This is a genomic window from Paenibacillus sp. FSL R10-2778, assembly GCF_038593035.1.
Lineage (GTDB): Bacteria > Bacillota > Bacilli > Paenibacillales > Paenibacillaceae > Paenibacillus_AQ > Paenibacillus_AQ odorifer.
On record NZ_CP151956.1, the window covers coordinates 691,924 to 807,266 of the forward strand.

Here is a 115,343-nt window from a genome sequence, read left to right on the forward strand (position 1 = left end):
AGTCGATTGTGGGTAAGTGGCAGGAAACGATGGTGATGGGTAACTGAGGGTAATTGATGAGTGACTGATGGGTAATTAACGGCTAACTGATGGGTAATCAACAGCTAACTGACGGCTAGCTAATGGCTAACGGCTCCCCTACCTTGCGTTGGTTTGGTGAGCTTCAGTGAATATACGTTCCTTTGGAAGCCTCAGTAACTCGTAATCTGAGGCTCGAGCGTTTGAACCCCGGGTCTAGATAGGCAGAGGGACGGAGGGGCGGGAGGATGGAAGGACGGGAAGGTAGAGAACCCGCTATGAACCTATGAGCCAACGAACCTACGAGCCAACGAACCTACGAGCCAACGAACCTACGAGCCAACGAACCTACGAGCCCACGAACCCACGAGCCAACAAGCCAACGAACCCACGAGCCAACGAACCTACGAGCCCACGAACCCACGAGCCAACAAGCCAACGAACCCACGAGCCAACGAGCCAACGAACCTACGAACCTACGAGCCCACGAACCCACGAACCCACGAACCTACGAGCCAACAAGCCAACGAACCAACGAACCCACGTATCTCATAACTCGTACACAAGTAATCTCGGGTTGTTATTTAGATATTCCCTGAGGCTTCCGGACTTAGAAGACGCTATTTGCCCATTTAAAGCCTTTTGGGCATAGTTTCGGACCCCAGTGCAGCTATTCGGCAAAAATGGGCTCCTGTAGCGTGTTTTTTATGCCAATAGCGACTATGGAGTCCGATCGCACGCCAAAAGTCGGATAATCGAGCGTATAGAGTCATCTGAGTCCGATCGCGCGGAATCCTAAGCGTCCCCTGGGGCGTGCGGACTCAGGGGACGCTATTTGCGAATTGACAGCCAGTTTGGCATAGTTTCGGACTCCAGTGCAGCTATTCGACCAAAACAGGAACCTTTAGTATGTTTTTCATGCCAATAGCGACTATGGAGTCCGATCGCGCGCCAAAAGTCGGATAATCGAGCGACTAGAGTCATCTGAGTCCGATAGCATTGAATCCTAGGCGTCCCCTGAGGCTTTCGGACTCAGGGGACGCTATTTGCCCATTTAAAGCCTTTTTGGCAGAGTTTCGGACCCCAGTGCAGCTATTCGGCAGAAATGGGCTCATTCAGCGTGTTTTTTATGCCAATAGCGACTATGGAGTCCGATCGCACGCCAAAAGTCGGATAATCGAGCGACTAGAGTCATCTGAGTCCGATAGCATGGAATCCTAGGCGTCCCCTGAGGCGCGCGGAATCCTAAATGTCCCCTGAGCCTCACGCAGTAATGGTGAAGATTCCAAAGACAACAGACAGAGGCACCCTACCCGCCGCAAATTGGCTACTGAAACCACCCCATAAAAAAGGGACTGCTCACAGCCACACATGGCCGTGAAACAGTCCCTTTTTAAGTTACTTTAAATCTATTCTACCGACACCGCGGAAGAGTCTGTAGCATCTGCCAGCATCTGGCGAAGAACAGTCTGCAGGATACCGCCGTTGCGATAGTAATCAATATCGACTGTACTGTCGAGTCGTGCAATGACAGGGAAATCGAATTGTGTGCCGTCTTCACGGGTAGCCGTGACAGTTAGCTCTTGACTTGGTGCCACGTTGTTATCGAGACCAGTAATATTGAAGGTCTCGCGTCCGGTCAGTCCCAAGCTGCTCCAGCCGTGGCCTTCTTGGAATTGAAGTGGGAGTACGCCCATACCGACCAGATTGCTGCGGTGAATCCGCTCAAAGCTCTCAGCGATAACTGCTTTAACGCCAAGTAGAAGCGTACCCTTAGCCGCCCAGTCACGTGAGCTTCCTGTACCGTACTCCTTACCAGCGATGACGATCAGATTTTGTCCAGCATCCTGATAGAGCATGGAAGCATCATAGATGGACATAACCTCGTCGCTTGGCAAGAAGGTAGTAACGCCGCCTTCTGTACCAGGAGCTACTGCGTTACGAATCCGAATGTTAGCGAACGTACCGCGCATCATGACTTCGTGGTTTCCGCGGCGTGAGCCGTAGGAGTTGAAGTCTGCACGTTCTACACCATGATCGCGCAAATATTCGCCAGCAGGACCAGAGGTAGAGATATTACCCGCTGGTGAGATATGGTCGGTTGTTACGGAATCAGCAAGCAGCGCTAGAACGCGTGCATCTTTGATATCCTTAATGTCTCCCAGACCGTCTGCCAGATGTTCGAAGAATGGCGGATTCTGGATGTACGTGGAATTATCATCCCACTCATACAGCTCGCCTTGCGGAACAGGAATCGAATTCCAACGTTCGTTAGCGGTGAATACATTTTCGTATTTGCTACGGAACATCTCCGGACTAAGGGAGAGACCAATGGCTTCACGAATTTCAGCAGTGGTTGGCCAGATATCTTTCAGGAATACTGGCTCACCTTGCGGATCAAATCCAAGTGGCTCAGTTTGCAAATCGATATTTACTGTACCAGCCAAGGCGTAAGCAACTACGAGCGGCGGTGAAGCCAAGTAGTTTGCTTTTACCTGAGCATGTACGCGGCCTTCAAAGTTCCGGTTACCGGAGATGACTGCGGCTACGGTCATGTCATTGTCAGTAATGGCTTGACTAACTTCTTCAGGCAATGGACCGGAGTTACCGATACAAGTGGCACAGCCATAACCAGCCAAGTAGAAGCCCAGTGCTTCGAGTGGTTTCAGCAAGTCTGCTTTTTGCAGGTATTCAGTAACCACCAAGGATCCTGGAGTCAAGCTGCTCTTAACATAAGCTGGTTTGGTCAGACCACGTTCCACAGCTTTTTTCGCCAAAAGACCTGCTCCAAGCATAACGCTAGGGTTGGAAGTATTCGTACAGCTAGTAATAGCTGCGATTACGACTGCGCCTGTGCTGAGCTTGCTGGTAGTATCATTTTTGTGCTGTACTTCTACGACTTGAGCGATTTTCTCATCGCTGAGACCATAACCGCCTTTGTCTACAGGTGTACGGATAATACCTTCGAAATTTTCCTTCATATGCGTAAGTTCGATCCGGTCTTGTGGACGTTTTGGTCCAGCCAAGCTAGGAACGACAGAAGCTAAGTCAAGCTCAATCACATCGCTGAACTCAGGGTCTGGCGTATCCGAGGTACGGAACATCCCTTGTGCTTTGTAATAAGATTCAACCAACGCCACCAGATCATCCGGACGGCCCGTGCTGCGAAGATAAGCGAGTGTCTCGTCATCTACAGGGAAGAAACCGATAGTTGCTCCGTATTCTGGCGCCATGTTGGCAACAGTTGCCCGGTCAGCCAGACTGATGTTAGCAAGGCCAGGTCCGTAGAATTCGACGAATTTGCCGACTACACCCTTTTTACGCAACATTTCAGTTACTGTCAGTGCCAAATCCGTTGCTGTAGCTCCTTCGATAAGGCTGCCTGTAAGCTTGAAGCCCACTACATCAGGTGTAACAAAATAGAGCGGTTGTCCAAGCATTCCTGCTTCAGCCTCAATACCGCCTACACCCCAGCCCACAACACCCAGACCATTGATCATCGTGGTATGGGAATCCGTTCCTACAAGGGAATCTGGATAAACGACAGTTTCACCATCGATAGTTTTAGTAGTGGCAACGGAAGCTAAATACTCTAGATTTACCTGGTGCACGATACCTGTTGCTGGTGGAACTGCACGGAAGTTGTTAAAAGCTGTCTGTGCCCAACGAAGGAAACGGTAACGCTCCTCGTTGCGTTCGAACTCAACGTTCATATTGTATTCCAAGGCGTCTGCTGTACCGAAAGCATCAACCATGACAGAGTGGTCAATTACAAGGTCAACCGGGACAAGCGGATTGATCTGTTTAGGATCTCCTCCGGCTTTTTTTACAGTATCACGCATAGCTGCGAGATCCACGACTACCGGAACTCCGGTGAAATCCTGAAGCACGATACGAGCAGGGATAAATGGAATTTCTTTATTACGGTCAATGTCACCTGACCAATCGGCCAGTTGTTTCACATGTTCTTCAGTAATTGCCCGTCCGTCAAACTGACGTACAGCAGCCTCTAGTAGGACTTTGATCGAAAAAGGCAGGGAAGAAATAGAGCCCAATCCTTGTTCCTCAAGGGACTTCAGATCATAATAGCGATAAGATTTGCCGCCTGATTCCAGGGTCCGAGCCAATGAAAAATGATCCTTGCTTGGCATATATGCGCCTCCTTGTTTCGTCTAATGAAACCCAATTTCAAATTGCTTCTAGCTTAATTATAACGGTTACAAAGTGGGGAGTAAAGTTTTTTTTCCTACATCTAAAGCCCGAATTATGCCTGAGAAAATGCCAAGCTACCCTTCCATTGTTACATTGTATCGTTTCGGGATATTCTTTTTACCTCAAAAAGAGCCATTTAAAGGAGATAATACGAAAGAATTCACCGGAATCCTTGGTTTTACTTAATTATTAGGCAAAATACACACTGAATTTCTCTTCCTCAGTCATTAGGTGATAGGGTCCTCGTTGTCGATGTTGGATTGAGATGTCGGACTTGGGGTTAGAGTTTTTGCTTGAAACATCCTTAACTATTCAACCGATCTGTATAGCGGCCTGTTTCCTTTCATATACATAGAACAGCAGTTAAAAGGGAAAGAAGGGGCGCGAGTATAATGGAACAACAGTGGAAGCAAAGTCTTTATGTATATGTTGATCAAGTGAATAAGGCCAGGGTGGAGCCTAAGTCATCATCGCATACCGTTTCCGTATCCGTTAAAGATCCGCGTTTTCTGGTAGAACAAGGGGAGCGTTCAAGACGTCTTGCGGAGTGGTATAAAGAACGTGGGATAACTCCTTTGCGCGGAGAGACAGGGGTTAAGACTTTGCGGACCGTCCGGCAGACTCCGACCGAGGTAGTAGCAGAGGTTACACTGCATAGTGCGCTTTATTATGAAAAAGGCGGTGTTAACCACCGCGAGGATATTATCGAGCTGGAGCGGCTGACCTTTGTACGGGACGGCGGGGGCTGGGAGATTGCTGGTGTGGAACGAAGTGTCCCTGAAAGAAATACGGTTCATCGGGGAGAGGTAGAGCTATCGGGCAGACTATCCAAATGGGGAGAGGCTTTGCCGGCACCGCTGCCATCACAGCCCCTGCTAAACCGGAATGTTCTCGGAGAAATTGCAGGTTCACGAGAGGTTCGGTATAACCGTGAAGAAGCTGTGGCGTATGCCGACCGCTGGTGGAAAGACGGCAATCCGGAGTTCGAAACCTTCGAGGTGGATTGCACAAATTATGTCTCCCAATGTCTCTTTGCAGGGGGAGCACCTATCAACTATACTGGTAAAAGAGAAACGGGCTGGTGGTACAAAGGTTACCAAGGCAAACAAGAATGGTGGAGCTATAGCTGGGCTGTGTCAGACAGTCTGCAACGCTATTTGAGCGGAAGTCGGAGCAGTGGCTTGCGTGCGGAAGTCATGGAGCGGCCGGAGCAATTGATGCTGGGCGATATCATTCAATATGACTGGGATGGCAACGGGCAGTATCAGCACAGCACAATCGTCACAGCTTTTGATGCAGGAGGCATGCCGCTTGTGAATGCACGTACCGTTAGCAGCCGTCATCGCTATTGGGATTATCGTGATTCCTACGCATGGACTGATCAAACGAAATACCGTTTTTTTCATATTAACGACTACTTATAGTACAGAAAGAGGTTAAGGGAATGGGGAACGCAAAACTAACCGTAGGGCTGGTGTACGGGGGCAAATCAGGAGAACATGAGGTATCGCTACAGACGGCTTTTGCCGTGATGAACTCATTTGATTATGATAAATATGAGATTATACCTTTTTACATTTCAAAACAGGGATTGTGGAAGGTTGGAGAGAAGTTATCAGCGCCTTACAGCCAAGTGGAGCAGCTCAAGCTTGCAGAAGCGACCGAAGATATGGGCACAGCCCTGAACGTGGTATTTAGTGGATTATCCGGTGCGGACAAAACAGTGGACGTAATGTTCCCGCTGCTGCACGGCACGTATGGTGAGGACGGAACGATTCAAGGGTTGTTCGAAATGGCGAATATTCCTTACATCGGTGCTGGTGTTCTTGCCTCTTCGGCAGGTATGGATAAGGTGGTCATGAAGAAGCTGTTCGCTGATGCCGGTCTGGATCAATGCGAGTTTTGTTATTTCAACATCAGCGCTTGGAAAAGAAAACGTCATGAGTTGATTGTTGGTGTAGAGGATAAACTGGGGTATCCGGTATTCGTGAAGCCTGCCAATCTAGGCTCAAGTGTAGGTATTTCTAAGGCTGCCGATAAGGATAGTCTTGTAAAAGCTATTGATTTTGCTTTCCGCTATGATACCAAAGTTATTATTGAGGAGTTTGTGGATGCGCGTGAGGTAGAGGTTGGCGTGCTTGGAAATGATGAACCAGAAGCCTCTGTTCCGGGTGAAATCGTTTCTTCTGGTGAATATTATGATTACGCAGCCAAATATACGGACGGCAAATCGCAAATGATGATTCCTGCACCAGTGGATTCTGAAGTGGCCGATCGTTTACGGGAGTCCGCGATAGTTGCTTTTCGAGCGATTGAGGGCAGTGGAATTACCCGGGCAGACTTCTTCTTGCGAAAATCGGATGGTAAAATTCTAATTAACGAAGTGAACACGATGCCTGGTTTCACTCCTTACAGCATGTATCCGCTATTGTGGCGTGAGACGGGTGTATCTTATAGAGCTCTGTTAGACCGAATGATTGAGTTAGCCTTGGAGCGCTATAATTTTAAACAAGGCCTTAAGTACGACAACGAGTAATAGAAGCTATAGCGGGAAGATCCCGACTGGAAGGAGAGAAGAAACATGGGTTTTCAAACAGAATTCAACTCCGTCTGCAAATTCAAGAGTGAACAAGAGCTGTACGAGCTGCTGGAATATGGGCGCACCAAAATGGTGAAGCAAGGCTTTCGTGTGTATCCGACGGGTCAAAAGGTTATTGCTTACACCCCTGAGAACGTAGCTGTAGCCATTGTCAAAATTTCAGCCTCGATTGCAGAGATTAATTTTCAAGGGCATGAGGTTACCGCGGTAGAGATGGAGCTTGTGCGTAAGCTGAATGAAGAAGAGTCCAGAGTGCAGACGGCTTTGGCTGAGGAAATGTTTTTTGGAGCACAGGGATGATTGTCCGCTTCGGATATGTAGCGATGTCCACCGTTATCAAAGACTGCTCCCCATCTAAGACAATGACGATGGCCTCTTTTAAGAAGCTGGATGACCGTGAAGCGGCACTTCGGCGTTTGGAGAACATCGCTAGAATGAATCTGCATAATACGCTGCGGTTGATGAAGCATAATGTGGCTTCGGACATCATGGTGTACCGCCTCACTTCCAAAATCATTCCTCTGGCGACGCATCCGGATTTGCAGGACTGGAATCCGTTTGCGGCGCTCGCCGAGGAATTTGCGGAAGTGGGCCAATATGTGAAAAAGCACGGGCTGCGTGTTTCTTTTCATCCAGATCACTTTACAGTACTTAGTACACCCCGTCCGGAGGTGCTGATAAACTCCGTACGGGATTTGCAGTACCATGTGGACATGCTAGTTGCTATGGGGCTTCCTGCCATGGCGAAGAACAATATCCATATTGGCGGAGCTTATGGGGACAAGCCTGTAGCGGCGAAGCGATTCGAGGAGCATTTCCGCGCGCTGCCGGCAGCGCTGCAGGAGCGTATAACGCTAGAGAATGACGATAAGACATTTACAGCTCCGGAGACACTGGCAGTCAGTCAGAGCGTAGGATTACCGATGGTGCTGGATATTCACCACCAATGGGTGAATAATGAAGGAGAGCTCCCTTGGGAGCTGTGGCCTGACATTTTGCAGACATGGCGAAGCGAGCTAGCACAGAAGGACGTTCCTTCTGGAGAGCTTTTGCCGCCTAAGATTCATGTATCCAGTCCGCGCAGCCCGTCTGATCCGCGCAGCCATGCGGATGGCGTGGAACCTGCGCCTTTGCTGGCTTTTCTGAAACGTATTGCCGCAGATACGCCTGCTGTCGATGTTATGATTGAGGCGAAACTAAAAGATGGCGCGTTATTTGGATTGATGGAGGCTATGAAGGAGCTGGCTGAGGCTGGTAACGGAATTTCCTTATTAAATGGGGCAAGCGTGAATATTGAACCTTAAACAATGAAAATAAGGAGATAGGTCCCGAATACGGGTCCTATCATGACTTGATATGTAACTTGAAATAGGGTACGTTGAATGAAACTTTAATCGCTTATCGTCTTTATATGGACCTGGGGCATTTATGCTCGCAGATGAGAATTGGGTCCTCTTTTGGCGGAACTTTGGGAACTTGGGGAACGTTTTGACGTATTGCACGGTATTGTGAATAGGATTGCTTTAGAATTAAAGCCATTGGCGATTATGTTCAAGAAAGTGGAGTGAAGATATGAGTCCTTTAAATCCAGAGGGTAAGAATGAACGTGAACCCTATGTAGTAACAAGCAAGGGACATACGGCGGTGGCCATTAATGCGGCTGCCAAAGCAGGAGAATGGATAAAGAGCAGACAGGGTCTCGTGAAGGAGCTGAATACAAAAACTTCAGCACAAGATCTGGTTACGGAAGTTGATAAAGGCGTTGAGCAAATGATCCGCAGGCTGATCCTGACACATTTTCCCGACCATGCCATTCTCGGGGAAGAGGGGGTTTCGCCGGGAGCAGCAGCGGCTACCGCTGCATTGGAAGAAGCTCGTGAGCATGAATATTTGTGGATTGTAGATCCTGTAGATGGTACGACTAATTTCGTACACGGATTTCCTTTTTACTGTGTCTCCATAGCATTGGTGATTCGCGGTGAACTAACAGTAGGCGTTATTTATGATCCGACTCGTGATGAAATGTTCGTCGCTGAAAAAGGAAAGGGAGCTTACATGCACGGTGTCCCTACCTCGGTCTCTACGGAGACTGATTTTGGAGACAGCCTGATTGCTATGGGCTTTCCTCCGGATCGTGAGTTTGCACAACCTGTGAATATGGCCGGACTGCAAAGTATTCTTCCGCAGATTCGTGGTATTCGTGCCGGAGGCGCGGCTGCTCTACATTTAGCTTATGTGGCGGCAGGCCGTGTAGATGGCTATTGGGAAGTGGGCTTAAGCCCTTGGGACTGTGCAGCAGGAGTACTGCTTGTACTTGAATCAGGAGGCAAGATTACGGATACCCTAGGACGTTCATATGATATTGGTACACGCCATGTAGTAGCAAGTAATGGCCACATTCACGAATATTTGGTTTCGTCACTGAAGAATGCTGAAGCAACAGGATATAAGCTTTAGGGAGGACGATACAGCATGAGTGAGAAGGATGATTTGGAACGCAAGCTGAGCGAAATGTTGGTAGATGGTGAGATGGAACAAGGCGATCGTACGGCTAAGGAAATCCGGGAAATCTCACCTAAATATGAAATTCGTATTCAGACTACGCTCGATCCTATTGTGGAAGAAACATTACGTTATCGTAAGATTGGATATGAGCTGGATGACCGTTATGATAAATATCTGGAGCGTGCAGGGCAGAAGTTAGAGTCAGATGAAGAGTCAGACAATAATAGCCAGTGATTTGCGAGGGGCGGTTTCCTGAATATAGGAGGCCGCTCTTTTGCGTTGCTATCCTGGATGGTAGAATGGAATTAGAACAATTTGGGAGGGATACGATGCTAGGCAATTGGAAAAAAATTTGGGCAGCTGGCATAAGCAGCCTGCTTTTGTTATCTGCGCTGATTAGCGTAGGAGCAGGCACGGCAAATGCGGCTGACACGACTGCGATACAAGACTCTGGGCAAGATGTCTTTCGCATCGTAGCTCTAGGTGATTCCATTACTGCTGGCTACGAGCCAGGAATGACGGACGTGAATACTAAGCCATACGGCTATGCGGAGAGATTGCTTGAGCAGGGCTGGTATCATGGCAGAAGTGCACTTACTAATTATGGTATTCTAGGGCTGACTACGGCCGGATTACGTAATTACACAGGAGCGATCAAGGATGGTTCAGTGATTACTGCTGAAGGAGTTCAGGCAGGTCTCCCAGATCCACGAATAGAGCAGTTCGTGAAGCTAACTCCGCAGATCGCAGCAGAGCTTAAGGAGGCTGATCTGATTACCATTACGATTGGTGGGAATGATGTAAGCAGTCTGTTCTTGCAGTTCAAGGAGCTGACGGATGCGGATTTCCAAACACAGCTGGACCAGCGGCTAGCGGATTATCAAACAAATGTGAAGGCAGTGCTGGAGAATATTCGTGCGGTAAGTCCGCAAACGACGATTATACTGGCCGATCAATATCAGCCTGCCCCTAAGGTTGCGCTTGGTCAAATGTACAACAGATTAATGACGGCAGCGGGCAAATTTACGGAAGCAGCGGATAGTGTAGCTGCAAGCGTGAACCAAGAGGGAGCGAAGGTGCTTGTAGCTCATGTTGCGGCTAAGTTTGCCGGGGTAGAAGGCTCGCTGACACATATTATTGGAGCAGGGCAAACTGATTTTCACCCGACGCAGCTTGGATACGAGACTATTGCTAAGGTCTTTGCGGAGTTACAATGGGGAGAGTATCGCGTTCCTACTGTAGCTACAATGGCTACTGCATCGGTACCGATGTCGATTGTAGTGAAGGGCGTGGAGTTGAATACACCCAATAAGCCTATCCTTAAAAATGGGCAGAACTTTTTGGCGCTAAAAGATATTCTAAATGCCGTGGGCGCAAGCGGGAAGTGGGATAACAAAACCTCCAGCGCTACCATCGTGTATGGTGGAAGAACCGTTGTGATCACCATTGGCTCGAAATTTATTAAGGTGAATGGAGAGAACGTGGCTATTGATACTCCAGCTTTTCTGCAAAAGGTAGGCAAGGAGGACAAAACCTACTTACCCCTTGCCGCTTTGGCGACAGGACTTGGATTCGATGTTAATTACAGCAGCAAACTGCGAACTGCTTTCATAAATCCATAAAGCTGCATACTATACATCATAAGAAATTAAATTAAGCCCGTTAGGAAAAGGTGGATGGAATATTGTCTAGTTCAAAATATAATGCTGAATATATCATCACCATGGATGATATAGTGCGGGAGGGTCATCCCGTACTTCGTACCGTAGCGCAACCAGTGGAGCTTCCATTACACGCGGAAGATCGTGAGGCTTTGCAATGTATGCTTCAATTTCTGAAGAACAGTCAGGACCCGGAGATTTCCGAAGAATATAAGCTGCGCTCTGGCGTAGGTCTGTCGGCGAATCAAATCGGACTGGAGAAGCGTATGTTCGCGATGTATCTTACAGACGAGAGAGGGCGGGCTGTAGAGCATGCTTGGGTTAACCCTAAGATCATAAGCCACTCCTTGTCTATGGTGTACTTACCAGAAAGCGAGGGCTGTCTGTCCGTTGATCGTCCCGTGCATGGCTTTGTACCTCGGTATGAAACCGTGAAGGTGAAGGGTTATGATCTGGAGGGCAAGGAGGTTGTCCTTAAATTTAAGGGCTACCAAGCTATCATCATCCAGCATGAAATAGACCATCTCGATGGGATTATGTTCTATGACCGAATTAACAAGGAGAATCCGTTTAAGCTGCCTCAGGGCGTGGAGATCCGGAACTTATATGAGTAGGAGAGTAACTCTGAATTAAAAAGCGGGCGACCTTACAGCGTAAAGCTGATGGTCGCTTTTTTTTTTTACCTATCGGCAAGATTATAATATTTCAAATATTTTACAAATCAATCGGAAGGATGTACCCTTACAATTAATGGATTTAAATTAGTAATAAGAGGAGGGCGTTAAATGAACTGGAGCAGAATGCCAATTAGAGGATTCGCCAACGAATACAATGATGAGGTTAAAAAGATTGATGAGCAGATTTTGAGTCTGATTCAGGAACGTAAAGCTATAACAGGCAAGAAACGATTATCCCCTGATAGTAAGCTACTTGAGGAATGGGCAACTAGATTCGAGATGAATACTACTCAGATTGTGCAGCATTTGCACCTTATGAATGAAACTGTACCCAGAAGACAATATTGGGAAGAGCCTGGTTTATTGCTGGGAGTGCTTCCGATTGTGAAGCGGACGGTCGTTGAAGAATGCGAGTATATACTTACGCATGCTATGCAGTATGAAGCCTTCAGCATAGTTACTGTGGAAATCAAATATTTAAAAGAAGCTGTAGGACATATCCATCTTCGAACGGCTTTAACGCTTGAAGTGGCGGGTGAGAATGAATATGAAGTGCAGCCGCATGGTGGTCATGGAGGTGGAGCGCATACACAAATGCAATTCTTGGTCGCCCCAACGCTGCCGGAGCATCTGGAGGGTGTAGAGTTTTCACTAGTACCTGGGAGCGAGCAAATGTTAAGACCGTTAATGACTGAGATTACGTTGGACAAGCAGGTGGATTTTACATGAGAGCAGTAGAATATTTGGACTTCCAAACGCTGTTAGCGGATGAAATCCGTAGATAAAGGTGGTCACTATCGCTCACACTCTTACAAAACGATTCTTTGTTTAACCCCTAGACTATATACGGTGTGTTTCTGCTTTTTGCGGTGTGAGCTACAGAGTTATTAGGGAAAACTCCCTGAAAATAACCTATATTCTCTGTAAATGAACAGAATTAGGACCGTGGATGAGTAAAAATGTAGAGCAGCGATCCTCCAATATAGGAGAATCGCTGCTCTTTTAACATTTGCGGTTTATGGGACTGGGACAGCCCCTTAATCTATGCAGCTATTATTCAGCTTATAGAGCACTGCGTTTCATAATCCATTCTTATTTCTCAGTCGCCATAGCGCGGAAGGATTCTTCAGCTGCGATAAGTGTAGCATCAATATCTGCATCAGTATGTGCTGTGGTCAGGAACCAAGCTTCGTATTTCGAAGGGGCAAGGTTAATGCCACGGTTCAGCATATGCCGGAAGAAGCTGGCGAACAATTCGCCGTCTGTATCCTGAGCCTCGTCATAATTCGTAACCGGATGATTACAGAAATGAGTGGAGAACGAACCACGGATGCGGTTGATTGTCAGTGGAATGCCATGACGGTCTGCAGATGCTTTAAGTCCATCGGCGAGGCGGATTGCAAGCCGATCCATTTCTTCGTATACACCCTCTGCACTCAGAACCTCTAAACAAGCAATCCCTGCAGAGATAGACGCAGGATTGCCCGCCATTGTGCCGGCTTGATATGCCGGTCCAAGTGGAGCTACCTGTTCCATAACATGCTTGCGGCCGCCGTAAGCGCCGATAGGCAGGCCGCCACCGATGATTTTACCAAGTGCAGTAAGGTCAGGAGTAATGTCCTCATGATTATCCAGCCCCGCATAGGTTTGTGTAGAACCATAATGGAAGCGGAAGGCAGTAATGACTTCGTCATAAATAACAAGGGAGCCATTATCGTGAGCCAGCTTGCAAAGTCCTTCGAGGAAACCAGGCTTAGGCATCACCATGCCGAAATTCCCCACAATCGGTTCAACCATAACAGCTGCGACATCTTCGCCCCATTTCTCCAGCGCCTCTTTCAGGCTGTCCAGATCATTAAAGGGAACGGTGATTACCTCCTGGGCGATACTGCTTGGAACACCGGCACTATCTGGAATGCCAAGTGTAGAAGGTCCTGATCCTGCTGCTACAAGCACCAGATCAGAGTGGCCGTGGTAACAGCCAGCGAATTTTACGATTTTGCTGCGTTTTGTATAGGCACGGGCTACACGGATCGTTGTCATAACCGCTTCGGTTCCAGAATTGACGAAACGTACTTTATCCATAGATGGAATGGCTTCTTTTAGCATTTTAGCAAGTTTAATTTCGAGCTGGGTTGGGGTTCCGTAAAGAACACCATTTTCTGCTGCTGTCGTAATTGCTTTGGTAATATGAGGGTGGGCATGGCCGGTAATGATCGGTCCATAGGCTTGGAGATAATCGATATATTCATTGCCGTCTTCATCCCAGAAGTGAGATCCACTGGCACGTTTCATAAATACAGGTGCTCCGCCGCCAACGGCTTTGAAGGAGCGGGAAGGGCTATTTACACCCCCAACGATATGCTGGAGGGCTTCGTGATAAAGTTGTTCAGATGTGGAGCGATTCATAATGTGATCATCCTTTCGATTGTTGGTGCTCAAGGGAACGGGCGAACAACGGTGTTTTCCGTTGTCCGCCCGTATTATACCAAGTCACTGCTTTGTGTACATGTGAACTTTGCTTGTCAGGCCCTTAATGGGTCCCGCCAGAACTGCTATTGGAGGTGTTCTCCGGTGTAGGGGTTGGTGTTGGCTCAGGACCATTTATGGTATCCTGTATAAATTCTTTTAGCTTCTTTTCGCTACGAATTCCGATAACCTGTGATCCGTCACTTGTAGTCTCCTCAGTGAGCAGATCCATTGGCGGAATTTGCTCACTGCCACCCATACTGCTATTATACCCTACGCTTGCCAGCTTCCACATATCATTAACTGACATATTGGTTTCAATATAAGGCGTAACCTGCGACAGGATATTTGGCAGCTTGACAATGGAGGTGGTGCTGATCAGCTTATCAGCCACAGCCTTGAGAAAACCGCGTTGGCGCTCGGTTCGAGTGAAATCGGAGGTAGCGTCATGCCGAAAGCGAACATATTGTAGCGCCATGTTGCCGTCAAGATGCTGATATCCTTTTTTTAGATCAATATCATATTCCGGACCGTCTGCAACGGTTTTGTAGACCATATCTTTTTCGACTTCATAATCCACACCCCCAACGGCATCAACCAGCTTGATGAATCCTTGGAAGTCCGTGTAGACATAATATTGAATTGGGATACCGAGCAGATCGCTGACGGTCTGCATCGCAGTATTAGGTCCATAAATAATCGCTGTATTAATACGTTTCTCGCCATGATCTGGAATCGGAACGTACGTATCTCTCAGTATTGAAAATACACTGATTTTCTTCTTCACAGGGTCAAGAGAAGCGACGAGCATTGTATCTGAACGGGGGATTTCCCCTTTCTTCACACCTCGGGCATCTACACCCATTAATAGGATATTAACAGGCTCTGTACCCTCCCACTTAGGAGGCTCAGGGGTATCGACATCAACGGTCTCTGCATTTTGAAAAGGTGAATCTTCAGTATTCGACATGCTACCAAGCTCATTGTAAATGGTTGTAATGTAGAAAATGGCCCCACCGATAATAAGGAGGAGTATAATGGCCAGCGTCCAAAGCAGCGGTTTCTTTTTTGACTTACCAGTCTTTGCGTGCCTTTTCTTTCTAGGTGGCATTTCTCGTTCTTCCTTTCGCATTCACGTTGACTACATTATAATTTCTTTTGGGGATACGTGCAATTTAGGAATAATTCCCCAATCTTAAGAAGGAGTGGATATATCTTGATCGAAGTAGCTATTGGACAAAAAGTACCCAATTTCACTCTTCCCTCTTCCAATGGGTATGAGGTTAGTTTGAGTGATTTCTTGGGCCGAAAGGTCATCTTATATTTTTACCCTAAAAATATGACACCAGCCTGCACGCAGGAGGCCTGCGAATTTCGTGATGCTTTTGATCAAATCACGGCGGTGGGTGCGGTTGTTCTGGGCATTAGTCCGGACTCTTTGGCATCACACGCTAAATTTACAGAGAAGCATAGTTTGCCCTTTCCACTGCTGTCTGATGAGGATCATAAGGTAAGTGAAATGTTCGGCGTATGGCAGCTCAAGAAACTTTACGGCAAAGAATTTATGGGAATTGTGCGATCTACTTTTCTGATTGATGAGCAGGGGATATTAGTGGAAGAATGGCGGAAGGTACGGGTAAAAGGGCATGTCGCAAACACGATAGCAGGAATAAGCGAATCATAAATTTTACTAATTACTTTTTATAGATGTCTATTACATTTTTAACAGCTTATATAAGGTGTTGTCATGATATAGTTTCCTCATAATTGCTTCAAATTTGGAGCAAGAAGAGGTGGTGGAGTGATAATGCTGCATATTGGGCTTGATATCGGATCAACTACTGCTAAATTAGTTGTCATAGAGCGGGACATCATTGTTTATCAAGACTATGTAAGACATTATAGCGATATTAAAAAAGCGGCCCTCTCTCTTCTGTCTGATGTACGTGACAGATTCCCAGAGAGGGGAGCTAGGCTTACTGTAAGCGGTTCCTCGGGGTTGTCTTTATCCAAATTAGGTGGAGTTCCCTTTATTCAGGAGGTGATTGCCTGTACGCAGGCGATCAGTGCGCTGATCCCGGAATGTGACACGGCGATTGAACTGGGTGGAGAGGACGCTAAGATAATATATCTTCGGGGCGGCATTGAGCAGCGTATGAATACAGCCTGCGCGGGCGGAACGGGAGCGTTCATCGATCAGATGGCAGCGCTGCTGCAGACCGATCCGGCAGGCTTAAATGTTTTGGCGGAGAAGCATGAGCGAATCTATCCCATAGCTTCACGCTGTGGTGTATTTGCCAAAAGCGATGTACAGCCGCTGCTTAATGAAGGAGCGCGCCGGGAGGATGTGGCGGCTTCGATCTTTCAGAGTATCGTTAATCAGACGATTAGCGGTCTTGCTTGTGGACGTCCGATTCGAGGACGGGTGGCTTTTCTTGGCGGCCCGCTGACCTTCCTGCCTGCCTTGCGGCAGCGTTTTTCGGAAACGCTGGAGCTGGCGGAGGAGGATATCCTGTTCCCGGAACGCTCACAGTATTTCGTGGCGATTGGAGCTGCGCTCTCCGAAGCTGATCCAGTCGTATTGCCACTTTCAAGCTGGATCACGCGAATTGCGGCGGTTGATTTTACTGCGGATCGAGCTGCGGATGCTGAATTGCCTCCGCTTTTTGAGAATGCCGCTGAGCTTGCAGAATTTCGGCTTCGTCACGGCAAAGCCTCTGCAGCGAGATCAGATTTAGCCTTATATCGTGGACCTTGTTATCTAGGAATTGATGCCGGATCAACCACAACTAAACTCGTGTTAACCGGTTCGGCTGACGAAATTCTCTATACCTTTTATGGCAGCAACAAAGGCAACCCGCTGCATTCGGTCAGCGATGCACTGAAGGAGATCTACCGGGTTCTGCCTGAAGGCTGCCATATCGCAGGATCATATGTGACAGGGTACGGTGAGGGGTTAATCAAGGCCGCTCTGCGGACAGATGGCGGAGAAGTAGAGACTGTTGCACACTACAAGGCAGCTTCCAAGTTCATGCCAGAAGTAGATTTCATACTGGATATCGGTGGTCAGGACATGAAGTGCATCAAAATCCGTGGCGGTGCTATCGACAGCCTTATGCTCAATGAAGCTTGTTCAGCCGGTTGTGGCTCTTTTCTGGAGAGCTTTGCCTCTGCCCTCGGACTTGGGATCGAGGAATTTGCCAAAACTGCACTCGAAGCGACTCAGCCTGTTAATTTGGGCTCGCGCTGCACGGTGTTCATGAACTCTAAGGTCAAGCAGGTTCAGAAGGAGGGCGCATCATTAGCGGATTTATCGGCGGGTCTTGCCTACTCTGTGATCAAGAATGCTCTGCAAAAGGTAATTAAAATCCGCAATCCGGAGGACTTAGGGCGAAATATCATCGTTCAGGGCGGTACCTTCTATAATGAAGCTGTATTGCGCGCCTTTGAGTCCTTGACGGGGCGGACGGTGGTTAGACCGGATATAGCTGGCGTAATGGGAGCTTACGGCTGTGCACTGATTGCGCGTGAGCAAGCAGGGGTTAACGGATCCAGTACGCTGCTTGGACCAGAGGAGCTTGCCAGCTTTAAATATGAGGTCTCCTCAGGCCGCTGTGGCCGCTGTGGGAATAACTGTGCGCTGACGATCAGTCGTTTTCCGGATAAGAGCTTTTATGTGACCGGCAATCGCTGCGAACGCGGCGCAGGAGTCAAAAAAGAGAAAAATGTCCTGCCGAATCTGATGCAGTATAAATATGAACGGTTTTTTGAGTACGAGAGTTTACCGGAAACAGGGGCATGGCGGGGGACCGTCGGGATTCCGCGTACCATGAATATGTTTGAGAATTACCCGTTCTGGCACACTTTTTTCACCAAACTGGGCTATAGGGTGATTCTCTCCCCTAAATCAAGCAAGAAGCTCTTCGAAAGCGGCATGGATACGATTCCTTCAGAATCGATATGTTATCCTGCGAAAATGGCCCATGGACATGTGCAAAGCCTGATCGGTAAAGGTGTCGATTTTATTTTTTATCCAGCGGTGGTGTATGAGAAAAAAGAAGATGAAGCTGCGGATAATCACTTCAATTGTCCAGTGGTCGCCTCTTATCCCGAAGTCATTCGCAACAATATGGATGGGTTAAAGGACAATGGAATCAAGCTTGTCAGTCCATTCCTGACCTTCGATGATATTTCTGCGCTGACCAAAGGGCTGGTGAAGACATTTACCAGCATTCCGCGAGAAGAGATTGCGTCCGCGGTGCAAGCGGGACTTACAGAGGCTGATATCGCCAAAGGTGATGTGCGTACCAAAGGGGAAGAGACCCTTGTGTACCTAGCTGATACTGGAACCAAAGGAATCCTGCTCTGTGGGCACCCTTATCATGCCGATCCTGAGATTAATCACGGGATAGCGGATATGATAACCGGGATGGGACTCGCCGTGCTGACAGAAGATTCTGTCTGCCATCTGGACCACAGCGAAGGGGATGTGGCTGTTGTTAATCAGTGGACCTACCATGCCCGGATGTACCGTGCAGCCCGCCTTGCTGCAGTCCGCTCGGATCTGGAGCTTGTTCAATTGACTTCCTTCGGCTGTGGGATCGATGCGATCACTTGTGATGCCGTACAGGATATTATGGAAAGACATAACAAGGTATATACATTGATCAAAATCGATGAGATCAGCAATCTTGGTGCAGCGCGCATTCGGCTTCGTTCATTGCTGGCGGCAATGCGTGAGCGTGAAAAAGGTAAGGTAGTGCCGCAAAAGCCGCCAAAAGTGCAGGCTAATGTGTTATTTACAAAGGAAATGAAAGAGACCTATACCATCCTTGCACCACAGATGTCGCCTATTCATTTTGAATTGTTTGAGCAGGTGTTTCGCGATGCCGGATACCGTCTGAAGATACTTGAGACGACCGGACCCGAAGAGACAGAAGAAGGTCTGAGATACGTTAATAATGATGCGTGTTATCCGGCAATTGTGACGATTGGCCAGATTCTGTCGGCGCTGAAAAGTGGGGAATACGATCCGGATCGTACTGCTGTGATTATGTCACAGACGGGTGGCGGCTGCCGGGCTACGAATTATATTTCTTTGCTGCGCAAAGCCTTAAAGGATTCAGACCTTGAACAAATCCCGGTGATTTCACTCAATGCTTCGGGGATAGAGAATCAGCCGGGTTTCCGTATCAGTCTTAAGCTGGCGAATCGGTTGATAGCTGCCGCTTGTTACGGTGATCTTATGATGCGGATGTTAAATCACTTTAGGCCGCATGAGGTTGTTCCAGGAAGTGCTGAAATTCTATTCCGCAAAGGGATGGAGCGTTGCAAGGCAAGCTTATCCAACTTTTCATTCCGAGAATACAAACGCCTGATTCGTGAGATTGTTGCAGAGTTCTGCAAGCTGCCCGTTACAGGTGTTACTAAACCAAGAGTAGGCATTGTCGGTGAGATCCTGATCAAATTTCATCCGGATGCCAATAACCGCATTATAGAGATGATCGAGGCAGAGGGCGGGGAAGCGGTAATGCCGGATTTCCTGGATTTCATTTTCTATTGTGTATATAATCCGATCTACAAAGCTGAGCAATTCGGCAAAAGCAAACGGCTCGGCTATATCAATCCCATGCTGATCTCTTATCTGGAAATTTACCGTAAGCCGATTAAGGTTGCCCTTGAGGATGCGGGGCTGGCTAAAGGACGGGAGAATATTTATGGTCTTGCCGAGAAGGCCAGCCGACTGGTGTCCGTAGGGAATCAGATGGGTGAGGGCTGGTTTTTAACCGCAGAAATGATGGATTTGTTGGATAATGGTGTGAACAACATCGCCTGTATTCAACCGTTCGCGTGCCTGCCCAACCATATCACCGGGCGTGGGATGATTAAAGGTCTTAAGGAATTATATCCGGGTGCAAATATCGTGGCGATTGACTATGATGCTGGAGTTAGCGTAGTCAACCAAGCGAATCGGATTAAGCTGATGATGTCAATTGCCAGCAGCCAGGAAGAGACTAAGCCATCTAATTTAAAACTGCAGGATAAGCCTCAGCAGCAGACTTTACCTGAAAGTTCATACAGCTTAACCTGAGCATTGTTCAGACGAAAAAGCGGGCCAAGGATCTACCTTGGTTCGCTTTTTTTATGCTTTGTGCACTTATGTATGATTTTCATGTTTTTCCTGCAATATAAAATTACCTTTCAGAAAGTTACAGCAAAATATTGACCGAAATTTAGTTAAGGTGTAAAATAGTACGCATGCGAACTATTAGATGGTCTAACTAATTAATTCTTTGGAGGTAAAGATTTGGAAGATAAGGAGCAGCAATTAGATGATATTTTCTCCTCTTTTCGCCGGATTAGCCATGCATTTCAGCAGCTGCTGTGGAAGGATGCTGAAGAGCTGGACATCACACCAACACAGTTGATGGTTCTCCGCAAAATATCTGCAAATCCCGATATTGGCATTACAGATCTTGCCGAGCTATTACATTTGGGGAACAGTGCAGCGAGCGGCGTAGTGGACCGGATGGTGAAAGCCGATTTGATCACAAGACAGCGCTCTGAGGTAGATCGGCGTATATACAACTTGGCGATTACTGAAAAGGGCAGAGAGATCAGGGAAAGAAGTAAGCAATCGCTCAGAAGACACTTACTTCCACTATCCAATATACCTGCCGAGGATGCAGGCGAATTACTTAGGATTCATACCGAAATCATTCAGATCTTAGAGCAGGGGAGAGACAAACAGAATTTATGAGTACAATTACAGGTAACGCTGCAGCGGCAACTAAGGGAATACGTAGAGGACCGATTATTGCAGCGCTCTTAATAGGTGCATTTGTCGCACTTTTGAACCAAACACTTCTTAATGTGGCATTGCCGAGCATAATGGACGATCTAAAAATCGCAACGAATACGGCACAGTGGCTAACAACGGGATTTATGCTCGTGAACGGTGTGCTGATACCGATTAGTGCGTTTCTGGTGGAAAAGTTTACGACCCGCCAGCTATTCATCACCGCGATGTCACTTTTTTCGTTAGGTACACTTGTCTGTGGAATCGGAACAGGCTTTGAAATGATCATGGTCGGCAGAGTCATTCAGGCGGTTGGCGCAGGGATTTTGATGCCGTTAATGAATATTGTGTTTCTTCGCATCTTCCCAATTGAAGAGCGGGGAAAAGCGATGGGGCTAATGGCGGTAGCCATGATTTTTGCTCCAGCTGTAGGTCCAACGTTGTCAGGGTGGGTAGTTCAGAACTATTCTTGGCGCGTATTGTTCTTTATCGTTCTTCCGCTGGCTATTCTTTCTACCTTGCTAGGTATGAAAACAATGCAAAATGTAGGGCAAACAACTTCTCCGAAGCTGGATAAAACGGGTGTTATCCTGTCTACCATTGGTTTTGGGGGATTGTTGTACGGCTTTAGTGATGCTGGAACCGATGGTTGGGGAAGTGCAACAGTCATTACCTGCCTCATTGTGGGTGTGATTGCACTGGCTTTATTCGTATGGAGAGAGCTTAAGGCTGAGACACCACTGCTTGAGTTCCGGATTTTCAGATACAATATGTATTCACTCACGACATTAATCAATATCATCATTACGATGGCTTTATATTCGGGTATGATTTTGCTGCCGATTTATTTGCAGACGATCCGTGGCTTTACGCCAATGGAGTCCGGTCTTATGCTGTTGCCGGGAGCCATTCTAATGGGAATTATGTCTCCAATCACGGGGATTATATTTGATAAAATCGGGGCAAGATGGCTGTCTGTGGTAGGCCTGATTATTACAGTAATTACGACCTGGCAATTCAGCCAGCTTACAGACAGTACGACGTATACGCATATGATTATTACTTATACGGTTCGGATGTTAGGCATGTCGATGTTATCGATGCCGATTGTAACGGCTGGACTTAACCAGCTTCCACAGCGTTTAAGCTCGCATGGTACAGCAATGTCGAATACGTTGCGGACGGTCGGAGGCGCGTTGGGAATGGCGTTGTTCGTCAGTCTAATGACCAATAAGACGAAGAGCACAATCACTGATACACTTATGAGCGGAACGGTTTCGTTAAACGATAAAGCAGCGATGCTTAAGCTTACGCAAGAGGCTACAATTAGCGGGGTTACGCATGCCTTTAACATTGCTACCTGGATCACTGTAGTTGCTTTGGTATTGGCTTTCTTTATTAAAAAGACTTCACCGCAGCCAGACTTCCTGAAGACGGAAGAAGTGCAGCCACAGCAGGACAATCAATAAAAAACTGGGTTAACAAAGAATGGAAAAAGGAGCGTCCTACGAACTGTTATGGTTCCGTAGGGCGCTTCTTTTGTTGTGATGCTATTAGTTAGCTGGAGACACAGCTGCAGGATCGCTCCAACGTTTCAGATGTGGCAGCTGCTCCGCGAGAAGTTTACGGGCAACATTCTCATCCATTCTTTCTTCGACCATATAGCCTGTACAAATGTCAGCCATTTCTTGCAACGTGATGTTAGGCTGTTTGAATGCGCCATTCTCATAGCAGTACACGCAGTAATCTTCGATCTTGTTGCCATTCTGGTCCGTTCCAAGCAATTCCGCCGTAGGCATTGGCATCCCACAGCTTTGACAAATTTTAAGATCTCCTTGCTCTACATGTTCATGTCCCATATTTAACACTCCTTTAAAGGTATGCAAGCTCTCTAGCGCCCGCTTTAAGTTCAGTATAGAACAATAAACCTGACGGCATTCCGTCAGGTTTATTGTTAGGTTATATATTTTGCTGCTATGCCTGCTGCAATCTGCCCCAGCTTTTGCCGAATATGCGGTGGCTCTAAGATTTCTACATGCATCCCGAAGCTTAGCAGGAATCCATACAGCCATCCATCCTCAGGATAGTTGATGGTAACCTTGTAACCTCCATTACCGTCGGGCAGTAGCTCGGTAGAATCAAACCGCTCTTCCGCTAGATGTTTGCTTTCAGCCTTAAACTGCAAAACGATGGGTGTTGCTGTTGTTACGGTTGATCTCTGATACTCGTTGCTCCAAGGCAGCTCGCTTGCATCCACATCTTTTGCAATAAAAACTTGGGTATTCTTAACGAGCTCTCTCATGCGCAACAGCTTAAATAGACGGAAATCCTGACGATTGAGACAAAATCCATATAAGTACCATGCTTGCCCCTTCAGCACTAAAGTATAGGGCTCTACCGAACGCTGGGTTGTCTGACCCGCAGCATCCACATAATCAAAGTTTACGGTCACGCTTTCCTCAAGTGCTTCTTTTAGAGTGGCAAGCTTTTCTTCCAGAATACGTTGAAGACCCCATGGGGAGAAGTCGATGATGAGCTGAGTCGTTTTGCTGCGGAAGGCGGCGGATTGGGAGGGCGGGATTACGCTGCTGATCTTTTCCATGAGCAGAGTATGTTCATTTCCTCCATAAGACGAGACGCTCTGCAGAGCCGTGAAAATATCCGCCAGCTCACGATCCGTCAAAACATTGCGGTCCAGCCGGTATCCTTCCATAAGCCCGATCCCACCGTTCGCTCCCTGATAGGTAACGATAGGAATTCCGGCCCCATTAATGCTTTCAATATCACGATAAATCGTGCGCACAGATACCTCGAACATATCGGCTAGCTCCTTCGCCTGAATTAGGCGGCGGTTCATTAGCAGGATAACGATAGAGAGCAATCGATCTATTTTCAAAAGACAATTCCTTCTTTCCCGGAGATTTCCGTGAAGTAATGCTGTATTTCATCTTAGCAAATCCTTGAAAATAAAGCATTGTCATAAATTAATGATTCGATTAATATCTAATTAGATATATGTATAAATAGATGAAATGAGGTTTATTTTATGAATAATCACTCAGCTGTTGCGATGTTTAGGAGTCATAAGGGATATTCACGATTGTTCACAGCCGGCTTGATCAATGGAATTGGTGATCGTTTTACTAGCGTTGCAGTACTGGCGCTGGTTCTGCAGTTGACGGGATCAGGCATGGCGGTAGGGATTTCGTTAGGTGTGAGACTGTTTCCTTATTTATTTCTGGCCCCGCTTGGAGGCATACTTAGCAGCAAAATTCCACGCAAATATATCATGATAGCTACAGATATGCTGAGGGTCCCAGTAGCCTTAGCCTTTTTATGGGTGGATGGGGAGGAGAAGCTGTGGTTGTTATATATGGCAAGTTTTTTGCTGGCAGCGGGTGAAGCCATTTACAGCCCTGTTCGTAGGTCCACTATCCCCTTGCTCGTCACCAAAGCTTCTCTGCTGACCGTCAACGGACTAGAGCAGTTAATGAGCGGCTGCGTGCTGATCCTTGGAGCGTTCAGTGGAGGGGTGGTGTCGATGTGGTTTGGTCCGGAGGCAGCGTTCATTATGAATGCAGTGTCTTTTTTAATCGCAGCGATGTTCATTTACGGTATCGATTTTCCACAACATTCGGAAATGGCGACGGTGGCTAAGAAGGCTACATATTCTCCTGAGGGGGACTTAGAAAAGTCCGATAAAGAAGCACAATACGGTCGGCTGCGTGCTCTGGGAATGGTAATTGGCGGAAGCTTAACGTTGCAGGTCATTTTCGGTTATGAGCTGTTGGTGCCGTTGCTAAATGGTCTGGATAATGTACTGATCAGTGTCTATGCGATACAGGTATTTCACGCGGGGGATATTGGAGTGGGGGCATTTTATGCGGCGCTTGGCATCGGTCTTAGCCTTAGTTTTTTTACCTCACGTTATTTAATAAAGGGGCTGCTGATTGTAGCCATCGGAGGGCTTTTACTAGAAGGTGTATTACTGATGGGCATCAGTGTCAGCAATCATTTTGCGGCAGCATTTATGTTATACATCCTGCTGTCATTTGCCGGGGGGACGGGGAATGCCTGTCTGGATACGCTCGTTATGCAGGAAACCCCATCTGCTATGCAGCCCTTTGTGTTTGGACTCCTGTCTGCAGTAGGAAATACGCTGCTGGGATTATCTATGCTGTTCGCCGGGTGGCTATTAGAAGGGGTAGAACCAAGAATGGTAGGGTTTGCTGGGGGAGCGGGATTTGCCATAGTTGCGCTTTTACTCGCAGGATACGGGGGGTACGCAGCAAGAAAAAACTTACTTAAAAAGGGCGGTGGCTTCACCGTCCCTTGGAAGTTTTTTTAACCTGAGTCTGTAGCTTAATGGCAGCTTTGCGCGGGAACAGGCGGATGCTTATCTTTTTGCGGTAGCGATACAGGATTACAAGGGCAGCTATAGCTACACCGCCAGAGATAATCCATAGTGCATATAACTCGAATAAATGGAAAATACCCATCCACTGCGGACCAAATACCCGTCCTATGCCAAGAAACAGCACTACCCAGAATAACGCTCCACTATAAGCGTAGAGGGCGAATTTACGGAAGGGCAGCGCAACTATACCAGCAAAATAGCCGGTAAAGTGACGAACGCCTGGAATAAAATATCCGATGGAAATAAGGATACTGCCGTATTTCTCGAACCATTTTTGCGTTTTATCCAGCTTGGCAGGGGAGAACAGCAACCACTTTCCGTATCGCTGGATGAAGGGCATTCCGGCTTTTAAGCCGACAAAATAGGTGAGGGTCATCCCGGCTGTGGTCCCAGCAAACGCCACTAGAATCAACGTTATGAAATCAAGTCTTCCCGTATAGGAAAGAAAACCTGCAAAAGCCATGGTAGTTTCTCCGGGAAACGGCAAGGCAACGAATTCGAGCAGCAATCCAAAAAACAATACGCTATATCCATATTTGCTGAATAATTCTTGTATAAAGTTCAGCATTTCCATAAGATTCTCACTCTCCAAGGGGCAGTTGCCTTATTCTATTTTGAAGCTTGTCTTCATACAATCTACCAAATGGCTTTTGAGCCAATAGAATGCTGGAGGTAGAGAAGATGAAAGGTAACAAAAACACTCACGGCCGCCGAAACTTGATAAGCGGATTGCTTGTTATGGTTGTAATCGTCATCGTAATGCTGGGATGGAACGCAGGGGAGAGTGTAGATTCTTGGATGAATCGTTCATTACAGTCCGCAAGTGCGGAGTCTGTCTCTGTTAAGAATAATCTCCCGTTAGTGGCGATGCAAGAATTGCCTCCTAAAGCAGAGTCCATTGTGACTGCTTCTCCAGAAGTTAAATTGAATTCCAGTACGGCACAAGTATCCAAAGTGTCGACAACATATTCAGCAATTACGGCCGCAAAGAAAGCTTCAAAAACGGTCTATATTACATTTGACGACGGACCGAGTGACAATACCTTCAACGTTCTAAAAATTTTACAGCAGCAAGGTGTGAAGGCGACCTTTTTTGTCCTTGGTAATCAAGCGAAAAGCCATCCAGAGCTAATTAATGCCATATGGGAACAAGGACATGCTATTGGCAATCATACCTATAATCATAATTACCATGATTTATATAGTGGATTCACTGAATTTTGGAGCCAGATTAAAAAGACCGAAGAAATTGTTCGGGGCATTACAGGGGTTCGCCCACAACTTATCCGCGCCCCGGGCGGAACCTTTGATCACTTTGATAATACCTACTTCAATTTGTTGAAGCAAGCCGGTTATATCGTTACGGATTGGACGGTGGACAGCGGGGATTCTAAACGCAAAGGGGTACCGGCGTCAGAAATCTTAAAAGAGTCAACTGCAGATCTGAAGTCCTCTCGGGTTATTCTTCTGCTGCATGATGGCGGCGGCCATCAGGAGAGTGTTAAAGCACTGCCTGATATTATTGCGCGTTATAAGGCTGCTGGGTACAGCTTTGGCCTTTTAGATGAGACGGTGGAGCCTGTACAATTCAGAGTCTCCTCAAAAGCAAATAGCTTGGGCAGAGTGAAACCTTCGGAAGCTTGGATCACCTCGAATATCATACCGAATGCAGAGCTGTTTGCGCCCGGCAAACCTTTGGTGCTGGAGGTTGGAAAGCTGGAGACGAAGCTGGCGCCAGGTGAATATGCTCTGCAAAAAGGGAAATATATGGTGCCACTTCGCGCTGTGATCGAACGGTTGGGAGGGCAGATTAGTTGGGATGCGGGCAGTCGCAGTGGGAAGATTGCCTGGAACGGCAAAGATATCATCGCGGATGTGGCGAACAAGGAACTCCTGTTAAATCTTCCTGATCATGTTCAAAAGATAAACGGTGCCAGTGTGGAGATGATTGGCGGTTCTATCTGGGTATCGCTGCGTGAGCTGCTGGAGACAGCCGATCATCCTCCTTTAAATATAAGCGTGACGGAAGGTGAGCGCCGGGTAATAGCCTTCTGAGATTTAGCGCTCAGGCAGTTTTTTTAAAAGAAAAAAACAATGTCTGGGCACCCTTTTTCATGGGAAGAATAGATAGTAATAAGTTCCTCAGCTGGGAACAAGTCTAGACCCAAAGGAAGGGTGTTCGTTCCATTGTCCTCTTCAAAAAAAGTAGAACACAAATTAAATAACAAGACTGAAAGAGTTAGAAGCTATCCGCGTAGCCGTAGTGCGTTGGCTGAATGGCTGCGGATGCTGACTGTGGCTGGAATTATAGGTGTTTTATATGCATGGCGCGGAGGCGCATCACTCTTATTTCTGCTGATCGCTGTAGGCGTTATCATGGTTGGCGGACTGATTGTTCAACTTTCAGGTCCACGGGCGATAAAGATTGAACGGACAATCACTCCAGTAAGACCGATAGCTGGAAGTACACTGCTTGTGAAGGTGCGGGTGAATTTCTCTGCCCGGCTTCCACTGCCATGGCTGACTATCGCTGATTTTTGGGGGGACAGAGGACATCACAAGCTACTGTTTCCGGGATTTAGACGCTCTTTTGAATACACCTACCTTCTTGAGAACATGCCGCGGGGACATCATCATTTGCAGGGCTGTAGAGTAACCTGGGGAGATTTGCCCGGATGGTTCACAGGCCGATCTGAGCCTGCTGAAGAGCATAGCGTTAAAGTGCTGCCAGCCCCCCTATATTATGGCGGAGCAGTCCCGGACAGCGGCTTTATTAGTGGTGATTCGCTCTATTCCAGAAGGGGAAGAAGCAGCAATGATGAGACCATGGAATCGCGGGAATATGAGCCCGGTGATCCGCTTAGCCGAATTCATTGGAAGAACAGCGCCCGGCTAGGAAATCTGCAGAGCAAAGTTCCAGAGCGTGAAAAGGCAAGAATGAGCTGTATCGTGTTGGCTAATGATCTCAAAAGCTATGAGATTCCAGCCAATGCACTTACACCTCGTGGCAGTCGGGAGGAGCAGCCTCCGGTATTTGAGAAGGCGGTGTCAACGGCGATGGGGCTGATGCACTTTGCTGAGCAGTCAGGTGCTTATGTCCAGTTATTTAGCGGAGGCTGGCCGGAAGGAATGGCTAGGCATGAAGGACTGGGTAAAATCCCAGGGAGAGTGCTGGATATTCTAACTGATATTTCTCCGAATGGAACAAGAACCCTGTCCGAGCTGTTGGAGGATGCTTCTAGAGGCTGGATTCCGGGAATGACCGTTGCTATAGTGACCGGAAGATTAGAGGAACAATCCGCTAAGGTTATCGCTAAATTCTTAGTGCAAGGTGTAAAAGTTGAGCTCTATTATGCTTGGGATCAGCCAGCTCCGCTGCCTGCTGAGGTAATGCTGCAGGAGATCCGCCAGCCTGTGCGGGGAACGGTCGGGGATAGTCTGGGTCGTCTGGGAGCACGGATGTTTTGTCTGGATGATGCATTGCCAGCTTACAGGCTCAGGGAGGTAGAGTACCATGAATCATCCGGAAAACCAACGCTACGGTAAGCGGATACCGGGTGACACAAGCTTCTCTATGAATGAGCACAGTGGGAAGGAACCAAAGCAGCTCCATTTGGAAAAACTGGAGAACAGTCATGCCGGTAAACAGAGAAAGATACCTCTGTATTATCGCATGCTGTTCTCTTTGGCTATTTTGGGGCTGTTTTTAGAATGGCTGCTCCCTTTATATAGAACGACTTCATTGGAAGATACTGCTAGATTGCTGCAGGTTCTGATGATTTCTGCTGCCGTGCTGTTGATGTGGGGAATCCTTCAGATTCCCGGGTGGCTATTGCTAAGTATCCAATGTTTGATGATCGGAACAGCTTGGCTATATCTATGCAGCGAGAGCGTAGGGACAGGATGGCTGGGCATTTATGCAGTAGAAATTCCAAATGATCTGATTTTGCTCTTTTCCGGGCATGTTTCTCAGCTAAGCGAGATCAGCAGACTTTTGATTTTGATTGTTGGCTGGGGGCTGCTGGTATCTTCGGTGCAGCAGCTTGCACTTTTCAGAGGTAGTACGCTGCTGTTTACAGCGGTGACCCTCATTTATCTATTAGTTCTGGATATTGGCTTTGGCGTTAATACGACAACGGATGTTGTAATATCAGTGGGGCTTATTGTATGGATGCAAGCAATGAGTGGTTTGCTCCGTCTGCGGGAACGGGTGGGCAGCTTTCACCTGCCGTATGCCCGATGGGGAGTTTTGGCATTAGCGGCTGCTATATTCGTCATGATGACAGCATGGTTTGGTGGGCAGGTATATGAAGTACGACCGCCTAACCAAACTACACTCCAGTCAACCTTTGAAAAGCTGCAGGAATGGGCTTCGGGCCATATGCCCGAAGATAATGAGGCTATACCTGCAGGAACAACAGGGTATAGTACAAATGATGGAGAACTGGGTGCTCCATTATCACGCAATACCGAGCCAGTCTTCACAGCGTTGACCAGTCAGCGTACCTATTGGCGCGGGGAGAGCATTGCCTACTATGACGGTCGCCGTTGGATCAGAGGTGGTGAGGAGTTTACTCCGCTTAACTTGTCCAGCCTGCCTCAGATTCCGGCGACGGTAACCACCACTAATGGGGGGCGGACTTTGCAACAGCGGATACAATTTGCTATTCCCTCTTCCGGTGGAATTCCTGTATTCAATGCGGGTACCCTAACAGATGTTGAGACAGTTCAACTATCCAATGGCAGCCAGCTTGGTTATGTTCTGGCGAATAAGGACAGGGATACCTTTCGTCTGCCAGATTCGGTGGGGTCAACTCGGATCACTGAGTATATAGTTGATTCTATACTTCCCGAGAGTAATCCAGTACTGCTGCGCGGGTTGGGTGACGCTGATCCACAAGAAATAAAGAATAAATACTTGCAGCTGCCTGATTTATTACCTGAGCGAGTGAAAGCTCTGGCAGAGAAGCTCACAGCTTCCTCGGGCAACCGATATGATTCCGCAACCGCCATTCGGGATTATTTGCAAAACGGGTATTCTTACACGCTGGATACCATGGTTCCGCCAGCTGGGGCTGATTTTGTGGATCATTTCCTGTTTGAGACCAAACAGGGTTACTGTGTGCATTTTGCCACAGCGATGACCGTATTGCTGCGAAGCACAGGTATTCCAGCGCGGTATGTTCAAGGTTATGGACCTGGAACCCAGCAGGAGGAAGCCATGCCGGCGAAGTATTTAGTCACCCAAGGGGATGCGCATGCTTGGGTAGAGGTTTATTTTGCCGGCGCAGGTTGGGTTCCTTTCGATCCGACGCCGGGTCCTGCGCTTGCGGCTGGCTTCCCTGCGCCGGCACGGCCTGCGGCCCCAGCAGTCGCACCGCAAGCAACGCGCAGCGCGGAACTGCCCGCCCTGCCGCTGGCGGGCGGGCCCTTTTCAGCGCCGCTCGCTGCCGCGGCGCTGCTTCCCGCCGCCGCTTGGCGCTGGCGGCGCAGCCTGGCTCTGCTGCTGGCCGCGCGTCGCGGCAGCAGCTTGAGCCGTGAGAGGCAGCTGCGCGCGGCCTCTCTGGCTTGGCACGGGCTGGCGGAGCGGTTTGGACCGCCGCCGCCCGGCGTTACTGGCAGGGAGTATGTGGACTCCCTGCGGATTTACGATGCCGGACTAGACGTGGCCGTCCGGCAGTTTGTCCGCCAGTGGGAGACCCTGGCGTACGCGCCAGCTTCGGCCTCCACAGCCGTGATCTCTGCCCGCGACAATCCCGTAGACTCCGCTCCCGCCCTTGGCGGCGAACCTTCGGCTTCTGATGCGGCCGCGTTTATTCGCGAATGTCTGCTCATTACCTTCCGTTTAACATAAACGGCTAATAACGCTTAGATCCGCTATCTAATTTATGCCATAGCAAGGAAGGTTCTGCATGAAGTTTTATCACTCTCTGATTATGAGAGGCGTGTCCTCCTTTCCTTGACGATGAGAATTAACCATGAGTATAATGAATCCAATAATCAAGGGAGGCACGTAATGAACAAGCCAAATGAAATTATCGTCGTTCTCGATTTTGGGGGACAATACAACCAACTTATCGCGCGCAGAATTCGGGACCTGGGAGTATACAGCGAACTTTTGCCGTACAATACGCCAGTTGACAAGATTAAAGCACTTTCGCCTAAAGGAATTGTCTTCTCCGGCGGACCTAGCAGTGTATACGCTGAAGATGCACCACACGTAGATCCGGCTATTTATGATCTAGGAGTGCCGATCTTCGGTATTTGTTATGGGATGCAGCTGATGGCTCATCAGCTTGATGGTAAAGTAGAACGTTCGGCTAAACGGGAATATGGTAAAGCTGATGTTGACTTTGCAGAAGGAACTGCTTTAGTTGCAGGATTGGAGAACCGCCAGACTGTATGGATGAGCCACGGTGACCATGTAGTTGAGCTTCCAACAGGCTTCAAGCTGGATGCAGGTACAGAAAGTGCTCCAATTGCAGCAATGAGCAACGCGGAGCGCAAACTGTTCGCTGTGCAATTCCACCCAGAAGTACGTCACTCCGTTCAAGGTAACGAGATGATCTCGAACTTCTTATACCAAGTTTGTGGTTGCGACGGCAAATGGACAATGGAATCGTTTATCGATGAAGCCGTTCAAGATATTCGCAATCAAGTCGGAGATAAAAAAGTACTCTGCGCTCTTAGTGGCGGAGTGGATTCTTCCGTTGTGGCTATGCTTATCCACCGTGCAATCGGAGATCAATTGACCTGTATGTTTATTGACCACGGCCTTCTGCGTAAAGGTGAAGCAGAAAGCGTTATGGAGACTTTCGTAGGCAAATTCGATATTCATGTAGTGAAAATCGATGCACGCGATCGCTTCATGAGCAAACTTGCAGGTGTTGAAGACCCTGAGCAAAAACGTAAAATCATTGGTAACGAGTTTATCTACTGCTTCGACGAAGAGTCAGCTAAGCTCGGAGATTTTTCTTTCCTTGCACAAGGTACGCTTTATACGGATATCGTTGAGAGTGGAACAGCTACAGCGCAAACCATTAAATCCCACCACAATGTGGGCGGCCTGCCAGAAGATATGAAATTCAGCTTGATCGAGCCGCTAAACACCTTGTTTAAGGACGAAGTTCGTAAACTCGGTGAAGAGCTTGGCATGCCACGTGCGATCGTATGGCGTCAGCCTTTCCCAGGTCCAGGTCTTGCTATTCGTGTCTTGGGTGAAGTAACAGAGGACAAGCTTACCATCGTTCGTGATTCTGACTACATTCTGCAAGAAGAAATTGCTAAAGCGGGATTAGACCGTGAAATTTGGCAATACTTCACTGCCCTGCCTAACATGAAGAGTGTCGGAGTTATGGGTGATGCTCGTACGTATTCCTACACAGTAGGTGTTCGTGCAGTAACTTCCATCGATGGCATGACCGCTGACTGGGCACGTATCCCATGGGATGTTCTTGAGAAAATCTCTGTACGTATTGTCAACGAAGTTGAGAATGTAAACCGGGTAGTGTATGACATTACTTCGAAACCACCTGCAACGATTGAGTGGGAATAGCATATAGCAATAAGAAACCTGCAGCTCCTTATTTATTAAGGGACTGCAGGTTTTTTTATTAACCGTGAAGCTTGTGACGGACCCTATATAGCAACTTTAGAGAATGTGATAAACTGGGAAAAATAAACTTACAGGAGCCATTAGAATGGGATTCTCACTTATTGGAACACTAATAGCTATGGTTATTCTTGCCCCAAGTTTACTGATGATTAAGTTTCCGCCCGATCATGTTCCCAGCGGTTTAAAAGATGCCGGCATCTTTTACACTCTTTTGGAGAGAGTAGGGCAGTTGGGGTGTATAGCCATTCTTGCGATTTCAAAGGATGACTTTGAAAATGTAGAATTCGGGATCTGGGCTGCACTTATCTTTGTGTTTATCACGATTTATTACGGTTTATGGATTCGTTATATGGTTAAGGGACAGCAATTCAGATTATTATGGGCTCCATTATTGTTTCTTCCGATTCCCATGGCAGTTCTCCCTGTTTGTGCATTTGGATTTGCGGCTATATGGGGCAGATCTTTCTGGTTGGGTATTGCAGTGATTTGTTTAGCTATAGGGCATTTTGCTAATTCTTGGCATAGCTATCAGTATTCCAAAGGGCAATAAGCCAGGGAACACCGAAATTGTTTTATAGGGAAAAATACCCATTTGATAAGGCTTTTGATAGTTAATAAGCTGCATGTTTTAAAGGATTTTGGGGTTGAAGTTAAAGATAAAAATGTATGAATTACGAACAATAGAAAAAATAAAGTCGAAAATGTTCGCTTTTTTCATTGACAACTTATGTGATGTCCCCCTAAAATGATAAAGCACAACAACATAATTCTTTCGTATATTTCCGGGAATAGGCCTGGAAGTTTCTACGAGGTCACCGTAATGACCTGGCTACGATTAAGAAGAGCTGAGCAACCCGTATTGTCCTGAATCTAGGGCTATAGTCATGGGTGCTACTCTTTTTTTCGAGCCGGTGTCGATCAGATACCGGCTTTTTGTTGCTGTCAGCCACAACATACCTTAGGGGGAGAACAATTTGAATCGGTTTTTCAAGTTGAAAGAGAACGGCACTACAGTACGTACAGAGATAATGGCCGGCTTGACTACGTTCATGGCTATGGCTTACATCCTGTCGGTTAATCCGAGCACATTAACAGCATTTGGCCGCATCGATATGGGCTGGTACTCTGTATTTCTAGCGACTGCGCTGGCAGCAGGTATTTTCACCATTGCAATGGGCGTGTTTATAAACTTTCCAGTAGCATTGGCACCAGGTATGGGACTTAATGCATACTTTGCTTCCGTAATTTTGTCTTCTGCAACCTCAGAACATCCATTCACTTGGCAAATGGGTCTGACCGCAGTATTTATTTCCGGTTTGATCTTCATCCTGCTCACGGTTACCCGAGTGCGGCAGATCTTACTGACAGCCATTCCTGACAGCTTGAAGCATGCCATTACCGTAGGTATCGGGATGTTCATTACAATCCTTGGGCTTAAGAACAGTGGTTTGATGACGATTGGTGTCGAAGCTGGTAAAGATATTTCCGCCAATACATTCACAGATGTCCTATCCTTTGAAACAATTATTCATATGGGTAGCCTAGAGAACACTGATGTACAATTGGTAATTATCGGATTGCTTCTTATTTCCATCCTGATGGTACTGCAAGTTAAAGGTGCGATTTTATTCGGTATCTTGGGTACAACCCTCGCGGGTATACTGATGGGTGTAGTTGATTTTGGCTCATTGTCCAGTCCGACAACCCCTTGGGTGCCTGACCTGACGCAATTGAACTTTTTCGAGTTTGACTGGGATGGTATCCTGCACACCGGTATTGTTTCAGCAATCGCAACATTCACTTTTGTAGAATTGTTCGATACATTTGGTACACTTGTAGGTACTGCTCAACGCGCTGGTATTATGGACAACCCTGAAGAAGGTAACAAACGTGTAGGTAATGCAATGTTTGTCGATGCCATTGCTGTTGCTGGTGGTGCGGCATTGGGTACTTCCACTACTACTGCTTTTGTAGAAAGCGCGGCAGGTGTTGCTGAAGGTGGACGTACAGGTCTTACAGCTGTAACAACGGGTGTGTGCTTCTTGCTTGCGTTGTTCCTTGCACCAATAGTAGCTCTGATCCCTGGATCTGCTACAGCCGCAGCATTGATTGTCGTAGGCGTGCTCATGGCACAATCGATTCGCGAAATTGATTTTCAAGATATGGTTGTTGCGATTCCAGCGTTCCTTACTCTAGTAATCATGCCTTTCACTTATAATATTGCTAATGGTATTTCCTTTGGTATCGTAACTTATGTAATCCTTGCTTGTGTAGCTAACCTTGCTGGCAAGAAAAAATACGATATTCACTGGATGATGTGGGTACTTGCTATTCTGATTATTCTCCGTTATGTATTTCTTGGTAGTGCGGGCTAACTCATATATAGCATACAGATGTGCATTCAACGGCTCCTTCATAACTGAGGGGGCCCTTTTTTTATATTTTTGTTGGCACTTAACCATTCAGCCTAGTCTATGTTTCTAGCTTTTCATCATCTATGATTTAGATTATATTGTTGAAGAGGTGATGTTCAGGACGAGGCAGCCTTGGCGTTAGAGTCCAATTTGTTCCCTCCTTGATCCTGATCTCTGTTTATTTTGTACTGAAAATACTTCAAACCCCTAGGTGGTCCTATGGTCTTACCATTTTGTTAGTTCTCTCGCTTTATGCTGATAGAATGGCCTGTTTTTTTGCTCCGGTATTTGCTTTAGCCACTGCGATTCTTCTATTCTATATAAGAGTCTATATAAGAGCCTTGAGGCTTAGGGCGATCCTATGGAATGGAATATTGTGGATGGAAGGGTCTGCGATCCAGATAAGGTTAACATACCCTATATTTATATGCTCTTTTATGAGAAAATCAATCCAAATGATTTCTTAGCAACGGTGAAATACACTAATTCGGGAGCTGTTTTTCAGAAGGGATATGCTTTTGGCTGGACTAAGATGAATATAGGACGAGGTGAGGTTGGGACGATGATCAAGAGTACACGTGCGGCCGTAATGACTGTATTGATGCTGTTATTGTTTGTGCTTCCTGTAACAAGCATTTATGCAGAGGGGAATCTATTGCAGAACCCTGGCTTTGAGGAGGGGGGAGATGATGCGCCTTCTAACTGGACTAAGGATATGTGGATTTCAGGAGACAACTCAGCTCTACTTTCAATCCAATCGGAGGAAGTTCATTCCGGCAGCAAGGCGGCAGTCATTGAGAATATCGAGCCCAATCATTCGAAATGGGTGCAGACGATTGAGGCTACGCCGAATAGTTATTATAAAATCTCTGGATGGATCAAAGTAGTAAGTACAGCAGGCGAGGGAATGGGCGCCAACATTCTTGCCGTTGGAGTAGGCGGGGGGTATCCCAGCGTAACTGATACGGCAGGTGAATGGCAGTATCTTGAATATATCGGCCAGACAGGACCGGTGCAGAAGTCATTTGGCATAGGCGCAAGTCTGGGCGGCTACTCTAGCTTGATTCAAGGTAAGGCTTATTTTGATGATTTTGCTGTAGAAAAATTAGACGCGGCTCCCGAAGGGGCTAACGTTATTTCGCTGGATAGTTCAGCGGTTAGTCCAGATGCCGGCGACAAAAAGGCAGACACTCCACATAAAGTATCTCCAACTAAGATGTTGCTGATCTCAGCGCTGTTTAGCGTGTTTTTTGCAGTGCTTTATACTAAGGCATTCCGTAGTGAGAAGCTTATGAAGCAGCCTGAGAATATTTATTCCAAATGGCTGAGCATTGCCATCGGAATTGCTTTTATCCTGAGAGTATGGATTGGTCTTACCGCGCAAGGATATCAGAATGATATGAATACCTTTATTTCTTGGGGACAGCGTATGGTGGATTTAGGTCCAGGCAAATTTTATGAAGAAGGTTATTTTGCCGATTATCCTCCTGGCTATTTGTACATATTGTACGTGCTTAGCGCCATTCGTGGCGTTTTAGGATTCACTCAGGGCTCAGGTGGAGAGAATTTGCTCTTCAAGCTCCCTGCGATCCTTTCTGATTTGGTGCTCGGCTACTTCATTTATCAAATGTCACGCAAAAAACTCGGCACAGGAATAGCTTTCGGCTTAATGTTGTTGTTTCTGTTTAATCCAGCGGTACTTATTAATTCAGCGGCTTGGGGACAAGCAGATTCATTCTTTTTGATCTTCCTGCTGCTCAGTATCCATGGCGCTGCGAACAAAAAGTTTGTTCGCTCCGCAATTTTGTTTGCCTTAGCGACGCTAATTAAACCGCAAGCGTTGATATTCACGCCGGTATTGTTGTTTGCTTTTTATCATCACCGCGCTTGGAAGCAGCTTGGATTCGGAGCTTTGTATGGATTAGGGATCTTCGGATTGCTTGCGGCACCGTTTTTCTGGAATAACGGAGGTCTGGTAGGGATTATTGATCTTTACAAGAGTACGTTATCTTCCTATCCGTATTCTTCAGTGAATGCATTTAATCTGTATGCACTGACTGATCCGATGTGGTCATCCCTTGATCTAACCTGGCTTGGCATTCCATACCGTGTATGGGGCTTCATATTTATTTTAGTGGCTGTAGCTGTTGCGGCATTTTATTCCTTTAAAAAGGATCGCTTGGATCTGACCAAATCCTATTTTATCGGGATGGTGCTTATAGTAGTGGTCTTTGTGCTTGGCACCAAAATGCATGAACGTTATATGTTCCCTGCTCTTATTCTTTGTTTGTTTACTTATATAGAAAGTCGGGACCGCCGCTTTTTATCGCTATTTCTCGGATTCAGCTTAACGCAATACATCAATGTGGCGTACACCTTATCCCACCTGAATGCAGATGTTAGCCCGGGTGCAGACGGAATCGTATTAGTGACTGCTATAGCTAATCTAGCATTGCTGCTTTATATGCTGAATATCGGATACGATTTGTATGTCCGCAAGGGAATAAAACCTCTTCCAGCACCAATTACACCGGAAGAACAATATGAAGAAGATTTGAGAGTTGTCGGGCAAATTAAACCGCATCAGAAGGGAGGGCGATTTAACGATGAAGTTTAAGCGTATAGATTGGATATGCATAATAGCTATTACGGCCGTTTACGCAGCGCTTGCTTTATATAATCTTGGCTCTACTAAATCTCCAGAGACCTTATGGGAGCCTGCTGCCAGTGGTGAAAGCTTCTATGTAGATTTGGGGCAGAGTAAACCATTGGAACGGGTCAATATCTTTGGAGGCGTGGGCACGGGGAAGTTCAAGCTGGAATTCAGCGACAATCCTGAGGTCTGGAGCAGTCCGATGGATGTCAGTGAGGATGTCGGGAATGTCTTCATCTGGAAAAGCCAACCCCTGAACGTTACAGCGAGATATGTGAAGTTAACAGTTACCTCTCCAGGGTTCACTTTGAACGAAATGGCCTTTTATGAGCAGGGGGGAGAAAGAATCCCCCTTCCTATTGCCGGTGTGACACCGGATGCTAACGCTGTACCTAAAAGAGGAGCAGCGGCCAATCTTTTTGACGAGCAGGCGCTCATTCCGGAATATTCTAACTTTATGAATAGCACTTATTTTGACGAGATCTATCATGCGCGAACAGCTTATGAATATACGCACGGGATTGTGCCTTACGAGAATACGCATCCACCGCTTGGTAAGCTGTTAATTGCCATAGGTATGGAGCTGTTCGGGGTCAATCCATTCGGCTGGCGTATTATCGGAACATTGTTCGGAGTTGCCATGTTACCTCTCATATATGTAATGGCGCTTCGTTTGTTTAAGAAAAGCAAATACGCCGCCCTCGCGGCAGGATTGTTTGCACTGGATTTCATGCATTTCACACAGACAAGAATCTCCACGATTGACGTATACGGAGTATTCTTCATTATGTTGATGTTCTATTTTATGCAGCGGTATTACACAATGAATTTCTACAAGCAGCCTTTAAGAAAAACATTAATTCCGTTATTCTGGTCTGGCTTATTCTTCGGAATCGGCGTAGCTTCGAAATGGATTGTGCTCTATGGAGGAGCAGGGCTGGCCATTATGCTGGCTATCTCCCTTTTTGAACGCTACAGAGAATACCAAGCCTCCGGACGCCTGCTGGCAGAGGGGAAGATTAAAGACAAGGAATTGCTGGGCACCTGTCGTGAAGCAGTAGATTCTTTTTGGAAAAAGACTATTATTACGTTGGCTAGTTGTATCGGGTTCTTTGTAATTATTCCAGTAATTATTTATAGCTTATCTTTTGTGCCGGGGTTATCTGCATCAGCAGAGGGCTTCACTATAAAAGGTTTGATTGATTCCCAAAAGAATATGTACAACTACCACAGTCAGCTTGTAGCTACACATCCCTTTGCTTCCTCATGGTGGCAATGGCCGTTTATGAAGAGACCGGTCTGGTTCTTTAGCGGCGGTGAAGGTTTGCCGGAAGGTCAGGTCAGCAGTATAGTGACTATGGGGAATCCTCTTATCTGGTGGACGGGTATTTTTGCGATGCTGGCAACACTGTGGATTACGCTGAAACGTAAAGATAAGAATCTCTACATGATTTGGATTGCCTTCTTCTCGCAATATGTTCCGTGGATGCTTGTCCCAAGAGAAACATTTATTTACCATTATTTTGCTATGGTGCCATTTATGATTCTTGGTATTGTATATATAATGAAGTTGCTGGATACTAAATTCCCTGAGGCCCGTTACGTACAGTATGTCTATGTAGCTGTTGCTTTGCTGCTCTTTATTGCTTTCTACCCGGTACTGTCAGGGATGCAGGTCAGTGGAGATTACGTGAAAGATATGCTGCGTTGGTTCCCTACTTGGGTTTTCTAGGATTTAATAAAAATCTATAAAATAAGTTTATGCATGCAGCGTTATTATGAAGTGTAGATGGATGTAACGCTCCAAAAAGCTTGTAGGAGGAATAAAGGTGAAAGCCAGATATAGTGTGATTGTACCCATGTTCAATGAGGAGCAAGTAATTAGCCATACTTATGAACGTTTGAAAAAAGTAATGGACGAGTGCGGCGATACTTATGAGCTGGTCTTCGTCAATGACGGCAGTCGTGATCGTTCCGCCCAGATGATTCGGGAGATCTGTGAACGAGACGAGCATGTCAAGCTGATTGACTTCTCGCGTAATTTCGGACATCAGGTAGCGATTACAGCTGGCATGGACTATGCCGAAGGTCAAGCGGTTGTTGTTATTGACGCTGATCTTCAGGATCCTCCGGAGGTCATTCTGCAAATGATCGAGAAGTGGAAAGAGGGCTACGACGTTGTATATGCGAAACGCCTGAAGCGCCACGGAGAAACGATGTTCAAAAAGGTCACCGCGAAGCTTTTTTACCGCCTGCTCAGCAGTATGACAAGTGTAGATATTCCTACGGATACAGGCGATTTCCGTCTTATTGACCGTAAGGTATGTGATGTCCTGCGGGGACTTAAAGAAAAGAACCGCTATGTCAGAGGTTTGGTGAGCTGGGTTGGCTTCAAGCAGACTATGGTGGAATATGAACGGGAAGAACGTTTTGCCGGAGAAACCAAATATCCGCTGAAGAAAATGATTCGTTTTGCGTTAGATGGCATCACCTCTTTTTCACATAAGCCGCTTAAGATTGCTACGTATATTGGATTCTTTCTTTCATTTTCTAGCTTTCTCTATTTATTTTTCGTCTTGTTCCAAAGGATATTTTTCACCTCCTGGACGGTTCCGGGCTGGGCTTCCATTGTAGGTGTCAATCTGCTCTTTAACGGTATTGTTCTGATGCTGTTGGGTGTGATTGGGGAGTATATCGGACGGATTTATGACGAGTCTAAAGATAGACCGCTATATATTGTTAGTGAGACTAAAGGCTACCAGAACGAAGAACAACTGGACCGCCGGAAGGACCACAATGATGTCAGATAAGAACTTGCGCGCTGCATTCATACAGTTCCTCAAATTTAATGCCGTAGGTTTGCTCAATACGCTTATTGATTTTGTGATTTTCACATTGTTGAATTCACTAGGGATGGTATACGCATTGGCGCAGGTGATCTCCTATAGTGCAGGCACGGCGAATAGCTTTATTTTGAATAAAAAAGTTACCTTTCGTGATCGCAACCGGGGGAATAAAGAAGGCTTCGACCGCGTACAGCTGGTCAAGTTTATCGTGCTGAATCTGGTAGTGCTCGGAATATCACTGTTGTTAATGCATCTGTTGACAGACAAACTAGGTATTCAAGTCTTGATCTCCAAGGTGCTGGTTACCTTTATCACGGTGATCATCAATTTCTTTGGAAGTCGTAAATGGGTATTTTAAACATTAATTTCAGGCAGAAGGAGTTGCTATGCTTAAAGGCAAGTAGCTGTTTCTGCTTGATTTGTATATAACCATAGAAATAATATACGGAGGTGAATAACATTGCGTAAATTCTCCTATCTACTCATACTGGCTGGGATACTTATCATGTTATATCCGACAGCTAACGAGTGGTACAACGACAGGCAGCAGGAGAAGTTATTAGAAACGGCTGAACTAAGCACTGCCGATAGTACTCCCCAGCCAGATCTGAAGAGCAGGTATGCTGAAGTTACTCAGCTGTTAGCAGAGGAATCGGTTCTGGATGCTCAGGCACAGCCCCAACCCCAAGAGACAGAAAAGCCTGAACCGGAGATTGAAGTCGGTGGCAAAGTAATCGCATTAATTGAAATCGATAAGATTGATTTGAAGCTGCCTGTATTAGAAGGGGCTACAAAAGCTAATATGAAACATGCTGCAGCCCATATGAAAGAAACGGCACCCCTTGGAGAGATCGGGAATGCTGCAATCGCGGCGCATCGGGCTCGAACTACGGGTCGTTTGTTTAACAGATTGAATGAGGTTGTTGTGGGGGATGTTATCACGGTAAAGACTAGTGATCAGGTGTTTAACTATGAGGTGTATGATATTTCTGTTGTAGATCCGAGTGATGTCTCCGTTCTTGACGGGAATGACAAGGATAAGATTGTTACTCTGATTACATGTGATCCGCTAGTGAATCCAACGCATCGGCTGATTGTTCATGCCAAATTAACAAAATGAGAATAGTGAATGACAAGAAAACACAAATACCGGGAGATATTTATAAAATAATGGGTAATCTAGTAAATTAGGTCTTGTTCACAACTATAAATATGATAGTATTATACTATGAAAGCTAAACACGATAACGGCAAACCTTCCGAAAGGTAGGGACGCAAAGCTAAAGGGCCTTTTCCCGAAAGGATGGCAGCCAGCTACCGAATGAAGAGGCTTTTTTTGTTTGTTTCAAATGGATTCTATCAATTATATCTAGTAAAGCTAGAACAGATAGAGCTTATACGATAACGGCAAACCTATCGAAAGGTAGGGACGCAAAGCTAAAGGGCCTTCCCGAAAGGATGGCAGCCAGCTACCGAAAGGAGTTTTATCCGTGAAAAAGGTTTATTTTATGCTGGTGGCGTTGTTCGTCCTAATGACTTCAGTTCCGGTAAGTACAGCTCAAGCTGCAAGTGCAGATGCCAGCTGGTTGATTACATCCAAAGTGGCTCAAGGTGTTATTGGTATTAACTATGATATTCCGAAAGATAAAAGAATCAAACTCATGATCACCAAAGATAACAGCAGCTATACATATAACTTGTATGCTTCTGGACAAGCTGAGGACTTCCCTTTGCAACAAGGAAATGGGACTTATAAGGTTTCTGTTCTGGAGAACACAACCGGCAATAAATACAAAGCATTATATTCCGAAGTAGTAGACGTAACCATGAGTGACTCGAATTCCGTATATTTGGGCTCCGTACAGAATGTGAAATGGAGTTCTTCTGATAAAGCGATTGTCAAAGCTAAACAATTAGTACAAGGCAAAACAACAGACGAAGAGAAAGTTAAAGCGATCTATAACTATGTAGTTGCGAATGTACAATATGATTACTCTCTTGCTAATAGTGTAACTACTGATTATATTCCAAGCATCGATAAGACATTGACTACTAAAAAAGGGATTTGCTATGATTACGCTTCTCTTTTTGCCGCAATGCTGCGGAGTGTAGATGTTCCTGCTAAGTTGGTAATGGGGAATACAAGCTACGTTACGCAATATCATGCCTGGAACGAAGTGTTGCTTAATGGGAAGTGGGTTACCATTGATACTACAGTGGATGCAGGACTTGCAAAGAGTGATAAGAAAACCGATTTAATTAAAGCCTCAAGCAAATATACTGCGGCAAAATACTATTAAGTTCGTCGCTAGAAACATAACTCTATTAAATAAACAACTAGCTTAATTATTAAGCTAGTTGTTTATTTTTATATTAGGGGTTGCTTTTCTATTAATAGTTGGGGTATTATAGGTAAGCGTTGTTAGACAGCGTACAGGCGATATAGACGAGGCTGATAAAAAGCTTCGAAAATAAAGCTTGCATTTCTGAAGATAACATGATATATTATAAGAGTTGCTGCTGAGACATTAAACGGCGCCAACGAGAACTTGATCTTTGAAAACTGAACAACGAGTGAGTAGGAAATCACGCAAGTGAAATCCAAAATTAGAGAATTAATTTTCTCGTCAGATGTTTCAAAATGAGCATATCGCTCTTTTCAATACTAATTGGAGAGTTTGATCCTGGCTCAGGACGAACGCTGGCGGCGTGCCTAATACATGCAAGTCGAGCGGAGTTATTTTGAAAGCTTGCTTTCAAAATAACTTAGCGGCGGACGGGTGAGTAACACGTAGGCAACCTGCCCTTCAGACTGGGATAACTACCGGAAACGGTAGCTAATACCGGATAATTTCTTTTTTCTCCTGAGAGAAGAATGAAAGACGGAGCAATCTGTCACTGAGGGATGGGCCTGCGGCGCATTAGCTAGTTGGTGGGGTAACGGCCCACCAAGGCGACGATGCGTAGCCGACCTGAGAGGGTGAACGGCCACACTGGGACTGAGACACGGCCCAGACTCCTACGGGAGGCAGCAGTAGGGAATCTTCCGCAATGGGCGAAAGCCTGACGGAGCAACGCCGCGTGAGTGATGAAGGTTTTCGGATCGTAAAGCTCTGTTGCCAGGGAAGAACGTCCGGTAGAGTAACTGCTACCGGAGTGACGGTACCTGAGAAGAAAGCCCCGGCTAACTACGTGCCAGCAGCCGCGGTAATACGTAGGGGGCAAGCGTTGTCCGGAATTATTGGGCGTAAAGCGCGCGCAGGCGGCTATTTAAGTCTGGTGTTTAAACCTTGGGCTCAACCTGAGGTCGCACTGGAAACTGGGTGGCTTGAGTACAGAAGAGGAAAGTGGAATTCCACGTGTAGCGGTGAAATGCGTAGATATGTGGAGGAACACCAGTGGCGAAGGCGACTTTCTGGGCTGTAACTGACGCTGAGGCGCGAAAGCGTGGGGAGCAAACAGGATTAGATACCCTGGTAGTCCACGCCGTAAACGATGAGTGCTAGGTGTTAGGGGTTTCGATACCCTTGGTGCCGAAGTTAACACAGTAAGCACTCCGCCTGGGGAGTACGGTCGCAAGACTGAAACTCAAAGGAATTGACGGGGACCCGCACAAGCAGTGGAGTATGTGGTTTAATTCGAAGCAACGCGAAGAACCTTACCAGGTCTTGACATCCCTCTGAATCTGCTAGAGATAGCAGCGGCCTTCGGGACAGAGGAGACAGGTGGTGCATGGTTGTCGTCAGCTCGTGTCGTGAGATGTTGGGTTAAGTCCCGCAACGAGCGCAACCCTTAACTTTAGTTGCCAGCAGGTAATGCTGGGCACTCTAGAGTGACTGCCGGTGACAAACCGGAGGAAGGTGGGGATGACGTCAAATCATCATGCCCCTTATGACCTGGGCTACACACGTACTACAATGGCCGGTACAACGGGAAGCGAAGCCGCGAGGTGGAGCCAATCCCATCAAAGCCGGTCTCAGTTCGGATTGCAGGCTGCAACTCGCCTGCATGAAGTCGGAATTGCTAGTAATCGCGGATCAGCATGCCGCGGTGAATACGTTCCCGGGTCTTGTACACACCGCCCGTCACACCACGAGAGTTTACAACACCCGAAGTCGGTGGGGTAACCCGCAAGGGAGCCAGCCGCCGAAGGTGGGGTAGATGATTGGGGTGAAGTCGTAACAAGGTAGCCGTATCGGAAGGTGCGGCTGGATCACCTCCTTTCTATGGAGAATCGTTCTCTGCAATGAGGACATTCAAATCGGAAGCTAAGCTTCCAAAACTCAGGTTTAGGCCTGTTACTCACTCGTTGCTCAGTTTTGAGAGTTTAAGCTCTCAAGTAAGACTTGATCCTTGAAAACTGGATACCGAAACGAATTTGCGTTTTAGAACATCTTTTAGCAACTTGTGTAAACAAGTAAATGTTATTAGTGAGATGATTCCAAAGAGAATGTCATCGTATGATATTTTCCTGCGGAAAAATCAAGGTTAAGCTAATAAGAGCACACGGAGGATGCCTAGGCGCCAGGAGCCGACGAAGGACGTGGCGAACAACGAAACTGCCTCGGGGAGCTGTAAGCAAGCTTTGATCCGGGGGTGTCCGAATGGGGAAACCCAGCTGTGGTAATTCGCAGTTACTCATACCTGAATACATAGGGTGTGTAGAGGCAGACCAGGGGAACTGAAACATCTAAGTACCCTGAGGAAGAGAAAACAATAGTGATTCCGTCAGTAGCGGCGAGCGAACGCGGAACAGCCTAAACCTAAGAGCTTGCTCTTAGGGGTTGTGGGACGTCTCACATGGAGTTACAAAGGAATATGGTAGGTGAAGAGGTCTGGAAAGGCCCGCGATAGAGGTAAAAGCCCTGTAACCTAAACTGTATTCTCTCCGAGACGGATCCCGAGTAGTGCGGGGCACGTGAAACCCCGTATGAATCCAGCAGGACCATCTGCTAAGGCTAAATACTACCTGGCGACCGATAGTGAAACAGTACCGTGAGGGAAAGGTGAAAAGCACCCCGGAAGGGGAGTGAAATAGAACCTGAAACCGTGTGCTTACAAAAAGTCAGAGCCCTATTAATGGGTGATGGCGTGCCTTTTGTAGAATGAACCGGCGAGTTACGTTTAACATGCAAGGTTAAGCCGAGAAGGTGGAGCCGCAGCGAAAGCGAGTCTGAATAGGGCGAATTAGTATGTGGACGTAGACCCGAAACCGTGTGATCTACCCCTGTCCAGGGTGAAGGTGCGGTAACACGCACTGGAGGCCCGAACCCACGTACGTTGAAAAGTGCGGGGATGAGGTGGGGGTAGCGGAGAAATTCCAATCGAACTCGGAGATAGCTGGTTCTCCCCGAAATAGCTTTAGGGCTAGCCTCGGTATAAGAGTAGTGGAGGTAGAGCACTGATTGGGTGCGGGGTCCGCAAGGATTACCAAGCTCAGTCAAACTCCGAATGCCATATACTTATTGCCGGGAGTCAGACAGTGAGTGCTAAGATCCATTGTCAAAAGGGAAACAGCCCAGACCATCAGCTAAGGTCCCCAAGTGTGTGTTAAGTGGGAAAGGATGTGGAGTTGCACAGACAACCAGGATGTTGGCTTAGAAGCAGCCACCATTGAAAGAGTGCGTAATAGCTCACTGGTCGAGTGACTCTGCGCCGAAAATGTAACGGGGCTAAACACACCACCGAAGCTATGGCTAGATGCTTTGCATCTGGGGTAGGGGAGCGTTGTGTAGGGGTTGAAGGTGTACTGAAAAGAGCGCTGGACACTACACAAGTGAGAATGCCGGTATGAGTAACGAAAAGATCAGTGAGAATCTGATCCGCCGAAAGCCCAAGGTTTCCTGAGGAAGGCTCGTCCGCTCAGGGTAAGTCGGGACCTAAGGCGAGGCCGAAAGGCGTAGTCGAAGGACAACAGTTTGAAATTACTGTACCACCGTAATCCGCTATGAGCGATGGGGTGACGCAGGAGGGTAGTGACGCGGACTGATGGATGTCCGTCTAAGCAGTGAGGCTGATGTGTAGGCAAATCCGCACATCGATAAGGCTGGGCTGTGATGGGGAGCGAAAATTATAGTAGCGAAGGTCATGATCTCACACTGCCAAGAAAAGCCTCTAGCCAGGAGAAGGTGCCCGTACCGCAAACCGACACAGGTAGGCGAGAAGAGAATTCTAAGGCGCGCGGAAGAACTCTCGTTAAGGAACTCGGCAAAATGACCCCGTAACTTCGGGAGAAGGGGTGCCCCGGTAGTGTGAATAGCACGAGGGGGCCGCAGTGAAAAGGCCCAAGCGACTGTTTAGCAAAAACACAGGTCTGTGCGAAGCCGCAAGGCGAAGTATACGGGCTGACGCCTGCCCGGTGCTGGAAGGTTAAGGGGAGTGGTTAGGGGTAACCCGAAGCTATGAACCGAAGCCCCAGTAAACGGCGGCCGTAACTATAACGGTCCTAAGGTAGCGAAATTCCTTGTCAGGTAAATTCTGACCCGCACGAATGGCGTAACGACTTGGGCGCTGTCTCAACGAGAGATCCGGTGAAATTTTAATACCTGTGAAGATGCAGGTTACCCGCGACAAGACGGAAAGACCCCATGGAGCTTTACTGCAGCTTGATATTGAATTTGGGTACGATCTGTACAGGATAGGTGGGAGCCGTAGAAATCGGAGCGCAAGCTTCGGTGGAGGCGCCGTTGGGATACCACCCTGATCGTATCTAGGTTCTAACCTAGTACCCTTACCGGGTACGGGGACCGTGTCAGGCGGGCAGTTTGACTGGGGCGGTCGCCTCCTAAAGAGTAACGGAGGCGTTCCAAGGTTCCCTCAGAATGGTTGGAAATCATTCGCAGAGTGCAAAGGCATAAGGGAGCTTGACTGCGAGACCTACAAGTCGAGCAGGGACGAAAGTCGGACTTAGTGATCCGGTGGTACCGCATGGAAGGGCCATCGCTCAACGGATAAAAGCTACCCTGGGGATAACAGGCTTATCTCCCCCAAGAGTCCACATCGACGGGGAGGTTTGGCACCTCGATGTCGGCTCATCGCATCCTGGGGCTGAAGTAGGTCCCAAGGGTTGGGCTGTTCGCCCATTAAAGCGGTACGCGAGCTGGGTTCAGAACGTCGTGAGACAGTTCGGTCCCTATCTGTCGTGGGCGCAGGAAATTTGAGAGGAGCTGTCCTTAGTACGAGAGGACCGGGATGGACGTACCGCTGGTGCACCAGTTGTTCCGCCAGGAGCATGGCTGGGTAGCTACGTACGGACGGGATAAGCGCTGAAAGCATCTAAGCGTGAAGCCCCCCTCAAGATGAGATTTCCCAATTAGTAAGACCCCTTGAAGACGACGAGGTAGATAGGTTGGAGGTGGAAGTGCAGCAATGCATGGAGCTGACCAATACTAATCGGTCGAGGGCTTATCCTATATGTAGAATGCAGATTTGTTTCGGATTCAGTTTTCAGGCATCAAGCCTGTAACACGCTTAGAAATTCATTGTCACTTCTGGTGATGAACCGAATTTCACGCGGCAGCGTCTGTTTCACAGATGCATGTTTGGTGGCGATAGCGGAGGGGTTCCACGCGTACCCATCCCGAACACGACCGTTAAGCCCTCCAGCGCCGATGGTACTTGGACCGAAGGGTCCTGGGAGAGTAGGACGTTGCCAAGCACACGAAGCCATTGTTGATTTATCAACAATGGCTTTTTTGTTCCCTTTATCACTTAATTTAAATAATGTGGATAAGTTATGGGGAATTAACGGAATTATAAAAGTTACTAACATGTGGATGAAATAATAAAATATATTCAAAAATGAAAGTAGTCCCCAATTTATGTGGATAGAGCAGTGGTATATGTGGATACTTCAAGTAAATGCAAGGATATTTTGCATGGCAGGAGGATAAACAATGGACAACAGTAGCAATCTTGTGTGGATAGAAGATTTTTCTGTACATGCGAGCGACACGGATTATCGTTCGCAGGGTAAGTTATCCTTTATTCTGGATATCATGCAATGTGCGGCAGACTTCGCAGTGGGTAATTTGGGGATCAGTGTGGAAGAAATTCTGAATGCAGGAATGGGCTGGATGATGATCACGTTAGATCTTGATTTTAAACGTATTCCCCGCCCGAATGATGTGCTCAGCGTACATACCTGGAGTAAAGGAACTAAAGGGGCACTGTGGCAACGGGATTATCGTATTTTCGATGCAGATCATATAGAAATCGCCACAGCACGATCCATATGGGCTTTAGTAGATATTGAGAAGAGAAAGATACTTAGACCGAACGCTCTCCCAGTTCAGGTTAAGCACTATAATGGCGATTCAGTAGGCGATATGCCTGTTAAGGTAACGATCCCTTCTGATATTACTATGGAAGAAACTTATCGGTATCAGATAAGATATAGTGGGCTGGACAGCAACGGACATTTGAATAATGCCCGATACGGGGATTTATGTTGTGATACGCTCACTTTAGCGGAATGGGATAATGCAGAGTTCACACGCTTCCGGATTACTTATCTACAAGAAGCTAAGTTTGGGGATGAACTGACTATTTTACGTTCAGCTGTAACGGATGATGGTATATATGTACGCGGTCAGAATAGTGATACTGTATATTTTGAAGCATGTATAGCGTTAAAAAGTGTCAAATAGTACGAATAAGTAAGTAATTTATAAATATGGAATATTATTATAAAAGCGATTTCTCCGAAAATCAATCGGGGCAGTCGTTTTTTTTATTGAAAACGGATGATGTTTCTAACATATTTGGAAAATCTTTTTGAGCCTGTCACAATTAAAGGGATCACATTCGTTATATAGTTGTAGTCAATAACAAGGAGGTGATTCTTTGGAACGTCGCAGCCCCGGGGTCCAAGTGAATCAAACAATAATTGAAGAGGCTATCGATCAGGTTCTTGCGGGTAACCGCGAAGCCTATAGAACTATAATACAAGCCTATGAAAGAAAGATTTATACGTATTGCTATTATATTTTGAGAAGTCATGAAGAAGCAGAGGATGCTGTGCAAGATATATTTGTAAAAGTGTATCAGGAACTCAGACGTTATGAGAAACGAGTCTCTTTTAGTGCATGGCTGTATAAAGTGGCCTATCATCATTGTCTGGATCAGGTTCGCAAACGCAAGCGAAGAAACCGTCTGTTGTCGCTATATAAAGAGCAGCAGCCCAAAGCCTATTATAATCCTAACGATGAGGAGCCATTGCAGAAGTTATTTATGGATGACCTGACAGCCGAAGAGAGCAATCTCCTGATTCTTAAGGTGGTTGAGCAGTACAGCTTTGAAGAAATGGGTCAGATTATGGATTGTAATTCAGCTACTTTACGCAAGAAATTTGAACGTCTACGCAAAAAGTTAGTCCGGCAAAGAATGAATGAAGGAGGCAGCCCTCATGGAGAAATGGCAAGATCGAACTGAAAGTCAGAAGATGGAGCACATTCGTCAAACATTCCAAAATCATGAAATGCCGGTAGACAGTTTCAGTGATTCAATTATGAAGCGAATAGGAGACGAGGGAATGGAAAAACGAGCGTCAAGAAAGAATGGAAATAAGTTTCTGAAAAAATCATTGGTGGCTGCCTCGGCAGCAGCAGTGTTGGGTGCAGGGATAATCGGTAGCGGATTTGTATCCCCGGTCATGGCAGAAACATTGAAGCAGATTCCTGTTGTAGGAAGTATTTTTAAGGGGATTGACGATAAAGGTCTAAATGCTGCTGAGGAAAAAGGATTATCTACTGCCCCTAACCAAAGCGTTACCCATGATGGAGTGACCTTAAAGGTTACCGATGCCTATTATGACGGCTCGCGGTTGGCTTTTGCGATTGAACGGGAAGGCATTGATAATGATAAGATGATGGCTGAGATGATTATTGAACCGATTGAGTTCGATCCATCGCTAACAGAACAACATGCGAAAGTGACAATGAACCAGTCCGAAAAAGGGTTGTTGGGTTCAGCAGAAGTGAAATTGCCGAATGGGAAAAAACTGGAGAGCCAAATGTCATCTTTTGGTGATGTTGAGGGAAAAAAGAATGCTATTTTATACGATTACAGAAATCTAAATAATATAGAGGCTTTGGGGGATGAATTTGAATTAAGCATCAGTGTGCCGGTTACACAAATTGCAGAGCCTTTTGTAATCAAGGTGCCGGTGAAAAAAGTAACGGAAGGAATTATCAAGCTTGATCTGAACCAAACAAAAGAGGCAGAAGAATTCAGTTATACGATTACCAAGCTGGAATTAACTCCAGCCACAAGCAGATTACAGCTCAGCGAAGAAGGTAAAGCGCCAACTGTGAAAGAAAAGGATGGATACACAACCTCTGAAATGTTCTATGAAATTGTTGATGAACTAGGTAATGCGTTCTCATCGGGAGGGTCATTTAACTTGCCAGCTATAGTCTATCCTTTGGTAGATAAAGATTTCATACCGTTCGCGCAAACACCAAAGACAATTACAGTTAAGCCGTTTACTTACTCCATTGATGAAAATCATAAAGCATTAAGGGATGAAGAAGGAAAACAAGTTAAACATTATTATCCGGAGCTTGAACAAACGATTCAGGTGGAGCAAAAGTAACTATTAATCCCATAAGCAAAAAAAGCCCGTGTTTGCATAGCAGATACGGGCTTTTTGTTAAAAAATGAGAATTAATAAGCTAGAAAACTATAATATCTTTATATTTCTAAGAGTAACGGTTGTCATCTATAAAAGACGACAACGTAGTCTCTTCTTGTAAAAATTCTAATGGAATGTAGATTTCACTCACCGAGTTTTCGTTATCTGGTCCAAGGTACAATTCACCATAATATTCCAATTCAAATGGAATGGACATCCTGTATTCTGTTTTCGGCAGCCAGATTCCGTAGATATATTTATAGGTAGAAGGGATATCACAAGAGCGGCCTTTATGGATGAATTTCAGATAACGTATGGGTGGTAAGATCTGAAGGGGGAAAGTCTGATTGTGGTCTGCTTTTATAGGACTAAGTTCGCAGGCACACATGATCGAAAACCCATTACTCTCATAGTCATCTGGCCAGAAGCCAAGCTGATAATATTTTTCAGGCTGTATTCTATCCGATATAGTGGCTACCTTATTGAAAAGCAAAGGCCAAGTATCAGAAATGACGGAGAAATCATGGTCTACTTTAACTACGGGTCCTTGAAGTATAATTTCTCCTAAATCAACGAGTTGGGGGGAGAGATCACTATCAGAAAGGACTTGAAGTAGATCCTGTTCATATAGTCTAGGGAGCAAAGGGAGTTTCGTTTCAGTAAGTCTTTTTCGAACAAGAGAGGGAGTCGTGTGCAGCATTCTTTTGAAGGCACGGGTAAAGGTCTCATAGTTACTAAAGTTATAGTCTAATGAGATGTCCTGGAATGAACGTTCTGGCATTCGATGAATGTCTAAGGCTGCTTCAGTGATTTTGCGTCTGGCTATATAGTCGCCGGGTGCTACCCCAGTGACTGCTTGAAATAGACGGGTGAAATGATAAAGGGAGTATCCCATTTCTTTGGAGAGGACAGCTACAGGAAGAAACGTAGTTAAGCGATCCTCAATGAGATCTAAGGCTTGAATGATTAGTTGGCGATTGTTCAAGAGATGTCCTCCCATAACAGTTAATAGAAATGGTGTCTAGCACGATTACTTCAATGATTTGCTGTCCAGTCGCCCCAAACAGCAGCCCAATCGGGAACTGTCACTTCCATTACGCGATCTGCACTAGGAAAATAGGCTTTGATGTCGAGAACCGGTGTGCCCGGATAGGCATCAAGCCCGGCCACCTCCACTATTCCAGAGTCTACATCGACAGACAGGATTGCTGCTACACTTAGCCCAATCGGATTAGGGCGAATAGGGGAACGGGAAGCGAATACTCCAGTTAAGGTCGCATCATAAGGAGGCTGAATCTGTGTAGTCTGCCGGAAATGATCCTCTGCAAACTCATGCAGCCACCAAAGTACTTGGCAATGACTAAACTGAGATAAACCTTTAAGCGCTGGTCTGAATTCCGGGTTGATTTCAAGCCGCAAATTATGTGCTGTACCTCTAACCGATCCTATAGATAATATATTATAGCTTTCTTGTTCATTCATTGACTATGACTCCTTTCGGGTATCAGATATGATCTAGTGTATAACAGAGGCATACGGTAAAGCCTGACGATATTTGCTAACATTCATTTAATGCTATAATGAAATTTGATGTGGAAAGGGGAGCATTATGAAGACATTAGTATTGGCGGAGAAGCCGTCTGTTGCACGCGAGATTGCACGGGTCATGGGATGCAATAATAAACAGAAGAGTTATATTGAAGGTCCAAAATATGTGGTTACCTGGGCGCTGGGTCATTTGGTCGGCCTGGCAGAGCCAGAGGATTATAATAAAAAGTTTGCAACTTGGGCCTTGGAGGATCTGCCGATTTTGCCGGAGAAGACCAAGCTGAAGGTGCTGCGGGAGACCAACCAGCAATATAAAGCTGTCCAGCATCTAATGAAGCGTCAGGACATTGAGGAGCTTATTGTTGCTACAGATGCTGCCCGTGAAGGGGAGCTGCTGGCTCGTTGGATTATGAATATGGCAGGGTGGAAAAAGCCGTTCCGGCGGTTATGGATATCCTCGCAGACTGATAAGGCAATTAAAGAGGGATTTGCAAAACTCCGTCCGGGCCGGGAATTTGATCGGTTGTATGAATCTGCACGTTGCCGCGCAGAGGCGGATTGGATGATTGGACTGAATGTCACAAGAGCTTTGACCTGTAAGTTCGGTTCGCCGCTCTCAGCAGGACGGGTACAAACGCCGACATTAGGGATGATCATGGATCGTGAACAGGAGATTACGGGTTTCCGTTCCGTCGATTTTGAGACGCTGACTGCTGATTTTGGGGATTTCCAAGCGGCATGGCGGGCCAGTAACGGTGATGGTCGAATATTCGAAAAGGATAAGACAGCCAGCTTAAAGGATAAGCTTACAGGACGCAGCGGCCGTATTATTAAGGTACAGAAGAGTGAGAAAAGTGAACCTCATCCACTGGCTTATGATCTGACTGAACTGCAGCGTGATGCGAACCGGAAGTTCGGCTTCTCCGCGAAGCAGACCTCCAGTGTGCTGCAGCGGTTATATGAGCAGCATAAACTTGTCACATACCCGCGTACGGACAGCCGTTACTTAACTTCAGATATGACGGGCACACTCAAGGAAAGACTGGATAGTGTTGCGGTCGGTCCATATGCAGCGTTAGCACGTCCATTGCTGCGCAAGCAGCTGCCGATTACGAAGCGAATCGTGGATGATAGTAAAGTCAGTGATCACCACGCTATTATTCCTACAGAACAGACCGTATTGTTAAATGGTCTGAGTACTGAGGAACGTAAGTTGTATGATCTGATTGTGCGGCGTTTTGTAAGCTTGTTCTATCCGCCAGCTCGTTATGATGCGGTAGCTGTAACCGTCAATGTGGAAGGCGAAAGCTTCCATGTCAAAGGGACGACAGTAAAAGATGCCGGCTGGCGCGAAGTATACGGCGGAGATATGAGTAGTGATGACGAGGAGGAATCTGCGGACGAGCCGGCAGCGGGCAGTGTAAAGCTGCCTGAGCTGCGCGAAGGGGCTGCTGTCACGATTGGCCGCTGTATGGTGCGTGCTGGCCGAACACAGGCACCGAAGCGTTATAATGAAGCTTCGCTGTTGACGCAAATGGAGAAGCACGGCCTCGGAACCCCGGCTACACGCGCGGATATTATTGAGAAGCTGGTAAGCTCCGATACGATTGAGCGGCAAGGTAATCTCCTGCATCCGACAGGAAAAGGTAAGCAGTTAATCGAGCTGGTATCCACTCAGCTACGAACCCCGGATCTAACCGCACGTTGGGAAGCTGAGCTGGAGAAAATAGCGCGTGGTCAAGGCAAACCGGAGCTCTTTTTACAAGGTATCCGCAGTATGGCACAGGAATTGGTAACAGGTGTGAAAACTAGCGGAGCAGAATATAAGCCGCATAATGTCTCTAACAGCCACTGTCCGGAATGCGGTACAAGACTGCTCGAGAAGAAGAGCAAACGAGGGAAGCTGCTGGTGTGTCCTGCAGATAACTGTGGTTACACCCGTGCAGGTGAGAAAAGACTATCGAATCGCCGCTGCCCACAGTGCCATAAGAAAATGGAGCTTAAAGAGGGTAAAGCAGGCATGTTCGTACAATGTCTAGGCTGTGGAATCACAGAGACCTTAGATAAGGATCACAAGCATGTTAATAAACGTGAACAGCAAAAGCTGGTGCAGCAATACAGTAAGCAGGAAAGCATTGGTTCTAACCTTGGGGAACTGCTGAAAGCAGCGCTTGAAGGACAAAAGAAGGATAAGTAGTAGGAATCATCGGATGGTTAGCTTCAATTAAAACGAATGATTAGAATAATGAAGGCTGCTGAGTGTGCTCAGCAGTCTTTTTTCTATCCTAGTAAGTTTATGTGGTCTACGGATAGGCTTTGAATTAGAATGGAAAGCAAATGAGTGGAGCAGGTGATTAGGTGGCAGCTGAGCAGCAGGCGAATCCGTTGAAAGCGGCAGATCGCCCACAGGGGCAAGGAAGCAGCAGGTTTTTCTTTTTGGTTATTGTATTTATGTTTTGGTTCTCTTCTTATATTTATGTGCCGGTGCTTTCACCATATGTTGAGCATTTGGGAGCATCGTATTTTATGGTGGGCATGGTGCTTGGGATATATGGGTTAATGCAGATCCTATTCCGTATACCCATTGGCATCGGTTCAGATTATTTAAATAGGCGGCGGCCGTTTATCTATCTGGGATTGATTGCGAGTGGAGTCAGCTGTTTTCTTTTTATGTGGGGAGCACAGCCGGGTTGGGCGTTGGCAGCACGTGCGGTATCCGGGATAGCAGCATCGGCATGGGTTGTGTACTCTGTGATGTTCGCAGGATATTTTCCAAAAGAGGAAGCTGGAAAAGCGATGGGCATGCTGCAATTCACTACAGTAATCGCCCAATTGACCAGCATGATGATCAGCGGCTATATGGTAGAGCATTGGGGCTGGAATGCCCCCTTCCTGATTGGGGGAATTGTAGCTATTGCGGCACTAATACTTGCGCTTCGGTTACCGGAACAAAAGCAGGAAAAACGGCAAAATGCCATACAGATCAAGGAGCTGGCTGGTGTTGTAAAGGAACCTTTGCTGGTAAAAGTATCACTGTTGTCTGTGCTGGCACACTGTGTGCTATTTATAACGATGTTCGGATATACTCCGAACCAGGCGCTGAATATCGGAGCAAGCAAAGAAAGCTTGGGCTGGCTAACACTTGCTTTTATGATTCCGCATGCCATCGCAACGCTCTACGGCTCACGTCTGTTTGGAGGGCTGCTGGGTGATAGAGGGAAGCTTATGCTAGGCTTCGCGGGAAGCGCGTTGTTTACGCTGCTCATTCCTTCTATGCCGACGTTAGCGGCGCTTTGTCTGACTCAGGTGGGGAATGGTTTTATGCAGGGACTTATTTTTCCGCTGCTGTTGAGTAAATCCGTATCAGAAATAGATCCTTTTAAACGGGCTACAGCTATGGGTTTCTATCAGGCCGTTTATGCGATAGGGATGTCAGCAGGGCCATTCGTAGCAGGTTGGATGAGCTCTGTATATGGCTTGACCGGAGGATTCTGGTTAGGTGGGATTGCGGCGGCGTTGGCTACAATTTTATCCTGGGTATGGATGAAGGATACGAAGCAGAAGCAGCTAAAAGAAACTTAACAGACTTGGCAGAGCGTGTAAGGATGATTGGTTTTTTGTGCAAAAGGGGAATATAATAGAGATAGGAAGCAAGGAGGAGGAGCCCGGGAGAATGGTCAAGGTTGTAATGTTGTGGTTTGTGGTAATTAATATTATCGGGTATGTAGTGATGTCCGAGGACAAGAACAAAGCCCGCAAAAGGCGGGAACGTGTACCTGAGAAAACACTTTTTCTGCTGGCAGCCATGGGCGGCGCACTAGGTGTGCTGATTGCCATGTACCGTAAGCGCCACAAGACGCGTCATACATCCTTCAGGATCGGAATTCCGCTTCTGCTGCTGCTGAATATCTTTTTGTACAGCTATTTTTTAAGATAATAGTCTTTAGGATTACAAACTAGAAAAAGAGGTGGCGTACATGTTATTCTCTAAAATTTTGCTAGCCTATGACGGTTCAAAGGCTTCTAATCAAGCATTGGAGCGCGCAATTGAACTCGCTAAAGTCACACCAGGTTCTATATTGCATGTCGTACACGCATTTGAATTCCCAAGATTTTTTATCGGAGAAGCTCTTGCACCACTACCAGCTTCAGTAAATAAAGAATATTATGATTTGGCAGTGCAGACAACCGAGGAAGTGAAGGGACGCCTTGAGGCTGAAGGCCTGAATGCTGAGGTTGAGCTTTTACAAGGATCTCCTGCGGAAGTGATTTTGAAATATGCTAAGGAAAATGCTATAGACATCATAGTTATCGGCAGCCGCGGGCTTGGCGGTATACGTGAATTTGTTCTGGGCAGTGTCAGCCATAATGTAGTACAAAGCGCTCGTATTCCAGTGCTGGTTGTAAAATAATATAGAGTTCAAAGGGACGCTGATAGCGTTCCTTTTTTTCAATTTAAGGCTGTACAGGTCTTAATCTGGAGCTTAAACACCATAGAGCGCTAGAGGTAGGAGCGTACGGAAAGAAGTACTTCTTCACAAAATATAAGGTTATTGAGAATTTAAATTCGCCCAAAAGCGAACATTTATTATGGTGATTTTACCAATGTTCGTGTTTGAGTTGACATCATGTGTAGGGGATTGTTAAACTGATGTCATGAAGAGCTCGTATAAAACCGGGAATATGGCCCGGAAGTTTCTACCCGGGAACCGTAAATTACCGGACTACGAGGAAATAGGATGCTAGAATGCGATAATGCAGTCCAGATAATGGAGTGATGCATTGTGCAGCTTTCCGCGCTTAATGCCAGTTTGGTGAGAGGCAAGCGGGAGTGTTTTTTCCTAATTCCTTTACTAGTCCGATCCTCCCGCAGCAAAATGCGTCTGGACATCGGGCTTTTTTAATATAAGGAATAAGTTACACGTAATACATCAACCTTATATTATTAAGGAAAACGATAGTCATCCCTGAAGGACGAGAATGTAGTCTCTGCTTGTTCGGATTTACAAGATAAAGATATCTCATACTAGTGATTGGAAGGTAGGTCGAATCATGTCTGTGCAGGTAGCTGTCATCATGGGTAGTAAGTCGGATTGGGATACGATGGAGCACGCTTGTGGGGTGCTGGAAGAGCTGGGTTTGTCTTATGAGAAGAAGGTAGTATCCGCGCACCGTACACCGGACTTGATGTTCCGCTATGCGGAGGAAGCCGCTGGCCGCGGTATTCGTGTGATTATTGCAGGAGCAGGCGGCGCCGCACATTTACCGGGTATGGTGGCTGCAAAGACGATCCTGCCAGTGATTGGAGTGCCCGTGCAGTCGAAAGCACTTAATGGGCTGGATTCGCTGCTCTCCATCGTGCAGATGCCTGGAGGCATACCGGTAGCAACAGTAGCTATTGGTAAAGCAGGCGCTGTAAATGCAGGCCTGCTGGCCGCACAGATCATCGGAGCGTTCGACCCCGAAGTGCAGCAGCGTGTGCAGCTGCGTCGGGATGCGATCCGCGATGAAGTATTGGAAAGCAGCGACAGCTTATGAGGCCGGAGGAGCTGAAGCTGCAGGAGGCTGGCGGCGCAGCTTCGCCAGCCGCACAAGCGTCCGGTGCGGACACCGTCCGGACGCTGCTGCCCGGCTCGACCGTCGGCGTGCTCGGCGGCGGGCAGCTCGGGCGCATGATGGCGCTGGCCGGCAGCGCCATGGGGTACCGCTTCGTGGCGCTGGATCCTGCGCCGGATGCGCCTAGCGGTCAAGTTACGCCGCAGATTATGGCGGCGTATAACGACCGGGACGCGGCGCGGGAGCTGGCCCGCCGCTCGGACGTCATCACGTACGAGTTCGAGAACGTCGACGCGGGCGTAGCAGCGCTGCTGGCGGAAGAATCGTACGTGCCGCAGGGCAGCGCGCTGCTGTATACCACGCAGCATCGGCTGCGCGAAAAAGCCGCCATCGAGGCGGCGGGCGTTCCGGTCGCCCCGTACCGGAAGGTAGACAGCCTTGCGGAGCTAAAAGAGGCGGCGGCTGAACTTGGACTACCTTGTGTGCTCAAGACAGCCACAGGCGGTTATGACGGCAAGGGTCAAGCTGTGATTCGTCAGGAAGAAGAGCTGGAAGAAGCTTTTCGGCAGGTTGCACCCGGTGAGGTGATTCCGGAGCTGGTGCTTGAGAAGTTTGTAACTTTTCAATGCGAAATATCCGTTGTTGCTGCACGTAGTGCATCTGGGGAGGTCAAAAGCTTTCCGCCTTCTGAGAACATTCATGTAAACAATATTTTGCATCTGTCCATTGTGCCTGCAAGAGTGTCAGCGGACATTCAGCGCAGAGCTTGCGAGCTGGCTGAGACTTTAATCGCAGGCCTGAATGCGGTTGGACTGCTTGCCGTGGAAATGTTCGTCACAGCGGACGGTGAATTGTTCGTCAATGAGCTGGCACCAAGACCGCATAATTCCGGCCATTACACCATGGATGCTTGCGTGACCTCACAGTTCGAGCAGCATGTCCGGGCGATTTGTAATCTGCCGCTGGGCGATACAACGCTTTTGACACCTGTAGTTATGGTAAATGTATTAGGTCAGCATTTGGATGGTGCGATTAAAGCGACCTGTACACATGAGGAAAAAGATAATAAGCTGGGTATTGTACCTAAGCTTCATATATATGGCAAGACTGAGAGTAAGACTGGTCGTAAGATGGGTCATATCAATCTGCTGTGCAAGGATACCGGAGACGGCCTATCCTGGGTGGAGCAATCTAAACTTTGGAGGAACTAAAGAATATGATCGAACGTTACAGCAGACCCGAGATGCGGGCCATTTGGACTGAGGAGAATAAATTCAAAGCGTGGCTGGAAGTGGAAATATGCGCTTGTGAAGCATGGGCGGAGCTGGGAGTCATCCCACATGAAGACGCTGCTAAGCTGCGTAAGGATGCTAAATTCGACATCGCACGTATTGATGAAATCGAACAGGAAACACGTCATGACGTAATCGCCTTTACTCGTGCGGTTTCCGAAAGCCTTGGCGCAGAACGCAAATGGGTACACTACGGCCTTACTTCCACAGATGTGGTGGATACAGCACTGGGTTACTTGTTGCGTCAAGCGAATGAGATACTAGAGAAGGATATTATTAACTTCATTGAGATCCTTAAAGATAAAGCTATTGCTTATAAAGATACACCGATGATGGGCCGTACACATGGGGTTCATGCTGAGCCAACTACTTTTGGTCTGAAAATGGCATTGTGGTACGAAGAAATGAAACGTAACCTGGAGCGTTTCCGCCATGCTGCGAACGGTGTGCAATTTGGCAAAATCTCCGGAGCCGTTGGTACGTATGCCAACATCGATCCATTCGTAGAAGAATTTGTCTGCCGTAAGCTGGGTACAAGCCCTGCACCGATCTCGACACAAACTCTACAGCGCGACCGTCACGCTGAATATATGGCAGCTCTTGCTCTGGTAGCAACCTCGCTAGACAAATTCGCTACCGAAATCCGCGCTCTGCAAAAGAGTGAGATTCGCGAAGTAGAAGAAGCTTTTGCCAAAGGTCAAAAGGGTTCATCTGCTATGCCGCATAAACGGAATCCTATTGGCTGCGAGAATATTTCCGGTCTGTCCCGCGTGATTCGCGGACATATGGTTACAGCTTACGAGAACGTGCCGCTCTGGCATGAACGCGATATCTCGCACTCTTCAGTGGAGCGTATCATCCTTCCGGATGCAACGATGCTGCTGAACTACATGCTGAACCGTTTCGGAAACATCGTGAAGAACCTGACTGTATTCCCAGAGAATATGAAGCGTAACATGAATCGTACCTTCGGCGTCCCTTTCTCCGGCCGGATCTTAACCAAGCTGATTGATAAAGGCTTCAGCCGTGAGCAAGCGTACGATACCGTTCAACCACGTGCGATGCAAGCTTGGGAAGAGCAAAAGCAGTTCCGTGATATCGTGGAAGCTACACCTGAAATCACTAATGTCCTCACCCCAGAAGAGATTGAAGATGCATTTAACCCTTCTTGGCACCTTAAGCATGTGGATACCATCTTCCGCAAGCTAGAACTGCTCTAAAAAATAGATGCGTTAATGGTGAACTAAGGAGCTAGGAATAGTACGAGCGGTTAAGGTTGTGCAGAATTGAAATGCAACTGGTCGATAAGGAACGGAGAGAAATTTTGGAACTGTAGAAGCGTTAGCGTTCGCCTTTATCCTCGGATTTCTACCGCGAGAAGCGGTTCAAATCAAGAAATCTGAGGATAACAGCGATCGGAAGTCCAAACATTCCTCGGAGTTACGCCTTTGAGACCAGATAGTTATTAGGGAGATCATTAGTTCAAGGGAGGAAAGGTCATGACATCATCGGCCGTATCCACAGCCGTGGAACTCATCAATGCGCCGCTGCTCTACAAAGGGAAGGTTCGTGAGCTATACGATTTAGGGGAAAATGTACTGATCGTAGTTACAGATCGGATATCTGCTTTTGACTATGTGCTGGACCCGGCAGTCCCTGAAAAGGGCAACGTGCTTAACCGTCTGAGCGCGTTCTGGTTCGGACAGACTAAAGAGCTGATGGAGAATCATGTCGTTCATATCGATGTGGATCTGCTCGGCGACGTAGTTAAGGACAAAGAGGCTCTCAGAAACCGTGTCATGGTGGTACGCAAAGCGGAGCGTATTGATATCGAATGCGTAGTGCGTGGATGCATCACTGGCGGCGGCTGGAGACAGTATCAAGAAACCGGCAAGGTAAATGGTATTGATCTTCCTGCTAACCTCCGCAAAAACGCGCTGCTGGCAGAACCGATTTTTACCCCTGCGGCTAAAAATGATGTAGGTCACGATGAGGATATTCCGTTTGAGAAAATGCAGGAATTAATCGGAGCTGATCTGGCGCTTGAGCTGCAGGAAAAGAGCTTAAAGCTGTTCGCTTTTGCTAGAGAGTATTGTGCTGAGCGTGGGATCATTCTTGCGGACTGCAAATTCGAATTCGGCTTGTTGGACGGTAAGGTGATTCTGATCGATGAGATTTTTACACCGGATGCTTCCCGCTTCTGGGCTAAGGATAAATACGCGCTTGATATTGAAATTGATAGTATGGATAAAGAGCCTGTTCGTACGTATCTATCTGCATCTGCCTGGGACAAGAATAGTAAACCTGATCCGCTCCCACTGGAAGTAGTAGAAGAAACTACACGGCGTTATCTGGGCATTTATCATCGTCTTACTGGCAAGTCTTTATAGTTCAACATAGTGTGTGCACTCATGGGAATAAATTCAGTATATATTTTTGAAGCTAAATGTACTCATTGTAGAATTTCAGTTTCAGAGGGTATGCTCATTAAAATTTAGGAGGAACTACAAGCATATGTTAAAAGCGACGGTATATGTCACCATAAAGAAAAGCGTTCTTGATCCACAAGGGGTAGCAGTACAAGGAGCACTTCATTCGGTAGGCTTCCAAGAAGTTGAAAGCTTGCGTATCGGGAAATATATGGAGCTGACTCTGGATACGGATAACCGTGCTGAAGCGGAAGTTCGTCTCAAGGAAATGTGCGAAAAGCTACTTGCCAACACGGTGATCGAGGATTACCGCTACGAATTGGAGGACTAAACGACATGAAATTTGCTGTACTTGTCTTCCCAGGCTCCAACTGTGATATTGATTGCTACAAGGCGGTAGAGGACAGTCTCGGCGAACCAGTCGACTATGTGTGGCATACAGCGACGGATTTGTCGGCGTATGATTGCATTTTGGTTCCAGGCGGATTCTCATATGGTGATTACCTGCGCTGTGGCGCGATTTCGAGATTTGCTCCTGTTATGGCGGAAGTTGCTAAAGCAGCAGAGCAAGGGAAATACGTGCTAGGCATTTGCAATGGGTTCCAAATTCTTACTGAGGCTGGTTTGCTGCCAGGTGCGCTTCGCCGCAACATGTCGATGAAGTTCCGCTGTCACGATACAGTGCTTAAGGTTGTTAATAATGAAACCCCATTTACTATTGACTATGCTAAAGATGAAGAAATCATCATCCCAATCGCACACGGTGAAGGCAACTACTACTGTGATGACGAGACTTTGGCAGAGCTGAAAGCTAACAATCAGATCGTGTTTACCTATAGCGATAATCCTAATGGCTCCGTAGCCGATATTGCGGGTGTTAGTAACATACAAGGGAATGTGGTTGGCATGATGCCTCACCCTGAGCGCGCGGCTAATAGTTTACTTGGTTCAGAAGATGGCAAAAGAATGTTTACATCCATACTGAAGACTTGGAGGGATCGTCATGACGCAGCAAGTATCCGTTAAGGAACCGACCGCAGAACAGATTGCGGAGCAGAAAATTTATAGCCAGTTCGGTGTGTCGGACAGCGAATATGAGCTGATCAAGTCTTTTATGGGACGTTTGCCGAACTATACTGAAATCGGCGTATTCAGCGTAATGTGGTCGGAGCACTGTGCCTATAAGAACTCCAAACCCCTCCTGAAACGTTTCCCAATTTCCGGACCACGTGTCCTGATGGGACCTGGCGAGGGTGCAGGGATTGTAGATATCGGTGACAACCAAGCGGTTGTTTTCAAAATCGAAAGTCATAACCACCCTTCAGCGGTAGAACCTTTCCAAGGTGCGGCAACGGGTGTCGGCGGGATTATCCGTGATATTTTCTCCATGGGCTCCAGACCTATCGCAATCCTCAATTCACTTCGTTTCGGGAAGCTGGAAAGTGATCGAGTGAAGTATTTGTTCGAGCATGTTGTGTCTGGTATTGCCGGTTATGGTAACTGTATCGGGATTCCAACGGTTGGCGGCGAAATCATGTTCGATGATAGCTATGACGGTAACCCGCTTGTTAACGCAATGTGTGTCGGTCTAATTGATCATGACAAAATCCAACGTGGTGTAGCTAAGGGTGTAGGCAACCCTGTCTTCTATGTAGGCCCTCCTACAGGACGTGATGGAATTCATGGTGCTACTTTTGCATCGGTAGAGCTTAGTGAGGAATCAGAAGCTAAACGTACCGCTGTACAGGTCGGCGATCCATTTATGGAAAAGCTCGTAATGGAATCTTGTCTAGAACTGATCGACAGCGGCATCGTTATCGGGATTCAGGATATGGGTGCAGCGGGTCTTACCTGCTCTAGTGCGGAGATGGCAAGTAAAGCAGGCAACGGTCTGGAGCTGTATCTTGATCAGGTGCCACAACGTGAAGAGGGCATGACGCCTTACGAAATGATGCTTTCAGAATCACAAGAACGGATGTTGTTCGTCGTTGAGCCGAAGGATGAGGCCCAGGCACAAGAAATTTTTGACCGCTGGGGTGTTATCTGCTGTAAAGTCGGTAAAGTTACGGATGATGGCCGCTTGAAATTGTATCATCACGGCGAGGTTGTTGGTGACATGCCAGTAACGGCGCTCGTGGATGAGTGCCCAGTATATAACAAACCCTCTGAGGTTCCTGCTTATTATATTGCGAATGAAAAGGTAGATACCCTTCGTTACGAGGAAGTTACGGATCTGGGCGGTGCATTGCGTACAGTACTTGGATCACCAACCGTAGCAAGTAAAGCATGGGTATACAATCAATACGATTACATGGTGCGGACGAGCACAGCTGTACGCCCTGGATCTGACGCGGCTGTAGTTACCATTCATGGTACTCGTAAAGGACTTGCGATGACTACAGACTGTAATGGCCGTTATGTTCATCTTGATCCTGAAGTGGGCGGACGTATCGCAGTCAGCGAAGCGGCACGCAACATCGTTTGTTCCGGTGCTGAACCGCTGGCTATTACGGATAATCTGAACTTTGGAAATCCTGAGAAGCCTGATGTGTTCTGGCAAATGGAGCGTGCGGTTGATGGTATGGCTGAAGCATGTCGTGTGCTGGATACTCCGGTTATCGGTGGTAATGTCAGTCTTTATAACGAAAATACTACGGGTTCCATCTATCCAACGCCGGTTGTCGGCATGGTTGGTTTAGTAGCGGACACGGATCATATTACGACTCAAGGGTTCAAGCAAGAAGGCGATTCCATTCTTCTGCTGGGAGTGACCAAGGCTGAGCTGGGCGGCAGTGAATTCCAATATGCTGTTCATGGAGTGACCGAAGGTCGTCCTCCGGCTTTGGATTTGGCTACTGAGAAAAAACTGCTGAACGCAGTCCTTACCTCAATTCGTGGCGGTCTGGTGCGTTCCGCTCATGACTTGTCCGAAGGTGGACTAGCCGTAGCGCTTGCAGAGAGCTGTATCAGCGGCGGAATCGGAGCGAACGTTGAACTTTCAGCTAACGGTCTTAGATCTGATGTAGCATTGTTCAGCGAAAGCCAATCACGCATTGTGCTGACAGCCGCTCCTGAACGTGCGGAAGAGCTGAAAGCAGCGATTGCAGCCAGCGGTGTTCCCGTGGAAATCATCGGAACTGTAGGTGGAGACAGACTGCGCGTAAATCTGGACGGCGTGTCCGCACTAGATGAAGCTGTAGCAGAATTGAAATTCGTTTGGGAGGATGCTATTCCATGTCTTATGAAATAAAGACCGGGAAAGAGCAGGAGACTCCTATCCTGTGGACTGGTGACTTTTACAATGAAGGAACGGGCTCGGGAGATATTTTTGACACATTAAAAGAGGAATGCGGCGTTTTCGGGGTCTTCGGACACCCGGAAGCGGCGTCCATGTCTTATTACGGCTTACACGCCTTACAACATCGTGGAGAAGAAAGTGCGGGAATCTGCGTAGCAGACGGCCGCGATTTCAACTATCACCGCGGGATGGGGTTAGTAAAAGAAGTATTCGACAAGGACAAAATAGCCTCATTGGTTGGAGACATGTCCATTGGGCATGTACGTTATTCCACTAGTGGAGACAGTCGCTTAACCAATGCGCAGCCACTGGTATTTAAATATCGTGACGGCGATTTGGCGATTGCTACGAACGGCAACATAGTAAATGAACCGTTGATCCGCAAACAGCTGGAGCAAAGCGGATCGATCTTTCAAACTACGAGTGATACAGAAGTGCTGGCGCATTTAATTGCCCGTTCGCCAAAGGATTTTGTTGAAGCGGCAAAAGATGCGCTGCAGCAGCTCGTTGGCGGGTTTGCTTTTCTGCTTATGACAAATGACAAGTTGATTGTCGCTTCAGATTCCCATGGCTTGCGTCCGCTAGTGATGGGACGGATTGGTGAAGCTTATATTTTTGCTTCCGAGTCCTGCGCATTAGAGGTCATTGGGGCGCAGCTGGTTCGAGATATTGAGCCGGGCGAACTGCTTGTCCTCGACAAAAACGGCCTCTTAGAGGACCGTTTTACCGAACCCAAACGTAAAGCGCTGTGCGCGATGGAGTATATTTACTTCTCACGCCCAGACAGTGATATGAACGGCTCTAACCTGCACTCCGCCCGTAAGCGGATGGGTAGCCGCATGGCACTGGAAGCTTTTGTCGATGCTGATCTCGTAACCGGTGTGCCGGATTCCAGTATTTCAGCAGCTATCGGGTATGCCGAGCAAACGGGAATTCCTTATGAGCTTGGGCTCATTAAGAATAAGTACACTGGACGGACCTTCATCCAGCCGAGCCAAGAACTGCGTGAGCAAGGTGTGAAGATGAAGCTGAGCGCCGTGCGCAGCGTAGTTGATGGCAAACGTGTCGTTATGATCGATGATTCCATCGTTCGTGGCACGACCTCACGCCGAATCGTCAATCTGCTTCGGGAAGCGGGAGCTGTTGAAGTGCATGTGCGGATTACTTCGCCACCGTTCAAGAATCCTTGCTTCTACGGCATTGATACACCAGACCGCCGCGACCTCATCGCGTCCTACAAGACCATTGAGGAAATGTGCGAAGAGATCAACGCCGATTCCTTGGCATTTTTGTCGCCGGAAGGCTTAATCTCTTCCATTGGTGGACACAACAAAGACGACTACAAAGGCGGACTTTGCCTTTCTTGCTTTGATAATGATTACCCGACGCAGGTGGATTTTGGCGGGGCAGAGAAAGATGGCTGCTCGTGTTGACCTCCCCCTAAGTCCCCCTTTCAAAGGGGGATTCCGAAGGGCTCTGCCCTCCGGCCACCCGAAAGCTCGGCGGTAGGAGTTAGGTTATAACTTGCTAAGAAGACTTGGGTACGAGTGCTCGCTTTGTCCCTGTGTGCTTTGCACGGACGGGACACGGCTCCACCCCCCCGCTGCATCCGCCGCCGGGACTGGCTTGCCAAGCTTCCCTCTGTTTGCTTCGCAAATACGAGGGCCGCTTGTCTCGCTTAAGGAGGTGCATGGCGCAGCTCATGCACCGAGGTCTTGAGGTCCGTGTGCAAGGCGCGCACTGCGGCTTGCAGTAGGGACAAAGCGGTGTTTGGAGGGAGTTATGGAGAGGAAGTTTGGAACTGTAGAAGCGTAGCGTTCGCCTTTATGGTTGGATTTCTACCGCGAAGAGCGGTTCGAATCAGGAAATCCAACCATAACAGCGATCGGAAGTCCAAACATTCCTCGCAGTAACTCCCCTACAATCACCCAAAAGCCGAATGCGCCCAAACGCGCTCTAAACTATTAAAAGATGAGGTGTCCAATAGTGTCGGAAGCTTATAAAAACGCCGGAGTGGATATTGCGGCTGGTAATGAAGCGGTAGAACGCATGAAAAAGCACGTAAAACGTACTTACCGTCCAGAAGTAATGACGGATCTTGGTGGGTTCGGAGCGCTGTTTGGCCTCAATAAAGATAAATATGAAGAGCCAGTGCTTGTATCGGGAACCGATGGTGTAGGCACAAAGCTCAAAATTGCGTTCGCGGCAGATCGCCATGACACGATTGGCATCGACGCTGTAGCTATGTGCGTGAACGACATTGTAGTGCAAGGCGCAGAGCCACTCTTTTTCCTCGACTATCTGGCTTGCGACAAAGTGGTGCCGGAGAAAATCGAGGCTATCGTAGCCGGAATCGCTGAAGGCTGTCACCAAGCGGGTTGTGCACTGATTGGCGGCGAAACGGCTGAGATGCCGGGTATGTATTCAGCAGGTGAATATGATATTGCTGGATTCACAGTGGGCGTAGCTGACAAAGCGAAGCTGGTAACAGGCGCTAACATCGCTGCTGGAGACACAGTGATTGGTCTGGCTTCCAGTGGTGTGCACAGCAATGGCTTCTCGCTGGTGCGTAAGCTTTTGCTTGAGCAAGAGGGTTATGGCCTGAATGACGTGCTTCCTGAGCTTGGTGCTCCGCTTGCGGATGTACTCCTTGCACCAACTAAGATTTATGTGAAGCCTTTGCTGGCACTGCTGGAGCAGCTTCCGGTAAAAGGTATGGCTCACATTACGGGTGGCGGATTCATCGAGAATATCCCACGCGTATTGCCTGATAATGTAGATGTGGAGATCAATTACGGATCGTGGCCGATTCTGCCAATTTTCGGGTTGATGCAGAACAAAGGTAACGTAAGCAACCGTGATATGTTCACTACTTTTAATATGGGAATTGGTCTTGTTCTGGTAGTTAGCGCTGCTGATGGAGAACGCGCTCTTGAACTGCTTAAAGCTAGCGGAGAAGAGGCGTATATCATTGGTAAAGTAACAGAAGGGGAACGCAAAGTAACCTTTACTGGAGCTGAAGTGTGATGCAATCAAGTCGAATCGCTGTTTTTGCTTCGGGGCAGGGCAGCAATTTTGCAGCACTGATCGAGGCACAGAAAGCAGGTTTGCTTGGAGACGGCAGGATTGAATTGCTTGTCTCGGACAAGCCGGAAGCGCCTGTAGCACAACGTGCGGAGGATGCGGGAATTCCCGCCCTCCTGCTGCGGCCAAAAGACTTCGCCAGCCGTGAACTCTACGAAGCAGAGATTGTAGCAGAGCTTCAGCGGCGGGAAATCGGGCTGGTTGTGTTGGCAGGGTATATGCGCCTCATTACACCAGTGCTTTTAACGCCGTATGCGGGTCGGATTATTAACATTCACCCATCGCTGCTGCCTGCTTTTGCTGGAAAGGATGCGATCGGACAAGCGCTGGATTATGGCGTGAAGCTGACGGGAGTCACTGTGCATTTTGTCGATGGAGGTATGGATACCGGGCCGGTTATTGCTCAGCGTAGCGTAGTTGTGTTGGATAACGACACGGCAGATTCATTGGCGGAACGGATTCATAAGGTTGAGTATGAGTTGTATCCTGAAGTGGTTGGCGCTTTTGCCAGCGGGAAAGTGGAACTGAGTGGAAGAAAGACGATTATCCGCGAAAAGTAAGCCACACTGTAGCCATTCGAAGTTTTGGATCGACATTTGGTGACAGGCGGAGAGATTTTAGGGTATTTCTCGGGAAATATTGCATAAGCGGCATTATGTGTCGTGTAGTAGGTAATAGAGTCAGATTCTTTCTTATAGTAATTTCCCAAGCTTTTAGATGTCATCACATTAAATCGCACGTACAACCCGAAGGAGGACTATTCAAAGTGAGTATCAAAAGAGCGCTAGTTAGCGTATCGGATAAACAAGGTATCGTGGATTTTTGCCGCGAGTTGTCTGTATTAGGCGTAGAGATTATTTCCACAGGTGGAACAAGCACGCTTTTGGCTAAGGAAGGTGTTCCAGTCATCGGTATTTCCGATGTTACAGGATTCCCGGAAATCATGGATGGACGTGTCAAAACCTTGCACCCGGCTGTACACAGCGGATTGCTAGCGGTTCGTGACAATGAGGAACACACGCGTCAAATGAAAGAGCTTGGTCTGGACTACATTGATCTGGTAGTAGTAAATTTGTATCCGTTCGCGGAAACCATTGCTAAACCGGATGTATCGTATGAAGAAGCCATCGAGAATATCGATATCGGCGGACCGACGATGCTGCGTTCTGCGGCGAAGAACCATGCTTTTGTAAGTGTAGTGGTAGATGCTAACGACTATGCTACAGTGCTTGAAGAGGTTCGCGCAGGTGGAGATACAACGCTGGAAACACGCAAACGTCTTGCGGCAAAAGTGTTCCGTCATACGGCGGCTTACGATGCCTTAATTTCCGATTATTTGGCTAATGTTACTGGCGAACCGCTTCCTGAGCGCTACACCGTGACTTATGAGAAAATTCAGGATCTGCGCTATGGCGAGAATCCGCATCAAAAAGCGGCTTTCTATCGCAAGCCTTTGGCTGCGGGGGATACTCTTACAGCAGCTGAGCAATTGCATGGCAAAGAATTATCCTACAACAATATCAACGATGCTAACGCAGCGCTGCAAATCGTGAAAGAATTTGAAGAACCTGCTGTCGTAGCCATTAAACATATGAATCCTTGTGGTGTAGGTGTCGGTGAAAGTGTATACGAAGCTTATCAAAAAGCTTACAACGCAGACCCAACCTCTATCTTTGGCGGAATTGTAGCCGCTAACCGGATTATCGATGCAGACACTGCTAATCTGCTGAAAGAGATTTTCCTCGAAATCGTATTGGCGCCAGGGTTTACGGATGAAGCACTGGAAATCCTTACGAAGAAAAAGAACCTGCGTTTGCTCAAAATCGGCAATCTTAGCACGGCTAGCGCGCGTAAGAGCAGCTTCGTAGTCACCTCTATTGATGGAGGAATGGTTGTACAGGAGAGCGATGTGCATTCTGTGAACCCGGATGATCTGCAAGTTGTTACGGACCGTAAGCCAACCGAAGAAGAATTGAAACAGCTGTTGTTCGGCTGGAAGGTAGTTAAGCATGTGAAATCTAATGCGATTGTATTAGCGGCGGATGATATGACAGTTGGCGTAGGTGCAGGGCAAATGAACCGCGTTGGCGCGGCAAAAATTGCGATTGAACAAGCTGGCGAGAAGTCCAAAGGATCAGTTCTTGCCTCTGACGCCTTCTTCCCAATGGGAGATACACTTGAAATGGCAGCTAAAGCAGGCATTACCGCAGTTATTCAGCCAGGCGGCTCCATTAAAGACGAAGAATCGATCAAGGTCGCGAATGAGTATGGAATTGCTATGGTCTTCACAGGCGTCCGTCATTTCAAACACTAGAACGCTGGGAGGATTTTATTCTAATGGATATTTTAGTGGTTGGCGGCGGCGGCCGGGAGCATGCGATTATTTGGAGCCTGTCCCAAAGCCCCAAGGTTGGTAAAATCTATTGCGCACCCGGCAACGCCGGGATCGCGCAGCTAGCAGAATGTGTGCCTATCGGTGTGTTCGAGTTCGATCGTCTGACGGCTTTTGCCAAAGAGAAGGAAGTTGGCCTTGTCGTAATCGGACCGGATGATCCGTTAGCAGGGGGCATTGTGGATGCTTTTGAAGCACAGGCTATTCCTGTGTTTGGTCCACGTAAGAATGCAGCTGAGATCGAAGGCAGCAAAACCTTTATGAAGGATCTTTTGCACAAATATAATATTCCGACAGCAGCCTATGAAAAATTTGATGGCTATGAAGCTGCACTGGCTTACTTACGCGAGCAACCGCTGCCGATCGTAATCAAGGCAGATGGGCTTGCCGCAGGAAAAGGCGTGACCGTTGCCTATTCACGGGAAGAGGCAGAGCAGGCACTAGCTGATATTATGGTAACCAAAGTGTTTGGTGAGGCTGGCGCTCAGGTTGTCATTGAAGAGTTCCTAGCGGGTCAGGAAATGTCGATTTTGGCTTTTGTTGATGGAGAGACAGTTCGTCCGATGGCTGCCGCTCAGGATCATAAGCCCGCTTACGATGGAGATAAAGGTCCTAATACCGGTGGAATGGGCACCTATTCGCCTCTGCCGCATATCGACGAGGCGATTATCCAAGAAGCGATTGAGACCATCATTAAGCCAACAGCAAAGGCTATGGTAGCTGAAGGCCGTTCTTTCAGCGGCGTTTTGTTCGCAGGGCTGATGATTTCTCCAGAAGGTAAACCAAAGACCATCGAATTTAATGCCCGGTTTGGGGATCCGGAGACACAGGTCGTGCTGCCTAGATTGAAGAGCGACTTGTTAGAAATCTTTTTGGCAGTAACCGAGGGTAGACTTGCGGATATCGATATTGAATGGAGCGACGAAGCAGCGGTGTGCGTGGTTCTCGCTTCTGGAGGATATCCAGGCTCTTATCCTAAGGGAGTGCCGATCGAAGGGCTTGAGGACAGCCAAGGAGGGCTGATCTTCCATGCCGGTACAGCACGGGGGGCAGATGGCAGCTGGGTAACGAACGGCGGACGGGTCTTAGGCGTGGTAGGCCTGGGTGCTACGATTGCCGAAGCTCGTTCAGCAGCCTATGCTAGGGCTGAAGGAATCTCTTTTTCCGGGAAACAGAATCGCAGCGACATCGCTATGAAGGCTCTGGTATAAGGATAAAGCACTGTATCTAGCAATTTTTTGCGCTTTAAGTCCTAAAAAAGGACTGACAAGTGATAGAAGAAGTGCTATAATACTACACGTACGGGGGAAAATGTGCGGATATATACAGATAAGGGCCTTTCCGATCATGGGAAGGCCCTTTTAAATCGGAGTCCTTCAGACTTTGTGCAGTAACCTTATAAAGGATGCCTCGTGCCTGAAAATGTTGATACTTATAGTGCATACTAGCGATACGCTTATGGCGAATGGCTACTCACAGATTTAAGGGGGAATTCGTTTTGAGTAAGATTGGAAGAAATGATATGTGTCCTTGCGGAAGCGGGAAAAAATATAAGAAATGCTGCCTAGGGAAAGAAACTTCTGCAGTGGAATCCATCATGCGACTGGTAACAACGGAAGAATCCGCTGCTACTGTGGCTGTGGCCGAGAAACCAGAAGCGGCAGCAATTCCTGAAGCTAAGCTTACCCTAACTACGCTCAAAAAAAAGGTGTCACGTGATCTGAAATGGGAGCATCCGGCGCATGAGCAATTGGCTCTGCATCTTATTGAGACCATGAGAGACAGCTATGACCGGGAGCTAATCTGGGAAGGTCTGGTTCTATGGAATGGTTATTCCCGTCACATCAAGCCTGCAGTGAAGAAAATGGGCTCCTTCTGTGCAGCTATCGAGTTTATCTTGTCTGAGGAATATGGATTCCTTCAAACTCAAGCTGATCTAGCGATCAAACATGAGGTTACTGCACCTACCATCTCCAGAAAAGTTAAAGAGATGCTTAATTATATCGAACAGTATGGCATGGGCGGGGCAGAGGAAGAATTACTTTTGCTCAACGTTTCAGGCACTCCGAAGGATCAGGAACAGGCTTTGCTGCAAAAAGCAATGGAAACTAAAGCATCCAATCGCCGGATACAGCTAGCAGAAGCGGCATTGGAAGTTTATCCGGACAGTCCGGACGCCTATCTCATTTTGGCTGAGGAAGCCGAGAATGAAGCAGATGCCCGTGCTTATCTGAAAGCAGGGATGGAAGCGGGTGCGCGTGAGCTTGGAGAAGCCTTTTTCACTGAGAACAAAGGACATTTCTGGGGTCTTTACGAGACACGTTCGTACATTCGAATCTGCAAAAGCTACGCTGACTCCTGCTGGTTTAGCGGAAATGCAGAAGAAGCACAAAAGACGCTGGAGCACATTCTAGAATTGAACCCAGAAGATAACACAGGTGCACGTTACCTTCTAACGGCAACGTACCTTTACACTAATAAGCTTAAGAAGACCGAGAAGGTACTGGAGAAGTTCGGCAAGGATGCAGCAGCAACAGTAGCATATGACCGTATGGTTTTAGAATATAAGAAGAACGGGATTACTTCCCAGCTCAAAATGCTCTACCGCGTGGCAAAGAATGTGAACAAGCATGTGCCAGATTATCTGTTAGGTATCAAAAGATTACCGCATAACCTGCCTGATTTTGTAGGCGTGGGTGACGCTAACGAGGCTATCGAATATGTTATTGTACATTCACGTTTGTGGACAAGCTTACCAGACCTGGTGAAGTGGATGCTGAAGCAACAGGACTAGTAGGTTTCATAGCGTAGGGATAGCAAATACTAGTAAGAGACTATAGGGTTCCTTTAGTCTCTTTTTCTTTATCACTGATTAGGATGCTTGAAAAAATGTCCTCGGGAGAGTATGTTACAAGAAGTAGAATAACAGATAGATAGTGAGGCGAGAGGGTTATGAGAGAAGAGGAAGACCGAATCGTAGGAATGGAAGATATTGTGCGGGCTCATCACGTACTGCGTGAAGTCATAATCCGGACACCCCTACAACGTGATGCTGTATTGTCAGCCAAGTATGATTGTGATGTGTATTTGAAGCGCGAGGATTTGCAGATTGTACGTTCTTTCAAAATCCGCGGAGCTTATAATATGATTCGTAGTTTGTCAGCAGAAGATAGAGCGAAAGGCATTGTCTGTGCGAGTGCGGGCAACCATGCACAAGGCGTAGCCTATTCCTGTAAGGCGCTTGGAATTAAAGGCAAGGTCTACATGCCAAGCACTACGCCTAACCAGAAGGTTAAGCAGGTGCGGCGGTTTGGCGGTGAGTTTGTTGAGGTCATTCTGAAGGGAGATACCTTTGATGACGCTTATGATGAAGCACTGCAAGCTTGTATAGATCATGGGATGACGTTGATCCATCCCTTTGATGAGCCACGAATCATTGCGGGCAACGGCACCATTGCAATGGAAGTGATGGAGAGTCTGGACAACCCTGCAGACTTTATGTTCGTAACCATTGGTGGAGGCGGCCTGGCAGCGGGCATAGCCACCTATGTGAAGACAGTTAGTCCTTCTACCAAGTTGATTGGTGTGGAGCCACTCGGAGCAGCTTCTATGACGGAAGCGATTAAGCTTGGAGAAGTGGTGACTCTAAAGGAAATTAATAAGTTCGTGGACGGAGCGGCTGTAAAACGTGTTGGCGGATTGACGTACGATATTTGTTCCCGTCATCTGGATGACATCGTGATGGTGCCTGAAGGTAAAGCTTGTACCACGATTCTGGAACTATATAACGAGAATGCCATAGTGGTTGAGCCAGCAGGTTCGCTGCCTATCGCAGCGCTTGATCAATATCGTGATCAAATCCGCGGCAAAACAGTTGTCTGTATCATAAGCGGCGGCAACAACGATATTGACCGGATGCAGGAGATCAAAGAGCGTTCATTGATTTACGAAGGTTTAAAACACTATTTCATGGTGAACTTCCCGCAACGTGCAGGTGCGCTGCGTGAGTTCTTGGGCGAAATCCTTGGACCTCACGATGATATTACCCGTTTCGAGTATATCAAGAAGCATGATAAAGAAAATGGTCCCGCGCTTGTTGGCATTGAATTATTGTCAACGGATGCCTACGAACCTCTCATCGAACGGATGCAGCAGAAGGGCGTCGATTATGTAGAGATCAATAAGGATTCTAATCTCTTTAACATCCTTATTTAATTCTCGCATCCACTTCATAATCACGTTAATGAACATAAATAAGCCCGTCCCTATTCATTTCAGGGACGGGCTTTTGTGATTTCTTTATTAGAGCGGTAACGAAGTCTTACGATATTGCTCGACCTCATCGGTCAATTTATAGCTATTGTCTTTCATTAATTTCATGAAGCTATCCAGCTTTTGTAGAAATGGGCTGTTATCATTATTTTTGGTCAGAATACTGGAGTAAGCCTTTTGCGCCTCCAAATCCATTTCCAGATTGTCATAATGGAAGAGAGGAGTGTTATTCTGGCCGTAAAACGTATTATTCACGTACTTAGTATACAAGGCTTTTACAGCAGAAATTCGGTTTGATTTCGGATGATTTTGAATGAATTGCTCTTGAGATAAAGCTCTGGCTGCAACCTCAGTCCAGGCGATAACTAGCCCGTTGTCCTTGGAAGAGGGCAGGTCCGATTCGGTGGCCATAATGGTAATATAAGCGCTGATATCATTGGTGACGTATAGCTTGTACTTGCGGTAAGCCCCATAATCGATCACCGGGAAAAAAGTACCCTCTGCTGTCTCCAGCTTATATCCGCTTTCGCTGGCACTTTTCAGCAGTGTACGCAGCTGGAGATCATCGGTAATAGCGGCAAGAGAAGACATGCTGGCGCCTGCTTTATAAATGGCGGTGAGCTTCCGCTGGACAGTGCTGGTACTGAATTTACTCTCCCAGGCTTGCAGCGCAGCTTTATGCAGATTCTCAAGCTTCAGCGTCAGCATTGTTGCACGATACGACCCTACCGCATACATATTGGAGTTCAAATATTTTATGGCTTCGGGTAACTTGTCAGAGGTAGATAACAGCGGTAACGCAGCTTTATAGACAGCCTCTGCATGATTATTGCTAGCTGCTTGGGTTATTGCCTTAGCGCCTTCCCTAGGAGGGCTGGTAGCACCTTCGGCGTGAATAGCACTGGGCACTATGCCTAGCCCTAAGGCTATAGCTAGAACGGAGTAGAGAATATAATGCTTCTTAATCATGGAAGTTTCCCCCTATCTATCGGATGGAATAAAATTTTCAGCCTAGAACTCTATTTTTTGAAAAATATAAACTTCAGTCCCAACCCCCCAATGATGCACAGAATTAAGCTTACCCACGGGGATATTGTAATGACCGGAAATAACCGATCGAGGAACATACCGATAAATACAGCAGCTACTGCAATGCCGATATAGATGCCAAGGCTTTTTATATCAAAAGGTTTGGCACTGGGTGCATCGCTTTCCGACAAGGAAGACATCCATTTCATAATGAGTTCAATTAAGATAATGGAGCCTACTCCCACAGCGAGCAGGGTGAAAAGGCTGATCTGTCCGAACATTCCAGGTGAATCGTCAGTCCATTGGAAGAAGAGTCCACCGATTGCCAATATCCCAAAAAGACAGGTCAGAGCTGCGCAGGGAATCATCAAGTAATAGTTCCATTTACTGCGCACCGGGCGCCCGGGAACACTGTCTATGATTTCTTTAAAATAATCGTGCGGATTCTCGCCGAATACTTGCTTGGCATTTTTCCCTTTACGTTGTTCCTTCAACAGCAGCTTGGCCGCATCCAGCAAAAGTTCTTCTCCGCGCAGGGGTTCAATTCGACTGGCCCGCACCGCAAGAATCATATCTTCTAAATAGGAGCGATTGAAGGGCGTCAACTGCTCACGCAGGGCGTTATTTTCCTTAATCATATCTTTCACTTTCATAATTTGGATGTAAACCTCCAGTGTTGTTAATCGGTATAGTCTTTAACCTAGAGTATACGTTTGCATGACAGGTCTACGCAAGGACAACCATTTCTATGGCGATATGCATAATCCTTTTAGAAGAGTGAACACTGATAATGTTGTTGCTTGATCAATATAGCATTGGGAAAGGTTGGGAGCTTTATGGAACATGAGAACAAGAAAGAACAGGGAAGATCCATGGGCAACGGTTTCGAGCCTACGCCCAATAATTCAATGGGGGATTGGGGCGGCTCCGATGGATTCAGCATGTGGGATTCCGCAGAAGATGCTCCCGAGGGCTTGCTTAAGGATTGGGAAGGCAGCCATGAAACCCATGAGATGTTTAACGACAGCTACGATTGATTAACAACCCTGGTCATTCATCTCGAAAAAACAATAGAGCAGCGATCCTCCGATACTGGGGATCGCTGCTCTTTGTTTTTTGGTGGGGTTCTGAAACCCCGGAACCCCGGAACCCCGGAACCCCGGAACCCCGGAACCCCGGAACCCCGGAACCCCGGAACCCCGGAACCCCGGAACCCCGGAACCCCGGAACCCCGGAACCCCGGAACCCCGGAACCCCGGAACCCCGGAACCCCGGAACCCCGGAACCCCGGAACCCCGGAACTCCGGGAACCCCGGGAACCCCGGAACCCCGGGAACCCCGGACCCCGGAACCCCGGGAACCCCGGAACCCCGGAACCGCAGAACCCCAGAACCCCGGAACCCCGGAACCCCGGAACCGCAGAACCCCAGAACCCCGGAACCCCGGAACCCCGGAACCCCGGAACCCCGGAACCCCGGGAACCCCGGAACTCCGGGAACCCCAGAGCTCCCAGACCCCCGGTTGTCGTAGTATCCACCATCTTTCGGACTCAGATGACGTTATTAGCCAAATTATCGCCTTTTCAACACAGTTTCGGACCCCAGTGAGGCTATTGCTCGAAAAGTAGCTCTTATTTGCTGTTTTACAGGGTGATAGCGGCTATGGGGTCCGATAGAATTCAAAAAGTGTGCTAAATCTGCGAATAGGGTCTTCTGAGTCCTATAGAGCTGCTGAATCCGATGGATTCAGCAGCGGGATTTCCGCGGAAGATCCCCCCGAGGGCCTGCTTAAGGATTGGCATGGAACCCATGGAACCCATGAAACCCATGGAACCCATGAAACCCATGAGATGTTTAACGACAGCTACGATTGATTAACAACCCTGGTCATTCATCTCGAAAAAACAATAGAGCAGCGATCCTCCGATACTGGGATCGCTGCTGTGTGTTTTTTGGTGGGGTTCTCAAACCCAAACCCAAACCCAAACCCAAACCTCAAGCACCCCAAACCCCCGGTTGTCGTAGCATCCACCATCTTTCGGACTCAGATGACGTTATTAGCCAAATTATCGCCTTTTCAGCACAGTTTCGGACCCCAGTGACGCTATTGCTCGAAAAGTAGCTCTTATTTGCTGTTTTACAGGGTGATAGCGACTATGGGGTCCGATAGAATTCAAAAAGTGTGCTAAATCTGCGAATAGGGTCTTCTGAGTCCGATGAAGCCGCTGAGTCCGATGAAGCCGCTGAGTCCGATGAAGCCGCTGAGTCCGCTGGAGCTACTGAGTCCGCTGGAGCTACTGAGTCCGATGAAGCTACTGAGTCCGAAGGAACTGCTGAGTCCGAAGGAACTGCTGAGTCCGATGAAGCTGCTGAGTCCGATGAAGCCGCTGAGTCCGAAGGAGCAGCTGAGTCCGATGAAGCTACTGAATCCGCTGGAGCTACTGAGTCCGAAGGAGCTACTGAATCCGATAGAGCTGCTGAATCCCGGATTGGCGGTTTCAATCCACTCGACGTGGGAGCCCCAGAGTCATGTTCATATCTTACGGGATACCCTGTTTGTCGTGCAGACTCTAATGCCCAATACTCCCCGCAGATTATTAAGAATTGCCCCTTGCTGTTGACAATATGAACGAAATCTTTATAATTAGATTATAATTCATACTAAGTTAATCGGAATTCTAATAAATTAAAATAAATTAAATTATAAATATAAATATAATTATAGGAGGATGCGGCAATGGAACGGAATATTGTAATCCGGCATAACGGAGAAGAATTGACGGCGAGCATACATTACCCGAACAAAGAGAAGGGAACCTCTTCGCGTTGCAAGGATAGACTGCCATTAGCCGTGATCTGCCACGGATTTGTGGGGAATCGGATTGGCGTAGACCGGATTTTTGTGAAGGCTGCTCGTGAGCTGGCACAAGAGGGATATATGGTTATTCGTTTTGATTATGTGGGCTGCGGCGAGAGCAGCGGGAATTATGGCGGCGAAGACATGGAATCGATGATCGCTCAGACTAGAGCGGTGCTTGATTACGGAATTAGCTCTGCTGATGTGGACCCACAGCGCGTGACGCTGATTGGCCATAGCCTGGGTGGCGCGGTGGCGCTGCTGACAAGTATTCGCGATCGCCGCGTGAAGAATCTCGTGTTATGGGCCTCTGTTGGTTATCCTTTCAATGATATTGTGAAAATTGTAGGGCGGGAGGCGTATGATCGTGCTGTGAAGAATGGATCAGCCGATTATGTGGGCTACTCGTTTACTCCGGTATATTTTAATTCTTTGGCGGCTTTTCAGCCCTTCCAAGAAGCGAGCAAATTTAGCGGCGATGTACTCGTCATTCATGGCACCTCTGATGATGTCATTCCGGTGGATTACGCTTTTCTTTACCAGAAGCTGTTCTGGACACGTCCCGAAGGACGTTGCGATAAAGAGATCATTTTTCAAGGGGATCACACCTTTTCTTCTGGACCGGCGCAGCAGCAGCTGCTTAAGCGGACTATAGAATGGATGAACGAACAAGAGCATCTGCAGACAGAGTGGCAGAATTGGATGATTTAGGAGAAGGTTTTTATTCGCATTAACTTGCAATAAGCGGTAAAATAAAGATGCACACCATATACTGGGTTATGGAGGTTGGCATCCTATGAAATTACCGTCATTTTTTATTGCGCACGGTTCTCCGCTCCTCGCACTGGAGGATAACGATTATACCCGTTTTCTGGAGCGGCTTGGTCAAGAACTTGAAGCGCCACGCGGTATAGTAGTTTTCTCAGCGCATTGGGATAGCCCTGAACAGCTACTTACCGTTGATGAACTGCACGAGACACAGCATGACTTCTACGGATTCCCTGAAGAAGTTTACACGCTGACCTATCCGGCCCCGGGCGATCCGGCCCTAACAAGACGGATTTCTGAGCTCTTCAAGGATAACAATCTATCACATCAGCCCGTTCTGGGGCGAGGACTCGATCATGGAGTCTGGGTGATACTGAAAAAAATGTTCCCCAACGCCGACATTCCGGTAGTTGCTTTATCCGTCGATTCCCTGCGCTCTCCCAAGGAGCAGTACAATATCGGGCGGATGTTAGCACCGCTTCGTGACGAAGGCATACTGCTGATTGGAAGCGGTGGACTTGTTCACAATTTGCGGATGCTAAGTGAAAGTGAGCAGCCTGAGGATTGGGCACTTGAATTCGATGCCTGGATTGCCAAGGGACTAGAAGCCTGGGATTTGCCTTCACTTTTTGCGTATGAGAAAAAAGCTCCACATGTACGCGATGCGGTTCCTTCTTATGGAAGAGAGCATTTTGCACCTCTCTTTTACGCGATGGGAACAGCGGATGGCAGCAGGAAGGCAGAGCGGATTTTTCAGGCTTATCAGTATGGGACATTAAGTCTTAATTGCTGGAAGCTAGACTAACTGAATGAATAAGAGACCCGCAGGGTGCAGCCGCAATGGCTGTACCCTTTTTTTAATATAAGAATTTATCTATTCCATGCTATAAAATTTCCTTATGCTTGCTATGAAAAAAGGGAGAAGGTGATCAAGACAAATGGGACTGACTGTGATTAAATGGAAGGAATCAGTGAGTTTCATAAAACGTTTAGGAGGAACTACAAGCTTATGAAAGTAAATTGCTCTTCTTCCCGTCTGTTATCTGCCATTGTATTGACCACCCTATTGCTCTCCGCTTGCGGAACACAGAGTGCAAATAATGTGATCACCCCGACACAGCAGCCTACCGCAGAGCCCACGCCTATCGAAACGATTCAACCCTCACCTACTATTGATCCCGCTGCTGAGCTCGTATCCGGATTAACAGGTCTTCCAGTTTCTGAAGACAGTCTTCCACGTCCCTTGGCCGTAATGATAAATAATGCTCCTGCCGCCCGGCCGCAATCGGGGGTTAGTGAAGCAGATATTTTGTATGAGATTCTTGCCGAAGGTGGCATCACACGTTTGATTGGTATTTTTCAGAGCCATACAGGTGTGGTGAAAATCGGACCGATTCGCAGCATCCGCCCCTATCTGCTGGATATTGGCGAGAGCTACGGCGGTGTGACGGTGCATGCCGGAGGGAGTCCGGCGGCTTATGCCATTTTGCAAAAAGAGAAAAAAGAAGATATGGACGAGATCGGCCGTGCCGGAGCTTATTTTTGGCGGGATAAAGCGCGAAAAGCACCACATAACCTGTACAGCAATGCAGCCAAACTGCGGGAAGGTGCCGAGAAACTTGGATTTGCGCAAAGTGTGAAGGTGCCCGGGTATCTTTTTAACAATCCAGATTACATACCGGCGGACGGAGAGAAAGCCGCTGAATTTAGCATAAACTATCTGCTCAAAAGTTATAAAGTTGACTATAAATATGATCCTAAACGTCAGACCTATCAGCGTTATGTGAATGACAAACCTCATGTGGATCTAAATAACGATAATCCGGTGGAAGCGGCCAATGTGATGGTTATAGGAGCCGATCACAAAGTGCTTGATGATGTCGGAAGACTTCAGATTGATGTGGAGCTTGGCGGGGAAGCGTTGCTTTTTCAGCGGGGACAGGTCACCAAAGGCAGATGGTCGCGTGAACCAGGGGATGTGATCCGTTTTGTGAGGGATGGAAAAGAAGAGCTGATGTATCCAGGAATTACCCATATTTTGGTGGTCCCTAATGCGCCTTCATTTAGCAGTCATGTGGTATATGGCGGGGCGGATGGTACAACATAAGAAAGTCGGAATATCCAGTGTTATACAGATTTGTGTTCGGAATAATGGGTATGTGTTAATAGAGTGTAAAAAAGTTCATTTCTATAGCTTCTATACCTTGAACGGATATGATAAGATAACAAGGGTTGTCATTCATTTTCATGCTTTTTACATATGAGTGGCTCTGTATTCACGGTAATTTTATGTAAAGGGGTTTAAAACAATGAAGTTGAGAAAAAAGGACATATTCTTTGAGACGCTGGAAAATATGGCCGATACTATTGTCCAAGCTGCAGATTATTTTGCTCAGAATATCACTGATCTCCGGAATAATGTCGATAATTTCGCTGCAGAGATGAAAAAGTACGAATCCCAATGTGATACTTACACGCACACCGTCATCAAAGAATTGAACAAGACGTTTATTACGCCGCTTGAACGTGACGACATTATGGACTTGATCACAAGCATGGATGATGTCATCGATGGTCTGGAGGCATCCGCCTCACGTTTCTATATGTACAACCTTCTTGACCCGGATGAATACATTGTGCAATTCGCCGAAATTCTTCGCCAGTGTGCTTATGAAATCCAAAAAGCGGTTCATTTGCTCTCCCAGAAGAAATTGTTGGCGATCCGTGAATATACAATCCGTCTGAATGACCTTGAGAATCAAGGGGACGAAGTGCTGCGTATTTGTACTAAGGTCCTGTTCGAAACTGTAAAAGACCCGATTGAGCTGATTAAACGCAAGGAACTGTATGAGCGGCTCGAGACCACTACAGACAAATGTGAAGATGTAGCCAACATGTTGGAATCGATCATCATGCGCAACTCATAAGGGGTACTAGAATATGGAAACATCTATATGGATTCTTGGAATTGTTATATTTCTCGCGCTTGCGTTTGACTTTATCAATGGATTCCATGATACGGCCAACGCAATTGCTACCTCTGTCTCAACACGTGCCTTAAAACCGCGAACAGCAATTATTATGGCAGCACTGATGAACTTTGTTGGGGCCTTGATGTTTACAGGTGTGGCCAAAAAAATCGGCGGAAGTATCACCGACCCGACCTTGCTTGAAAATGGGTTGGATATCATAATAGCGACGCTGATTGCTTCGATTATTTGGAATTTGATTACTTGGTGGCTCGGGATTCCATCCTCATCGTCTCATGCACTGATCGGCGCTTTAGCGGGTGCAGTATACGTGGGGGCAGGCTCAGCACACATCAATTGGGGCGGGTTTGTGGAAATTGTCGAAGGACTGATTTTCTCCCCAATCATTGCGTTTGTTATTGGTTATATTATCATGACCATCCTGAAATGGATCTTTGCTAAGCGTAGTCCACATACGGTCAACAAGGGCTTCCGCTCTATGCAGGTCCTTACGGCAGCGTTACAGTCGTTCACACATGGTACGAATGATGCGCAAAAAGCGATGGGGATCATTACTTTTGCACTCGTTACCTCAGGACGTCAAGAAACTATGGATGTTATCCCTTTGTGGGTTAAGATAGCTGCAGCTACGGCTATGGCGCTCGGTACCTCCATCGGTGGTTGGAAGATTATTAAGACTATGGGTACGAAGATTTTCAAAATCGAACCTATTAACGGTTTCGCGGCTGATATTTCCGCGGCATCTGTTATTTTCTCAGCAACGCTGCTGCATTTGCCAGTAAGCTCAACGCATGCGATCACATCAGCGATCCTTGGGGTAGGCTCTGCCAAACGTTTCTCTGCAGTGAAATGGGGAGTAGCCGGACGTATTGTGGTCACTTGGTTCATCACGATTCCAATCAGTGCGGTATTATCAGGTCTGATTTTCAAAATCATTTTTTAAACACCCTTTAATGAAGATGTCAGTTAGCCAGTGGGCTGCGGACATCTTTTTTTGATGTTTGGACAGGAGGATGAGTGAAGAATGTACGGTATAAATCCCGTAGAAATGGCGGAAATCGGCGATGGAGGGGGAATGTACGGTATAAATCCCGTAGAAATGACGAAGTTTGGCGTTGGAGGGGGAATGTACGGTATAAATCCCGTAGAAATGACGAAGTTTAGCGTTGGAGGGGGAATGTACGGTATATATCCCGTAGAAGCGACGGAGTTTGGCGATAGAGGGAGAATGTACGGTATATATCCCGCTGAATTTACCAAATTCGGGGATGGTGACAAAAAGAAGAGCATTATTGCCCTAGAATTGGAGACACTTCGTCGAAGAAGCAGAAATAAAGGCATAAATGCCTTAGAATTGGTGAACTAACGTCGAAGAAGCAGAAATAAAGGCATAAATGTCTTAGAATGACGTAACCTGACTTGAATGAAGGTGGACCAGCCCAAATTAACTCAGCCCAGTCCGACGTAACACATTCCAACGGAATCCACCGCACCACAGTCCGATCTTGCGCAAAGTAACTAGTACAACCCAACCCAACCCAACCCAACCCAACCCAACCCAACCCAACCCAACCCAACCCAACCCAACCCAACCCAACCCAACCCAACCCAACCCAACCCAACCCAACCCAACCCAACCCAACCCAACCCAACCCAACCCAACCCAACCCAACCCAACCCAACCCAACCCAACCCAACCCAACCCAACCCAACCCAACCCAACCCAACCCAACCCAACCCAACCCAACCCAACCCAACCCAACCCAACCCAACCCAACCCAACCCAACCCAACCCAACCCAACCCAACCCAACCCAACCCAACCCAACCCAACCCAACCCTTACCTTTCTCCATGCTTTTCTGCCGTCGAAGAATATCGCCTTATTTCCATTATCCTTTCTGCCCGGAACTTTACAGGTAAGATGCAAGAATTGCATCCCAATCCCACAAATCACTACCAGCCCAAAGTAAAACATATGTTACTTACGGTAAATGAACGCGAAGCGATGGATTCAACCTTTTACGAATTCAAGTTCAGCTTGCTTACGATCGAAGGGTTGTTTACCATTCCTAATGAGCACTTTTTCACCAACTAATTAGTAAAAATAGCGATAGTAATTCACAGCTATGAATTCATCTCACTCATAAACCCGATACCGACAGCAGAGAATAAGGACAGCTCGCCCCCAGCGCAACCAACCTTACACAAATGAATCGAGCATTAACGAACGACGAAGCACCAAATGTTTCTTAGTCTAGCTTGAGCGGTGCTGCTGGCTATGTTTTTTGCTTTTTGGAAGACTTGTCTTCTTGCTGTACAATAGAGGCGTGGAAGAAGATGAAGCGGAGGAACATTTATGATACGTACACTTGTTGTCACACATAAAGGTGAGGTGCTGACAGAGATCCCTCTGCAAAATATCCGGCTGGAGGATTATGCTTGGATATGGGCAGATTTTGCTACGCCTACGCCAGAAGAAACGCTTTTGCTGGATCAATATTTTCATTTTCACCCCTTGGCGATAGAGGACTGTATGCATGTATTGCAGCGGCCGAAGCTGGATCATTACGAGAATGTGCAGTTTTTTGTGCTGCATGCGCTGAATGAGCGGACGTTGGATGCTGAGGAGGTTGACCTATTTTTAAGCGCGAACTTTCTTGTCTCCTATCACCATCAGGAAAAAGCAGAGATGAATGAAGCGTGGGAACAGGTGAAGAGCGAAATACATAGTCGAAAAGGCTGGTCGGGTGGGCCGATGGCAGCTGCATATACGGTAATGGACAAGTTGGTGGATAAATATTTTCCATGTCTCTACAGTTTAGAGGACGAGCTTGCGGATCTGGAGAGCAGCGGTAGCAGTGAGTCGGTGGAGGAATTGATGAGCCAGGTGTTTGGCGTGCGCGGAAGACTCCTCAAAATGCGGCGGACGATTGTGCCAATGCGCGATTTGATGTACCGGATCGTGAATTCACAGCATGTCCAGAGCAATGGCGAGGAACGGATTTATTTTGGCGATATTTATGACCATCTGCTAAAACTCTCCGATATGATTGAGGCTGATCGGGAAATGACAGCGGATTTGCGTGACAGCTACATTTCACTCAATTCCAACCGGATGAATTCGATTATGAAAACACTAACGGTAATCACCACCGTATTCATGCCGCTGACGCTTATCGCCGGGATCTACGGGATGAACTTTGTGAAGATGCCTGAACTAGAGTGGAAGTATGGTTATTTTGGTGTGCTGCTGTTTATGCTGGTAGTTGGTTTTGGGATGTTCCGATGGTTTCGACGGAGTGGCTGGTTTAAGTAAAAATAGAGCAGAAGCGCTAACAGCAAATCTCTTTCCTGCGAGAATTGCTGTTTTTCTGATACATAGCTAGAAAACGTCACCGCTATTTGCGGCGACGTTTTCCGGTGGAAGAAGTAGAGCGCCGGCGAGTAGTTGTAGTAGATTTGCGACGGGGTGAGGTGGAACGCTTTTTTTTGCGGCGATTAGGACTGTACAGGGCGGCATCCTCTTCGGCGGCTAGTGCGCCTGCTGCGCCTTTGTTTTTACCGAAGCTACCCATGAACAGCTTAACCATTGGAGCCATCTGCTGGAAGCCGGACATCACCTTTTGTACTTTACCCATAGAGTTTACGATCCCGTCAATGCCGCCCATACGATCGATGATGCCTTTGATTTGCTCCATATTCCCACCAATTCCGCCACCGCCGCCTAAGCCGCTGAGCAGTCCGGCAAGCCCGCCGCTTGCCTTTGTTGCAGCTTCAGCTGCAGGGAGCGCTAGCGCAGTTTCGGTGGCAGCTTCTGCTCCTAAAGCAGGAAGGATTCCGGTCTCACCTGGGAGAGCTGAGGGCGCATATGAGCTGAGGCCAGGATAGGCAGAGGCATTATACGAATCGCTCAGTGAACGCTGATTCCGGCGGGAATGATTATAGTAATGATCAGGCATAATATCACATTCCTTTGTTAGTGGTCTGCTATACTGTATGTCATGGGCGAACATACGGTATAGACGAATGCCCGGGTAATAGGGATAGGAGCGGAAAAGGGCGTATGCCTATAAACAGGTTAAAGTAGTGAAGAAACCGTGTACGAGCTTGATTTTCGGCGCTTTTGTAGTACTATAGTGTAGGCGATAATTCTTATGTAGAGAAAAATACTTGTATTGGGGTACATAAATGGTGTGCGCGTGGGGTGGACGTTTGTCCATCATTTTCGTTCTTTACAGCGTGAAATCGTTAATGCTTGAAAAATGCGCTCCAGTGCAATATAGTAAAGGCAGGATAGTGACATTAGGTTGATGTTTCCGGAGCTAGTTTTGTACGGAGCTTAATCAGAGAAACTAATGCTGATAGAACTTTTAGGGGATGAAAAATTGATGCAACTTAAGAAGTTAAATGATAAAAGTATAGACCAATTATTTGAAGCCATTTTAACATTAAAGAATATGGAAGAATGTTATGTTTTCTTTGATGATTTGTGCACCGTGAACGAGATTCAATCGCTGTCGCAACGACTGGAAGTAGCGCGTATGCTTGGCAAAGGTTCGACCTACAATCAGATCGAAGCAGAGACAGGAGCAAGTACAGCTACTATTTCCCGTGTAAAACGTTGCCTGAACTACGGAAATGATGGTTATAAATTAACGCTGGAACGTTTGGGACGCTAATTTATGGTACCGGGCGTACTTATTATCAGTCACGGCTCCCGCGACGAGGTTTGGGTGTCGATCGTGGAAGAGGCCGTAAGCGAATTATCGCTAGATGAAGAGATGCCAGTGGTGGTCTCTTTTTTAGAGCTGGTAGAGGGCCGTCTGATTCAAGATGGAATAAATGAACTGGAACATGCAGGGGTCACAGATATAATTGTGATCCCATTGTTCGTTTCCTCGGGAAGCACACATGTCGATGAAATAGAATATGCACTAGGGGCTAAACCTGCACCTGAACGTGAGACCGATTTAGAGCCGTTCCACGTGAAGGCTAAGGTTCACTATGGTTATCCTGTCGACGATGACCCGGACATCGCTGTGATGATCTGGGACAAGCTCCGTAAGCTGTCTACGGAACCTGAACGTGAGACGATTCTGCTAGTGGGTCACGGCAGCATTTATGATGGCTTCCGCCAGCGTTGGCAGCAGGGCATCTCTTCACTGGCAGGACGTGTACGTGAGGTGAGCGGCGTAGCGGCGGCCGATTATGGTCTGCTGAATCCGGACAGTGTAAGAAGCAAAGTGGAGTATTGGCAGGAGCAGGGTCACGAGGTATTGGTGGCGCCGCTTTTTTTGAGTGAAGGTTATTTCACTAAACATGTGGTTCCGAACAGACTTAAAGGGTTAACCTATAAGTATTCTGGCCAGACGCTTTTGCCGCACCCGCTTCTTCCGCATTGGATTGAGAGACAGGTAGAGACACTCCTCGGACAGATTCGAAAAAAGAGTTAAAAAGCTTCCTTTTTAGCCCACTTAATCATGAAAAATAGTGCCCATTTCCGTGGATAATACGGGATTTGCTGCATAGACATATATATAGTTGTTTTTGCCTAATAAGGTGTCGTGAATTGTTGTATAATGGAATATTTACGATAAATGTCCTCTGACATTGATTGTAGTGGTCCGAATTAGGTATAATCAATTAGGTTATTCTATTATAAAAAACAGGTGGCGTTCCGGTAATGAAAACTGCGAGATTGATTTATAATCCCACTTCTGGACGGGAAGAAATGAAGAAGCGGCTCGCCGACATTTTGGACCGGCTGGATACGGGTGGCATTGAAGCCTCCTGCCATGCAACGACCGGAGAAGGCGATGCTATGTTAGCTGCTGCGGATGCAGTAGAGCGCGGTTATGATCTAATCATAGCAGCCGGTGGGGATGGCACTTTAAATGAGGTTATCAATGGTATGGCGGAGAAACCTAATCTCCCCCCGCTTGGCGTATTGCCACTTGGGACTACCAATGATTTTGCACGTGCGATGGGGATCCCGAAGAATTGGGAAGATTCCGTTGATTTGATCCTTCGTCAAGAGTCGCGTCCGATTGATATCGGTAAAGCCAATGATCGTTATTTTATTAATATAGCAGGCGGTGGCAGTCTAACCGAACTGACCTATGAAGTTCCCAGTAAGCTGAAGACCATGATAGGGCAGCTTGCGTACTATTTAAAAGGTATTGAAAAAATGGTCAGCCTATCTCCTCAGGAACTAATCATTCGTGCCAATGGGCAGGAGGTTATTCATGATGAGTTCATGCTGTTCCTGATTGCAAATACGAATTCTGTCGGCGGCTTTGAAAAGCTTGCTCCCGGCGCTCGAATCGATGACGGTCTGTTAGATGTTATTGCGGTTAAAAAATGCAACCTGGCAGAGTTTGTCCGTTTGGTTAGATTGGCTCTTCGTGGCGAGCATTTGCAGGATAAAAAGGTTGTGTATTTCCGTACGGATGCAATGGATGTAATCTCTCCAGGGCATGTCCAATTGAACTTGGATGGAGAACTTGGCGGAGAGCTGCCGGGTCGTTTTCGGATTTTACCGCAGCATCTGCGGATTTTTGCTCAGAATAATTAGGGCTGTTTGAAAGTAAGAGTGGGATTATACAGCGATGATAATGAAAGAAGTGAACAATAAATAATGAGTAAACACCGCAGTGGACGCAGCACCAGCCGCCCAGCCGGCAAGGCGCCTGTCGCCGGACTGCCTGTGAATAAAAATGATGAGGTTATGCTCGATATTATCGGCATGACCCATGAAGGTGAAGGGGTAGGCCGCGTAGAAGGCTTTACCCTTTTTGTGCAGGGAGCCCTTCCCGGAGAGAAAGTCCGGGCAAGGGTGCTCAAGACCAAAAAGCAGTATGGCTACGCCAAACTGCTGAATATAGTAGAAGCGAGCAGCGCCCGCATCGCGGCGCCTTGCGAGATCTATGACCAATGCGGCGGCTGCCAACTGCAGCATATGGACTACACTGCTCAGCTGGCGTGGAAACGGCAGCTGGTGGTGGACAACCTGGAGCGGATTGGGAAGCTTCGGGTGAGTGGTGGCGGGGATAGCGGAAAGAGCAAAGAGAATGAAGCTGTTGAGAGTCAGATAGATAGTGCTAACGATGGTGGCATCGTGGATGGTACGACTGATGGCGCTGGAGTAGCTCAGACAGATGGCATTCTTGTTCGCCCTACACTCGGCATGGACGAACCTTGGCGTTACCGCAACAAGGCTCAGGTACCAATTGGTGTAACCGAAGGCGGTCTTGTAGGAGGCTTCTACGCACGCGGAAGTCACCGTATCATCGATATGGAAACCTGCTTAATCCAGCATGAGGATAATGATGACGTTGTGCGCAAGGTGAAAGACATCGGCAGAGAACTTGGCATCTCTGCTTATAGTGAAGAAACCAGTCGTGGCTTGCTGCGCCATGTCGTCGTGAAGAAAGCTTTCCGCACCGGTGAAATGATGGTCGTCCTCGTAACCAACGGTCGCGACATCCCACACCTGGACGCCTGGCTTGGCAGCATCCGCGAACAGCTGCGGGATGTAGTCAGCATATGCCAGAACGTCAACACTCAGCGCACGAATGTCATCTTCGGTGGCGAAACTCGCGTCCTGTGGGGCAGAGATGTCATCTATGACTACATCGGCGATGTACAGTTCGCTATCTCAGCACGTTCGTTCTATCAAGTGAACCCGGCACAGACTGAGGTGTTGTACGGTAAAACCGTTGAATATGCCGGACTGACTGGCAACGAAACGGTTATCGATGCCTATTGCGGCATCGGTACGATCTCCCTTTTCCTGGCGCAGCATGCGGCTAAGGTATACGGTGTCGAAATTGTACCGGAAGCTATTGAGGATGCCCGGGCGAATGCGAAGTTAAATGAGATGAAGAATGTAGTGTTCGAGGTTGGTGCCTCTGAGGATGTAATCCCTAACTGGAAAGAGCAGGGGATTACGGCAGATGTTATCGTTGTCGATCCACCGCGTAAGGGTTGCGATCCGCGGTTGTTAGAGACGATTCTGGCGATGAAGCCGGAGCGTGTGGTGTATGTGTCGTGTAATCCATCGACACTGGCAAGAGACTTGCGGGTGCTCGAAGATGGCGGATACAAGACAGTGGAGGTCACTCCGGTGGATATGTTCCCGCATACGGTGCATGTGGAGTGTACAGTGTTACTTAAATGGAAAGGGGCTTCTGATTAAGCCCCTTGCAGTAAATCACCCATTCCTTGAGGGTGGGCGATGTTGTAGTGAATTTTGATAGTACCGTCTTGATGAACTTCTATTTTCTGAATGACCTGATGAAGCAGTTGTTTTAGAACTTGCTCGTCATCAATGTCAAGCTGAGCAAACAACGCAATTTTCTTCTGAAAGGCACGGAATTGCTCTTCCGTGTCTTTTTGTGTTTCGAGAACGGATTCCAATTCCGCTTTACGTTCTGCAAGGGCTTGTTGTTCTTCCTGATTCCGTTGATTTTGGGCGGTAAACTGTTCAAGGGTAAGAGCCTGATTGGAGAAGAGAGTTATAAGTCCCTGAACATTCTTCTCAAGCTGCTCCTGTTGCTTTTTCAGCTTGTTTAATTCTTTCAATAGAGTAGATTGCTTTTGACCTACATTTCCTTTCACAACATCGAAAAGCCTGTCCAATTTTACATTATTGCCTATCAATTCCCTTAGGTCACTTTTCACGGCTGCGAGTAACTTATCATATCCAATGATGTGGGATGAACAAAAAGCCTTTCCACGCTTTACGTAGCCACAGCAAACGTAAGCACCATTCTGTTTCTTTAGCCTGTCTTTTCTGAATGTCATTCCATGTCCACAATCAGGACACAACATTAGATGAGCAAAAAGGCTTTCTTGACCGTTACTGTGGCTCTTCCCCTTGGATTTCATCAGTTCTTGTACGGATTGATAATCTTCCTTAGAAATTAAAGCAGGGTGGGCGTTCTCAAAGATAATCTGCTTATCTTTGGGAACTTTAACACGTTCCTTAGATATGTGGCTGCTGATTTCTTCACGATGCTGGCACAAGGTTCCGGTATAGGTAACGTTGGTCAGAATACATTTAATACTTGACTGATGCCAGATAGTACCTTGATTACCTGCATTAGACACTGTTCTAGGCGTAGAATAGCCATGTTCAGTCAAATAGTTACTAATCTTCTGCATCCCCCAACTGTCATGTAGATACCAGTGAAAAATGCTTTGAACAGTTGGAGTGGTCACTTCATCAGGGACTAAGTTTCCGTTCTCATCCCGTCTGTAACCATATGCAGGCAATGACGTGAGAAAGTAGCACTATCCTCTTCCGCTAACAAAGCACGAATATTGAAATTGAATTTACTTTGGCTTGTAGCAGAATCGTAATTGTCCTCAGGAAGAATCAAACGAGCACCGGAACTAACGATAATATCTGCCGTCTGCAAGTTTTCTACTAAATTCCGCCCAAGTCGAGAAACGGATTTAGCTATAACCGCATCAAACTTCTTCTTTTTCGCATCTGCAAGCAATCGTTGCATTTGGGCACGATTCTTAACTTTCAGCCCACTAATACCATTGTCGATGTAAGTACCTGCAACCGTCCATCCTTTGCTTGTAATCCAATCCGTAGCATAGGCAATCTGATTATCAATGCTGTCTTTTTGAGCATCCCGTGTGGTGCTTACACGTGCATAAATCGCTACTCTCAAACTCATATTAACTCGCCATCCCTTCAGTGTCCGTTGAAGGAATGGTGTTTGCTATATTCTCATCGTATTCAGGCTTGTTCAGCTTGTCAATGTGAGCCTTAATAATCGAAAGCAGAATATCCTCTAAGTTATTGCTTCCGTTAAATGTCCGTACTACCTTCATAATTATCAACCCCCTCACAAGTAATCGTCGTTCTATGTCCGCGATTCGTTGCGATGGGATTTAATTTATACCCCAATTCTTCATTATTGATTTCACAAAGGAGATACGTTTTGTTCAGATGGTAACTAGTTATTATCACAGAATGTATCTACGTTAATGCCCCGATTTTCTTTGAAAAAGGTTACCTTCGTTCTCTCTCTCCCACTCCAAACAAAATCAACGTTTCTAAAGGATTCTTATGGATTTTTCGGTATTTCTACGCACTCTTGTTATTCTTGCAAATTGCTACCTTATATTGTGTATGTCAAACAATCACAACCGAAAGGGGCGGTCTTCATGGAACGATTATTCACTATTAAAGAGACGATGGATATTTTAAGGCTATCGTACACTACAGTTTATGGCATGTGCCATAACGGACAACTTCCAAGCTGTAAGGTTGGAGGGAGTATAAGAATCCCTCAAGAAAGTCTCAGGAACTTCATACTCAATAACACTACAGGAGGTCAGCAATAATAATGGAAGATATGAAAACGTACTTAAGACGCTTGTATTCTGCCGATGAAGTCGCAAAGTTGTTGAACATTGAAATGAACACCTGCTACAAGTGGCTTGGAGAGGGACGCATTAAAGGCATGAAGCTTGCAAGCTCTTTATGGCGTGTACGCGAAGCCGATTTAAGAGCATTCGTAGAACTGTCTATTAATGAAGGGAGACGCTAAATCATGGGAAGGTACTATACCATTTCACAAATTGCACAAAAGCTTTCTATACACAGTCGAAGCCGCATGGTTAGTGAGATGCGGTCTACGGTTGGGTAAGACAAGGTAAGCTTCAAGTCGAACGCATCTCAGGCAATATCAGGGGAGTAGGCAAATATCCCTACTGGATTGAGGAAACACAATTAAAGGTTGTACTAGCTGACATGGGTTATGACGTTGATAGGTTCTTTCCCGATAATGAGTAGCCGCCCCGACTGGACACAAGAAAGCCCCTGCTGAGTCATGGCAGGGGCGGAGAATAAGGACGTGTCTTTATTATAGGCATTTCTTTTCGCAACTTACCCCCTACATGCAACGATAACTATCTTGTAAGGGTTATTTTTTTGCCCTTTACTGTCATTAACTTATTCCATCCAAGGGGGAACGGACAATGAAAGAAATAATGAGTCGCATAGAAGCCGCAAAAGTAGTAGGAGTCAGCCCTAGAACAATTCTAAGAGCCATAAAAGGCCATCAGCTTAATGCTGAGAAGATTGGTGAGGGTAAGACCTGCTCTTACATGATAAGCCGCACAGCCGTTACAGAGTATATTCACAGAAGGGGGCGGAATTAATGACGGGCAGATTCATATTATACCATACTGGATTCTACTCCCTTCCGAATGATGTAGCATGTTGCAACCGACTAACAGGCGATTCATTAAAGTTACTTGGACTGATTATGAATCGGATTAATACTGCCCAGTCACAAGTACCAACAAAAGTTGCTATGTCGAGACTATTTCTAAAGTATGTATTTGGGAATAGCGTTGACAAGACAGTAAAAAACTACGCCGAACGTTTGAAAAAATATGGATTCATTGAAACCTTCTCCATGCAGAAGGGGGACAGTGGCGAGTTCGTTTTCAGTATTACTGACCGCCCTGAAAACAATCCGTTTGTGCTTCTCAACCGCACCGAAAATGAATTAATTGCGAACACTGAATTACAGGTAGGACAGGAAGCGGATAGCTTGCTAAAAGCTTTTACAGCCGCCGTTCAAGCCGTAGAAAACGATTATACCGCTAGGCTAAAGAACGTCACGGAGAGCGAACGTGAGACAATTCTAGTAGAGTACCGTAGTTACCTTAGTGAGAAACTTCAATCTAACGGAACTACCGTAGCGACTAGAAAAGTTAAGCCTGAAACTATCAAAACCGTCAAGTCTTCACCGACTGTGACCGCTTTACCTGATGATGTTCAGTTATGGTCATTAGCTGACTTCGCGTCTTGCTTCCTCCAAGAATACAGGAAGGTTACCGGAAAAAATCATAGCACTAGAAAGAGCCAAATAACTGGTAAAAGTGTTTAGGATTGTATCAAGGATTTACAGCATCATTACAGAGATGATGAAAGAGCCACACTTAAGCTAACGATGAAGAAGCACATCGAAGCGTTCTTTGTGAACTATCCTCCGACTGATAAAATCACTCCAACCGCTTTTCTAATGGCTGATTGTGATGCACTTTATAATGTCCAACATTACTTAAAGACTGGAAGTAAACATACCCCGTATGAAGAACGGTCATTCAAGGACAGGAAAGGCAAGAGCCAAGCTGAAAATAAAGCACAGCAAGCACGAGAAGCCAAACAGGAATACATGGGAGTTTCCATTGAAGAACTCATGGCAAGAAGGGGCTTATAAAAGAAAATAAATTCCATACGTAAGGAAAAATATTGCCCTGTACATGGAATTTATTTTCCTTCATTTTGAATATTCAAGGAAATATTTTTCTCTCTCATGCTCATTTTCCCTAGGTAAAACCTAGGGATTTTACTTCCCTAAGAACTTACCTTATAAGAACAGAATAAAGAACTGCGAACAAGTAGTACAGCACGACAGGTGAAATTCTTTGGCTATAAGTAAAGTCAGCAGATTTGAAATACTTCTTTACTTTACCTCATGCTTTATCCAACTTCCCATAATTTGTGATTTCACCAAATGCGGTACAGCCGCTTTTATCATAGATTTTACAGAGCCGAAGCGTTTTCCGGTAAAAGGACATACGAAGTTAGGCTTTACCTCTATTCTTGCAGAGTCTCCGCCCTTTGGGAACAGCACACGTAAGAAAGACTCTCTTGCCTTCTCTAATACTTCGGGGGCGGCTGATTCCTCAAAGGAAGCAAAGATAGACCAATACTCTTCAACATCCTTCCTGTTTACTACTTGATGCTCATTATGTTTTAGGTTACCAATTTCATAAATCGAATCAGTTTCGTTTCTGATTGATGTAACTTTATTCATTAGCCCCTGTATGTATGCCGCTACCGTAGGCTCTCTTGATGCTTCAATTTGATTCCATTGTTCTTCTGTTAGTGTTAGTGATACCTTGCGTGTTATCCCCTGTGCTTTACGTCCTGCCCCTTCTCGTCTTCCGCCCCTTGGCATTTGTATTCTCTCCTTATGATTAAAGTAACTAATTTCATATTAACAAAAAGCTATCATAAGAATCAAGTTACCTAATTCATAAGCGTGGTACGAAAACGATTGTTTATGAAACGATTCTTGAAAATACTATTTTCATGAGAAAAACCTATGAAATTTAGTACGAAACTCGTTTCAAAATCATATTTACGAAATGGTACGTTTTTGGTACAAAATGTTACCGAAATGACAAAGGGGAACATAAAAAATGAAAATAGCATACGCAAGGGTTTCGACAGCCGACCAGTCACTCTATTCACAATTGGATGCACTAGAAAAGTTCGGATTTGACCGAATATACACTGAGAAAGCAAGCGGCGGCAAAGATGACAGACCTGAACTAGAAAAGGCTTTAGATATGCTTCGGGAAGGAGATACCTTTATTGTTTGTAAACTAGACCGATTGGCACGTTCTACACTAAAGCTAATAGCAACGCTTGACCTATTAAAAAAGAAAGGCGTTGAGTTCGTCAGCCTGTCCGATAACATTGATACATCTACGGCGGCAGGAAAGGCAATGTTCGGTATGATGGCTGTTTTTGCGGAGTTTGAGAAGTCAATCATCCATGAACGCACTGTAGCAGGGCTAGAAGCGGCTAGAGCACGTGGACGCAAGGGCGGTCGCCCCATGACAGATAAGAAGAAGCTAGACAAGGCAATCAAGCTACACGAGAGCGGAGAATTTACAGTAGCACAAATTGAAGAAATGACGGACGTTAGTAAGGGGTCACTTTATCGGGAATTGAATCGGAGAAAGCAAAGCGGTGAGCAACCAAGTAGCTAAGAAGGGCAGTCAGCCTTTACTAACCCATTAAGGCAGAAGAGAGCCGCTAAGTACTTGTCTTACATTATAAATAGAGCCACCCACTGACGAACAACATCACTTCAGCCAATGATTTATAGTTTACCTTCGTTTGCCCTGCACCAATTTTTTCAACCATTGAATGTACGTACACACTCGCACTTTAATGAAATAGGTGTGGTATAATAAGAAAGCTGAAAAATTTAATATAAACGGGGTAATCTCTTGAAAAATCTAATTCAAACAATAGAAGAGCTAGCTGATAAATATGCTGAGGCGTTAAATGCAAAGACTGTTGAGCGAGTTGAAGAAATGCAGGGAGATGATAACTCTCACTACTTAGTTTATCAGGTTCTAGGAATAACCGATCAGGAAGGGAAATTAATTGATTTATATCAAAATAAAGGTCGGTTTCTTTATAAATATGCAGGTTCTTTCTTGGAAGAAGCAGCAATATTATGTTTTCAGTATAAGTTCCCTCTAGCAAGAAAAGAAAAAGTTGAAAATACTTTAGGAAGTAGACCAAGAACGTTTGAAATTGACTGTCTAGTTGACAACAACGCTTATGAAATTAAGTGGAGAGATGCTACAACTGACGGTGATCACATAACTAAAGAACATACAAGGGTAAAAGTAATCCAAGGTCATGGATATAAGCCTATTAGGATTATGTTCTATTACCCTAATAGAGGGCAAGCAATTAAAATTCAAAAGACATTGGAGACCTTATATTTAGGTGTCAATGGCGAGTATATCTATGGTGATGCGGCATGGGAGTACATTAGAAGTACGACTGATGTAGATTTGAAACAAATATTAACTAATATTGCAGAGAAAAAGCAGAGAGAAAGAGGTATTTAAAATGTCAGTCATCATGGGAGATTGTTATGAAAAAATGCAAGGGTTAGGAACAGAATCTGTTGATTTAATTTATCTTGACCCACCGTTTTTTACACAAAAAACCCATACACTAAAAACGCGAGATAATACTAAGGAATTTAGTTTTGAAGATACTTGGGATTCCTTAAAGGACTACCTAGATTTTATCAAAAAACGTCTTGCGGAATGTCATAGAGTCTTAAAATCCACAGGTAGCATTTTTTTACACTGTGATAAGACAGCGTCACATTATTTGAGGGTTCTCTTAGATGAAGTGTTTAATATGAATAATTTCCGGAGTGAAATTATATGGTCTTATAAGCGATGGTCGAACTCGAAAAAAGGATTGTTAAGTTCTCATCAAACAATTTACTTTTATAGCAAGACGGAAGATTTTAAATTTAATACGATATTCACTGATTATTCTCCTACTACTAACATCGATCAGATTTTGCAGGACAGAGTCAGAGATGAGAATGGTAAATCGGTGTACAAAAGAGATGAAGAGGGGCAAGTAATTCAAGGGAAAGAAAAGAAGGGAGTCCCTCTGACTGATGTTTGGAACATCCCTTACTTAAACCCTAAAGCCAAGGAAAGAACAGGCTATCCAACTCAAAAGCCTATATTGTTGTTAGAACAGATTATCAAAATTGTTACTGATGAAAATGACACGGTTTTCGACCCATTTTGTGGAAGTGGAACTACTTTGGTAGCAGCGAAAATCTTAAAGAGAAAATTCATTGGTATAGATATTTCTTCAGATGCTATTTCATTAACAAACCAACGACTGGAACAACCAGTAAGAACTGACTCCCTCTTGCTTCAGAAAGGGGAAGAAAAATATATTGGCAGAACTGATGATGAAATAGCTATCTTAAAGAGCATAGATGCTTTTCCGGTACAACGGAATAGCGGCATAGATGGCTTTCTAAAAGTGAATTATTTAGGAAAACCTATATCAGTCCGGATTCAAAAACAAAATGAACTTTTAGATGATGCTAAACAAAAGTTAATAAAGTCAAGTAAGTCAAAAGGCTGTCTATTGATGGTATTAATTAGGACTCAACTTGATTATAACTTAGTGGAATTATTTGATAATTCAGCTGAGAATAACATATTAGTAATCAATAGTTACGATGTTTCTTTGAAAGAATGGATTGAAAATTTCGAAAAAACTCTAAGTGATGTATCTCCATAATAATGCTAACTAAATTGAAGCAGGTGCGGAATATAATTTCGCATCTGTTTTGGTATGCAAAATTAAAAAGATATTTTTTGCACAAGAGAAACATTCTTTGCTATTTGTAAATTTTAAGAATAAGCGCAAAACTGTTTCTGTAGACCCACTCAAGTCACATCGTGTACGATTGTTTTAAGTTGTGAAAAGTGAGTGTGGGGGTTTAACGTGAACAACATGTACAATGACATAGAAGATGGCGAAAAAGGTGCATGGTTGAGTATCATTGCATACATTTGTTTGTCAGTTTTAAAATTAACGATAGGTAAAATTACAAATTCTGAAGCATTACTAGCTGACGGGTTTAATAATTCCACTGATATTATTACATCTCTAGCAATATTGATAGGTTTAAGAATTTCACGTAAGCCACCCGATGATAACCATCGCTATGGACATTATCGTGCTGAGACAATTGCTGCATTAATTGCATCCATTATTATGTTCGTAGTAGGATTACAAGTGCTATATCAAGCGATATTAAAGTTTAAAGTTCCAGTAATCGAATCACCTGATATGATTGCGGCCTGGACAGCCCTCTTTTGCGCAATAGTTATTTATTTCGTCTACTTATACAATATTAAATTAGCAAGAAGGATAAATAGTAACGCACTTATGGCAGCAGCTCAAGATAACCGATCTGATGCTTTAGTTAGCATTGGTGCTTTTGTCGGAATTCTCGGTTCACAATTTGGATTACCGTGGCTTGACCCCTTTACAGCCTGCGTAGTTGGAGGGCTTATTTGTAAGACAGCATGGGGGATATTTCATGACTCATCTCATGCCCTTACAGATGGTTTTGATGATACAGAACTTTTAATGATAAAAAAAACAATTAATGAGACACCTGGGGTTAAAGCAGTCATTGATATTAAGGCTCGTATACACGGTAATACTACTCTAGTCGATGCGACTATTGGTGTAGATCATCATTTGAATGTTGCAGAAAGCCATGAAATCACAGAACATATTGAAAAAAGGGTTTTTAAAACCCATAGCATATCACATGTCCACATCCACATTGAGCCATATAATACTTTAGAATAGGACTTAAGAGCAAACACACAATTCAACGGACACATTAATGTTAATTGTTTTCACTGTCTACTCGTCACATGTGGAGTCGGTGGCTTTGTTGGTGAGGAACCCTTGTCAAGTAGACACTAAATAATTGCTATAGTTTTAATGATAGTACCAGAAAAGAAATGGGCAATATTAATTCCACTAACGGAGAACGATAAAAGAGCAGCGAGTTAGACGAGAGTAACCTCTAGGCTCCACCATAATAAACCGCCCTGTTCGCAATGTTGCGAACAGGGCGGTTTGCTATGTCATAGAGGGTAGCTTGAAAGTTAGCAGTCAACCGGCACTCTACAAATTATCTTGCACGTTTTTAAGGCTAACTTATTAATAGAGCAGTTACACAAAAAAAAGTTTACTCTGCTACAACTTGTTTGCCTGCAATCCGGCCGAATGTGAAGATATCAGCGATGGCATTACCGCCAAGACGGTTTGTACCATGAATGACCCCTGTTACTTCACCTGCAGCGAACAACCCAGGGATGACTTCGCCTTTTTCATTCAAAACGCGAGTCTTCTCGTCGATCACCAAGCCGCCCATTGTATGGTGAACGGAGGGTACAGCTTTTTCGATGTAGTAAGGGCCTTTTTCAAGAGATTTCAATCCACCGCGATGTTTGAAATCAAGGTCTTTACCTGTTTTCGCATAATCATTTACTTTATTAATCGTTTCTTTCAAAGTGTTCACGTCAATTTTAAAGAAATCAGCCGCCTCTTCAATCGTATCGGCTTTAAAGAGCAAGCCTTGTTTAACGAGTTGATCGTATTCGTCTTGATGAACTTCGATCGTTTTACCAATATCCTCAATGCCTTGATTCCATAATTGATACGTATATCCACCCGTTTGGGCAAGAATTGCTTTAGAAATAACGTCACGACGTTCTAATTCCTCAACGAAGCGCTTGCCTTCTTGGTTAATCAGGATCGCACCATCGAAGCGGGAGTCTGCAACCAGGGAAATAACACCTGTCTCAGGATTACAGATTGGATACGTTTGAATACTCTCCATGTTTGTCAGTTTGGCGCCAATCGTTTCTGCCATAACGATACCGTCACCTGTAGATCCTGGTGTATCGGTAGTCATATATTTTTCATCCATTGTAGGGTTATACTTCTTACGCATCTCTACATTGGACCCAAAACCACCGGTAGCGATGATGACGCCTTTGTTCGCATGGAATGTGATCTTGTCGCCAGTACCCGAAGTCGCAGTTACACCTGTTACTTTGCCGCTTTCGTCCTTCAGCAAGGTTTCGGCTTTCATATTCGTTTTGATCGTGATTTGATCAGCGTCTGTTTTGGCTTTTAACTTAGTAATCAATTCAACACCTGTATGACCTACAGGAATCAACGCACGTTTTCTGGAATGGCCACCAAATTGGAACAGATGATCAGGTAAGAACTCTACCTTGATATCATCGCGCAGCCATTCGGCAGATGCTAGAGCATTGTCGGCAAGAATACGAACCATCTTTGGATCCCCGAGGTTGTCTCCGCCTTTCATCGTATCATTATAGAACAAGTCAGCCGTGTCATCTGTGATGCCAAGAGCACGTTCAACCCAGTTGTCAGGCGCATTCATCTCACCACCGGAAATCAATGTGTTGCCGCCAACAGCAGGCATTTTCTCGAGCAGAACTACATTAGCTCCAGCGCTCTTCGCTTCGATAGCCGCACTAAAGCCAGCACCCCCGGCACCGATGACGACAACATCATAGGTTTGCTCGACTTCTTCTTTGTCTTTGCTTCCACTGACTGCAGCGCCAGCGACAAGGGTAAGTCCAGACTTCGTAATTGCATCTTGAATGGCTTCGAGATATCCTTTGCTTGTAACTGTAGATCCGCTAATGGCATCAACTTTTGCGCTGTTAGTTGCCATGACCTCTTGCTTGAGCTGCGTATAAACAGGTTCTGCAAGTACTTCATTTTCCTTATGCTCTGTCACTTTAATGTCAGTGATCTTGTTATCTAATAAGGAGACTTGTACTTTAATATCGCCATGTTTACCTTGCCCAACTCCTTCAAAGACTTGAACTCCGTTTGCATCTGCAGCGGGCTCTGCATCTTTACTGCCGCAAGCAGCAAGCGTGAACATAAGACTGAGGACTAGTAGAATAGATAACAGCTTTTTCGTGTGAGTTCGCATAATATCTCCTTCATTCTGTTGTGGATTGGTTACATACACTAGGGAGAGGAAGATCTGCTAGGCAAATCCTTTATCTCTAGCCTAGACATGAATGTTATTTCATGTGAAAATATGCACAAGACCTATTATAGATTTAGTACAGCATTATGTATTTGCACAGATTAGTGTTTTTTTGTCTTTTTCGGGCATGTAAGAAACAGATATTGTGAAGGGCTATGATTACAATGAAATCAATTCACTTAAAAATTACGTTAATCGCAGGAGGCTGCTTCTTGCTGCTGTTCGTTGCATTGCTTGTAACAATATATTTGGAGATGAACCATACGGTTGTCCCTTTGAATAAGAACTTAACGCAGCAAGTGGTTACTGCACGCAGCGACCAGATTGATTATTGGTTTAATCAGCGTATTGGAGAGATAGACATGCTTGCTTCTCTAGCTTCGGACCATCAGTGGACACGAGATGAATTGCTGCAAGAGTTCGATAAGTTCGAGGCGAAGAAGAAAGTAGAGTACGAATCCATACGCGTGGTGGATATTCACGGAAATTCCTGGTCAGCAAGGGACAAGCCTTTTTCGATACTAAACCGACCCTACTATCGAAAACTGCTGAATTCAGATTCCAATTATGTGGTAAGCAATCCGATCGTATCCAAAGCGAATGCAGCCGAAATCGTCGTCATTCTTTATCGCGTGAATCCATCGGTGAATGATGAGGTAGCTTATATTGCCGCAGCCGTCTCCGTCAAGAAGATGAGGGAGATTGCTCAAGATGTAATGCTATATGACCAGTCAGGCCAGCTTATCGTCGATTGCAGAGAGCTGGGTGAAGAAGATGGAGCGGAGGATACAGCAGATAAGAAGAACATGAGTGTATTTGAGGCTCCAATTCAAAATGTGGAAGGCTGGAAGTTAGTACTCAAAGTACCGAATTCAAGTCTAGCGTTAGCGGTGATCAAAACCCAGCGGACTGCATTGCTGGTAGGCGTTCTTATCGGTAGTGCGTTTATCGTCTTTCTGGTGCTGCTTGCTTCTTCCATTATTCGTCCAATTCAGTCGCTTCGCCAGGTAATGGAAAATGTGCAGAACGGCAACCAAACCATACGAGCAGATGTTACGCGCTCGGATGAGATCGGCGATCTTGGACGAAGCTTCAATGACATGCTTGTTCAATTATACGCTGTGGAGCAGGACCGAAAGGAGATGGAACTCAGACTGATTCATGAGCAGATCAAGCCGCACTTTTTATACAACACATTGGATACGATCCAGTGGATGGCAACGGAACATGGAGCAGACAATGTGGTGGAGATGGTGGAAGCGCTTAGCGCGTATTTCCGATTAGGGCTTGGCACAGGCAGTCCCTACATTCTTCTTGATCAGGAGTTGTACCATGTCGAGAGTTATCTTCATATTCAAGGTGTGCGATATGAGGAGATTCTGGACTACGAGCTTCGATATGATGAAAAGCTTGCTCAGTGCCAAGTCGTTCGCTTCATGCTGCAGCCTTTGGTGGAAAATGCGATTTATCACGGGATTAAGCCACTTGGGGATCAAAAGTGCAAAATTTCGATTACAGCATATAAACAGGCCGATTACTTGGTCATTAAGGTTGAAAATAATGGGGTTATGATTCCGGAAGAGAAGCTTGAGCAGATAAATCAAGCCCTTCTTGATGATACATATGATCGTTCTGCCACAGGCTTTGGGCTATACAGTGTAAACCATCGCATTCGACTAGCTTACGGAGTGCCATATGGCCTTGCAGTGAAGAGCGATGATGGCATTACCGTTATGGTCATTCGAATACCTTTGGACGGGGAGTGGAATGAAGATGTGGAAGATTGTCATCGTCGATGATGAAACGATCATTCGCAAAGGCTTGCGACAATACATTGAGGAGAGTCCGTATCTTTTTGAGGTTGCAGGAGAAGCGAAAAGTGCAAACGAAGCATTGAATATGGTGGAGGAAGCCCCACCACATGTATGTCTTGTGGACATCAACATGCCGAATATGAATGGGCTCGATCTGATGAACATATTGCGCGAACGCTGCCCGTCGGTTCTGGTTGTCATCATCAGCGGGTACGATAACTTTGAATATGCGCGTCAAGCCGTGCAACTGCAAGCATTCGATTATGTATTGAAACCTGTGCCGAAGAGTGATCTGAACAAGCTGCTTCATCGGATCGATGAGCATCTTCAGGTAAAATATCCTTTGCATTCACATGAAGACAGGGTGGATAAGGAGCGGGAGCTTCCCGGGTATACAGGGGATGGAACAGTGCTTATCCAAAAAGTGACCGAGTATATTGACAGTCATTATCAGGATCCGGAGCTGTCTATTACTCGAGTAGCAGCACTATTTCATATCAACCAAACCTATCTTAGCAAGCGTATGAAGCAAGAAATCGGTGCTTCATTCCTTGACTATGTCACCGAGCTTCGGATATCGAAGGCGAAGGAGATTCTGGATGACGTAATGCCGAATATCAAAATCGGGGATCTGGCCGTGAAGGTAGGGTATAAGAGCCAGTACTATTTTAGTCGTGTGTTCAAAAATAGAGTCGGTTCAAGCCCCTTAGAGTACAAAAAGCATCCGTTCGGTTATGGATAGGAGGGCCATTCTCGTCCCTCTGCAGCACGCCATAGATGCTATGCTCGGAGCCGCCTTCTATCAATACGGTTGGATTTTAAACATGAGCGAGAAGATGAAGTTAAAGCATCCAATTGTGCAATATTTTTATGAACTAAGGCGTCAAGAGCAGATAAACTGTCAAGAGTGTCTTAGGCTCCTCATATAAGTTTGTTCACACTGTCTACCCACGCATGTGGAGAGTGTCGCTCTACTGGTAAGGAAGGATACAGTGCTATGAGATCCTTATATTTATTGGACTTTACGGACAAGTATGAGAAAAAATGTTGTTAAAGAGATGGCATCATTGCCGTCTCTTTTTTGTTTCACTTTTTTAGTATTGCCCTGACTCTGGTTCCGGCTACCGTATCCTACGATCACAAGCATGAACGATTGCACGAAAATTAACGTTGATACTTATGTTTAAGCCCTCTCTACTCTGTTAGGTGACGGGCATCATAGACGTACTTGCGTGATGTTGCTACGATGTTCCATGGAAATTAAGTGAAAGTGATCACAAGAAATTACAGAAGGAGTCATTTATCGTGAAAAGAATCGTAACCCTGAGCACCCGCAAACTGATGGATACCGCAAAACACGGCGGATGCGGCGCATGCCAGACCTCTTGCCAGTCCGCTTGTAAAACTTCCTGCGGCGTTGCAAACCAAAAGTGTGAAAATGCAATGAACAGATAGGATTCGGAATTTTACCGCCCATTGCTCTGCTGATGGGCGGCTATTTTTAAGAAATGGATACTATCCCTAAAGGATGGCGAAGCCGTTTCTACTTGTGTGCAAAAGGAGCTTGATTAGTAAGTATGATTCATCAATATAAACTAAACGGATACAATATCGTGCTCGATACCTATAGTGGCTCGGTGCATGTTGTTGATGACCTAGCATATGAAATTATAGCGGATTATGAGAAAACTTCTGTCGATCAAATCGTGACAACAATGTTGGATAAATATAAAGATGATTCCAGCATTTCCGAGAGCGACATTCGAGAAACCATCGCGGATATCGAGGAGCTTATAAATGATGGACAGCTTTTTACAAAAGATGAGTATGAGAACCTCTCGCTCGATTTAAAAAAACGGAAAACTTATGTCAAGGCACTCTGCCTCAATGTTGCGCATACCTGTAATTTGTCATGCGATTATTGCTTCGCTAGCCAAGGGAAATACAACGGAGATAGGGCAATCATGAGCTATGAGGTTGGACAAAAAGCTATCGATTACCTGCTTGAAAATTCGGGTCATCATCGTAATCTTGACATCGACTTTTTCGGCGGGGAACCGCTCTTGGCTTGGAAAGTGGTTAAACAGATCGTAGCTTATGCAAGAAGCAAAGAACAAGAATACAAAAAGAAGTTCCGCTTCACCTTCACGACGAACGGGATGCTGCTGAACGATGAGGTCACCGAGTTTTTAAATCAGGAAATGTACAATGTCGTATTAAGCCTGGATGGAAGAAAAGAGGTTCATGACCGGCTTCGCCAAACGGTTAACGGAAAAGGCAGCTACGATCATATTCTTCCGAAGTTCCAGGAATTCGTTCGTAAGCGCGGAGACCAAGAGTACTATGTACGGGGAACTTACACTCGTAACAATGTCGATTTCACCAATGATATATTTCATATCGCAGATCTTGGTTTTGACAAAATCTCGATGGAACCGGTCATCTGTGATCCAAAGGAGCCCTATGCACTTACCGAGGAGGACCTGCCGGAGATATATAACCAGTACGAAATTCTCGCCAAGGAAATGATCGGGCGCGGTGAACAAGGCAAGGGGTTTACCTTTTATCACTACATGCTTGACCTCTCAGAAGGACCTTGCATCCAGAAGAGAATCACTGGCTGTGGTTCAGGGACGGAATATCTTGCCGTCACCCCTTGGGGAGAGCTTTTTCCTTGTCACCAGTTCGTAGGGGATGAAGAGTACAGCATGGGAAACCTCTGGGATGGCATCACAAAACCAGAGCTGCAATGTCAATTCCAAGAGAGCAACTGCTACTCGAAGCCGGAATGCAAGGACTGCTGGGCGAAACTCTACTGCAGCGGCGGTTGTCCTGCCAATGCGCTGCACGCGACGGGTTCCCTGGTCGGAACCTATGACTTCAGCTGTGACGTCTTCCGCAAAAGAGTCGAATGTTCCATGATGGTGAAGGTTGATGAATCCATTAGAGCGATGGAAGGGCAATCTAACTAGTTAACGTAACGGACGAATAAACTATAACCGAGAAATAGACACTTTTAAATAAAGTGCCTTTCTCGGTTTTTTTGTGCGGAGAAGAAGGACTATATGACAAGAGAGACGATCAGTTTCTGCAAATTGCAGATTACTGATCGTCTTTTAATCTGAATCTATGGAATGAATTCCGTGCGATAGGTTGGTATATCGTTGTTATAGCTATGTATTATTTGATGTCTACATACATAGCACGATGAATGTTACCTGAAAGCGGACCGAAGGATAAAAAGCTGAGGGTCAGATATTGCCTCAGTCCTCCATTTTATTGGACGTCGTAGGTACGTGCCTAAGTCTGAATAATAAATCCCCTCAGGGATTCTGCATAAAAATTTGCAGATTTATGTAGTATCTATTTAAATGAAAATAACGATCTCTTCCAAGAACAGAGAGTTATCTCCCACTATCACTTCACTAACCCTCCCCCAACAACTCCCCAACAGAAACCTCCAATGCTTTCGCAATGGCAACCACCTCATAATCCTGCACAAGTCTATATTGACCTTCCAATCGCGATAAACTGGTCGGGCTAATGTCCAAGCCAAAGGTTTGCAACTTGGCAAGGAAATCCTTTTGCTTCATTCGCTTAGCTTTTCGAATAGCTATAACTCGGGTCCCGATAATGTTTTTGTCACCCGGGGGCTCTTTGCGATGCCTCATTTTGGCGTCACCTCACAATTTAACCAAATTGTATGCGAGGTAAGTGTTGTTTTAATGCGGATATCGAATTAAAATGAGATAAACCGATAAACGCATTAAAATTTCCATACATCGTCTACAGATATAGCTTTTCCCGGAAGGTGGGGGTGCAATGCAACATCTGATGTGCAAATATGAGGAGGAAAAGCGCAAGCTGAATGAACTCGGACAGCAATCACTGGAGCAGGGAATTCCGTTAAGCAGCAATGAAGCGGTTCAGGCCCAGAGTCGTAAGGTTGACGAACTGATTAATCGGATGTACCAAGAAAAAAACGGACATACAGTGTCGTTTCGTTTGAGTTTCTATCTTGGAGGGGATATGGTGGGCTTTCCGGCATGGTTTTTACAGACGATTCAAGGTCGATTGGATGAGGTGACCGCACAAATTGAACATCAATCCGAACCTAGATATGTTTTTGAAGAAGAGCGCAAAGCTTTTCAAGCGTTGTTTGACTCCATGGACATTGCACGTATGCCAGAGTTTGAGCACTGGGAGGATAAGCTTCAATCGAAGCAAGCCGTTCTTTATGAACGTCTATATCTTCAAGGACTAAAGGATGGCATGCAGCTTGAACATGCCCTTACTGCCCCTTCAGTTCTCTCGGACTAAGACATGCCCTGCGGGTAGCGGAGAAGCACATAGGTATCGGAACCAAAGGGGATATACGCATATCTTATTTTCGGACTGTCAATGCGACAGTCTTTTTTTCTTTATATATATTTGAAATTTTTGTTTTTTAGATGCTGTTCATTCAAAAGAGGGCAGACCTCCATTTATGATATGAATAAAGGGATATCTTCCCATATTGTCGAATAACCATACATATTGTAAATCTATATCAGACGAGGTTTTGCTATGTTTAAAGCGCTAAAGTCCTTCTTTAAAAAATCCGACACTAAGCCACCACAGGCAGTGCGTAAGGCACAAACTCCCAAGTCGAAACCGAAGGTTGCTTCCACACGAATTGGAGAGTTAGGTGAGCATAAAATCAATATTCAACTCGATCAGTTACCTAAGGAGTGTAAATCATTAAGCGATCTAATGCTTCCTAATCCCAAGTCTCGAACAGGTTACACCCAGATTGATCATATCATTATTTCCCCGTATTGCTTATTTGTCATTGAGACGAAAAACTACAATGGAGAAATTAAAGGTGGGCGAACGGATCAACAATGGTCAGTGAGCAACCGTTACAAGATGTATAATCCACTGAAGCAAAACTATGGACATATCAAGGCCATCGAGAGCCTGATACAAGGTATAGCTGCAGTGAAATTTATCTCTATGATTTCATTCACTATGAGATGTCGGTTCAGTATTGATCCGGATCTTCGGAAAATCCACTCGGACGAACTGGTTGTCTATGATGTGGAACTAAGTGAGTTTATCTCTAGGAAGCTGATTAGTTTAAAAACGGGAACCCCTGAACCTCCTATTTCTGCGGCGCAGGTCCAAACCATATATGATCGTTTGGCTCAGGCTAATGTTACCGATTCCGAGATTCGCAAACTTCATGTACAGAGAATAAAGGGAGGTCCACTATGAAAAGTATGTGGCTTGTTCGAGCAGGAGAAAGGGCATATCTTATTAATGAATTTAAAGATAAGCAAGCTGTAGCGATTGGTTGGGCTCCATTGGGAGATATCGGTGGGGTAAATACACTGCAAGAGATGAAGAGGCTTTTGAAGGTACGGTATCCTGGATATAAAGAGGGTAAGATCAATATTACTGCTGGTCAGATTTTTCGTTTTGTAAGTGAATTTAAAATAGACGACCAAGTAATCACATATAATCCTGAAGAGCGACTCTATTACATAGGAAGAATCAAGTCGAATTATGAATTTAAGCCAAATTATATTACGGATAAGCCTCATATTCGCAGAATAGATTGGGAGGGGACTGTATCTAGAGATGTTTTGACGGCAAGCGCCCGGAATACTCTTGGTTCCATAATGACTATTATATCTATCCCGAATGATGTTCAGAAGGAATTGCTCAAACAAATGGTAATCGGACAGACCGATGGTAATCAACCAAGTCAACCCATAGAGTCTGTGCAAGCTGAGACGGAGGAAGAAGCCGAAGAATTAGAGCTAATTAAGGAAGACGTCATTGAGAAGTCCAATGAATTTATCAAAGATAAGATTGCTAAGTTAGACTGGGAGCAAATGCAGGAACTTGTTGCGGGCATCCTTAGAGGAATGGGCTACAAGACACGAATATCACCCAAAGGGCCGGACCGGGGAAGAGATATTTTTGCATCCCCAGATGGTCTAGGGCTTGAAGAACCCAGAATTATAGTGGAAGTAAAGCACCGTTCAGGCAGTATGGGATCTAATCAAATACGTAGTTTTACCGGAGGATTAAGAGTAGGAGATCGGGGAATTTATGTATCTAGTGGTGGATTCACAAAGGAAGCAAAATATGAAGCGGAAAGATCGAATATTCCTTTATCGTTAATAGACTTGGATCTGCTCGCGGAGTTAGTAACACAATACTATGATCAATTTGATTCAGAGACACGGACATTAATACCGTTAAGAAAAATATATTGGCCGTTATAAATTTGAATGTTTTTCTATATAGACATTCTTTTGAAGAAGAGCAAGGCCTTCCAAGCGTTATTTGTCTCCATGGATATTGCACGTAAGCCAGAGTTTGAAAATTGGGAGGATAAAGTTTCTTTAAAGTAATCTGTTGTTTATGAACTTTTATATCTACAGGGGCTTAAGGATGGCATGCAGCTTGCTAATGCATTTGCTCCATCTGTTCTCTCGGATTAAGACGGAATTAAAAGGTATACGTTAACTATATGTTGGGGCTGTCCATGCGACAGTCCTTTTTCTTATATGCATGATTGGAAGGAATACATTCCCATATTGTCGAACTACCAAATATATTGTAAATCCAGATGACTCCGTATTGCTTATTTGTCATTGAAAGACGAAAAACTACAATGGAGAAATTAAAGGTAAGCGGACGGATCAACAATGGTTAGTAGGTAACCGTTACAAGATGTATAATCCACTAAAGCAAAACTATGGCTATATTAAGGCCTCAATTACAGGTAAAATCGATCTATGACCAACTGAGCCAAGCAAATATTACAGACTCAAAGATTCGCAAACTTCATGTAAAAAAATATGACTACTAGAAATCGTTAACTAGTCTTGGAGGTCAACATGCCATTACCGGAATCAGTCACGCAGATTTTCAAGCGTAAGCAAAAATCATACAAAATGGTCCTCATCCTATCCTTAATCGAAGAGCTGAGAGCCTTTCATCAGGAGCGCGTATCGTACGATCACGTGAAGCAGCGGTTTCTTAACTACTTTATAGCTGAACAGGATAGTGGAAACCGGGTAGATCTGCCACCAGGTCGAGAACTATGGAGTGATGCACCCAAAAGCCAGCTGAAAGATATTATTAACAGTCCAATTAATGCGCTCTCGCATATTTTGTTTGTGAACTCGGAGGATAACACCATAGGTTTTCATAGCCAGATTCAAAGACAGCTAGGGGAAGAGGAGCTATCGCAATTAGAGAGACTAGCTAATGACGAACTCCAGTCTTATAATGCCGCTTTGCAGCATTTCTCTTTGCAAGGTTATTTGGAGAAAATCATGGCGGATTACAGCTCTGCCAAAAAGGAAGCTTTCGCAGGCCATTCACTGGGTACATTGTTTCGTCAGACCCTTCCTTCCGAGCTTAAAGTATTACCTTTCATAGATGAGCAATACAAAGTTCAAGGTTCGGTTGGACAAGGGAATTGGGCAACGGTTCCTTGGCTAGCAATTCTGGATAAACGGATCACGGAAACGACACAACGTGGAGAGTATATTGTGTATCTGTTCGCTTCGGATATGAGTGCTGTGTACCTCACGTTTATCCAAGGAGTAACAACACCTATCCAAGATAAAGGGCGCAGAGAAGGCTATGCTTATCTACGAAACCGAACACAAGAGATTCGAGAGCTCCTTTCTCTTGCCCATATGAATAAGGATGAGAATATTCACCTGGTAGACAGCGGTCTAGGCCAAGATTATCAGGTGTCTACTGTCGCTTACATCAAGTATGAAAGAGGAGCCGTTCCGAATGACGAGCAACTAATTCAAGATCTCGAGAATGTGATCGAAGATTACCGTCTATATGTGGACACTGTGACTTCTACAGGTAGTGTAGCTGATAATGAGGAAGTGGAAGTAGTGACACAAGAAGCTGATCTGCTGAAGGACGAACAAGTAACAGGGATCCTCCACCAAATCCAATCCCACATCCGTCGCAAAGGTTTCTTCTTCCCTGAGCACCTTATCGAGAATTTTTACCTCTCGCTAAAGACTAAGCCTTTTGTCATTCTGGCAGGCATATCCGGAACAGGGAAGACTCGGTTGGTGAAGCTGTTTGCAGAAGCTCTTGGTGCAACGGGGAATAACGGACAGTTTACCTTGATCCCAGTGCGGACGGATTGGAGTGATCCTGCGGATCTGCTGGGGTACAAGGATCTTTCGGGCAGGTTCAAACCGGGTCCGCTTACGGAAGTATTAGTAGAGGCGCGGAAGCCGGAGAATAGACATAAGCCATATTTTATCTGTATGGATGAGATGAATCTGGCGCGGGTAGAGCATTACTTCAGTGACCTGTTAAGTGTGCTGGAAACGCAGGACTGGCGGGAGGGGAAGATCCAGACTCAGGATCTCATATCTTCTACCATGCTGGATACGTCTGAGGATCAAGTGAAGTTTGGCAGCCTAGGTGTCCCGGAGAATGTGTTCTTGATCGGGACTGTGAACATGGACGAAACGACACATCCTTTTAGCAAAAAGGTACTGGACCGAGCTAACACACTGGAGTTCAATTACATCAATCTGCAGCAGTATCCGGACATGAGTGAGCAGGAAGAGACGGAAGATCCCGCTGATCTTGCCGAACTGAACCATCTTTTTCTGCGCTCCGATTATTTGCAGCTAGTGGATGCCTATGATGCCAACAAAGAGCTAGTTGTCCGGACGACAGAGAGATTGGTTAAGATCAATGCTCTGCTTGAGGATGTCCATGCTCATGTAGGTTTCCGGGTACGCGATGCGATTTGCTTCTATATGATCTATAACGAACGGTACAAGCTGATGAGTGAGGAAGAAGCTTTTGACTGGCAACTGCTGCAAAAGATACTGCCGCGCATTCAAGGGAGCCATTCTTCGGTTCGCCGGGTATTGTTGAACTTGATGAAAGGGGCTCTTGGTACAGGATCTGGTGTGACGGTAAATATTGAAGATCTTATGGACAATGATGATTCTCCACTCTACCTGAGATGGGCTGCTGGACAAACTCCCCCTACAGCCCAACATCCACAAAGTGCGCGTAAATTGGCTTTTATGCTTAGGAGGCTGGAGGAAGATGGATTCACCTCATACTGGCTCTCTTAATCAGGCGGTAGAATTGCTCCGTGTAGAAACGGAGCTTTTTACGCTTTTTCTTCAAGGAAGGCCATATCATCCTACTGTGGAGACCTTGCAGCTTCATCGTTCTTCTAGTCAGGAGTGGGTAAATGCTCAGTTTGGGATTACATGCTCCGAACGGCTTGGTAATGTTCAGATTAAAGTGTTTTCTCCTGAAGCTCACGGGATGGTGGACTGGCAGCCGGGGGAGTCGGTCTTTCCTTGTTTTTATGAGACACAGTCGTATGAGCTGGTGATTCAGAGGAAGACCGCTGCTAACCTCTCTTTTTATCATGACAATGTGCTGCTTCGGCAGGCAATTAAGCCCCTAGGTGAGTCTATTCTTGCGGGTGTGCTGAACTTTGGGAATGAGGTCGGTTTGACGGAATGGGAGATCCGCAGTTCGGGACAGGCTTTGCTGCGGGTAGAGATGGAGATCTTCCCCTCTAAAATGGATTACAAGCTGGATTACCAGAATATTTTAAATGAAGTGAATGAGCAGATTTATAATTTGGCCTTTGATTTTTTGCGCAAAACCTACCAACTAACAGGCTTGCGGGAGACGCAGCATCAGAGCTTGACGGAGTTTTTTACCATTCTTCAGCATGTGTTTAGACAGCTCTTGGATGCCGTTGAGCGGATTAACAAGACTCCCCATTACGCTCTGCTTCAGGACCGCCGACTAGTGGATGCTAATCGGGTCAAAAAGGCAGGAAGAGAGAACATCCGCGAGCTCGCGAAGCATCCCGAACGATTAAGAGAAGACATGAACCATGGATTCTTGACCATCGGCAGCCGAAATTACACAGCCACACATTTAATGGAGACACGAAGACGCCTCGCCTATGATACTAATGAGAATAGGTTCATCCGCTGGATGCTGGAACGCATTCATGGAAAGCTGAAAGAGCTCAAGGGTCGCTGGAAGATTAAAAACCGAACCCCAGATCCATTACTTATAAAAAGGTTAGACAACATGCTCACTCAACTAGAGCGGGTGCTCAAGATGGATTTTTTGCGTGAGGCTGGAGTACTGAGGCAGATGTCCGTTACACTGGTGCTGCAGATGGCCCCTGGATACCGCGAGGTCTATCGCTGTTATCTAATGCTGCTCAAAGGCTTGTCGATCCAAGGTGATCTGCTGCGCCTGTCTATGAAGGATGTCGCGCAGCTCTATGAATACTGGTGCTTCCTCAAGTTGAATCAGCTTCTGGGTCAGAAGTATAAGCTGGTGAAGCAGGATATTATTAAGGTGAATCGGAATGGTATTTTTGTTACACTTGACCGCTCGCAGAGCGCTAAGATGGTGTACGAGAATCCAGTTAACGGAGAGCAGTTCATCCTGTATTATAATGCGATTCCTAGCTCGGATAAGGCACCGACGCTCAATCAGCGTCCGGATAATGTGCTGACACTGAAGAAGAAGGATGCTGGCAAAATCAAAGAGTATAAGTATGTTTTTGATGCGAAATACCGATTAAATCCGGCTTATGAAGGGACTTCCTATCACCGCACTTATAGGCAGCCTGGTCCTGAAGAGGATGACATCAACACCATGCACCGTTATCGGGATGCCATTGTGTATCAGGAGAAGGGATCGGAAGAATATGAGCGAAGCATGTTTGGCGCCTATGTTTTATTCCCCTACCCGGATGAGGAGCGGTATAAGACCCACCGATTCTACAAAAGCATCGAGCTATTGAATATTGGCGCTTTGCCATTCCTACCGAATTCTACAAGCCTAGTGGAGCGATTCTTGGATGAGATTATTCAGGATAGTCCGGAAAAAGCTTATGAACGCTCGACTCGTCCACGCGGCACGAAAGAATACTATGCCAACCAACTCGCGGGTAAAAATGTGCTTGTTGGTTCTGTCCGGGGACCCGAACAAGTGGAGGTGGCGCTGGGGAAAGCTTTTTATCATATGCCGTTAAGGAATCTTGCAAATCAGAAGATCCTAACGCAAATTGAATACGTAGCGATGTGCCAATCCCGCAAAAAGTTCATTGATCCTGCAAAAACGGGGATTCACTGGGTAGGGAAAGTAGCGGATTGGAAGGTGCTGCGGCGTAATGAGATTAAAGAGGTTCCTTGTCGCCCGGGTACTGAAGA

96 protein-coding genes, 3 rRNA genes and 4 riboswitches (1 of these 103 running past the window's edge) are annotated in these 115,343 nt (G+C 46.3%); of the genes, 81 read left to right on the forward strand and 18 right to left on the reverse strand.

What is annotated here, in order from left to right; all coding sequences use genetic code 11:
- Positions 1-1,427 precede the first annotated feature (1,427 nt).
- Positions 1,428-4,169 (reverse strand): aconitate hydratase AcnA, encoded by a 2,742-nt coding sequence (acnA, locus tag NST40_RS03070; protein WP_038568617.1) that lies wholly within the window; start codon positions 4,167-4,169, stop codon positions 1,428-1,430.
- A gap of 450 nt (positions 4,170-4,619) precedes the next feature.
- Between acnA and NST40_RS03075 the strand changes: the two genes are divergently transcribed.
- From NST40_RS03075 to NST40_RS03115, 9 genes are all read left to right on the forward strand, one after another.
- On the forward strand, positions 4,620-5,654 hold the full coding sequence (locus NST40_RS03075; protein WP_341004232.1) for an amidase domain-containing protein: 1,035 nt from the start codon (positions 4,620-4,622) through the stop codon (positions 5,652-5,654).
- A gap of 20 nt (positions 5,655-5,674) precedes the next feature.
- On the forward strand, positions 5,675-6,766 hold the full coding sequence (locus NST40_RS03080; RefSeq protein ID WP_076220194.1) for a D-alanine--D-alanine ligase: 1,092 nt from the start codon (positions 5,675-5,677) through the stop codon (positions 6,764-6,766).
- A gap of 45 nt (positions 6,767-6,811) precedes the next feature.
- A complete protein-coding gene (locus NST40_RS03085) occupies positions 6,812-7,129 on the forward strand; it encodes a hypothetical protein (protein WP_036679853.1) in 318 nt (105 codons plus the stop codon).
- Positions 7,126-8,133, forward strand: a complete 1,008-nt coding sequence (gene uvsE, locus NST40_RS03090; protein ID WP_036679855.1) for a UV DNA damage repair endonuclease UvsE — start codon at positions 7,126-7,128, stop codon at positions 8,131-8,133. The genes NST40_RS03085 and uvsE overlap by 4 nt, the downstream gene beginning before the upstream one ends.
- A gap of 268 nt (positions 8,134-8,401) precedes the next feature.
- A complete protein-coding gene (locus tag NST40_RS03095) occupies positions 8,402-9,286 on the forward strand; it encodes an inositol monophosphatase family protein (RefSeq protein ID WP_036679857.1) in 885 nt (294 codons plus the stop codon).
- Positions 9,287-9,301: 15 nt separating this feature from the next.
- Positions 9,302-9,568, forward strand: coding sequence for a hypothetical protein (locus tag NST40_RS03100; protein ID WP_076220195.1), 267 nt, complete (start codon positions 9,302-9,304; stop codon positions 9,566-9,568).
- Positions 9,569-9,663: 95 nt separating this feature from the next.
- The gene (locus NST40_RS03105; protein WP_076277888.1) at positions 9,664-10,956 is read left to right on the forward strand and encodes a stalk domain-containing protein; all 1,293 of its coding nucleotides are present in this window, start codon (positions 9,664-9,666) and stop codon (positions 10,954-10,956) included.
- Between the two features lie 101 nt (positions 10,957-11,057).
- Positions 11,058-11,609, forward strand: a complete 552-nt coding sequence (gene def, locus NST40_RS03110) for a peptide deformylase (protein ID WP_076186335.1) — start codon at positions 11,058-11,060, stop codon at positions 11,607-11,609.
- A gap of 171 nt (positions 11,610-11,780) precedes the next feature.
- Positions 11,781-12,401 carry a hypothetical protein gene (locus NST40_RS03115; protein WP_076220196.1) on the forward strand — a complete coding sequence of 207 codons (621 nt, stop codon included), beginning with the start codon at positions 11,781-11,783 and terminating at the stop codon, positions 12,399-12,401.
- A gap of 363 nt (positions 12,402-12,764) precedes the next feature.
- On the opposite strand, the gene NST40_RS03120 is transcribed toward NST40_RS03115, so the two are convergent.
- Positions 12,765-14,081 (reverse strand): glutamate-1-semialdehyde 2,1-aminomutase, encoded by a 1,317-nt coding sequence (locus NST40_RS03120; protein ID WP_076277875.1) that lies wholly within the window; start codon positions 14,079-14,081, stop codon positions 12,765-12,767.
- A 124-nt stretch (positions 14,082-14,205) separates the two neighbouring features.
- Complete coding sequence (locus NST40_RS03125) at positions 14,206-15,252, reverse strand: LCP family protein (protein ID WP_076220096.1); 1,047 nt, start codon at positions 15,250-15,252, stop codon at positions 14,206-14,208.
- Positions 15,253-15,357: 105 nt separating this feature from the next.
- On the opposite strand from NST40_RS03125, the gene bcp reads away from it, so the two are divergent.
- From bcp to NST40_RS03145, 4 genes are all read left to right on the forward strand, one after another.
- Positions 15,358-15,825 (forward strand): thioredoxin-dependent thiol peroxidase, encoded by a 468-nt coding sequence (gene bcp, locus NST40_RS03130; RefSeq protein WP_341001098.1) that lies wholly within the window; start codon positions 15,358-15,360, stop codon positions 15,823-15,825.
- Positions 15,826-15,948: 123 nt separating this feature from the next.
- Positions 15,949-20,232, forward strand: coding sequence for an acyl-CoA dehydratase activase-related protein (locus NST40_RS03135; protein ID WP_341004233.1), 4,284 nt, complete (start codon positions 15,949-15,951; stop codon positions 20,230-20,232).
- 216 nt (positions 20,233-20,448) lie between these two features.
- On the forward strand, positions 20,449-20,901 hold the full coding sequence (locus NST40_RS03140; RefSeq protein WP_076130529.1) for a MarR family transcriptional regulator: 453 nt from the start codon (positions 20,449-20,451) through the stop codon (positions 20,899-20,901).
- Positions 20,898-22,409 (forward strand): DHA2 family efflux MFS transporter permease subunit, encoded by a 1,512-nt coding sequence (locus NST40_RS03145; RefSeq protein WP_076106051.1) that lies wholly within the window; start codon positions 20,898-20,900, stop codon positions 22,407-22,409. Before NST40_RS03140 ends, NST40_RS03145 begins: the two co-directional genes overlap by 4 nt.
- An 84-nt stretch (positions 22,410-22,493) precedes the next feature.
- Here NST40_RS03145 and NST40_RS03150 read toward each other — a convergent pair whose 3' ends face one another.
- Positions 22,494-22,799 carry a zinc ribbon domain-containing protein gene (locus NST40_RS03150; protein WP_076220097.1) on the reverse strand — a complete coding sequence of 102 codons (306 nt, stop codon included), beginning with the start codon at positions 22,797-22,799 and terminating at the stop codon, positions 22,494-22,496.
- 95 nt (positions 22,800-22,894) lie between these two features.
- Entirely contained in the window at positions 22,895-23,836 is a 942-nt protein-coding gene (locus tag NST40_RS03155; RefSeq protein ID WP_076220835.1) for a YafY family protein, read from the reverse strand.
- A gap of 150 nt (positions 23,837-23,986) precedes the next feature.
- Here NST40_RS03155 and NST40_RS03160 point away from each other — a divergent pair, with 150 nt between their 5' ends.
- Positions 23,987-25,288 carry an MFS transporter gene (locus NST40_RS03160; protein ID WP_342410394.1) on the forward strand — a complete coding sequence of 434 codons (1,302 nt, stop codon included), beginning with the start codon at positions 23,987-23,989 and terminating at the stop codon, positions 25,286-25,288.
- Here NST40_RS03160 and NST40_RS03165 read toward each other — a convergent pair.
- Positions 25,263-25,931 (reverse strand): DedA family protein, encoded by a 669-nt coding sequence (locus tag NST40_RS03165; RefSeq protein WP_076106058.1) that lies wholly within the window; start codon positions 25,929-25,931, stop codon positions 25,263-25,265. The genes NST40_RS03160 and NST40_RS03165 overlap by 26 nt on opposite strands.
- Positions 25,932-26,038: 107 nt before the next feature.
- Here NST40_RS03165 and NST40_RS03170 point away from each other — a divergent pair, with 107 nt between their 5' ends.
- The 18 genes from NST40_RS03170 to NST40_RS03255 all read left to right on the forward strand — a co-directional run bounded on the left by NST40_RS03170 (position 26,039) and on the right by NST40_RS03255 (position 51,479).
- Positions 26,039-27,412, forward strand: coding sequence for a polysaccharide deacetylase family protein (locus tag NST40_RS03170; protein WP_341001102.1), 1,374 nt, complete (start codon positions 26,039-26,041; stop codon positions 27,410-27,412).
- A gap of 132 nt (positions 27,413-27,544) precedes the next feature.
- Entirely contained in the window at positions 27,545-28,903 is a 1,359-nt protein-coding gene (locus NST40_RS03175; protein WP_342410395.1) for a DUF58 domain-containing protein, read from the forward strand.
- Entirely contained in the window at positions 28,872-31,211 is a 2,340-nt protein-coding gene (locus tag NST40_RS03180; protein ID WP_342410396.1) for a transglutaminase domain-containing protein, read from the forward strand. Before NST40_RS03175 ends, NST40_RS03180 begins: the two co-directional genes overlap by 32 nt.
- A 162-nt stretch (positions 31,212-31,373) precedes the next feature.
- Positions 31,374-32,912 carry a glutamine-hydrolyzing GMP synthase gene (guaA, locus tag NST40_RS03185; protein ID WP_036679874.1) on the forward strand — a complete coding sequence of 513 codons (1,539 nt, stop codon included), beginning with the start codon at positions 31,374-31,376 and terminating at the stop codon, positions 32,910-32,912.
- Positions 32,913-33,057: 145 nt separating this feature from the next.
- A complete protein-coding gene (locus NST40_RS03190; RefSeq protein WP_076130535.1) occupies positions 33,058-33,522 on the forward strand; it encodes a hypothetical protein in 465 nt (154 codons plus the stop codon).
- Between the two features lie 202 nt (positions 33,523-33,724).
- Positions 33,725-33,824: riboswitch (purine riboswitch) on the forward strand.
- Positions 33,825-33,946: 122 nt separating this feature from the next.
- Complete coding sequence (locus NST40_RS03195; RefSeq protein WP_036679893.1) at positions 33,947-35,347, forward strand: NCS2 family permease; 1,401 nt, start codon at positions 33,947-33,949, stop codon at positions 35,345-35,347.
- A gap of 400 nt (positions 35,348-35,747) precedes the next feature.
- On the forward strand, positions 35,748-38,003 hold the full coding sequence (locus NST40_RS03200; RefSeq protein ID WP_342410398.1) for a glycosyltransferase 87 family protein: 2,256 nt from the start codon (positions 35,748-35,750) through the stop codon (positions 38,001-38,003).
- Entirely contained in the window at positions 37,993-39,771 is a 1,779-nt protein-coding gene (locus NST40_RS03205) for a phospholipid carrier-dependent glycosyltransferase (protein ID WP_341172077.1), read from the forward strand. Before NST40_RS03200 ends, NST40_RS03205 begins: the two co-directional genes overlap by 11 nt.
- Before the next feature lie 97 nt (positions 39,772-39,868).
- Complete coding sequence (locus NST40_RS03210; protein ID WP_036679898.1) at positions 39,869-40,849, forward strand: glycosyltransferase family 2 protein; 981 nt, start codon at positions 39,869-39,871, stop codon at positions 40,847-40,849.
- Entirely contained in the window at positions 40,836-41,243 is a 408-nt protein-coding gene (locus NST40_RS03215) for a GtrA family protein (protein ID WP_076130538.1), read from the forward strand. The genes NST40_RS03210 and NST40_RS03215 overlap by 14 nt, the downstream gene beginning before the upstream one ends.
- A 102-nt stretch (positions 41,244-41,345) precedes the next feature.
- Positions 41,346-42,005 (forward strand): class D sortase, encoded by a 660-nt coding sequence (locus NST40_RS03220; protein ID WP_256719093.1) that lies wholly within the window; start codon positions 41,346-41,348, stop codon positions 42,003-42,005.
- A gap of 119 nt (positions 42,006-42,124) precedes the next feature.
- A riboswitch (cyclic di-GMP riboswitch) is annotated at positions 42,125-42,207 on the forward strand.
- Between the two features lie 74 nt (positions 42,208-42,281).
- Positions 42,282-42,362, forward strand: a riboswitch (cyclic di-GMP riboswitch).
- Between the two features lie 13 nt (positions 42,363-42,375).
- On the forward strand, positions 42,376-43,185 hold the full coding sequence (locus NST40_RS03225; RefSeq protein WP_038568647.1) for a transglutaminase-like domain-containing protein: 810 nt from the start codon (positions 42,376-42,378) through the stop codon (positions 43,183-43,185).
- 366 nt (positions 43,186-43,551) lie between these two features.
- A 16S ribosomal RNA gene (locus tag NST40_RS03230) occupies positions 43,552-45,109 on the forward strand.
- A 262-nt stretch (positions 45,110-45,371) separates the two neighbouring features.
- A 23S ribosomal RNA gene (locus NST40_RS03235) occupies positions 45,372-48,297 on the forward strand.
- A gap of 128 nt (positions 48,298-48,425) precedes the next feature.
- Positions 48,426-48,542: ribosomal RNA gene (gene rrf / locus NST40_RS03240) — 5S ribosomal RNA — on the forward strand.
- Together the 16S, 23S and 5S rRNA genes form the textbook arrangement of a ribosomal RNA operon.
- 238 nt (positions 48,543-48,780) lie before the next feature.
- The gene (locus NST40_RS03245; RefSeq protein ID WP_342410399.1) at positions 48,781-49,533 is read left to right on the forward strand and encodes an acyl-ACP thioesterase domain-containing protein; all 753 of its coding nucleotides are present in this window, start codon (positions 48,781-48,783) and stop codon (positions 49,531-49,533) included.
- Between the two features lie 196 nt (positions 49,534-49,729).
- Positions 49,730-50,317, forward strand: coding sequence for an RNA polymerase sigma factor (locus NST40_RS03250; protein ID WP_076128449.1), 588 nt, complete (start codon positions 49,730-49,732; stop codon positions 50,315-50,317).
- On the forward strand, positions 50,292-51,479 hold the full coding sequence (locus tag NST40_RS03255) for a DUF4179 domain-containing protein (RefSeq protein ID WP_076128451.1): 1,188 nt from the start codon (positions 50,292-50,294) through the stop codon (positions 51,477-51,479). The genes NST40_RS03250 and NST40_RS03255 overlap by 26 nt, the downstream gene beginning before the upstream one ends.
- Positions 51,480-51,585: 106 nt before the next feature.
- Here the strand turns inward: NST40_RS03255 and NST40_RS03260 are convergent, their stop codons facing one another.
- Together NST40_RS03260 and tsaA are read right to left on the reverse strand one after the other, a co-directional pair.
- Positions 51,586-52,503: an AraC family transcriptional regulator gene (locus NST40_RS03260; RefSeq protein ID WP_076278146.1), complete on the reverse strand. Its 918-nt coding sequence runs from the start codon at positions 52,501-52,503 to the stop codon at positions 51,586-51,588.
- Between the two features lie 50 nt (positions 52,504-52,553).
- Positions 52,554-53,000 (reverse strand): tRNA (N6-threonylcarbamoyladenosine(37)-N6)-methyltransferase TrmO, encoded by a 447-nt coding sequence (tsaA, locus tag NST40_RS03265; RefSeq protein WP_076148050.1) that lies wholly within the window; start codon positions 52,998-53,000, stop codon positions 52,554-52,556.
- 127 nt (positions 53,001-53,127) lie between these two features.
- Between tsaA and NST40_RS03270 the strand changes: the two genes are divergently transcribed.
- From NST40_RS03270 to ilvA, 18 genes are all read left to right on the forward strand, one after another.
- Entirely contained in the window at positions 53,128-55,263 is a 2,136-nt protein-coding gene (locus NST40_RS03270) for a DNA topoisomerase 3 (RefSeq protein WP_076278147.1), read from the forward strand.
- A 161-nt stretch (positions 55,264-55,424) separates the two neighbouring features.
- Positions 55,425-56,648: an MFS transporter gene (locus NST40_RS03275; RefSeq protein ID WP_339281646.1), complete on the forward strand. Its 1,224-nt coding sequence runs from the start codon at positions 55,425-55,427 to the stop codon at positions 56,646-56,648.
- A 91-nt stretch (positions 56,649-56,739) separates the two neighbouring features.
- Complete coding sequence (locus tag NST40_RS03280; protein WP_036680925.1) at positions 56,740-57,003, forward strand: DUF1294 domain-containing protein; 264 nt, start codon at positions 56,740-56,742, stop codon at positions 57,001-57,003.
- A gap of 40 nt (positions 57,004-57,043) precedes the next feature.
- A complete protein-coding gene (locus tag NST40_RS03285) occupies positions 57,044-57,478 on the forward strand; it encodes a universal stress protein (RefSeq protein WP_036680923.1) in 435 nt (144 codons plus the stop codon).
- Positions 57,479-57,711: 233 nt separating this feature from the next.
- Positions 57,712-57,813: riboswitch (purine riboswitch) on the forward strand.
- A 305-nt stretch (positions 57,814-58,118) separates the two neighbouring features.
- Positions 58,119-58,604 (forward strand): 5-(carboxyamino)imidazole ribonucleotide mutase, encoded by a 486-nt coding sequence (gene purE, locus NST40_RS03290; RefSeq protein WP_036680920.1) that lies wholly within the window; start codon positions 58,119-58,121, stop codon positions 58,602-58,604.
- On the forward strand, positions 58,601-59,833 hold the full coding sequence (gene purK, locus NST40_RS03295) for a 5-(carboxyamino)imidazole ribonucleotide synthase (RefSeq protein WP_342410401.1): 1,233 nt from the start codon (positions 58,601-58,603) through the stop codon (positions 59,831-59,833). Before purE ends, purK begins: the two co-directional genes overlap by 4 nt.
- Before the next feature lie 5 nt (positions 59,834-59,838).
- Entirely contained in the window at positions 59,839-61,134 is a 1,296-nt protein-coding gene (purB, locus tag NST40_RS03300) for an adenylosuccinate lyase (RefSeq protein ID WP_342410402.1), read from the forward strand.
- A gap of 279 nt (positions 61,135-61,413) precedes the next feature.
- Positions 61,414-62,304, forward strand: a complete 891-nt coding sequence (locus NST40_RS03305) for a phosphoribosylaminoimidazolesuccinocarboxamide synthase (protein ID WP_341001121.1) — start codon at positions 61,414-61,416, stop codon at positions 62,302-62,304.
- A gap of 124 nt (positions 62,305-62,428) precedes the next feature.
- Positions 62,429-62,674 (forward strand): phosphoribosylformylglycinamidine synthase subunit PurS, encoded by a 246-nt coding sequence (gene purS, locus NST40_RS03310; protein ID WP_036680912.1) that lies wholly within the window; start codon positions 62,429-62,431, stop codon positions 62,672-62,674.
- Between the two features lie 5 nt (positions 62,675-62,679).
- A complete protein-coding gene (gene purQ, locus NST40_RS03315) occupies positions 62,680-63,369 on the forward strand; it encodes a phosphoribosylformylglycinamidine synthase subunit PurQ (protein ID WP_076278150.1) in 690 nt (229 codons plus the stop codon).
- Positions 63,347-65,593 carry a phosphoribosylformylglycinamidine synthase subunit PurL gene (gene purL, locus NST40_RS03320; protein WP_038568661.1) on the forward strand — a complete coding sequence of 749 codons (2,247 nt, stop codon included), beginning with the start codon at positions 63,347-63,349 and terminating at the stop codon, positions 65,591-65,593. Before purQ ends, purL begins: the two co-directional genes overlap by 23 nt.
- Positions 65,578-67,074: an amidophosphoribosyltransferase gene (gene purF, locus NST40_RS03325; protein ID WP_036680905.1), complete on the forward strand. Its 1,497-nt coding sequence runs from the start codon at positions 65,578-65,580 to the stop codon at positions 67,072-67,074. The genes purL and purF overlap by 16 nt, the downstream gene beginning before the upstream one ends.
- A 553-nt stretch (positions 67,075-67,627) precedes the next feature.
- Positions 67,628-68,668 carry a phosphoribosylformylglycinamidine cyclo-ligase gene (purM, locus tag NST40_RS03330; protein ID WP_076128465.1) on the forward strand — a complete coding sequence of 347 codons (1,041 nt, stop codon included), beginning with the start codon at positions 67,628-67,630 and terminating at the stop codon, positions 68,666-68,668.
- A complete protein-coding gene (gene purN / locus NST40_RS03335; protein WP_076128467.1) occupies positions 68,668-69,285 on the forward strand; it encodes a phosphoribosylglycinamide formyltransferase in 618 nt (205 codons plus the stop codon). The genes purM and purN overlap by 1 nt, the downstream gene beginning before the upstream one ends.
- A gap of 206 nt (positions 69,286-69,491) precedes the next feature.
- The gene (purH, locus tag NST40_RS03340; protein ID WP_076278151.1) at positions 69,492-71,039 is read left to right on the forward strand and encodes a bifunctional phosphoribosylaminoimidazolecarboxamide formyltransferase/IMP cyclohydrolase; all 1,548 of its coding nucleotides are present in this window, start codon (positions 69,492-69,494) and stop codon (positions 71,037-71,039) included.
- A 23-nt stretch (positions 71,040-71,062) separates the two neighbouring features.
- Positions 71,063-72,328: a phosphoribosylamine--glycine ligase gene (gene purD, locus NST40_RS03345; RefSeq protein ID WP_076142419.1), complete on the forward strand. Its 1,266-nt coding sequence runs from the start codon at positions 71,063-71,065 to the stop codon at positions 72,326-72,328.
- Between the two features lie 287 nt (positions 72,329-72,615).
- The gene (locus tag NST40_RS03350) at positions 72,616-73,911 is read left to right on the forward strand and encodes an SEC-C metal-binding domain-containing protein (RefSeq protein ID WP_076128473.1); all 1,296 of its coding nucleotides are present in this window, start codon (positions 72,616-72,618) and stop codon (positions 73,909-73,911) included.
- Between the two features lie 158 nt (positions 73,912-74,069).
- Positions 74,070-75,332, forward strand: coding sequence for a threonine ammonia-lyase IlvA (gene ilvA, locus NST40_RS03355; RefSeq protein ID WP_076104158.1), 1,263 nt, complete (start codon positions 74,070-74,072; stop codon positions 75,330-75,332).
- 87 nt (positions 75,333-75,419) lie between these two features.
- Here the strand turns inward: ilvA and NST40_RS03360 are convergent, their stop codons facing one another.
- Positions 75,420-76,358 carry a hypothetical protein gene (locus NST40_RS03360; protein WP_342410403.1) on the reverse strand — a complete coding sequence of 313 codons (939 nt, stop codon included), beginning with the start codon at positions 76,356-76,358 and terminating at the stop codon, positions 75,420-75,422.
- 50 nt (positions 76,359-76,408) lie between these two features.
- Positions 76,409-77,071: a DUF1129 family protein gene (locus tag NST40_RS03365; RefSeq protein WP_076187230.1), complete on the reverse strand. Its 663-nt coding sequence runs from the start codon at positions 77,069-77,071 to the stop codon at positions 76,409-76,411.
- A gap of 183 nt (positions 77,072-77,254) precedes the next feature.
- Here NST40_RS03365 and NST40_RS03370 point away from each other — a divergent pair, with 183 nt between their 5' ends.
- From NST40_RS03370 to NST40_RS03405, 8 genes are all read left to right on the forward strand, one after another.
- Complete coding sequence (locus NST40_RS03370; RefSeq protein WP_036680885.1) at positions 77,255-77,455, forward strand: hypothetical protein; 201 nt, start codon at positions 77,255-77,257, stop codon at positions 77,453-77,455.
- 1,178 nt (positions 77,456-78,633) lie between these two features.
- Complete coding sequence (locus NST40_RS03375; RefSeq protein ID WP_341001132.1) at positions 78,634-79,038, forward strand: hypothetical protein; 405 nt, start codon at positions 78,634-78,636, stop codon at positions 79,036-79,038.
- 116 nt (positions 79,039-79,154) lie between these two features.
- Entirely contained in the window at positions 79,155-79,985 is an 831-nt protein-coding gene (locus NST40_RS03380) for an alpha/beta fold hydrolase (protein WP_076195105.1), read from the forward strand.
- An 85-nt stretch (positions 79,986-80,070) separates the two neighbouring features.
- Positions 80,071-80,847: a class III extradiol ring-cleavage dioxygenase gene (locus NST40_RS03385; protein WP_076220324.1), complete on the forward strand. Its 777-nt coding sequence runs from the start codon at positions 80,071-80,073 to the stop codon at positions 80,845-80,847.
- Between the two features lie 204 nt (positions 80,848-81,051).
- Positions 81,052-82,149, forward strand: a complete 1,098-nt coding sequence (locus tag NST40_RS03390) for a DUF3048 domain-containing protein (protein WP_076278022.1) — start codon at positions 81,052-81,054, stop codon at positions 82,147-82,149.
- Positions 82,150-82,351: 202 nt separating this feature from the next.
- A complete protein-coding gene (locus NST40_RS03395; protein WP_036686871.1) occupies positions 82,352-82,969 on the forward strand; it encodes a DUF47 family protein in 618 nt (205 codons plus the stop codon).
- A 13-nt stretch (positions 82,970-82,982) separates the two neighbouring features.
- Complete coding sequence (locus NST40_RS03400; RefSeq protein ID WP_076220322.1) at positions 82,983-83,975, forward strand: inorganic phosphate transporter; 993 nt, start codon at positions 82,983-82,985, stop codon at positions 83,973-83,975.
- Between the two features lie 81 nt (positions 83,976-84,056).
- The gene (locus NST40_RS03405) at positions 84,057-84,398 is read left to right on the forward strand and encodes a hypothetical protein (RefSeq protein WP_342410404.1); all 342 of its coding nucleotides are present in this window, start codon (positions 84,057-84,059) and stop codon (positions 84,396-84,398) included.
- A 78-nt stretch (positions 84,399-84,476) separates the two neighbouring features.
- On the opposite strand, the gene NST40_RS03410 is transcribed toward NST40_RS03405, so the two are convergent.
- Positions 84,477-84,869 (reverse strand): hypothetical protein, encoded by a 393-nt coding sequence (locus tag NST40_RS03410; protein ID WP_342410405.1) that lies wholly within the window; start codon positions 84,867-84,869, stop codon positions 84,477-84,479.
- Positions 84,870-85,389: 520 nt separating this feature from the next.
- On the opposite strand from NST40_RS03410, the gene corA reads away from it, so the two are divergent.
- Complete coding sequence (corA, locus tag NST40_RS03415) at positions 85,390-86,349, forward strand: magnesium/cobalt transporter CorA (protein WP_076136897.1); 960 nt, start codon at positions 85,390-85,392, stop codon at positions 86,347-86,349.
- An 82-nt stretch (positions 86,350-86,431) separates the two neighbouring features.
- On the opposite strand, the gene NST40_RS03420 is transcribed toward corA, so the two are convergent.
- Positions 86,432-86,992, reverse strand: a complete 561-nt coding sequence (locus tag NST40_RS03420; RefSeq protein WP_038568686.1) for a hypothetical protein — start codon at positions 86,990-86,992, stop codon at positions 86,432-86,434.
- A gap of 429 nt (positions 86,993-87,421) precedes the next feature.
- Here NST40_RS03420 and NST40_RS03425 point away from each other — a divergent pair, with 429 nt between their 5' ends.
- The 4 genes from NST40_RS03425 to rlmD all read left to right on the forward strand — a co-directional run bounded on the left by NST40_RS03425 (position 87,422) and on the right by rlmD (position 91,230).
- On the forward strand, positions 87,422-87,712 hold the full coding sequence (locus NST40_RS03425; RefSeq protein WP_019913624.1) for a YerC/YecD family TrpR-related protein: 291 nt from the start codon (positions 87,422-87,424) through the stop codon (positions 87,710-87,712).
- Positions 87,713-87,715: 3 nt separating this feature from the next.
- Entirely contained in the window at positions 87,716-88,486 is a 771-nt protein-coding gene (locus NST40_RS03430) for a CbiX/SirB N-terminal domain-containing protein (RefSeq protein WP_076276936.1), read from the forward strand.
- A 230-nt stretch (positions 88,487-88,716) separates the two neighbouring features.
- Positions 88,717-89,607, forward strand: coding sequence for a diacylglycerol kinase (locus tag NST40_RS03435; RefSeq protein ID WP_036680719.1), 891 nt, complete (start codon positions 88,717-88,719; stop codon positions 89,605-89,607).
- Positions 89,608-89,670: 63 nt separating this feature from the next.
- Complete coding sequence (gene rlmD / locus NST40_RS03440) at positions 89,671-91,230, forward strand: 23S rRNA (uracil(1939)-C(5))-methyltransferase RlmD (protein WP_076276937.1); 1,560 nt, start codon at positions 89,671-89,673, stop codon at positions 91,228-91,230.
- Here the strand turns inward: rlmD and NST40_RS03445 are convergent.
- The 3 genes from NST40_RS03445 to NST40_RS03455 all read right to left on the reverse strand — a co-directional run bounded on the left by NST40_RS03445 (position 91,227) and on the right by NST40_RS03455 (position 92,882).
- Complete coding sequence (locus tag NST40_RS03445) at positions 91,227-92,198, reverse strand: recombinase family protein (protein WP_256719008.1); 972 nt, start codon at positions 92,196-92,198, stop codon at positions 91,227-91,229. The genes rlmD and NST40_RS03445 overlap by 4 nt on opposite strands.
- Positions 92,199-92,266: 68 nt before the next feature.
- Entirely contained in the window at positions 92,267-92,725 is a 459-nt protein-coding gene (locus NST40_RS03450) for a recombinase family protein (protein ID WP_256719009.1), read from the reverse strand.
- A 1-nt stretch (position 92,726) separates the two neighbouring features.
- A complete protein-coding gene (locus tag NST40_RS03455) occupies positions 92,727-92,882 on the reverse strand; it encodes a hypothetical protein (protein ID WP_179087013.1) in 156 nt (51 codons plus the stop codon).
- Between the two features lie 518 nt (positions 92,883-93,400).
- Between NST40_RS03455 and NST40_RS03460 the strand changes: the two genes are divergently transcribed.
- The 4 genes from NST40_RS03460 (at position 93,401) to NST40_RS03475 (ending at position 95,287) form a co-directional block, all read left to right on the forward strand.
- Positions 93,401-93,604 carry a helix-turn-helix domain-containing protein gene (locus NST40_RS03460; protein WP_076276939.1) on the forward strand — a complete coding sequence of 68 codons (204 nt, stop codon included), beginning with the start codon at positions 93,401-93,403 and terminating at the stop codon, positions 93,602-93,604.
- Positions 93,605-94,034: 430 nt separating this feature from the next.
- On the forward strand, positions 94,035-94,217 hold the full coding sequence (locus NST40_RS03465; protein ID WP_076276940.1) for a helix-turn-helix domain-containing protein: 183 nt from the start codon (positions 94,035-94,037) through the stop codon (positions 94,215-94,217).
- Entirely contained in the window at positions 94,217-94,954 is a 738-nt protein-coding gene (locus tag NST40_RS03470) for a hypothetical protein (RefSeq protein ID WP_076276941.1), read from the forward strand. Before NST40_RS03465 ends, NST40_RS03470 begins: the two co-directional genes overlap by 1 nt.
- Positions 94,955-95,017: 63 nt before the next feature.
- On the forward strand, positions 95,018-95,287 hold the full coding sequence (locus tag NST40_RS03475; RefSeq protein ID WP_076276942.1) for a hypothetical protein: 270 nt from the start codon (positions 95,018-95,020) through the stop codon (positions 95,285-95,287).
- A gap of 246 nt (positions 95,288-95,533) precedes the next feature.
- Here the strand turns inward: NST40_RS03475 and NST40_RS03480 are convergent, their stop codons facing one another.
- Positions 95,534-96,031 carry a hypothetical protein gene (locus tag NST40_RS03480; RefSeq protein WP_076276943.1) on the reverse strand — a complete coding sequence of 166 codons (498 nt, stop codon included), beginning with the start codon at positions 96,029-96,031 and terminating at the stop codon, positions 95,534-95,536.
- Positions 96,032-96,275: 244 nt separating this feature from the next.
- Between NST40_RS03480 and NST40_RS03485 the strand changes: the two genes are divergently transcribed.
- The 4 genes from NST40_RS03485 to NST40_RS03500 all read left to right on the forward strand — a co-directional run bounded on the left by NST40_RS03485 (position 96,276) and on the right by NST40_RS03500 (position 100,032).
- A complete protein-coding gene (locus NST40_RS03485; protein WP_076276944.1) occupies positions 96,276-96,851 on the forward strand; it encodes a recombinase family protein in 576 nt (191 codons plus the stop codon).
- Between the two features lie 243 nt (positions 96,852-97,094).
- Complete coding sequence (locus NST40_RS03490) at positions 97,095-97,730, forward strand: ApaLI family restriction endonuclease (protein ID WP_076276945.1); 636 nt, start codon at positions 97,095-97,097, stop codon at positions 97,728-97,730.
- Position 97,731: 1 nt separating this feature from the next.
- Positions 97,732-98,946 (forward strand): site-specific DNA-methyltransferase, encoded by a 1,215-nt coding sequence (locus NST40_RS03495; RefSeq protein ID WP_076276946.1) that lies wholly within the window; start codon positions 97,732-97,734, stop codon positions 98,944-98,946.
- Positions 98,947-99,162: 216 nt separating this feature from the next.
- On the forward strand, positions 99,163-100,032 hold the full coding sequence (locus NST40_RS03500; protein ID WP_076277007.1) for a cation diffusion facilitator family transporter: 870 nt from the start codon (positions 99,163-99,165) through the stop codon (positions 100,030-100,032).
- A gap of 388 nt (positions 100,033-100,420) precedes the next feature.
- On the opposite strand, the gene NST40_RS03505 is transcribed toward NST40_RS03500, so the two are convergent.
- Positions 100,421-102,211, reverse strand: a complete 1,791-nt coding sequence (locus tag NST40_RS03505; RefSeq protein ID WP_076276947.1) for a flavocytochrome c — start codon at positions 102,209-102,211, stop codon at positions 100,421-100,423.
- A 272-nt stretch (positions 102,212-102,483) separates the two neighbouring features.
- Here NST40_RS03505 and NST40_RS03510 point away from each other — a divergent pair, with 272 nt between their 5' ends.
- From NST40_RS03510 to scfB, 4 genes are all read left to right on the forward strand, one after another.
- Positions 102,484-104,070 (forward strand): histidine kinase, encoded by a 1,587-nt coding sequence (locus NST40_RS03510; protein WP_342410406.1) that lies wholly within the window; start codon positions 102,484-102,486, stop codon positions 104,068-104,070.
- A complete protein-coding gene (locus NST40_RS03515) occupies positions 104,045-104,827 on the forward strand; it encodes a response regulator (protein ID WP_076128491.1) in 783 nt (260 codons plus the stop codon). The genes NST40_RS03510 and NST40_RS03515 overlap by 26 nt, the downstream gene beginning before the upstream one ends.
- A gap of 563 nt (positions 104,828-105,390) precedes the next feature.
- Positions 105,391-105,540 carry a six-cysteine ranthipeptide SCIFF gene (gene scfA, locus NST40_RS03520; protein ID WP_076098734.1) on the forward strand — a complete coding sequence of 50 codons (150 nt, stop codon included), beginning with the start codon at positions 105,391-105,393 and terminating at the stop codon, positions 105,538-105,540.
- Between the two features lie 122 nt (positions 105,541-105,662).
- Positions 105,663-107,057, forward strand: a complete 1,395-nt coding sequence (scfB, locus tag NST40_RS03525) for a thioether cross-link-forming SCIFF peptide maturase (RefSeq protein ID WP_076276949.1) — start codon at positions 105,663-105,665, stop codon at positions 107,055-107,057.
- 453 nt (positions 107,058-107,510) lie between these two features.
- On the opposite strand, the gene NST40_RS03530 is transcribed toward scfB, so the two are convergent.
- Positions 107,511-107,756 (reverse strand): helix-turn-helix transcriptional regulator, encoded by a 246-nt coding sequence (locus tag NST40_RS03530; RefSeq protein WP_076276950.1) that lies wholly within the window; start codon positions 107,754-107,756, stop codon positions 107,511-107,513.
- Positions 107,757-107,907: 151 nt separating this feature from the next.
- Here NST40_RS03530 and NST40_RS03535 point away from each other — a divergent pair, with 151 nt between their 5' ends.
- From NST40_RS03535 to NST40_RS03560, 6 genes are all read left to right on the forward strand, one after another.
- Positions 107,908-108,405, forward strand: coding sequence for a hypothetical protein (locus NST40_RS03535; protein ID WP_076276951.1), 498 nt, complete (start codon positions 107,908-107,910; stop codon positions 108,403-108,405).
- Between the two features lie 246 nt (positions 108,406-108,651).
- Complete coding sequence (locus NST40_RS03540; RefSeq protein ID WP_076276952.1) at positions 108,652-109,341, forward strand: nuclease-related domain-containing protein; 690 nt, start codon at positions 108,652-108,654, stop codon at positions 109,339-109,341.
- Positions 109,338-110,360 carry a restriction endonuclease gene (locus tag NST40_RS03545; RefSeq protein ID WP_076098730.1) on the forward strand — a complete coding sequence of 341 codons (1,023 nt, stop codon included), beginning with the start codon at positions 109,338-109,340 and terminating at the stop codon, positions 110,358-110,360. The genes NST40_RS03540 and NST40_RS03545 overlap by 4 nt, the downstream gene beginning before the upstream one ends.
- A 400-nt stretch (positions 110,361-110,760) precedes the next feature.
- Positions 110,761-110,880, forward strand: a complete 120-nt coding sequence (locus tag NST40_RS03550; protein WP_081387522.1) for an NERD domain-containing protein — start codon at positions 110,761-110,763, stop codon at positions 110,878-110,880.
- Between the two features lie 98 nt (positions 110,881-110,978).
- Positions 110,979-113,219 (forward strand): DUF3578 domain-containing protein, encoded by a 2,241-nt coding sequence (locus tag NST40_RS03555; RefSeq protein ID WP_076276953.1) that lies wholly within the window; start codon positions 110,979-110,981, stop codon positions 113,217-113,219.
- Positions 113,191-115,343, forward strand: the 5' portion of a protein-coding gene (locus NST40_RS03560; RefSeq protein ID WP_076276954.1) for a restriction endonuclease-like protein. 262 nt of this gene lie beyond the right edge of the window; only the first 2,153 of its 2,415 coding nucleotides appear in the window; its start codon is at positions 113,191-113,193; the stop codon falls past the right edge of the window. Before NST40_RS03555 ends, NST40_RS03560 begins: the two co-directional genes overlap by 29 nt.

Excerpts from the sequence above, each read along its gene's own strand:
- acnA (WP_038568617.1), bottom strand. The coding sequence starts at position 4,169 with ATGCCAAGCAAGGATCATTTTTCATTGGCTCGGACCCTGGAATCAGGC.
- NST40_RS03080 (WP_076220194.1), top strand. The coding sequence starts at position 5,675 with ATGGGGAACGCAAAACTAACCGTAGGGCTGGTGTACGGGGGCAAATCA.
- NST40_RS03085 (WP_036679853.1), top strand. The coding sequence starts at position 6,812 with ATGGGTTTTCAAACAGAATTCAACTCCGTCTGCAAATTCAAGAGTGAA.
- uvsE (WP_036679855.1), top strand. The coding sequence starts at position 7,126 with ATGATTGTCCGCTTCGGATATGTAGCGATGTCCACCGTTATCAAAGAC.
- NST40_RS03095 (WP_036679857.1), top strand. The coding sequence starts at position 8,402 with ATGAGTCCTTTAAATCCAGAGGGTAAGAATGAACGTGAACCCTATGTA.
- NST40_RS03100 (WP_076220195.1), top strand. The coding sequence starts at position 9,302 with ATGAGTGAGAAGGATGATTTGGAACGCAAGCTGAGCGAAATGTTGGTA.
- NST40_RS03105 (WP_076277888.1), top strand. The coding sequence starts at position 9,664 with ATGCTAGGCAATTGGAAAAAAATTTGGGCAGCTGGCATAAGCAGCCTG.
- def (WP_076186335.1), top strand. The coding sequence starts at position 11,058 with ATGGATGATATAGTGCGGGAGGGTCATCCCGTACTTCGTACCGTAGCG.
- NST40_RS03115 (WP_076220196.1), top strand. The coding sequence starts at position 11,781 with ATGAACTGGAGCAGAATGCCAATTAGAGGATTCGCCAACGAATACAAT.
- NST40_RS03120 (WP_076277875.1), bottom strand. The coding sequence starts at position 14,081 with ATGAATCGCTCCACATCTGAACAACTTTATCACGAAGCCCTCCAGCAT.
- NST40_RS03125 (WP_076220096.1), bottom strand. The coding sequence starts at position 15,252 with ATGCCACCTAGAAAGAAAAGGCACGCAAAGACTGGTAAGTCAAAAAAG.
- NST40_RS03135 (WP_341004233.1), top strand. The coding sequence starts at position 15,949 with ATGCTGCATATTGGGCTTGATATCGGATCAACTACTGCTAAATTAGTT.
- NST40_RS03145 (WP_076106051.1), top strand. The coding sequence starts at position 20,898 with ATGAGTACAATTACAGGTAACGCTGCAGCGGCAACTAAGGGAATACGT.
- NST40_RS03150 (WP_076220097.1), bottom strand. The coding sequence starts at position 22,799 with ATGGGACATGAACATGTAGAGCAAGGAGATCTTAAAATTTGTCAAAGC.
- NST40_RS03160 (WP_342410394.1), top strand. The coding sequence starts at position 23,987 with ATGAATAATCACTCAGCTGTTGCGATGTTTAGGAGTCATAAGGGATAT.
- NST40_RS03165 (WP_076106058.1), bottom strand. The coding sequence starts at position 25,931 with ATGGAAATGCTGAACTTTATACAAGAATTATTCAGCAAATATGGATAT.
- NST40_RS03170 (WP_341001102.1), top strand. The coding sequence starts at position 26,039 with ATGAAAGGTAACAAAAACACTCACGGCCGCCGAAACTTGATAAGCGGA.
- NST40_RS03180 (WP_342410396.1), top strand. The coding sequence starts at position 28,872 with ATGAATCATCCGGAAAACCAACGCTACGGTAAGCGGATACCGGGTGAC.
- guaA (WP_036679874.1), top strand. The coding sequence starts at position 31,374 with ATGAACAAGCCAAATGAAATTATCGTCGTTCTCGATTTTGGGGGACAA.
- NST40_RS03190 (WP_076130535.1), top strand. The coding sequence starts at position 33,058 with ATGGGATTCTCACTTATTGGAACACTAATAGCTATGGTTATTCTTGCC.
- NST40_RS03200 (WP_342410398.1), top strand. The coding sequence starts at position 35,748 with ATGGAATGGAATATTGTGGATGGAAGGGTCTGCGATCCAGATAAGGTT.
- NST40_RS03205 (WP_341172077.1), top strand. The coding sequence starts at position 37,993 with ATGAAGTTTAAGCGTATAGATTGGATATGCATAATAGCTATTACGGCC.
- NST40_RS03215 (WP_076130538.1), top strand. The coding sequence starts at position 40,836 with ATGATGTCAGATAAGAACTTGCGCGCTGCATTCATACAGTTCCTCAAA.
- NST40_RS03245 (WP_342410399.1), top strand. The coding sequence starts at position 48,781 with ATGGACAACAGTAGCAATCTTGTGTGGATAGAAGATTTTTCTGTACAT.
- NST40_RS03255 (WP_076128451.1), top strand. The coding sequence starts at position 50,292 with ATGGAGAAATGGCAAGATCGAACTGAAAGTCAGAAGATGGAGCACATT.
- tsaA (WP_076148050.1), bottom strand. The coding sequence starts at position 53,000 with ATGAATGAACAAGAAAGCTATAATATATTATCTATAGGATCGGTTAGA.
- NST40_RS03270 (WP_076278147.1), top strand. The coding sequence starts at position 53,128 with ATGAAGACATTAGTATTGGCGGAGAAGCCGTCTGTTGCACGCGAGATT.
- NST40_RS03280 (WP_036680925.1), top strand. The coding sequence starts at position 56,740 with ATGGTCAAGGTTGTAATGTTGTGGTTTGTGGTAATTAATATTATCGGG.
- NST40_RS03285 (WP_036680923.1), top strand. The coding sequence starts at position 57,044 with ATGTTATTCTCTAAAATTTTGCTAGCCTATGACGGTTCAAAGGCTTCT.
- purE (WP_036680920.1), top strand. The coding sequence starts at position 58,119 with ATGTCTGTGCAGGTAGCTGTCATCATGGGTAGTAAGTCGGATTGGGAT.
- purK (WP_342410401.1), top strand. The coding sequence starts at position 58,601 with ATGAGGCCGGAGGAGCTGAAGCTGCAGGAGGCTGGCGGCGCAGCTTCG.
- purB (WP_342410402.1), top strand. The coding sequence starts at position 59,839 with ATGATCGAACGTTACAGCAGACCCGAGATGCGGGCCATTTGGACTGAG.
- NST40_RS03305 (WP_341001121.1), top strand. The coding sequence starts at position 61,414 with ATGACATCATCGGCCGTATCCACAGCCGTGGAACTCATCAATGCGCCG.
- purS (WP_036680912.1), top strand. The coding sequence starts at position 62,429 with ATGTTAAAAGCGACGGTATATGTCACCATAAAGAAAAGCGTTCTTGAT.
- purQ (WP_076278150.1), top strand. The coding sequence starts at position 62,680 with ATGAAATTTGCTGTACTTGTCTTCCCAGGCTCCAACTGTGATATTGAT.
- purL (WP_038568661.1), top strand. The coding sequence starts at position 63,347 with ATGACGCAGCAAGTATCCGTTAAGGAACCGACCGCAGAACAGATTGCG.
- purF (WP_036680905.1), top strand. The coding sequence starts at position 65,578 with ATGTCTTATGAAATAAAGACCGGGAAAGAGCAGGAGACTCCTATCCTG.
- purN (WP_076128467.1), top strand. The coding sequence starts at position 68,668 with ATGCAATCAAGTCGAATCGCTGTTTTTGCTTCGGGGCAGGGCAGCAAT.
- purD (WP_076142419.1), top strand. The coding sequence starts at position 71,063 with ATGGATATTTTAGTGGTTGGCGGCGGCGGCCGGGAGCATGCGATTATT.
- ilvA (WP_076104158.1), top strand. The coding sequence starts at position 74,070 with ATGAGAGAAGAGGAAGACCGAATCGTAGGAATGGAAGATATTGTGCGG.
- NST40_RS03360 (WP_342410403.1), bottom strand. The coding sequence starts at position 76,358 with ATGATTAAGAAGCATTATATTCTCTACTCCGTTCTAGCTATAGCCTTA.
- NST40_RS03365 (WP_076187230.1), bottom strand. The coding sequence starts at position 77,071 with ATGAAAGTGAAAGATATGATTAAGGAAAATAACGCCCTGCGTGAGCAG.
- NST40_RS03370 (WP_036680885.1), top strand. The coding sequence starts at position 77,255 with ATGGAACATGAGAACAAGAAAGAACAGGGAAGATCCATGGGCAACGGT.
- NST40_RS03375 (WP_341001132.1), top strand. The coding sequence starts at position 78,634 with ATGAAGCCGCTGAGTCCGATGAAGCCGCTGAGTCCGATGAAGCCGCTG.
- NST40_RS03380 (WP_076195105.1), top strand. The coding sequence starts at position 79,155 with ATGGAACGGAATATTGTAATCCGGCATAACGGAGAAGAATTGACGGCG.
- NST40_RS03385 (WP_076220324.1), top strand. The coding sequence starts at position 80,071 with ATGAAATTACCGTCATTTTTTATTGCGCACGGTTCTCCGCTCCTCGCA.
- NST40_RS03390 (WP_076278022.1), top strand. The coding sequence starts at position 81,052 with ATGAAAGTAAATTGCTCTTCTTCCCGTCTGTTATCTGCCATTGTATTG.
- NST40_RS03395 (WP_036686871.1), top strand. The coding sequence starts at position 82,352 with ATGAAGTTGAGAAAAAAGGACATATTCTTTGAGACGCTGGAAAATATG.
- NST40_RS03400 (WP_076220322.1), top strand. The coding sequence starts at position 82,983 with ATGGAAACATCTATATGGATTCTTGGAATTGTTATATTTCTCGCGCTT.
- NST40_RS03405 (WP_342410404.1), top strand. The coding sequence starts at position 84,057 with ATGTACGGTATAAATCCCGTAGAAATGGCGGAAATCGGCGATGGAGGG.
- corA (WP_076136897.1), top strand. The coding sequence starts at position 85,390 with ATGATACGTACACTTGTTGTCACACATAAAGGTGAGGTGCTGACAGAG.
- NST40_RS03420 (WP_038568686.1), bottom strand. The coding sequence starts at position 86,992 with ATGCCTGATCATTACTATAATCATTCCCGCCGGAATCAGCGTTCACTG.
- NST40_RS03425 (WP_019913624.1), top strand. The coding sequence starts at position 87,422 with ATGCAACTTAAGAAGTTAAATGATAAAAGTATAGACCAATTATTTGAA.
- NST40_RS03430 (WP_076276936.1), top strand. The coding sequence starts at position 87,716 with ATGGTACCGGGCGTACTTATTATCAGTCACGGCTCCCGCGACGAGGTT.
- NST40_RS03435 (WP_036680719.1), top strand. The coding sequence starts at position 88,717 with ATGAAAACTGCGAGATTGATTTATAATCCCACTTCTGGACGGGAAGAA.
- rlmD (WP_076276937.1), top strand. The coding sequence starts at position 89,671 with ATGAGTAAACACCGCAGTGGACGCAGCACCAGCCGCCCAGCCGGCAAG.
- NST40_RS03445 (WP_256719008.1), bottom strand. The coding sequence starts at position 92,198 with ATGCAGAAGATTAGTAACTATTTGACTGAACATGGCTATTCTACGCCT.
- NST40_RS03450 (WP_256719009.1), bottom strand. The coding sequence starts at position 92,725 with ATGAGTTTGAGAGTAGCGATTTATGCACGTGTAAGCACCACACGGGAT.
- NST40_RS03455 (WP_179087013.1), bottom strand. The coding sequence starts at position 92,882 with ATGAAGGTAGTACGGACATTTAACGGAAGCAATAACTTAGAGGATATT.
- NST40_RS03460 (WP_076276939.1), top strand. The coding sequence starts at position 93,401 with ATGGAAGATATGAAAACGTACTTAAGACGCTTGTATTCTGCCGATGAA.
- NST40_RS03465 (WP_076276940.1), top strand. The coding sequence starts at position 94,035 with ATGAAAGAAATAATGAGTCGCATAGAAGCCGCAAAAGTAGTAGGAGTC.
- NST40_RS03470 (WP_076276941.1), top strand. The coding sequence starts at position 94,217 with ATGACGGGCAGATTCATATTATACCATACTGGATTCTACTCCCTTCCG.
- NST40_RS03475 (WP_076276942.1), top strand. The coding sequence starts at position 95,018 with ATGAAGAAGCACATCGAAGCGTTCTTTGTGAACTATCCTCCGACTGAT.
- NST40_RS03480 (WP_076276943.1), bottom strand. The coding sequence starts at position 96,031 with ATGCCAAGGGGCGGAAGACGAGAAGGGGCAGGACGTAAAGCACAGGGG.
- NST40_RS03485 (WP_076276944.1), top strand. The coding sequence starts at position 96,276 with ATGAAAATAGCATACGCAAGGGTTTCGACAGCCGACCAGTCACTCTAT.
- NST40_RS03495 (WP_076276946.1), top strand. The coding sequence starts at position 97,732 with ATGTCAGTCATCATGGGAGATTGTTATGAAAAAATGCAAGGGTTAGGA.
- NST40_RS03500 (WP_076277007.1), top strand. The coding sequence starts at position 99,163 with ATGTACAATGACATAGAAGATGGCGAAAAAGGTGCATGGTTGAGTATC.
- NST40_RS03505 (WP_076276947.1), bottom strand. The coding sequence starts at position 102,211 with ATGCGAACTCACACGAAAAAGCTGTTATCTATTCTACTAGTCCTCAGT.
- NST40_RS03515 (WP_076128491.1), top strand. The coding sequence starts at position 104,045 with ATGTGGAAGATTGTCATCGTCGATGATGAAACGATCATTCGCAAAGGC.
- scfB (WP_076276949.1), top strand. The coding sequence starts at position 105,663 with ATGATTCATCAATATAAACTAAACGGATACAATATCGTGCTCGATACC.
- NST40_RS03530 (WP_076276950.1), bottom strand. The coding sequence starts at position 107,756 with ATGAGGCATCGCAAAGAGCCCCCGGGTGACAAAAACATTATCGGGACC.
- NST40_RS03535 (WP_076276951.1), top strand. The coding sequence starts at position 107,908 with ATGCAACATCTGATGTGCAAATATGAGGAGGAAAAGCGCAAGCTGAAT.
- NST40_RS03540 (WP_076276952.1), top strand. The coding sequence starts at position 108,652 with ATGTTTAAAGCGCTAAAGTCCTTCTTTAAAAAATCCGACACTAAGCCA.
- NST40_RS03545 (WP_076098730.1), top strand. The coding sequence starts at position 109,338 with ATGAAAAGTATGTGGCTTGTTCGAGCAGGAGAAAGGGCATATCTTATT.
- NST40_RS03555 (WP_076276953.1), top strand. The coding sequence starts at position 110,979 with ATGCCATTACCGGAATCAGTCACGCAGATTTTCAAGCGTAAGCAAAAA.